The following is an 80,981-nucleotide window of genomic DNA, read 5'->3' as shown; positions in this document are numbered from 1 at the left end:
GTGCAGCGCTTTATGTACGAGCAGTTCCAGGAGCTGGAGCAGACGGTGACCAGCCAGCGCGAGGAAGCGGCGCAAAGCATCGAGATACGGCATTACCTGTGTGACCACTTGGGCACGCCCCATGCCTTGATCGGAGAAGACACCCAGCTGGAGTGGGCGGTGCAATTGGATGCCTGGGGCAATGTGCGGGCGGAGCATAACCCCAGCGGGGAGTACCAGCCGATCAGGCTGCCTGGGCAGCATGCGGATGAGGATACGGGGCTTTATTACAACCGGTATCGGTATTATGAGCCGGATATAGCCGGATTTATTAATCAGGATCCTCTAGGGATAAATGCCAGTATTAACTTGGATAAATATGTAAAAAATCCACTCCAATGGGTAGACGTATTAGGTCTTGAAGGATGGGCAAGTATACCGATTTTCAACGGAAATCTTCCCGGAAATCAAGCGGCACTAACTAATGCAATGAATTTGACAAACTGCGGGCAATGTTTATCTGATAAAGAATCAGTATTTTCTCGGGAAAACTTAAGAAAATTTGGAATTCCAACAAGCAAACTTGAGGCAGCTGATTATTTGGCTAAGCAATCAGATTATTTTGGAGCCGCATCTATTGCATTAGCTTATTTCCCTCCTTTGGCAGCTGCTGCACCGGTTGCCGGAGCGATTGGTGCAGCAGCTGACGCTGGTTCCAAAATTCTTAAGCCAACACCGAATATTATTCATCTGAATGATGCCGTATTGGACATAGCTGGTGCACATGCCCCAGGAGGCTTTATTAAAGATATAGGATTTATCGTTTTGAAAAAAATAATGACTACTGCTGTGGAGATGGCTCCGTCTGCGGTCGCAGGTCCGAGCGAAAAGTCATGCGGAACATCCAATTTATAATTGAATAATATGAAAAAAATTGAAGCTATAAAAAACAATATAAAGCAGTCAAGGTATGCATCTTTAATTATGTCAATTGCGATTGGCGTATACATGTATTTGTTTGATGAGTTTTTGTTTTTTAATTTTTCAATAATTGGCGGGATATTTATAATTGGCTTGATACTGAATAATTACATTTCCGAAAAAAACGAAGGTCATATAGCAATATTTCAAATGATTCTAATCATTATGATGATTGGTTCGTATGATTTTTTGTCGGGGACAAATGAAAGGCTAAGCAATTTTTTGAATTTTGTATTGCCTATTTTTGTATTGGCCACACTTTATGGATTTTATCTGAAGTATTATAAAAAATAAATGTGATTTTGGCGGTTTTTTTGCTTCAGTAGATAGTTGCAGAGGGTACTTTCGGGTATCTTTGCATCTACTGTAATACTATGGACTGCAGCGCATGCATTAGGTGCGGTGAGCATAATTGCTGGCACTGGATCAAAAATGTTGAAGCCCCAGCCAACAGTTGTTCTTCTCTCAGATACAACATTAGATCTAGCTGCAGGATACTCCCCTGGAGGGCCGCTTAAGGATGCAGTTTTTGCCGGTGTTAAAAAGTATATTCCATTTAGAGTAAACAACAAAACATCAGTGGTTGAGGATATGGGGGGTGAGATGTGCAAGAAATCCGATTACTAGAGATTATTGAAATGGATGATCTAAAAAAATTTAACGATTCAATGAAAAAATTAAAATACTTTCATTTTTTTATTTTTTTATTTTTAAGTGCATATTTCCTATTTGTTGGGGATTTTAATTTATATATGGCATTGGTTGTGGGTTTCATCACTGTTGTCATATTGGCATCAAATGAAAAAATTGCAAAAGATGTTAGATTTGTTATAGTTCACGTTGTGCTTTCAATTGTGGCTGTTGGATTTTTTGATTATTTTTCAAAAATTGGCAGTCGTCTTGATAATATAGCTAGTTTTATGACGCCAATAGCATTTTTTTTGTCTCTATACGGATTTTATTTGAAGAAATAAAATCAATTTAATGATTAGAAGGTTTGTTTTAGATATTTTGATTTAAAACTGAAAATATTTAGAAGAATTTGCAGAGTCAATTACTGAAGTCCCTTGTTTGACATGTCAGGTGAAATGTGAATAAATACAATGATTCCATTGATCTCTTGGCGCTATATCTATGGCCAAGAAATACCATCGCCTGGATTGCTTTTTCTTTAGCTATGTCGATGAGTTGTATTTTGTTTGAGGATGTCTTTAGATACGTTTCGGGTTATGCGAAAATAAACGACTGGAAACGCTATTCCGCACAAATTGAAGATATTGATTATAAGGGGGCGTTGGTCGGTGTTCGGTATTCATATTTGATAAATGGAGTGAGGTTTAATGGTCGGAATATTGGCGTTGAATTAAAAGAATACATGAATATTCCGTCGAGAAAAATGCAAGAAATAAAAAACAATCTAAAATTTTCAAACCAAATAGAAATAAGAGTTGATCCAAAAAATCATCAGTTATCCACATACATAATTTCCCCTAATGAGATATATATCATTCCCTTAGTGATTTTTTTTCCTTTGTCACTACAATTTCTATACATTTTGATTTTTTATGAAAAATTAAAACGTTATAAATTCTAATCTCAAAGTCAGTGCTAAATGTGTCCCCCAAAAATTTCAGAGTCCCGCTCATGAAATGATCCACTAATGAGCTCTAGACTAAGATGGATTTAGTCGTCATCGGAGATAAGTTGGTAAGAGTCATCGAGTCAGATACGTCTCCCAAAGCTACCTGCAGGCCTGCTTTTGCAGCTAACTCCATGCCGCGCAAAAGCCCGAAGTCCCCACCTCTGTGATCACCTGGGAACGTCTCATGCCTTGATCCGGGAAGACACCCGGGTGGATTGGGCGGTGCAATTGGATGCCTGGGGCAATGTGCGGGTGGAGCATAACCCCAGCGGGCTGTACCAGCCGATCAGGCTACCAGGTCAGCATGCGGATGAGGATACGGGGCTTTATTACAACCGGTATCGGTATTATGAATCTGATATTGCTCTATACATAAATTCAGACCCAATTAAGTTGCACGGAGGGTGGAACTCGTTTGAATATGTAAATAAGCCACTGCAGAATTTAGATCCATTGGGTTTGCAAGGATGGAGTTCTATACCGATCTTCAATGGAAGTTTAGCCGGAAATCAAAGTGCACTCTCTGACGCGATGAAGGGTCCTGCCCCACCAATAGTTGAATCACCTGCGCTTCCCTTCTCCATATTCATAGACACCAATGCAAGTGCACAAGGTTTATATGGAAGAGCCACGTCAACGGGTAAAGCATTCGGTATAAGAAGAAATTTATCAATTATTAATTGCAATTATTCGGCCTCATGTAACTTACTGGGATTAGGAGCCATGTACGGTGTAGGCGTAGCAGTAGGAATTTCAGACAGTGCACCATCAGCTGGAGTCTCGGAATCATCAGGAGGCTATCTAGGTGGGGGTGCAATGGGTTCTGTCGGAGCACAAGGCACACAAGACTCAAAAACAAATTCAACCTCAATATCTATCGGAGTCTCAAAAGGAGACGGTTTTAGCGTTAGTGCATTAGATTGCACCCAAAATACAAACTGCTAATATGAAATACTTTAAATATCTCTTGCCTATTTTTATAATTTTCTTTTCCGCAGGATGCAATCAACCAAGTAGCAAAGAGCTATACACCAATTATGCAAATAGGTTTCATCTTAATTTCAACTCAGGAAACTATAAAGCAAATTACGAATGGATATTGAAATACAGCAAAATGAATACATCGCTTGATCAATACACAAGCGATTTTGAATATATTAAATTAAAGATGGGTAACTTTAAAGAGCTAAAGATTAAAAACATAAATTATGAGCAAATTACTTCTGCGGGGCAAAAACTAATTCAAGTAAGGTTTGAGAGTAAATTTGAAAAGGGGGATGCAAGAGAATTTTTTACTTCGGTGAGGAAAATCAATTTTACAGATATGAGCTTTTCTCCAAAAATCTCCTTCAATAGAATATCTGGCATTAACCTTTGGTAAAATTTCCAAGTCAATATAATTTACTTTGGCTCAGTAAATTTTCGATGTTATAGATGATCATATCAAGATCCCGATGGCATAGCTGGCGATTTTAATATTTATGTATATCCTGTAAATCCAATATCTAATTTACTAATTTAAAAATGCCAAGCAGCGTTGATTCATTTAATACTTCAAATGTTTATATTCACTATAATATTTACCGTAATAGTTTATTTATTTATTTTCAATAAATCTATTAGTTTGATTTATGGAAAAACATATATTAAAAAATATTTGCAGCTAAATATTTTGTCTGTTGTTGTGTTTTTTTTGGCTGCATCCACTGATGTTTTTGCAACTCCCTCAAGATTTTTAATGCAGCTGTTCAGTGATAATTTGAATAATTTCTTGGGAAATACTCCGCTTTACATCAAATTCCCAATATCAGTAATGGTAATATATTCGCCTTTGTTATTTGTGACGATAGGCATAATATCTTTATTGATTTCTTTTCAAATAAATCTTCGTCAACTTATAAATATATTCCGATCAATAAACACCATAGATTTGAAATACAACTTGATTAATTCTAGATATGAGGCGCTTATCATTGCGACTGCATGTATTTTTTACTGCTATTTATTCGGTAGTCTTTCATTGGTGGGAATTCTTGTAAATGGTGTTTTATTTTCTGCAATAATATTAATTACCATATCCTATCCTGCAGATGATAGTCTATTAAAGGTGCTTGCTCGATTTCTTGCAATGCTGTTAATGGTGTTTTCAACTAGCTTCTTTGTATCTAATGGAAATAGGCTGGATTACTATATGAATTTTGTGATTCCAATATTTTATGTTTCATGCGCATACGGCTTTTATTTAAATTCCAAAGCGGAATAAAAATCTATTAATTTATTTTCTATTTCATTATTCCAGTAACTTTGTATTGATAATTTACACTTTTAAGCTTTATTAGATATTTTACCTATGCACCACAATCCAATCACTCCTTGTCTTCCCCGTATGGCGGCCATCACGCTGGTCAGTGCATGCCTAATCTCTAATACTTACGCGGCCAATTGCTCTCTTATTCCAGAAGACTCGGCAACCTTGGAGGATGTCGAACGAGCAGAACTGTTAAACGGCTTTAAGTTTAAAGAGCTTGAAAAAGAACTTAGCAAGCAGCACCGGAAAAATCTCAAATCCGAGGGGGGTGACCTGCTGACACTTCGCGATTTGGTGGCATTGCAACAGATGGGCGCCCGCGAAGAAAAGCTTACCAAGATGTGGGCTGACCAAAGCCCCACATCATTTTTTGCCCAGCTCAATGCTGGCATGTTCTATTCTGATAAAGCTTTTGCCGCGCGAGGCAGCAGAGCGACAGCTAATGTGAAGAACAGCCAGTGGGTCGACGCCAATAAGATGAGTGTCGTTGCTCAGGGTTATCTGCGAAAAGCCATACAGCTCGATCCGAGATCCGCCTTACCCCACAGTACCTTCATTGGCTTAGCTGCCATGTTGAATCAGATAGAGGGAAAAACTCCTGAGCAGTGGCTGCGTACAGCCGAACAGGTTGATCCCAAAGGAATGGCGGCTTCCATCAGTGCGATAAATTATCTGTCTCCACGCTGGGGCGGATCATATGAATTTCTTGATAGCTTTACAGCCCAGAAAGGGAAATCTGTATCCAAGGCGTCCACACACTACTTGCAGTACAATCTTGTATTAAATAAAGCGAGTCATTACGAGGTAATAGAGAGAGATGCAGCGAAAGCTCAGGCCTTGTTCAAGCAAGCACATGCTATGTGCGATAACTCCGAGACAGCTCGCGAAGGTATTCTGAGAACTTATTAATTAAGGCTGATTTACCGTTGAGTGAACAAGGTTACCCTGAGGGGAGATTGAAATAGCCGGATCAGGAAATTGCCTGATCCATTCCTACTTTGGTATGCATTAGGGCACCTCTCAAAACCTCCAAAATTTCAAAAAATCGTCTCCTAACCCTTTGCTTTATTTGATGCCAATTTTTCAAAAAATCAGGTTTTGAGAGGTCCCCTATAGGTTGTTGGGCTGAATTCCCGCCGTTGGCCAGACGTGCGCACAGCACGCGGTCGAACTGCGCAGACCGGTCGGTGCAATTGACGAGTTCCACCATCTGCGGTGGTCGTTTCATCGCCCAAGCGATGGCGCGGATGAGAGGCCCAAGCGTGGACTGCGAGTTGCTGACGTAGCACACCTCTGCACCCCGGCAGCAACGCCGTCTGTCTCCAATAGGTTGAATTCTGGCAACAATTCATCCGTTTTTGCGCCATGTTCCCCACGAGTGACACAGGCGCTGGCACAATAGTGATTGTCTATAGAGTTAATAAAATTCATAGAAAAATCACGATGAAAAGTCTCATTGCACTTATCGCGGCTTGGATGTTGTCTGGCTGTGCGGGGCCGGCGCCAGTGTTGCCCGCGCCTTACACCGTGGTCATCACTGCCGACGACCAGCTCAACCTTGACCGAAATGGCCAGCCCACGCCAGTGCAGGTCAAGATCTACCGGCTCAAAGGGGTGACGGCTTTCAACAGCAGTGATTTCTTCAGCATGTACGAGAAGGATGAGCAGATTCTGTCCTCTGACTTGGTGTCCAAGGAGAGCTTTATCTTGCAGCCTGGCGAAGCGAAGGTGTTGCTAGGAAAAGCGTTGGCCGAGGAGCGTGTGCTTGGTGTGTTTGTGGCTTACCGCGATTTGGACAGGGCGGTATGGCGCGGTATTGCACCGCTGCCTGCGCCCAAGGAGGCAGGGCGTTTTTCGGTCTTTCATCCGTCGTTTGAATCCTCCTACGTCAAGGTTTACGTTGGGACCAACAAGGTTTCCGTGAGTTCCAACGTGACCGAGGTGCCTGTGCCCACCAGTGGGTCGGTGCCCAGTATGCCGGGCGGCATGCGGCTGCCGTTTTAACCAAGTCGGGTGCAACCATGTTTATGCGCAAGGTCGTTTGGTCGGAGGGCATGTTTTTGCGCCCTCAGCACTTTCAGCAGCAAGAGCGGTATCTGGAGTTTTTCTCGCATGCCAGGTCGCTCGCTGCTGAACCTTATTTCTGGGGGTTCCGCGAGTTGGTGCTGGATGTCGAAGCCCTGGCACTCGGAAAACTGGCCTTGCTCAAAGCGGTTGGGGTGTTCCCGGATGGCACGCCTTTCAGTTTTCCAGGGCAGGACTCGATGGTCGAGCCGCTGGAGATTGACAAGACATGCAAGGACGAGCGTATCTATCTGGCTTTGCCGATGCGCCGCCCTTTGGCGACGGAATTGAGCTTTGCCGACACCGGCACATTGGCCCGCTATCTGGCAGAGGATGCGGAACTGGCCGACTCCAACGAGGGCGCGGGTGAGCCGGCATTGGCGCAGGTGGCGCATATGCGTGCCCGCTTGATCGCCGAGTCAGAGATGTCGGACAGCTGGTTGCGTTTGGGTGTGGTGCATGTCGCTGAAAGGCGCAACGATGGCGCGGTGGTGCTGGACGAGCGCTTTATCCAGCCATCGATCGCCTACGGACAGAGCCGATTGCTGCATGCCATGGTGGACGATATTGCCGGCTTGCTGCAGCAGCGCGGTGAGGCCTTGGCGCAGCGCGTTTTGCAGCCCGGGCGGGGAGGCATTGCCGAGGTGGGTGATTTCATGATGCTGAACATCATCAACCGCTGGCAGCCCAAGATCACCCATCTGCGTGACCACAAGATATTGCATCCCGAGCGGGTGTATGGCCATTTGCTGGAGCTGGCCGGTGAGCTGTCTACTTTCACGCGCGACGATCGCCGGCCAATGGCATACCCGGTCTATGACCATGATGCGCCGAGCCCGCCCTTCACCACGGTGGTGAATGACATTCGCCGCTCGCTGTCCATGGTGTTGGAGCAGAACGCCATACCGATTGAATTGCACGAGCGCCAGTACGGGGTGCGGGTCGGGGTGATTCCGGACCTGGGTCTGGTCAAGCAGGCCAATTTTGTGCTCGCTGTATTTGCCGAGTTGCCCACCGATGTGGTGCGAACCCGCTTTCCCACGCAAGTCAAGATCGGCCCGGTCGAAAAGATTCGCGACCTGGTCAATCTGCATCTGCCGGGGGTGCGCCTGCATCCCATGCCCATCGCTCCGCGCGAGCTGCCATACCACGCGAACTACAACTACTTCCAGCTCGATACCACCAATGAGCTTTGGGAACAGCTGGAGCGCTCGGGCGGTGTTGCGATGCATGTGGCGGGTGATTTTCCAGGGTTGCGTCTGGAGTTCTGGGCCATCAAGCCCTGATGGGCCGCAACGCAGGCAGCCGTGGCGCGCTGCAGCCAGCCTGGTGGCCAAGTATTTAACAAAGGGAAGCAGTGTCCAATCCCACTTCGTCCAATATCAACCAGATGTTTTCCGAGACAGGGGAGGCCGGTGCCAAGCCGTCTTCTCCCCATCCCCTGGCGGGCGACGCTCCGCTGGTGCTGGACTTGCCTGACGTGGTCAGTGGCTCCAACCCTTTGGTGGTCGCCGCCAATCCGGTCCTCAATCTGGTGCCGCAGATTAGAAACACGGCGCAGCTGAGCGATATCGCCAGCTTGCGGGAGTTCCTGATCAGCAAGGTGCACGATTTCGAGCGCAAAGCCCGAGAGCTTGGCGTTTTGCCGGAGACCATTGTCGGCGCGCGCTACTGCCTTTGCACGCTGATCGATGAATCGGCTGCGCAAACGCCCTGGGGCGGATCGGGGATTTGGGCGCGCCATAGTTTGCTGGTCACGTTCCACAACGAGACCTGGGGCGGGGAGAAGTTCTTTCAACTGCTCTCCAAGCTCGCGCAGAACCCGCAGCATTACCGCGAGCTGCTCGAGCTGATGTATTACTGCATTTCGCTGGGGCTCGAGGGCCGGTTTCGTGTGGTCGATAACGGCCGCGCGCAGTTGGAAACCTTGCGTCAGCGCCTCTGGACCATTCTGCGCGACCTGGGTGTAGGCAGCGATGATCAACTCTCGCCGCACTGGCGCGGCGCCCTCGGTGGCGGCCCGCAGCGTTGGCGGCTGATGCCCGTCTGGGTAGTGGCCTGTCTTGCTGCGCTGATCGGCTTGGGCTGTTACTTCTGGTTTTCGTTCGCCTTGGCGGGGCGCTCGGATGCGCTCTTCAACAAAATCAGCGGTTTGCAGCTGAACCGGCCTGTGGCCGCCACCCCCCGTCCGGGGCCTGCGAGATTCAGCAAGTTCCTGGAGCCAGAGATCCGCGAAGGCCTGGTCAGCGTGCATGACGAGGCCGATCGCAGCACGGTTGTGCTGCGTGGGGATGGGCTGTTTGCATCGGGCTCCAACACCGTGCTGCCCGCCTACCTGCCTGTTTTGCAGCGCGTAGCGGATGCCCTGGTGGCCGAGCGCGGCCATGTAACGGTCACAGGCTATACCGACAACGTACCCATCCGGACTGCGCGCTACCCCTCCAACTATGAGCTGTCGAAGGACCGCGCAGAGCAAGTCGTGGCGTTGTTGCGCAGCCGTGGCGTGGTGGCACAACGTGTGCAAGCGCAAGGCATGGGTGATGCACAGCCGGTTGCCGATAACAAAACCGCAGAAGGACGCGCCCGCAACAGGCGGGTGGAGGTCGTTCTTTTTGCGGCACCAACTGCAGGTGACCAGCAATGATGTACTGGATACGACGGTTTTTCGGCTTCTTGGCAAGCCGCACATTTTGGGTGCTGGTGGGCCTTGTTGCGCTGTCATTTTTTATCTGGTTTGCCGGGCCATTGTTCGCCTTTGCAGATTACCGGCCCTTGGATCCCGAGCGCATGCGCTGGTGGTGCATCGGCATTGTGGCTGCGCTGTATGTGCTGTGGCTGCTGGTGTCGTTCTGGCGCCGGCGCAATATCAACAGCTTGCTGCTTGACCGCATTGGCCAGGTTCGTGATGCCGTGGACGCGCAGCGCAAAAACGGTGATACCAGCGATGAGGTGGTGGAGCTGCAAGGGCGTTTTTCAGAGGCGGCCAAAACACTCAAGTCGCTGCGGGTCGAGGGCCAGTCGCGCAGCGGCATGGGCAGCAAGTTCATCTATGAGTTGCCCTGGTATGTGATCGTCGGTGCGCCGGGTTCTGGCAAGACCACCGCCTTGGTCAACTCAGGCCTGGACTTCCCGCTTGCAGGCCAGTACGGCAAGGCGGCGCTGCAAGGCGTTGGCGGCACACGCAACTGTGACTGGTGGTTCACGGACCAGGCGGTGGTCATTGATACCGCTGGGCGCTACACCACGCAGGACAGTGATGAATCCGTGGACAAACGGGAGTGGGAGGGCTTTCTGGGCCTTCTGAAAAAATACCGCCCCCGGCAACCCATCAATGGCGTGATGCTGACGCTGAGCGCCTCGGATCTGCTGACCCATTCGGAAGATGAACTCATCATTCACCTGACTGCACTGCGCGAACGCTTGAATGAGTTGCAGAATGCGCTGGCCATCGAGTTGCCCGTGTATGTATGGGTCACCAAAGTCGATTTGCTGGCGGGCTTCCATGAGTTTTTTGGGGGCTTCAGCAAAGACCAGCGCAACCAGGTCTGGGGTTTTACCTTTCCATACTCGGAAAAAGCCAAGAGCAACCGCCCCACGCCCGCGCTATTTGGCGAGGAATGGGCTGCGCTGGAAAAAGCGCTGTTCAGCGTGCAAGATGCGCATCTGGCCCAGGAGATGGACCAGCGCCGGCGCAACTACATCTATGCTTTTCCGCAGCAGTTTGCGGGTTTGCGCGGCAGGGTTGCCAAGGCCGTGGACTTTGTTTTTGCCGAATCGCGAATCATGCACCAGCCCCTGCTGCGTGGTGTGTACTTCAGCAGCGGAACCCAGGAGGGGACGGTCTTTGACCGGGTACTGGGCAGTTTGCGCAAAGCCTTTTCTTCGGCCGGCAGCGTGCCCGTGGCCCGCGCCCAGGATGGGGGCAAAAGCTATTTTCTGTACGACCTGCTGGTGAAGGTGATTTTTGCCGAATCCCATCTGGCCGGGCGCAACCTGATCTGGGAGCGCCGGGCCAAGTTTCTCAACTATGTAGGCTATGGCGCGTCGGTGGTGCTGCTGGTCGTTGCGCTGTCTGCATGGCTGATCAGCTATGGCAACAACAACGCCTATATCGACCATGTCAGCCTGAAGGCAGATGAGGTCTCCCAATCGGTGGATGCTTACAACAGCAACGCGGGCGATCTGGCGGGACTGATGGCGCTACTGGGCCAGGTGAAGGAAATAGGGGACATGCCCGCGTTTCCCATCACGCAGCCGCCGCTGGATTACCGCTATGGCCTTTTTCAAGGCGAGAAGGTGGCCGCTGCATCGCAGCTGGCATACCAACGCATGCTCGATAACGGCCTGCTACCGGTGGTCGCCAAACGCCTGGAGGCGCAGCTTCAGCATCCCCCGGTCGATTCGCTGGAGTACCTGTATGAGGCGCTCAAGGCCTATTTGATGCTGCAGCAAAGTGCGCATTACTCGCCTGGCTTTTTGCAGCAATGGATGAGCAGCGACTTCAAGCGCTTTGTACTGCCCGATGCCGACCCGAAGACAGCTGCGAGCATCGACCGGCATTTGAGCGCTTTGTTTTCGAGCGACAAGGTGGTCAGCTCGCCATACCCGTTGAACGACGCATTGGTCAGCCAGGTGCGTGGCAGGCTTTCCACCTTGTCTACCGCGCAGCGTGCCTACTACCGTTTGCGCAGCCGCCTGCAACGCAATGAGCTCAGGGAGTTCAACATCCTGGATGTGGCGGGGCCCCAGGCCGCGAATGTATTTATTCGCAAAGGGGGCCAGCCGCTGAACCGTGGTGTTCCCGGTCTGTTTACCTACCAGGGCTACTGGGATCTGTTTGACAAGTCCGTTGGCAGCGTGGTCACCGAGGTGGCAGGCGACGAAGGCTGGGTGCTGGGGTTGCCCGCGCCAAGCATCAAGACGCAGCTTGGCGATGCGGCCCGCGGCAAGCTGGTCCGAGAGGTGCGCATGCTCTATCTGCGCGAGTACCAGCAGACCTGGGCACAGTACATCCAGGATGTGCAGCTGATTCCAAGCGGTTCATTGCAAGCGTCGATTCAGCGCTTGAGCGTGCTGTCTGCACCCGATTCTCCGCTGCCTCTTTTCTTGCGTGGGGTCGTGCGAGAGACCACCTTGCTGCGTGAGGCCGAACGGGGGCAGCAGACCGTGGTGGACAGGGTCACGAAGGGCATCAAAAACACCCGTGACGACATCGAGCGCGTCATTGGCCCCGTTCCCGCCGCGCATAGCCGCAAGGAAGACAAAGACGAGCTGATCGTCGACCACTACTTTGAGCCCTTGCGCCGCCTGGTCGGTGCCCCAGGCGCGCAGACCCCTGGCAGCATGCCGATCGATGCCATTATGAAGACCTTGGACGAGTACTACGGAACCTTGATGGCGACGGACGCTGCCGTGCGCTCCGGCGGCATGCCACCACCGCCGGATGCGGCCATTCGGCTGAGGACGGAAGCATCGCGGCTACCTGCTCCATTGGCACAGATGCTAGGGGGCATTGCCACGGCGAGCAGCCAGCAGACCTCGAGTCTTGTGCGCAGCCAGATTGGCGCGAACCTCAATGCCACCGTGGGGGATTTTTGCCGCAAGGCAGTGGCCGGGCGCTATCCCCTCAACCGGGGCGCATCGGAGGATGTGACGCCCCAGGACTTTGCCCGGTTGTTTGGGCCGGGCGGTCTGATGGACGATTTCTTCAACCGAACCCTGGCCCCGATGGTCGATACCACCACCTGGACCTTCAAGAAAAACATGGATGGAAGCCATACCGGTGGACATGGCTCGCTCAGCGCCTTCCAAAAAGCCAGTGTGATCCGGAATGTGTTTTTCGCAAGCGGGGACGCGATCCCCAGATTGCGCCTGGAGATCAAGGTGGTCGAGTTGGATCCTTCTGTGTCGAGCATGGCGCTGGATGTGGATGGAACGGTGATTCGCTATGCCCACGGGCCACAGATCAGCCAGAGCGTGGTGTGGCCGGGCCCCCGGGGACGGCAGCAGGTGTCACTGCAGATTTCAGACAAATCGGGAGGCCAAAGTGCGCTGAGCACCGATGGCAGCTGGGCATTGCATCGGTTTTTCGACAAGCTGACGCTCGCGTCGGGTCTGAGGGCCGACTCCTTCACGGCGACCGCCACCGTCAGTGGCAAAAAAGTGGTGTTTGAAGTCCACACCAGCAGCGTACAAAACCCTTTCCGGCTGACCCAGATGCAGACATTTGCCTGCCCAAGCCAGTTCTGAACAACGTCATATTCGAGGAGTGCAGAAAAGTGAGCTTCATAGGCACAGCATCCATCGACGTGGTTTGGGGCGGAAAGCTCCCAAGCCATGGTGATTTTGTGTGGAGCAATCCAAGGAGCCGCACCAGAGTGGCGCTGGAGGACTGGTTGCAGGCCGGGATGCTGCAAGGCCGCTCGCAGTTGGGAGACGCCTGGGTGGCGCAGCTGGCACAGGCACCCACCTGGAATCTGCTGCTCCCCCGCGCGATAGCAGGAGGTGACAAAGTGATTGTGGGCTGCATGGCACCGAGCGTGGACCGCGTAGGGCGCCGCTACCCCTTTGTGGTGGCCTATGCGCTTTCTGCGTCTGAGCTGATGACGTCAACAGCGGTGCTGATGGAGCTGCCAACACTGCTGAACATGACGGGGCATCAGCTGCATTCCGCGATCCAGCGAGCCTTGCCCCGAAGCGGCATGGACGAGCTCTGGGGCCATGTCATTGCGCAATGGCGTTCCGTATTTCCAGTGGGGGGAGATGCCGTCCCGGCCGCCGGGTCCGAGATCCTGGAGCTTCTGGCGGGTGACATCCATGTCGATAGTGAGGAGCTGCGAACTCGACCGGTGGTGCGAGGCACCTCGTATCCCTGGCCGGACATGGCCAAGTCACTGCGGGAGAAGGACTGCCCCTCATTTTGGTGGACCCACCCTGCAGGAGGCGCCCCGCTCAAAGCATTTTCTTATGAGTCCGGACTGGATGGAACCCTGATGACCTGGCTCGTTGGCCGCAATGTCCGCTGATCAAACCAGGCTTGATCGTCAACCCTTGACAGAAGTACATGGAACCAGAAATGAATGAAGGCCTGCCGACGGCAGGTACGGCGATGAGCCTTCCGGTAGGAACCCGGATGGGCGAGTTTGAGCTCCTGGGCGTGGTCGGCGAAGGAGGATTCTCGATCGTCTATCTGGCTTACGACCATTCCTTGCAGCGCACCGTTGCCATCAAGGAGTACCTGCCCGGTGCGATTGCCTTTCGGGATGGGGCGGGCACCGTTCGCCCTCGCTTTGAAAAATACGACGCCACCTTCGGGACCGGCCTGCAGAGCTTTCTCAACGAGGCACGCATATTGGCCCAGTTTGAGCACCCCGCGCTGATCCGCATTCACCGCTTCTGGGAGCAGAACGGCACGGCCTACATGGTCATGCAGTACTGCAAGGGCAGAACGCTGCGCAAGGTACTGCAGGACGAGCCAGAAAGGCGCAGCCAGGAGCCATGGATTAAGCAGCAGGTGATAGCGCCGGTTCTGGATGCGCTGCGCCTTTTGCATGCCCAAAACTATTACCACCGTGATCTGTCGCCCGACAACATCATGGTGCTCGACACGGGTGCGCCAATGCTGCTCGATTTTGGCGCTGCAAGGCAGGTCATTGGGGATATGACGCAGGCGCTCACGGTGATCCTCAAGCCGGGATTTGCACCGATTGAGCAGTATGCAGATGATGAATCCATGCGCCAGGGCCCCTGGACCGACATCTACGGTGTTGGTGCAGTCCTGTATTTTGTGGTGACGGGGAAGGCGCCGGTGGCGTCTGTGGCGCGGCTGGTAAAAGACCCGCTCAAAAGGCTCCATCTTTCGGCGGATTACCCCATCTCTGCCCCGTTTGCACAGGCCATCGACCACGCGCTGGCTGTATTCCCCAACCACCGCCCGCAATCCATCGACGATTTCCAGGTGGCGCTGAACCCAACATCAGGCAATTTGGATGCATTGCCCGCTGAGCCCCCGCTTGCGGGGGTGAGCGAGGTTATGGATGCAGTTGCTGCTGACCCGCCGGCGCAGCCCGGAGATGCTCTGGTAGGTACGGACCTCAGCACATCAGGCGCCCATGCGCATGCTGATGCAGCAGCCGGCGATACGCTTCTGGGCAAGGATGCATCCAAGGGTAATGCTGGCTTGCCAACAATGGCCACAGCCCCAAGCCCAGGGGCGGTAGGCAAGCCTGCAAGCATGCGAACCACTCGCCGCTGGCCCTGGATCGTCGCCAGTGCTGCTGGACTGTTGGTGGTCGGCGCTTTTGTGTCGTGGTGGACGACCCAAGAAGGCGATCCAAAAACCTATGCGGACACCGGCCAGGCCACGCTAAAAACAGATGAGGCTGTGCAGACCGATCCTTATAACAGCCAGCAGCAGGCCCTATCTGTGGCCCCAGAAATGGGCAGTGCGGATGGGGCAGGCAGTGCACATGGCGCAATGGCTGCCCACGCATCCCACCTGGATGAACAAGTGGCACCAGGCGCTTGGGCGGACACGCAGGCCATCGCAGTGAACCGGCAGCCAGTGGCTGGCGTGGAGCTGAGGAACCAAGACGTTCTTCAGAACCCGCAAGAGGCGGCAGATGCCGAAAGGGCGAACTCCGTAAAACCAGTTGAAATCGCTTTGTCTCCCGCAGTGCCCAAAGTCTCGGAGGGCACCAGTGCTGTGGCACTGCCGGTATCAGCCAACAGGACCGCTGAAACCCCGAATAGCCAAAATGCGGTAGTGCAGCTTTTGAATGAAACGAGGCCCAACACAGCAAAGGGCGCACCCACGCATCCGGCTGTGGATGTTGAGAGAAAAACTACGACAGAAGCGAAACAGGATAAACCTGGGGCTTACATCAAGCTTTCAGTGCGGCCCTGGGGACGTGTCATTATCGATGGGCAGGACAAGGGTATTTCCCCGCCAGTGGTGCGTATCTGGCTTGCTGAAGGAGAGCACCATATAAGCATTGAGAATGGTGAATTTGCCAAGTTCTCTCAATCAATCAAAGTGTCTGATAAAAAAGATATAACAATTTCTCATAAATTTTGAGTTCGTGAAGCTAGATAGGAGTTGATATGTCTATAGTTAAATATGTCTCAAGTGCTGGCGTGATCACAGGAATCGCGTTGGCGTTGACTGCATGCGGAACCACCGAGGTACAACAGAACACCGAGCCGCAACCTGTTGTGGAAACTTCGCCGGTGGAAATGGCTCCCGCAAAGCCCCCTGAGTCGCGTGCCGCCCAAATCTCCAGCGACACCGATACAGCCAACACTGGCGTCACTGCGGTAGAGCGCCGCTTTGCCGAAGGTTTATCGAGATACAATGATGGCCAGTATTTTGATGCCATCAAGATTTTCAGGGAACCGATTTTTAAAAGGGCATGGCCTGAACTGCAGGTGCGATCTTTGAAATATTTGGCGTTTAGTTACTGTGTCAATAACAATGCCAACCAATGCAAGAGAACATTTGCCGAACTCATCAAAATTGAGCCTCATTTTGATTTGAATGATGCAGAGCGCGGTCATCCATTGTGGGGTCCGGTTTTTCAGCAAGCCAAAGCTGAATCGGGAAAGTTCAAGAAATAAAACCATAGGCCTTGATGGCGAAATCTCGGAGGGCTAGCCATCGCCTGTACTGAGAAATCGTTATCAATGCTTTGAATTAAAAGCGGAATCACAAAAGAAAAAGGCTGCAAACCGAAGCTTGCAGCCTTTTTTGATTCATCAGCCTTTGCAGGCTATTGAATCGGTCATCTGTGGCGGAGAAGGCGGCCGCCGCAGTATGGCTAAAAATAAGGCTTCTGCTAAACCTTCAAGTGCTACAGGCCAACAAACAGGCCAATATTCGACGGTCTCGGCGAGTACCAATTTCCTAGCATTTGTTGTATAAAAAGCACAGGTAGCTGAGAGAGTCTAGGCATTCTTTGAACTTGCAAGTTTTCTCGGTGATTTTTGAAATCCCAGACGTCTTGAGAGGGATTGGAAGGGGTTCCGAGGCTGCCGCTGGCTTGTTGCCGCGCTCTGGGATGACCGTTACAGGCCTTTGGTAGTTCCAAGTTATGACGAGGGCATACCGTCAGAAGCCACCGTTTGTGAGGAACCGCAATAAGTCAAGTGAGTACCTGTTGATCCCCCTAGGATTGAATTAGTTCTAAGGGCCGCTATCATGTGAATGCCTAGGCTAATTCTAGGTGAGGCCCTATATGCCTAGAATAAATCTCAACGGAGAATATCGTGGATTTTGAACGACTGACTTTGAATGATTGGCAACAGTTCGCTGAGATAGATATCAACTTTCATCCACGAGCAACCATAATTACCGGTGCAAATGGAAGCGGCAAGACAACGATACTCTCCATCTTGGCGAGGCACCGAGGGTGGCATCCGGTATCGCTTGCCACTCCGAAGAGTGACTTAAAAACTAAAGCCCTAAAATACTTCTCCCTGTTTAGGTCTCCGAGCAAAGAGAAAGTCAATGATCGTTCAATAGGTGAAATAACTTACAGCGATAAGTCTTCGGGGGTGCTCATAGTGCCAGAAACGGATGCAGCTCAGTATCAATTGCATGTATCCAATCAGCAGTATGTGAGATTCTTTTACATTCCGTCTCATCGACAAATATTTTCTTATAGGCGCGTAGGCCAGATCAACACCACTCGCAAGGAGCGACAAGCCGCGTTTGATGAAATTCAGCACAATCAAATGAGCAGGCACTCGGGAAGCTATTCTCAGGAGCCCAGTAGCTTTCTCATGAAGAATACGCTGCTTGGATGGATTATCAACGGTTATGGTGTACGCAGTCCGACAAAAGCCATCATGCCTCCAGATCCTCAGCAAATAAGAAACTTCGAGGGCTTTCGGGATATTCTTAGGGCAATATTGCCTCAATCCCTTGGATTCGAAGATCTTGAAGTTCGTGACTATGAGATAGTATTTACTTGCAATGGCGGCGCTGATGAGTTTCTATTTGAAACCGCCTCTGGTGGGATTTCTGCCTTGATAGACATAGCATGGCAAATCTTCATGTTTGATAATGACGCGAAGGAATCCTTCACTGTAGTAATCGACGAAGTTGAGAACCACCTTCACCCAAGCATGCAGCGGACGCTGCTTCCCAATCTGCTGTTGGCGTTTCCTCATGTAAAATTCATCGTCACAACTCATAGTCCGCTGATAGTAACCTCCGTTGAAGATGCGAATGTTTATGCACTTCGTTATGGTGATTCAAAGAAAGTGTGTTCCCACTTATTAGACTTCAGGGCTGAGGTAAAGAATGCAGTTGACGTGCTCGACGAGGTTCTCGGAGTGTCCACAACATTACCTCCGTGGGCAGTGAAGAAACTTTCTGAAATTCTCGAAAGACATTCACAGGTTGACCCGACTTCTGATTCGCTGAGAGCATTGCGTGTTGAGCTTAGTAACGCCGGTCTTGCTCGAATGTTTCCCGAGGCAGTGGGAAGGATTGCTGAGGCTCAAAAATGAGGCGTCTCCATCGTCCAATATGCCCAAACCCCGAAGCGCTAAAGTCAAACTACAAGCATCCTGATAATAAAGGCGCATTGTTACGTGCTTCGCATGGGAAATGTATGTATTGTGAAAGCCAGGTTTCACATGTCTATTTCGGAGATGTTGAGCATATTCGCCCCAAAGCGGCAAATATGTATCCAGAACTTGAGTTCGAATGGAGTAATCTTGGTTATTGCTGTGCACGTTGCAATAATGCAAAAAAAGATCAGTTCGATGCGGTATGCCCACTAGTCGATCCTTATAGCGAAGACCCGAGTATGCACCTTATTGCATTTGGGTCATCCGTTAGGCATAAGACTGGAAGTGAGCGCGGAGCAAACACCATCGCGACTATCGACCTAAATCGTGCTGAGCTTATCGAAAAGCGAGCTATTCGTCTGTCGCAATTGCAAAATGCGTTGGATGCTTGCTATAGAACGGTAAACGGAAATGTTCGAGCAACGCTGCTTGCCGCGCTTAATGAAGAAGGCGATGCCGACAAGGAGTTCTCGATGTTTGCTGCTGCATTGATTGATGCAAACAGACCAACCACTGCAAATTAGTTGCTGGAGTCAGTCCCGTGACGGTTTGTGCGCGTGACTGTTTTGCGGCGCTGCCGACGCATCGTTTGAAGTCCGCGATTAGCATGCCGGCTGACATGCTGACATGCTGACATGCTGACATGCTGACATGCTGACATGCTGGCATCGCTGGAAGATGAGATGCGTCTTTAGTCCGCGCGGCACCGTTCTTCCCACATTGCTAAACCCGACGTTTCCCGACACTTATATAGGAGGTGAGAATTCCCTGCTAGGCCCCGCCAGTGTTGGATTGCAGCATGGTCGGCGGTGCCGACGATTGCGACCTATTAAGCGAGCGGGCGCGGCGGGGTCTCGACCGCGCGCAGCGGGGGTATGCAGGGGGTGGGCCTGGCGCGGGGTAGGGGGGGGGGTGCCCCCTGGGCTTGCGCAGGGGCCTGTGGCTGTGCCTGCGGGCCGTGGTGCGGGCGCAGGGCGTGGGCAAGGGAGTGCGCTGCCCATGCAAAAGGCCCGCGCTGTGGCGGGCCTGTGGGGCTGGGTGCGTGGCTGGCGGCGCGTGCGGCGCGGGCTGGGCCTGCTGTGGGTGTGCTGGGGCGCCGACCTAGGCCGGGCTGGCCGTAGTGCCCGGCTGGCAGACGGCGGGTAGCGCTACTCGGCGGCCTGGCCCTCGCTCAGCTGGTAGGGCTTGAAGCGCACCACCTCGCGGCCGGCTTGTGCGTTGATCGACCCGGCTATGTCGCTCTGCAGGGTGGTGATCTCATTGCGCGCAAAAACCATCGCAGCCTTTTCAACATCACCGAAGCCGCCCGTATTGTTTGGAAGCATGCCAATCAGCTGCGGCGGCACGCGGTGCGCGGCCAGAACATCGTCGCGGCTGCTGTTCTTGATGTTCAAGAAGTCATCTTTGGCCGCCACTTCGCTGATTGGGATCAGCTGCAGGCCGTCCTTCTTGCCGCCTGGCGCATAGAAGAAGACGTTGCGGAAGTTACCGCCGTTCTTCGTCTGGGTCAGCTGCTTGCGCAGGGCGTCAATGTCGCCCTGGCTTTGTGCTGGGTCAGTCGCATACAGGATGAAGCCAGCGTGCGAACCGTTGTTGTAATAGCGGCGCCGGAACAGCGTTGCGCTTTCGTTGAGCTGGGCCGACTGCATGGCGCCCAAGTAGCCGGGGACACCATAAATTTCCTGATGCAGATCGGGCTCGCGCAGGTGCAGGATAGACCCGGCTTTGAATTCATGCGGCGATTGCAGATCCGTCACGAAAAAGAATCGCCCAGGCTCGATGCCCACCCGCATGTACTTGGCCAGGGCGTGGCGCAGTACCAGCTTGTCCCCCAGCTGGTTTTCGCGCCACTCCAGATAGCCGTTGCCCAGCACACAGAAATTAAAGGCCATGGCCTTGAAGTCCGCGGCATTCAGCCACTGGGTGGGGATGAACGTGCTGGCCAGGATGTTGACCTTGCAGCGCAGGGCTGATTCATGGTGCGCGCCCACGCGCAGCAGGCGGGCCAGGGCGGCCAGGCTGACTGGTGGCTCGTACCATTCACCGTTCTGCACACACTCGGCATACTCCATCAGTGCGCTGCGCCCGCCTATCACGGGCTCGGGTTCGCCGAAGCTGAATGCCTGCACATTGGACGGCTCGCCCGCCACTGGTGCAGGTGCGGGCGATGGGGCGGCCATTGCTGCCGTGCGCTGGGGCTGCGCGGGTTTGCGTTTTCTCATGACGGATAGACCTCGATAAAGGAATGCGTTTGCGTTGTGGCCAGGCCGGTGCCCACTTCCAGTGCTTCATTGCTGAGCGCATTCATGCAGGCCCATGCCAAATCAGAGTGGCCGGTGTCTTTGCTACGGCCTGCCGCGTAAGTCACGCTGCGACCACTGGCGGTCATCTCGCGTTTGATGGCCATGAATGAGGCGGCCAGTTCTTTGTTGCCAGCGTCCCACTGCAAGCGCTTGGACTTGATGACCTGCAGGGCTTTCATCACCAGCATGGTTTTGCTTTCCACGCTGTAGTTGATGCCTCGGGCAGCGGGGTAGAACTTGACCACCAGCTGGTAGACGGCATTGCCGATGCTGGTTTGGTCAATCGTGAGCTGCTGCACGTTGTAGGTGTCGCACACCTTTTTGATCTCGGCCGCCTGCGCTTCAAAGTCCAGGCCGCGCAGCTGGCGGGTGTACAGCACGCGCAGGGGGCCGCCCGGCGTCTCAGGCGGGGCCAGCACCACCAAGCCCGCGCTGTCACCGTTTAGGCTGGGGTCATAGCCCACCCATACCGGCTGCCAGCCAAAGGGCCGCTGAGTGAATGGCTTGAAGTCCTTCCAGACCTCCCAGCTGTCCACCAAGCAGGGCTGCAGGTTGGTCAGTGGGAAGACGCTAAAGGAGTCATCCACAAAGCCGCACATCAGCAGGTTTTCAAACTCGGGGTCGGAATACTCCAGCCGCAGCTCGTCAATGTCGAAAAGATCGCAGCCACCGGCCTCTGCGTCCAAGATGTTGACGATGTGGCGCCACACCTTGTCCTCGCCCGTGAAGCCGCCCGCCAGCTTGCCGTGGGTGATATCGATATCGGTTTTGAACCGGCGCGCAAACTTCTTGGCGCTCCACAGCACATAGGCGGCGTGCTGGATGCTCGATGGCGTGCTGAAATAGGTTTTGCGCCATTTCTTGTGCATGGCCATGCCGCTGGCCACCTTGTTCAGGCGCTCAAAGTCAGCTGTCCAGAAGTACTCATCAAAGTAGAAATTTCCGTGATAGCCCTGCGCGGTGCGCGCATTGCTGCCCAAGAAGTAGAGGGTTGCGCCGTTGCCCAAAACGATGGGATCGCCCTTTAGCTCCACCTGGCAGACCTCAAAGACAAACGCCTGGATGTACTGCTTGAAGATGTGCGCCTGCGCCTTGCTGGCTGACAAGAAGATCTGATTGCGCCCCGTCTCCAGCGCATCAATCAGCGCTTCGCGGGCAAAGTACCAAGTGGCGCCGATCTGGCGGCTTTTAAGGATCTGTCGTGTGCGCTGGTGGCTGTTCTGCCACCAAGTGAGCTGGTACTTGAAGCACGATTCAATGAATGCATCGTGCAGCTGCTCGATCTGCTCTTGCGTCAGGAAGTTTTTGACGGGCTGCTTTTTGGCGACTGCATTGCGCGCATCGATATTGGGATTTAGATCGCGCTCGCGGCCCGACTGGCGATAGTTGCTGATGCGCGCGAAGCGCTCCATTTGCCGCCCGAGCAAGTCAATTTCTTTGTAGTCGCTGCCCGTCTTCTCATCTTTGGCCACCAGCTGGGCGTAGCGCGTCTCCGTCACGCCCTCGGCGCGCTGGGTGGGGCTGGCATCGGCCCAGCGCTCGGCCTTGTGCCAGCCGTGAAGCGTGGCGCGGGGCACGCCCAGCTTTTCGGCGATGTGGGTCAGCTTCCAGCCCTGCCAATAAAGGTCACGGGCGTGGCGGCGCTGGCCGGCGCCGCCATCTGTGATCGCGCTGCACTTGCCAGCGGGCAGGGCGTCAAGTTCAAACGGCAGCCCCTTGCCCTCGGGCGAAATGTCTTTGAGGACGGCAGCAGTAAACGCCTGCTCGGGCGTCACCGTGGTGATGTGTGGCCAGAATTTGCCGCTCAACTTGGACTTGGCCAAGCGCTTGACGGCACGCGCAGGAGCGCTGCTGCTGGCGGTGTCGGCAGGGGCTGGGCTGGCGTCTGGCTTTTGCGGTGCTACTTTCATTCAGCCAGTGTCTGCCGCGCGCGCGCGGAAATCGACAAGTGCAAATTGTCTGAGACGCAGCCACAGCGCGCGGAGATTGCTACAAAAACAGGGTGCGCGGAACATAGCGATAGATCAACAACCGCTTATCAGCCGCACCATGAAAACAGCCAAATTCCGCGTGGCCACCGCTGGCCCAACCGTCGATGGCCGCGTCATCAAGCCCGAATGGCTGCATGACATCGCTGAAACCTACAACCGCGACCTTATGTATGGCGCCCGTGTCTGGATGGAACATGAGCGTGGCTCTACCGACACCAGCGCATTCAATGCCCTGGGCGATGTGCAGAGCGTGGAGCTGCAAACCAACAATGGCCGCCTGGAACTGTTCGCAACGGTAGAGGCACTGCCTGCGCTGGTGGACATGAACAAGCGCGGCCAGAAGATCTATCCGAGCATTGAAGTGCGGCCGAACTTTGCGCAGACGGGCAAAGCCTATCTCACGGGTCTGGGTGTCACTGATTCCCCCTCCAGCGTGGGCACGCAGGCCTTGAAGTTCAGCCGCAATGACAAGGGAGGCGGAGCGCTTTTCTTCACGGCAAACGAAGAAGCCAAGCTCCAGATCGAAGGCGAAGACGAACCCAGCGACGACAAGCCAGCGGTCGACGACGGCAAGGGTGACGGCTTGAGCGCGAAATTCAAGAGCTTGCTGGCTAAGTTTTCGGACAACAGCAAGAAATCCGATGCCAAGCACAACGCCATGAGCGGCCAGGTGCTGGAGGTGATGACCGCTGCGCAAGAGGCCATTGAGCATGGCGCCAAGGTGCAGGCTGACCTTGACGAAAAGTTCAGCAAACAAGGCACCGAGCTGGCAGACCTCAAAAAGGACTTCGCCACCCTGAAAACCAAGCTCGAAGGCACCGAGAACCACAGCGGACAGCGCCCACCTGCCACCGGCAAGGATGCCTCAGAGCTGGCCGACTGCTAAGCAAGTTACAGCCGCTCAATAGACGCTCTCACCAACAACCGACACCAGTTTTTATAGGGACGCAATCATGCGCAACGAAACCCGCCTGAAATTCACCGCCTACGTGGCACAGCAAGCCGCGCTGTCCAACGTGGCAAACGCCGCCGTCAAGTTCGCCATCGCGCCCAGCGTGCAGCAAACATTGGAGCAGCGCATTCAAGAGTCCAGCTCGTTCCTGGGCAAGATCAACATCGCCCCCGTGGATGAAATGATGGGCGAGCGCCTGGGCCTGGGCGTGAATGGCCCCATTGCGAGCCGCACCGACACCAGCGGCAACGATGAGCGCAAGCCTACCGATGTGTCGGACATGAACAGCCACAAGTACCTGGCTGTGCAGACCAACTACGACACCGCTATCCGCTACGCCAAGCTGGACATGTGGGCCAAGTTCCCGAACTTCCAAAAGCTGCTTTCGGGCGCCATCATCCAGCAGTGTGCGCTCGACCGCATCATGATCGGATTCAACGGCACCAGCGCGGCGGCGACCACCAACCGCGTGGCCAACCCGCTGCTGCAGGACGTTAACAAGGGCTGGCTGCAAGACCTGCGCGAGAACCGCCCAGCCGGTGTGATGACGGGCGGCCAGACGGCGGGCACGGTCAAGGTGGGGGTCGATGCCGCTGGCAAGAAGCTGGCCGACGCCGACTATGCAAGCCTGGACGGGCTGGTGTACGACGCTCGCCATTCGCTGATCGGCGCCATGTTCTCGGAAAACGCCGATCTGGTGGCCATCGTGGGCCGCGACCTGATGCATGACAAGCTGTTTCCCATCGTTGACGGCCAGAACGCCCCCACCGAGATGCTGGCCGGCAGCCTGGTGGTCAGCCAAAAGCGCCTGGGCGGCCTGCAGGCTGTCACCGTGCCTTACTTCCCGCCCAAGGCCGTGCTGATCACCAGCCTGGACAACCTGTCGATCTACTACCAGGCCAGCGCACGCCGGCGCATGGTCAAAGACCAGCCCGAGAAAGACCGCATCGCCACGTTTGAATCGTCCAACGACGCATTCGTGATCGAGAACCTGGAAAAGGCCTGCCTGGTCGAAAACATCGAACTGGCCTAAGCCCAGCGCACCGGCCTGCCATCGGCGGCTAAAAAAATAGGCCGCTCTTTAGCGGGCCGGTGCCCACCAACACCAAGCGGGGAACATCCACATGCGACAGACACCAGCCCAAGCGCACTACATGCGCACCATGGCTGCCCTGGCGGCCAGCGCTGGCAGTGCCGCCGACGCCTACGGCCAGACCATCGGCACCGCCTACGAACTGCAGCTTGTCCAGTTGCACCAACACCGCATTGCGCTGAAAGACCTCAAGAGCAATGAGCGCAAGGCCGAAGCCAAGCGCGCCATGCTGCCCGAATATGACGCCTACCTGGCCGGGGTGTTTGACACCAAGCCAGGCACGCAAGACGAAGTGGTGGCCACCATCCTGATCTGGGCCATTGACGCGGGCGACTATTCGCGCGCCATGCTCCTGGCCGAATACGCTCTGGCCAGCGGCATCAACCCGCCCGACAACTACAACCGCGACATGGCCAGCGTAGTGGCCGAGGAAATCGCCGAAGCCGTACTGGCTGGCCGTCTTGCTGGTGCCGATGCCGTTGCAGTCACCCAGCGCGTGCTGGAGCTGACCGCCGAAACCGACATGCACGACCAGATCAAGGCCAAGCTGAACAAGGCCGCAGGCTGGGCGCTGCTGGGCAAGACCAACAGCCAGGACATTGCCATGGATGCCAAGGGCCGCACGCTGCAGGTGTGCGGCGCGGCCCTCCCGTACCTGCAACGCGCCATGGAGCTTGATCCATTGCGTGCAGGCGTCAAAAAAGACATTGAGCGATTGGAAGCGCGCCTTAAAAAGTAGCGCCCCAACCGCCATACCGTTCGCACCCCGCGACCGTGGCGGCCCCAGGGCAAAGGCAGCATTGATTTGCCACCGCCTGATGCCCTGGGCCACCGCCACACCTCTTAACCCTGAAAGCCTGAGACCGTGAATTCGCCCTTTGTCGCTGTCGCCAACCCGCCTATCAAGGGCGCCGAGCCATCGGTGGCCAATGACGGCTGGTGGCCCGATGTGGAGTGCGAGAAGCTGCGCGAAGACGCCCGGCTCGATGGCACCGTGACGCCGGCCCGCCTGCTGCTGGCCGTTGAAGACGCCATGCTCAGTGTCAACAGAGAGCTGGCCGACTGGCGGGCCGCGCAGCTAGAGCTGGGCTACGCCAGCCTGGCCGATGTGCCCGCCACCAAGCTGGGCGGCCACAGCGTGAAGCTAAAGCACTACCTGAGGGCGATTCAGTCGCATGTGCAGTCGCAGCTGGCCAGCGCCTACCGCGACATTGACACCCTGCCAGACGGCGCGGGCAAGGAAAGCCGGGTGCGCAGCGCGCTGGAGATCCGGCAAGACAGCCTCGACACCCGCACCCGCCACGCCATTGCCGACCTGCAGGGCTTGCCCCGCGTGATTGCCGAGCTGCTATGACCGGCGCGCAAAACACCATCACCGTGCGGGCGCTGCAAAACGATGTGCTCGATGCCCTGGTAAATCGCCACCTGGGCAGCACAGCGGGCCACGTAGAGGCCACGCTTGCCGCCAACCCAGGGCTGGCCAAGGTGGCCATGGATATCCCCATGGGCATGCCCGTGCGCCTGGTCAAGGCCCCGCAGCCCGTGCAAGACCGCATCAACCTTTGGGACTGAAACCACGATGAACAAGCTGCAAACCTATTTGACCGAAGCCGGTGTGCCCGCTGAGCTGCACGCCCAGGCCCTGGCCAGCCTGCAAAGCGCGCGCAAGCCTGCATTGATCCGCTTTTGGCTGGGCCTCACCGCGCCCATCGTGTGGCTGTTTATCGCCGCGCTGCTGCCCCGCAAGGCTGAGCAATTGCCCCGCTGGCTGCGCTGGTACGACAACAACATCAGCCTGAACGGCGACCGCACTGATTGGGCACTGATTGACGGGCGGCATGTGCGTATGCCTGCCCCAGACGAAGACATCGTGCGCGAGGATGGCACGCACCTGAGCTACTGGCCGCCCCACAGCCCGCGCAGTTTTCTGCCGCGCTGGAGCTTCAACGGCATCCGCAACCGCTGCGCCTGGCTGGCCAAGAAGTGGGGCAGGCCGCTGGAGAGCATCGCCTACAGCGATGGCCTGCCCGTGCTGGATGGCGAATGGGGCAACCCCGAAATCGGCCGCCAGGTGATGGGCATCCGCGTGGCCTGCGCCGGTGGCGTCTGGCAGCTGGTGCGCACCAGCAAGCTGTGGGGCGGCACCAAGACCGAAAACTATGGATTTGAAGTCCTGAACGCCAACACCATCGACCGCTTTGCTACCTGCACATGGACTGCATGGAGCTGGAAGGGGCCTAAGAAATGAACATCGAAGAAGCCGCACGCGATGCGGCCATTGCATCGGCGGGCGGAAAAACCGCGCTGACCAGCGGCGGCGCGCTGGTGGGCTGGGGCCTGCTTAGCAGCGAATGGGTGTTTGGGATCATCGGCGCCTGCATCGGCATTGCAGGCCTGGCCGTGCAGTACTACTTTCAAAAGCGCCGGCGCGACGATGACCGCAAGCAAGCCGCCGACGAGAACCGCCGCGCCGAGGAAATCCACAAGCTGAAAATCCAGCTTTACAACAAGCAGCTGAACGGCGTGCCCAGCCCTGATGCATCGGTGATCGTCAGCCCGCCGCCCACGCGCAGCAAGCAGACCGATCTGCCAGTTACCGACTTCGGAGGGCTGGCCGATGACTAGACCCCTGCCATACGTGCCCAAGGGCACCATCATTGCCAAGGGTGCCACCGCCGTGGCGGGCGCCGTTGCGGCCATCCTGCTCACCACCTTGCCGGTGGACGAGGGCCGGGTGCTGCCTGCCTATCTCGACCCGGTGGCCATCCCCACCATTTGCGAGGGCTGGACGCGCGGCGTAAAGCTGGGCGATGTGGCCACGAATGCCGAATGCGATGCACTCACCCTGCAGGGGATACAGGAGGCCTGGCAGATCTTTGAGCGCTGGGTGCCCGCTGAGGTGCGCGACAGCATGCCGGCCACCAGCGTAGCCGCGTTCCTCTCATTCATCTACAACAACGGCCCCGGTGCGCCAGGCGTAAAGGATGGCTTTGTGTACCTGAAAAGCGGCAACCACAGCACCATGCTGCTCCTGCTGCGCGGCGGCGATGTGGCGGCGGCCTGCCGCCAACTGTCGAACTGGGCAATGGCAAAGGGGCGCAAGCTGCGCGGCCTTGCCTTGCGCCGTGATCGAGAAATGGCCATGTGCCTGAAAGACCTCAAGCTATGAAGCAACAACGCGGAATGCTGGATCTATCCATGGCGGCCATCGTGGCCGGGCTGGTAGTGCTGGTCCTGGTGGTGGGCCTGGTGCAGCAAAACCGCATCAGCAAGCTGCGGCTGCAGCACGCCGACACGCTGACCGGCATCGCGCAGGCCAATGCCAAGGCCTATGAAGCGCTCGACCGCTACCGCGCAGCCGTGGACACTGCGGGCCGCGCGCTTGCGCAACAGATTCAAACGCAAGAAGGGGAAACCAATGCAAAGATTGAGGCGCTGTCTGATCTTGCTGGCCGCGAGCGCACTAGCCGCTTGCGCGACCAGCGAACCTACACCGACAGCATCGGTTATTGGCAAGGTGTGGCCAGGCGTGCCAGCACTGACGGCGAGCGCCAAGCAACTGCCGCCGCCATCGGAGTGCTTGCCGACCTGCACGCAAGACTTGATGAACGAGCGGGAATCTACGCGGGCCAAGCTGACCAGTGCCGAGTCCGAGGCCTGGCCTGCGAAAGAGCCTACCAAACGGTAGCGGACATGATCAACGCCGGCCCACCTAAGGACGAATAGCATGTGGAAGCTGCAAAGCCTGCGCAATCTCATTGAGGCCGCAGTCCCTGACCTCAAGGCCAACCCTGAAAACCTCATAGTCCTGGCCAGCTCGGGCCAGGCCGTGACGACGATGGCTAAGAGCCTATCGTTTGAGTACGCCTACACCATTGAAGTTACGGTGCTGGACTTCACCGGGCACACCGATGCACTGTTTGTGCCGCTGATCGCCTGGCTGCGCGTCCACCAGCCCGAGCTGCTGCTCAACCCCACCAGCCAGGCCGCCGGCCTGCAGTTCCAGGTGGAGCCGCTCAACACTGCCGGCGCCGATATCGGCATTCGTGTGCCCGTCACCGAGCGCGTGATTGTCACCGCCGACCCCATCCACCCCACGCGCCTGATTTGCGACCACCCCGCCGAGCCCCAGGTGGTGGGCACCAACCGCCTGCCCGAGCATTGGGAGCTGTGGCTTAAAGACCAGCTGCTGGCCGAATGGGACATTCCCGCCCCGCCCGAAGAAGCGCGGTTTGTGCTGTAGCCCATGGCAGACTTTCGCGCCATTGAAGACTGGGCCGGCCACCTGCTGGCCAAGCTCGACGGCACCGCACGCCGGCGCCTGGCGGTGGACATTGCGCGCAAGCTGCGCACGGCCAACACCCAGCGCATGCGCGCCCAGACTGACCCCGATGGCAACGCCTGGACACCGCGCAAGGCCCCCAGCGGCGCATTGCGCAGCAAGCGCGCCCAGGTGCGCCAACAGGCCCAGCAGCGCAAGCCCATGTTTGCCAAGCTGCGCATGCAGCGCAACATCAGGGCGCGCAGCGAGGGCGGCAACGCGGCGGTGGTGGAGTTCGTGGGCCGCGCCCAGCGCATTGCCCGCGTGCATCACTACGGCGAAACCGATCTGGTGAACCCTGGCGGCCCAAGCTACGACTACCCAGCCCGCGAGCTGATCGGCATCAGCAAAGATGACACCGATTGGCTGCGCGAATACCTGCTGGACTACCTGAGCAAGTAGCGGCCACCCGCTGCAAAAAATGTGCGAGGCGCAGCCACAGCGCCCGCTGCTGGCCTTCCGCGCGCGCGCGGCCGACACTGGCCGCATGCCCCCAAACACCAGCCCAGACACCAACCCGCTAGAGCTTGCCCGCCAACTCGCCAACGTGGCGCGCCTGGGCACGATTGCGGCTGTTGACCTGGGCGCCGCGCGCTGCCGCGTCAAGACCGGCGACAACGAAACCGATTGGCTGCCATGGTTTACGGGCCGTGCCGCAGGCGAGAAGGGCAGCCAGTGGTGGCCGCCTGTCAAGGGCGAGCAGTGCATGGTGCTGGCCACGGGCGGCGACATGGGCCAGGGCTGCGTGCTGCTGGGCGTGTACAGCGACCGCATGGCCGCGCCCAGCAAGCAGGCTGACACCTGCCGCACCCAGTTCAGCAAACAGGACTACAGCGAAACCGCCAAGGGCGAACACCTGTTGCACATGGACAAGCGCGTGCGCTTTGAAGTGGCAGAGGACAGCAGCATCACCATCGGGCAGGGCAACATTACCTTGCAGGCCGGTGGCGCCACGCTCAGCATTGGCCCTGACAAGATCACTGCCAACGTCGATGTGATCGCCCAGGGCATCAGCCTGGTGAACCACCCGCACAAGGGCGTCCAAAAGGGCCAAGCATTGACGGAAGGGCCGGTGCCAGCATGATGAACGCCCAGACCGGCACCCGCATGGATGCCATCAGCCACCTGCGCCAATCGGTGATGGACATCCTGACCACGCCCATTGGCAGCCGGGTGATGCGCCGCGACTATGGCAGCCTGCTGCAGGCGCTGGTCGACCAGCCCGACAACCTGCTTGCGCAGACCCGCGTTTTCTCTGCCATCCAATCGGCGCTGATGCGATGGGAGCCGCGCATTGAGGTCAAGCAGATCAAAAGCCTGCGTGACCCAAGCCGCCCCGGCTATGCCGAGTATCAAATTTTGGGCGCCTACAACAGCGACTTTGGCGCAAGCCAGCCGCTGCGCCTGTCGGTGCCCATTGCCTGGGGGGCGTCCGCATGATCGATCTCGCCACGCTGCCCGCGCCCGCCGTAGTTGAAGCCCTCAACTACGAAACGATTCTGGCCACCAGCAAAGCCGACCTGGCCAACCTGCTGCGCCCGCACCTGCCCGCTGTAGACGATGTGCTGGCCCTGGAGAGCGAGCCGCTGACCAAGCTGCTGGAATCCTTTGCCATGCGAGAAATGGCCTACCGTGCGCGCGTCAACGATGCCGCCCGTGCCCACCTGCTGGCCTTTGCCAGGGGCGCCGACCTCGACCACATCGCGGCCCTGGTGGGCGTCACGCGCATGGATGGCGAGGCAGACGCCCGGCTGCGCACCCGTGTGCAGCTGCGCATTGCGGCGCTGGCCAGCCAGGGCACGCGGGAGTACTACGAGTTTCAGGCGATGACCGCCAGCCTGAACGTTCGCGCCGCCATGGCCAACAGCCCGCTGGCTGGCAAGGTGCTGCTGCAGCTGTGGTGCCAAGACCAGGCGCAGGCCGCTGCCACGCTGGCGGCTGTCACTGCTGTGCTTAACAGCGACAGCGGGCGCATGCTGGGTGTGCCCATCACGGTGGCCGTGGCCCAGCCAAAGGCCGTCAACATCACCGCCAACATCTACCGCACCCGCAATGCCCCGGCCAACCTGCAGCAACTGCTGCAGACCCGGCTGCAGGATGCCTTTGCCAACATGGCCGACCTGGGCACCACCGTGGCGCGCAGCTACATCACCACGCTGCTGCATGTGGATGGCGTGGCGCGGGTTGAATATCCAGACAGCACCGCGCCTGCCGAGGTAACCGTCATTCCCGTGGGCTATTTCCCGACCCTGGGCCAGGTGCTGCTCGTGGATATGGGAGTGGCATAACCATGGCCGGCCCCAAAGTCGTCCAGCGGCACCGCAGCGTGCTGCCACCAAACGCCAGCCTGCTGGAGCGGGCTATTGATGGCAACCTGCCTGCAGATTGGGGCAGCCTGGCCGACCAAGCCGAGCCCGCCGCCGATCCTGATGCGCTGCTGCCCTGGGTGGCGGCGCAATGGCAGCTGGGTCAGTTTGACCGCTACTTTTCCGACCCGCGCGAGCTGCTGGCCAAGGGCCTGCCCTGGCTGCGTGAGCGTGGCAGCGCTGCCGCCGTCAAGCGGGCCATGGGCTGGCTGGGCTACTCCGGCGTGCGGATTGAAGAAGACGGCGCGCGCCTGCACATCAGCCCGGGCCGCGAAGTCTCCATTGCCGATATGCAGCACATCGCCTACATGGTGCGGGCCAGCATCCCGCTGCATGTGAAGTTTTACCGCCTGTTCCACCGCTATGACCTGCGCCGCATCCGGCTGGACAATCGCCCGCGCCTGGACAGCGGCATGCTCGACAGCGACAGCGGTGTGCCCATCGATCTGGGCGGCGAGATTGTCTTGGGCAGCCAGGGCCAGTATTTCAACGCCGTGGGGCAGCGCCCCAAGAACGGCCAGGTGCGTGCGCTGTGCACCATTGGCTGGAGCCTGCGAACCCGCCGAAGGGATGTGCTTCGCCTGGACTCTTGGCGGCTCGACAGCCGCTTGCGCAAGGCGCCGCGCCTGATACCCACCATCGTGGAAGCCCCAAACACGCCGGCCTATGTCCGGCTGCTTCCAAAAACAGGCTTTGGCCCGGCCTATGCAATTACCGCCGCTGCCCGCAACGCGCAACCCCAGCAGATGCGGGCCGAAACCTATTGCGCCGTGGTACCACGCACCGTCAGTGCCCGCACTTGGACGGGTTATTGGGATGGCCACGCCTGGCAAGAGTCTGAAATCGCAACCAAATTCACCGAGGAAAACACACCATGACAGTCGCTGTCCTGCAAGACGCTGGCCGCATCGCACTGGCCAAGTCCCTGGCCGCCATGACCGCCCACTTTGCGTGGGGCCGGGGCGATGGCGCTTGGCCGGTGCCGCCCGCCGTGCCCAGCAATCGCACCACCTTGCTGGCCGAGGTGGGCCGGCGCCTGGCCACCATCGTGCGCTATGTGGTGCCCGCCACCGAGGTGGACTTTGATGTGGAGATGGACGACAAGCAGTTTTACAAGTTCAGCGCCGACCCCACGCCTTACCTGTACCTGCGCGCCGAGTTTTCCACCGATGACGCCCTGAACGAAGAGATCCGCGAATGCGGCCTGTTCTTTGGCACCGTGGCCAAGGCTGGCGTGCCAGCGGGTCAGCGCTACCTGAAACCCGAGCAGGTGCAGGACGCTGGCTTTATCTACCACCTGACCTACCGCAGCAAAGCAACGCGCGAGGGCCAAAAGGCCTACGAAGAAGCGGTGCTGCCCCTGTAATCCAAAGGCCTTGCAATGACCATTTACAAAACCTTTGATCCGGCTGACGGCTTTGTGAGCGTGGAATACCACGCTGACCGCATTTTGCAATCCCGTGAGCTGAATGATGACCAAGCCATTCAGCAGCATGAGCTGCGCAAACTGTCCGACAGCATGTATGCCGATGGGGACATCATCGGCCCAGGTGCGCGCTGCTCTATGGATGCTGTCACCGGCATTGCTAGCTTGGAGGCGGGCCGCATCTACATCGCAGGCCGCATGCTCGATGTGCCTGCCGCCGCCATTGCCGTGCCGCTGGTGGGCTTGCAATACGTAGGCACCTTCCGCAAGACGGAGACGATGACAGCGGTGGATGATCCGCGCCTCTACAACCCGGCGACTGAGGGCGAAGGCCAAAACGAAGCGGGCGCCGACCGGATCAAACAGACTGCCCGCTGGGGCCTGGCCGGCAGTGGCCAGGATGGTGATTTTTTCCCGGTCTGGACGATTGAAGACGGGGTGGTCAAGCCACGCGAAGCGCTGAGCGCGAACAACCCCATTACCCTGGCCATCCGCGACTATGACAAGGCCAGCACGGGCACCGGCACCTACGTGGTGAGCGGCATGATGGTTTACATGCAAGACGATGATGCTGAGGGTAATCAGGTCTACAACGTCAAGGCGGGCGTGGCGCATGTGGGCGGCCTGTCGGTGAATCGCCCAAGCGACCGCACCGTGGTGTATACCGCTGTGCCCAACACCCAGCTGGTGCAGAACGAGCCCCACGCCGCCAGCGGCGAGGAGCTGCAGACGATTGCCTTTGACCGCTCCCCTGTGCTGCAGCCTGCTACGGTGGAGGTACAGCGCAAAAAGGTGCAGCAGGTAAACCGTGGCCCGATTGTGGGCGGCGCCGACCCGTTGAATGAAAACAGCGTGGTCAAGGTCAACAGCGTGAAGCTGGGCGCCACGGTTTACAAGTTCGATATCGATTACAAGCTGACGGCGGGCCAGATCGATTGGAGCCCTTCGGGCGCTGAGCCGCCTACGGGCAACCTGTACGAGGTTGAATTTGAGTTCATCAGCACCGAGCCAGCACTGAATCAGACGCCCACCACCTTCCAGATTGCCAACCCCATCAACGGCACGGTGCACCGCGTCAACTATGAATTCGCCATGCGCCGCTATGACCGCCTGGTTATGGACGAAAACGGCGTGTTCAACATCATCAAGGGGGTGCCAGCCACCTGGCAGCCCGTTGCACCCGATGTGCCAGAAGGCCAGCTGCTGCTGGCCAGCATCTATCAAAGCTGGGTGAGCGGTACGCGCCGCCTTAGCCAGGATGGCGCGCGCATCGTTACGGTGGATGCGCAAATGGCCCAGGGCCGGCGCATTGATGCCATTGAATTCGACCTGGCAGAGCTGCGCCTAGCCACCGATGTGAACGGGCGCTACAGCGGTTTGAAAAAAGGCTATTTTGCTGACCCCATGCTCGATGACAGCATGCGCGACCAAGGGCTGGAGCAGACCGCCCACATCAGCGGCGGTGCGCTGCAGCTGTTTGAAGACTTCGGCGCGTACCTGCTCGATGACGGCAAGAGCAGCTACTCCATGGACTTTGACACTGTGGTGGGCGTGCGCCAGTCGGCCTACAGCCGCTCCATGGCCATCAATCCCAGCATCGCGCCGGGCCAACTGCCGGCCACCGTCACGCTGGCCCCGCCCATCGACCGCTGGGCCGTGGCCAGCACGATGCAGTATCCGCGCAGCATTCCTGAGTTCTTTTACTCGGAGTCCACCTATTACGAGAAGCGGCCCAGCGTGGCCGAGTTGGTGCAGCAGGGCTTTGACAAGATCGTAGATCCGTCCCTGGTGGACACCAGCGGCATCTACCTGCGCGAAATCGATGTGTCGATGACGGTAGCGGGCTTTGATGCGCTGGAGCCGGTCAAGTCCTGCACCTTTGACGGTAAGCCAGTGGCACTCAAAAACGCCATGGGCCAGACGCCGATTGCGAATGCGCAAGGTGTGGTGCAGGGCACTTTCAAAGTGCCGCCAGGGATCAATGTGGGCACCAAAAGCGTGCGGATTGATGGCGAGAACGGATCGTTTGGCATGGCCAGCTTTACCGGGTCAGCCACCATCCAGCTAAAGGTCAGTTACCTCTATCGGGCCAGCTTTATCACAGCGGCCATGGGCTATGGAACGGTGAACTATGTCGTATAACGCACTTACTCAAATCATCACCCAGCCAAGCACCGAGCAGTATTCGGGCGCCAATCTGTTCTTTGCCAAAAAGGGCGGGGCGGTGTTGGTGAGCATTGGCCCTGCCGATGAAGACGGCCTGCCAAAAACTGAGTTGGCTTCGCTGCGATTGGATGCGGCCCAGATCAACATCAATGCCGCCACGCTGGTGACCTGGCCCGCGCCGGTTCTGCTGCAGGCAGGCGCCCGCTACGCGCTGACCATCAGCGCAGCCGATACCGACACCGCGCCCTATGTGGCCCAGGTGGGCGACGTAAATCTGGGAGGTGGCTATGTCACCCAGCCACCGGCTGAAATCGGCGCCTTGCTGCACACCAGCGAATCAGGGGTGACGACCAAATACCCCAACCGCTTTTTGCGCTTTGAGCTGCTGGCCGTGCAGTACAAGCAAACCGCGCAGACCTTCGTTATCGGCAAGCAGGATGTGGTGAACGCCACCAATTTGACGGTGAACGCGGGGGCGATTCAGCCTGCGCCAGAAGCGCGGGTCAGCTACCAATTGAAGCTGCTCGATGCGGCCGGCAAGCTCTTGAATACCCACGGTGTGGATGTGGCCCAGCCGATCCAGCTTGCTGCCCCCCATACCGGTAGCGTGCAGGTTGAGGCCACTCTACGCCGCGCAGAAACTGGCCTGGCACCCGTGCTGGAGGAAGGCACTGTGCTGGTGATGGGGAGCCTTTTGACCACGGGCACCTACGTTACGCCGGCCATCTCGTTGGACGGTGGCTCTGCAGTCACTGTGATCTATGAAGCTGACCTGCCGGGCGGCTCGGGCGTGCTGGTGGACTACAGCCAGGACAACGGCGCCACCTGGGTGCAGGTGCCCTTTGACAGCAGCAGCCCGCAAACGGCTGGCACGGTGGAGATGACGCACAAGAAGACTGCCCTAGGCGGCGCGTCCCTGCGCTTGCGCCTTCGCCTGTCTGGCACGACCAGTGCCCGGCCCCGTGTGCGCAATCTGCGCGCTGTGATTCTGTAAGGGGGAGTCATGGAATTCCAAGAAGACACTACAGATTTTTTCGGGCTGGAGCTGCCCTATGCGGGCAACCCGCTGTCGGTGGATGTGGAGCGCTTGCGGGCGCTGGGCCGCGCCGTAGACAACGCGCTTAACGGGCTGCGCGAACTGATCGACAACAAGGCCGGAGCGCAGGAGGTAGACGGGGCGCTTGATGCGCTCCAGCTGGCCATCAATGAAATGGGTGCCGCGCGCGTGCAGTCTGTAAATGGCAAATCCGGCGTCAGCATCACCCTGGCGCGGGCCGATATGAAGCTGGGGCCGGCCAATGGCCCAAGCACCACCAGCATCGCCTATGACCCAAGCGGGCGCGTTTCTGTGGTCACCGAGATGCTGGACGCAAAACAAGCGGTCACCACCATCAGCTACGACGCGGCCGGGAACGTCAAAACCGTGGTTACCACCTACGACGGGCGCAAGCGCACCGAGACCATGACCTACAACAATGGGCGGCTGGAAAGCACTGCCGCAACAGAGGAGGCAGCATGAGCACTTCTTTATTGGTTCAAGCCCTTGCAAAGCTGGGAGAACTTGCCACCAGCCTGGGCGCGGCAATTACCAACATCGCAGGGGTACAGGGGACGGCCAATGCCATCCGAACGGACGTTACCAACGCGCGGGATAACGTCAACGCAACGACCAACGCAGCGCGGGATAACGTCAAGGCGCACGTTTCAGCGGCTGTTGGCGGCATCAATGCTGTGGCCATAAAGAGCGTGCAGAACATCGCAGTTACTGCCGCGTTCAATTTAGGTAATGGTGGGTTGGGCAGCTCAGGGTGGTGCGATGTGACCATTTCACCTGTGAATCCAGCGAAGGCTTTCGTTATCCAGGGGCGTGCAACATACGGTGGTTCCAACTATCAGGCTGTCTATCGATTAATTAGCGCCAACGTTGTACGGGTCGAAGCGTTCATGGGTAATCCTGGCTCGGGACAAAACGTTTTCTTTGTTGTTGTTGAAAGCAACTGATGCAGAAATATGCTTTTATAAATACTGCAGGTATTTGTGACGTAGAGGGCCTGTACAGTCCAGCGCTCACCCCGCAACCAGCCAACGCCGTCCTTTTGGAGGCAAACGAATCCCGCCTGGGCCAAAAGTGGACGGGTAGCAAGTGGATGCTGGTGGTGGCCCAGGCCGACCAGCGCCCCGCCATCGTGGTGGAGAACATCACCGCCGATGCTGGCAGCAACCCGCACACGATCATTGCGGATAACTTCGCGGAGGTGCGCACCGTAGTGGGCGCCGTGCTGGCAATCACCGTGCGCATGGAGGTGGGCGGCCAGCTCTACCCGGTGAACGAAGCATTTGATTTGCCCATTACCAGCGTGGATGGCCGTGTGTACCCCAAACGGGTGCTTTTTGAAGCGGGCCGCGCCACGTTCACCATCACGATGACCGAGCCCCGCATTTGGATCGTGACGTCGGAAATGATCAACAGCAGCTTGCCCCCTGAAAAGCACATGCGCTTTGCTGGCCTGCGCGTGGTGGCCGCCGAGATTTAGGCGCGCTTCCCACCCCATACACACAACCCGCCCAGGCGGGTTTTTTTGTGCCTGGCGCAGCCACAGCGCCCGCTGCTGGAGTTTCACGCGCGCGCGGCAGACACTGACGGCTACAGAGAAATCAAGCGCGCCCATGCACCGGCTTGCGCACCCATCCACCCTTTGGAGTATCCGAATATGGCAACAGGAAACCTGGCCAATTACCACCACGGCGTGCGCGTTGTCGAAGTCTCGGGCGGCACCGCTGAGCTGCGCATTCCATCGACCGCGGTCATTGGCTTGGTGGCCACCGGCCCCGATGCAGACCCGGCAGTTTTCCCGCTGGACAAGCCCGTGCTGTTCAGCAGCATCAGCAAGGCCCAGGCAGCAGCGGGCAGCACTGGCACCTTGTCCCAGGCGCTGGCCATCATCGCTGACCAAGTGCGCCCCATCATCATCGTGGTGCGCGTGGCAGAGGGCGAGGGCGATACCGAAGAAGAAAAGGCCGCCGACCAGACCAGCAAGGTGGTGGGCGACTACATCGGCGGCAAGCGCACCGGCATCCAAGCGCTGCTCGATGCGCAATCGCAGCTGAAGGTAAAGCCCCGCATCCTGGGTGCCCCGGGCCTGGACACCAAGCCTGTAGCCGAGGCGCTAACCGCAGCCGCTGAAAAGCTTCGCGCCATGGCCTATGTGTATTGCGATGGCTGCGAGGATGTGAGCGAGGCCATTGCCTACGCGGAGGGCTTCGGCAAGCGCGAAACCATGCTGATCTGGCCCAACGTGATGCGCTGGAATACTGCTGCCAAAGCCAATGTGGTGGTGCCTGCCGTGGCCTTTGCGATGGGCGCCCGCGCCAAGATCGACACCGAGCAAGGCTGGCAAAAAACCGTTTCTAATGTGCCGCTCAACGGCATCGCTGGCCTGGAGCATGCTGTTTTCTTTGATCTGCAAAGCACGGCCACCGATACCGACCTGCTCAACGAAGGCAAGGTGACCACCTGGATCGCGCAGGATGGCTACCGCCTGTGGGGTAGCCGTACCTGCTCGATTGAACCCGAGTTCACCTTTGAAAGCGCTGTGCGTACCGCGCATGTGCTGGCCGACACCATGGCCGAGGGCCACTTCTGGGCGGTGGACAAGCCCATGCACCCGAGCTTGGCCAAAGACATTCTCGAAGGCATCAACAGCCGACTGCGCAGCCTCAAGAGCATGGGCTACATCCTGGGCGGATCTGCGTGGCTCGATATGGAGGTCAACACCACCGAGACTTTGAAGGTGGGCAAGCTGATCATTGACTACGACTACACGCCTATCCCGCCGCTGGAGGACTTGGGCTTTACCCAGCGCCACACCGACAAGTATTGGGGCGACTTTGCCCAGCGCGTGGCCACCGGTCTGTAAGCGCACCCACTACGCCACAACGCCACCACGCATAAGGACGCAACACCATGGCATTGCCACGCAAACTCAAAAACTTTGCTGTTTTCAAAGACGGTATCAGCTACCTGGGCCAGGTGCCCGAGCTAACCCCGGCTGTTCTCACGCGCAAGATGGAGGCTTACCAAGCTGGCGGTATGGGCGGCCCGGTGAAACAGGACTTTGGCATGGACGCCCTGTCCATGGAATACAAGATGGCCGGCTGGGCTGACGGCAGCCATAGCGGCTTTGGCGCCGGCCGCCATGACGCCACCATGCTGCGCTTTGCCGGCGCCATCGACAACGAAGACACCGGCCAGGTGGATGTGGTGGAAATCGTCGCACGCGGCCGCATCAGCGAAATCGACAAGGGATCGGCCAAGGTGGGCGAAGCCACCGAACACACCTACAAGATGGAGCTGAGCTACTACAAGGAAGTGCTGAATGGCCAGACCATTGTCGAAATCGATTTTGTGAACATGATCGAATTAATTGATGGTGTAGACAACCAGGCCGCCGTGCGCGCGGCGCTGGGTATCTAAGCCTGCAACCCAACGCAGCTTTGCCAAGCTTCTGGGCGTGCCTCGGGACAGGGCCGCCCAGTTCCTACAGCGGGCCGCGCATCACACCGTGCGCCCGCTGTCTTTTTGATACCCCGGAGATAGAACATGCAAACAGCTGAGCAAACCGATACCGCCGTCAATGGCCGCAAGTGCGCCACCGTCATGCTGCAAGAACCTGTGAAGCGCGGCGATACCCTCATTGCGAGCATTCAGCTGATGAAGCCCCGCACCGCTGATTTGCGTGGCCTGCTCATCCCTGATGTGCTGCAGATGGATGTGGACACGCTTGCCAAATTGCTGCCACGCATTACGGTGCCCACCCTCACCAAACCTGATATCGACAACCTCGATCCGGCTGACTTGGTTGCTTGCGCCATGGGGGTGGCCGGTTTTTTGGTGCCGACGTCGGTCATGGATCAAGCCCAAGCGTAGAGGACGCCATTGCCGACATAGCGTTTTTATTTAACTGGCCGCTTGACCAGTTGGAGCGAATGGAGCTGGGCGAGCTGCTGAGCTGGCGGCGCCTTGCGGTGGAGCGGCACAACGCCATTAACGCGCCGCCAGAGAGAAAGGGTTAAGATGCCACGCTATGAGCGGATTCATCATATTTACATTGGCAGTACTGGGCATCTTGATATTGCTCGGTGGTGCTTTCATGTTTATGTACTTTTCGGGCTTGGCTGGCGGGGCGGTGATGAATCGCGTAATGCGAGCCAATGGCTACCAGGCAGACAGCCATTCCAATGCCTCTGCGCCTTCGGCTGCGCAGTTGCGCGATCTTGCCGAAGCCGAGCGCATCGACGCGCTGGTGCGCGACTACGACCGCGCAGTTCAAAACAAGCAATAACTACCGGCATGGCGCCCAGGGGGCGTCATGGTTGATAAGCTGCGTCTCGAAGTTCTGCTGGCCGCAGTTGACAAGGTCACCGGGCCATTGCGAAAAATGGCGGTGGGTAGTAAAGCTACCTCCAGCGCAATCGGCGAAACGGAAGCCGCTCTAAAGCGACTTCAATCGCAGCAGCGCCTGCTTCAAAAGTTAGAAAACTCCAAGCCCGCGCTCATTCAAGAGCGCGACAAACTGCGCGTCCTCAATGAGCAGATGGCTGCTATGCGTGCGCAGGGGACTGCCAGCAAAAAGCAGATGGCGGACAAGCAGCGCGAGATTGCCCAGCAAGCCACTGCCTACGAGCGCCAACGCGCCGCTGTCATGCGGTTGCGCACTGAGGTAAATGCATTGGGCTTGGGGAAGGTGTCACTCGCCCAAACCAAGCTGGCCAGCGACATCGCGGCCACCAACACCCAGCTCGATGCACAAAAGCGCAAGTTTGAGCAGCAGCGCCAAGTCGAAGAACGGCTGGCAGCGCTTCGGGATAAGCACGCCACGACTATGACCAAACTAGGCATGTGGGGCGCCACAGCTGCAGGCGGAATGATGGCGGGCCAAAAGATCAAGTCCACCCTGATGCCAGCGGTAAACACCTATGCCGATGCAGAGGATGCGCAGTCGCAGCTGAAAGTCTCTTTTATGCAGGCTGACGGCAGCGTGGTGCCTGAATACGAGCACATTCTGGCGTTGGCTAACAAGCTGGGTGACAGGTTGCCGGGCACGACGGCAGACTTCACCAAGATGTTCACTGTGCTGCGCAAAGAAGGTATGACAGCCCAGGCAGTGCTGGGCGGTTTGGGCGTATCCGCCGCGAACCTGGGTGTGCTGCTGAAAGTGGCGCCTGACGAGGCAGCGGCCAAGATGGCCAAGATGCAAGATTCTTTGCGCGCAACAGAAAAGGAAATGCCCGAGGTTGCCGATCTTATGCAGCGCGCCAACTATCTGGGCGCCGACATGGCGTTTATGCAGTCGGCGATGGGTAATGCAGCGCCCGTGATGGATGTGATGAAAGTGCAGGGCGCCGAAGCCATGCGCGTGCTGGCCCCTATGGCGGTGATGATGAATCAGGCTGGCATGGAGGATGGTGGGTCAGTCGGCAACGCCGTGCGCAAGATCTACGACCGCGCCATGAGCAAGAAGAAAGTCGGCAAGGCCAACGAAGCCTTGAAGAAAGCTAAGGCCGGTTTCAATCTGGACTTCACAGATGGCAAAGGTGAGTTCGGCGGTATGGCGAAGCTGTTTAAGCAGCTCGACAAGCTGCGGGCGCTTTCTACTCAAACGCGCGGGGCGGTCATCAATGAGCTTTGGGGTGACGACGCAGAGACCAACCGTGTGTTGACCAAATGGATCAATGACAACCTCGCAGGCTACGAGCAAACGGTGCAGAAAATGCAGGAGCAAGCTGACCTGCAAACCCGTGTCAATGAGCAGCTGTCCACTCTTAATAATGTGGCTGATGCCGCTGGTGGTGCCTACAGCAACCTGCTCAAAGAGCTAGGCGCGAGCATTGCCCCCGAAATCAAGCAAATGCTGAATTTGCTGGGTGACCTTGCTGCTGCAACCAAAGAATGGGTTGTGGAGAATCCGCGTCTCGTTAAAACATTGATGTTGATTGCAGCCGGACTGGCGGCGGTTTTAACGATTGGGGGTGCATTAGGAATGGGTCTCATAGCGCTGCTCGGGCCAATGCTGATGCTGCGTTTCCTGTCCGCCCGGTTTGCTCTCAATCTGCTAGGGATCGCTGCCGCTGGTGGCAAGGCTGGTGCGGGCGCTGGAGTTGCAGCGCGCGGTGTTGCGTGGCTTGTTGCAGGTTGGCAGGCTTTCCGAAAAATGGGTGTTGCCGGCATGCTCACCACCATGAGCGCGCGCGCTGTGGCCGCGTTCAGCTCCCTGCGCACGATGGGCGGCATTGTGGCCGTCTTCAAGACTGGGTTGATCGGCCTATTCAAGCTGGTGTTTGCCTTTGCCAGAGCCAACCCATTGACTGCAATTGTTCTGGGTATCGCTGGTGTAGCAGCGGGCGTGTACGCGCATTGGGACAAGATAAAAGAGTATTTCAAGGCTGGCGAATGGTGGAGCCTTGCAAAGGAGATTGGTGCAGCGCTGGAGTGGGGCTTGAATGCTGCCACCTTGGGCATGTATGAGTTTGTCAAAACCATGGTGCTCAAGGCATACCACGCAGCCAAATCTGCCGTGGTGGGGTTGTTCAGTAGTGAAGAAAGCTCGGAGCCGAGTTATCGCAAATGGACACCGCAGGACGCCCTGGGCAAGCCTGGCATGGATACGCTGCGCCCAGGTGCAGGCGATGCAACGATGGCCCCCATGTTGGCGATGGCGCCTGCTGCGTCCGCTGCCGGCCCGACCATCACCACCACCAACAACATCAGCGTAACGGCAGCGCCAGGAATGGACGAAAAGGCCGTGGCCCGGGCTGTGAGCTTTGAAATCGACCGCCAAAACCGCGCGAAGGCAGCACGCATGGGTAGCGCGCTCTATGACACCAACTAGGAGCGATGAACCATGATGGCAGCCCTGGGCCAATTTGTGTTTGGCCTCTCAACTCTTGCCTACAACGAACTGCAACGCAGTCAGGAATGGCGCCACCCCACCAGCAGCCGGGTGGGCGACCGCCCAGCGCGCCAGTATTTGGGGCCGGGCGATGACAAGATCACGTTGACCGGCCTGCAGGTGCCCGAGTTCATGGGCGACCGCAAGTCGCTCGACCGCCTGGCTGATATGGCCGATGCGGGCAAGGCCTACAACCTATGTACCGGCACGGGTGAGGCGTTGGGAGCCTGGGTGATTGAAAGCCTCAACACCACGCGAAGCGTGTTCATCCGCGAAGGGGCCGCGCGCAAGGTGGAATTTACGCTGTCCCTGGCGCGGGTGGATGCGCAGCAGGTAGACCCGTCTGGCGGCCTGGACACCGGCCCCGATAACAGTGCTGGCGATGACGATTGGTATGGCGGCGACCCTTGGGACTGGTGGCTAAATGGCGATGATTACGATAAATGGTGATGGCAATGGCAGAGACAAACCCACAACCTGAAGCACTGGATGCCGGCAGCGACTACCGCCAGCCCACCTACCTGCTGACCATCAACGGCAAAGACATTACGCCCAAGATCAATGGCCGCTTGATCCGTATCGCGTTGACGGAGAGCCGCGGCGAAGAGGCCGACCAGCTCGATGTGGAGCTGAGTGACCACGACGGCAAGCTGGCCATCCCACCCAAGGGCGCCATCGTGGCATTGCGCTGGGGATGGGTGGGCCATGACTTGGTGGACAAGGGCGAGTTTACGGTGGACGAAATCAGCCACAACGGCACCCCCGACACGCTCAACATTCGGGCGCGCAGTGCCAACCTGGGCAAAGGCCTGCGCAGCCGCACCAGCAGCAGCTGGCACGGCACCACCCTGGGCCAGATCGTGCAGGACGTTGCCAAGGCCAATGGCCTGGAAGCCAAGGTGGGCGCAAGCCTGGCCAACAAGCGAGTGCAGCACATTGACCAGACCAACGAAAGCCCGGTGCATTTTTTGACGCGCATTGGCCGCCAGCATGACGCCGTGGCCACGGTCAAAAAGGGCGTGCTGCTGTTCCTGCCGATCAACGGCGCAGCAACCGCCAGCGGCAAGGCCATGCCCGCTGTGGTGCTGACCCGCCGCGCCGGCGACCAGCACAGCTACAACAGCTCGGAGCGAGACAGTTACAGCGGAGTGCGGGCGTATTGGGGGGACACCAACAAAAGCCAGCGCCGGGCATCCATCGCGGGCACCGAGACCAACCTGAAAACGCTCAAAGACACCTATGCCACAGAGGCCGACGCGCTGGCGGCAGCGCAGGCCGAGATGGGCCGCATTGTGCGCGGCCAGGCCACGCTACAAATCAGCCTGGCCATGGGCCAGCCGGCGCTGGCGGTGCAAACGCCGGTCAAGGTCAGCGGCTTCAAGGCCGAGATAGATGGCGAGGATTGGTTGATAAAAACGGTCACCAGTGAGCTGGCTGGTGATGGCGGCTTTACCACCAAGCTGGAGATGGAGCGGAACGGCGAGGATGACGCGCCCACGAAAACAGCCGACGCTGATGATGACGATAATGAATGAAAGTTGATGCGACTTTAAAGTTGCGCAGAAACAGAAAAGCCACTTCTGAGTGGCTTTTCTTTGGACTGCTAAGGCGCTATGGGATAGATCGTGACAAGTGAGTTTCCCTTGTTCGGCATAACGTCCACCTTGTATCTGCCTTGCTGAAAGGACAGGGGCTTTTCAGCGCTCATGATGCGATTGCTGCTCTCGGCCCCGAGGGCGTAGGTAAGAACGTTGGAGGCCCATCGATTATTTTCGTCGTTAACGGTCTTGAACTCCGGCATGTCGTAGAAGCGGGTCCAAGCGACATTTATGCGTTCACGGTTTTTGCGAAATTCCAGTTTGAATGGTGGTTGGCCATCTTTCGCGCGAAAGTTCACACCTTGACCATCATCAAGTTGGTACTCATAGACAACTGGGCTGCCGACGGCGGTAATCCAACCCGGAGCATCGAAACGCACTTCGGTAGAGGGAGTTTGAGGGCTGGTTGTTTTAGTAACGCTGGAGTCGGAGTCACTGCAACCGACAAGGGCAGAGAAAAGAGCGGTTGCCAATGCAAAGGCAATGATGTTTGTCTTGGGCATGGCTCGACTTATTTCAGATCCTTGCAGGATGAGAGGCTTTCAGACTCTAGGCTGCCTGCAGGCTTCACCTTCTTGGCCTTCATGCTGTCGCCCGCGCGGTTCAAAAACTCACTAGCCGCGGCTACGCAATTCACCAGCTCCATGCGGCGAGGCTGCGGCAATGCATGGATTTTTTCCAGCTGCACTTCCACAGGACCGCTGATAAATTTTCGGTAGTCCTTCATATCGCCCTGGCGCACAGCGGTAGGCAGGGACATGGCGGCCAGATCGACGGTGCTGGTCAGCTTCTTGGCAACGGCAAGGTCATCCGGGTGGACGGCTGCGATAACGCTGGTGCAGCCAAACATGGCGGAGGTCACAATGGTCTTTATCGAGTTCATCTGTCTACTGTCTTTCATTCTCAAAACCTGCGCCCATTCCAACCATACACCACCATGCCGCAGATCCGCACCTCGTGGCCGCCGTTCAGAATATCGGTTTGCTTGATTGCCGGGTTGTCGCTGCTGATCTCATATCTTCCATCCATACGCTGCCGCACGCGTTTGATAAATAGGCGCTGGTGCGCTTCCAGCACATACACCCCATCGATATCGACCGAGTGAATGTCGGTATCCACCAAGGCAAAGTCGCCGCTTTCCAGGGTGCCGCGCATGCTGTCGCCGTATGCATGAACCAGGCGCAACGCCTCGGGCCGGCTGCGCGGTAGGTTCATCTGCACCCAGGTAAGGGAGATGGGAACATCACCCATGACGACATCAGCCGCAAGTGCTTCGCTGCCTGGGCCCATGCTGCCGGTTGCACTGAGAAGCGGGATGTAGAGCGTATCGTCTGAATGGGATGGAGTGGGCGCCGGGCCGGTGAGTGCTTGACGAGAAGGGGCTAAAACATCTTGGCCTTCGGCTGAGCGCTTGCCGGTGATGATGAATTGAACATCCATCCCAGCGTCAGCTGCATGAGACAGAAACGCAGCAGGGGGCGAGTTGTCTCCACGCGCCCAAGCATAGATCGTTCCTTTGGCGTAGCCCTTGCCAATGTCAGAAAAATAATCGGCCTTGAGGCTAAGTCGCTCAAGTTCGGTTCGTAATCTTGAACCAATTCCCTTTGAGAGGCCGGAATCCTCAAGCGATTCAGTTTCTTTTTTTGAACTCATTGTTGCTTTGTTTAGAATTCTGAACTATCATCCATCCGTAACACCAAATTACGTCCCTTTTAGGGATGGTACACGACACCGCCCTAGGCGGGGAGGCTTGGCAAATGGCATACAAGAACCCGGATCACGCACGCACGGCCAAGAAGACCGTGCGATTCCGCCCAGAGGACTGGGCCATGTTGGAAGCGATGGCCCAGCGCCTGAAAACTGAACCGGCAACGCTGGTTTACGACATGACGATGCGCCGGGTGGATAACGAGCTTGAGGCTTTGGGCCTGGGTGACCTTCCACACCAACACAGCGCCGGCGCCGCCTGCTAATTGGCGGCACCCGCACAACACAAGCGGCAATGACTCATGCAGCTTTCCATCGAGCAGATCGGCTACAGCAAGGACCAGCTGGCAAAGCTGGAGCTGTACCGCCAGGCGATGCAGCTGCCAAGCATTGAAGCGGCTATCGAGCAGCTCAACCGCAGGCAGTTAGACGCCATGGTGGCGGCAATGACCGGCAAGCGGCCGGGCCCGCAGCTGGCAATCAACAACATTACGGCACAAGCCGGGAGCGCAGATGACAACAGCAACAAACCAACGTGAGCGCCTGACCCAACTGGCGCGCGGCCGCAATCCTGGCGCCTTGGTGGCCAAAGCGGAGCGGGCCACCAAGAAGCTGGCCAGCATGCGCCTGTTTGAAGTGGAAATGAAGGAGGCCGACACCCTGGCCGGTGCCAAGTGCTGGAACCGGGGCTTTTTCCTACGCACCGTGTTTCTGATGGGATGGCAGCAACTGCAGGCCCAAGAGGATCAGTTGCAGTACTTCTTTGGCAGCGGCGTGGACGCGAAGCCTGCTGGCGAGGCGGCAAAGTACCCCAATGTGCTGGCGGGCCTTCGCATCTTCCCGTCCGAGCAGCACAAGGCCATGCAGATGGCCAACAGCTTGGGCCTGGAGCATGCCGCGCCGTTCCTGCGCTTTGTCTACCTGCTGGGCCTCCAGCAGTACAAGCAGCAGCGCGGCCAGGTGCAGTTCTTTGCCAAGCAGTGAGCGGCTTTTGAGCGGCTCAAAAGTGGCTATATCGACGGCACAGAGGCACACCATGATGCACACAACTGCAGAACAAAAGGCATTGCACAAAGCAGTGCTGAAAACAGCCGAGCTGCGCAAGCCGCGCGGCAACCACACGGGCCGCCGCCTGCGCATGGAGGGCACCCGTATGGAATGCCCACACTGCAAGGCGACGTGCGAGATCCGCACCAGCAAGCCTGTCAGCGCCACGATGCGCGAAACCATTTACCAATGCACCAACGTGGAATGCGGCCACACCTTTGTGGCCACCACCGAGATTGTGCGCACGCTGAGCCCCAGCGCCACACCTGATCCCACCGTGAATCTGCCGCTGTCCACGCATGTGCGCCGCGACATGATGCGGGTGGTACTCGACAACGCGGGCGAAGCGGACCATGACGCCCAATTCACTCCGCCCATCACGGGCGACCTCTTTGCCGGCGACAAGCCCACGGGCGCAAGCAGCTAGCGCCCGAGCCGCTCTGTAGCGGCAACCACACCACCTACACCGATCAATTTTTTTTGCAAGGCCTGCGGGCCTGGCAGGGGCTTTCTTTGCCCAAAAAACGGAGTTTTAGAGATGAGCATGTACGCAATGCACTACCTGGCCGCCAGCGGCACGCGCCACACCCATCACATTCTGGCCAGCTGCATGCGGTCAGCATGGGATGCAGCCTGCGATATTGCCGAGCAAGCCGGTGTGCGCATCGGTGGCTTTGCAGTTGAGGGGCTGGCCCGCGCATGAAGCAAGACAAAGCCGAAGCCAACGCAGTGGCAGCCGCTTTGCCCTATGGCCTGCGCATGCTGCCGGTGCGCGATGTGCCGCAGCTGCAATGCCTGGCGCCTGACTTTGAGATTGCTACGCGAAAGCCTTCGCGCCCTGCACCCATAGTGCCGCCGCTCAAGAATCAAGGTGTCACTGTCGAGGAAGCCAAGGCCATGCTCGATGGCCTGCGCGATGAGTTTGCAAAAAAGGCCAGCGGTGGTCTTTACCGCGATGCGGCCGATGCCGAATGGCGCAGCCTGCCCATTGAAATGCGCGAATGCCTGCTGCGCGTGGCTGGCGTGCGGGCCAAGAGCAAGCCCGAGCTGCACAGCCTGGCCAGCCGCGCCTGGCAAGAAATGCCGGACACCGAGCGCGAAGCCATCAAGCGTGTGGTGCGCTTGTTCAAACGCTATGTGCTGCCGCTGACGGCCCTGGCCACCAAGGTCTAAACCATGGTCAGCCCCATCCCCCGACAAGAACCCAAGCGCAATAGCGTGCATGAGTGGTTGCAAAACCGCCCAACCCACGCACTGGCTGACGCCCATCTGGAACGGATCGTGGAATCTGCGCCCGTGGAGTGGCAGCAGGCCTTGCGCACGCGCTATGCCTATGTGGAGCTGACCCCACAGAACGACCCCAAGCGCCAGGGGGATAAATCGGCGCGCTACATCAAGCGCGGCACGGTGGCTTATGACAAATGGGAACTGCAGCAAGCACCCGAGAGCTTCCGCGCCTGGGATCGCATGCAGGCTATGGCCGACTTTGAAGACAAGTTCGGTGCAGCCTTGCGGTTTAACTTGAGCGACGAAGAGATCTGCGACTGGGCTAAAAAGCTGGTGTTTGATGTAGAGGAGCTGGACGCTTGGGCCACTGTGGCAGGCGTACCGCTGCATGCCCGTGTGGATATGGTGCGCAAGATCGCCCGCGTGATCGGCATCACCGAAGAGCAGCCTATCAAGGGTGAGCCCGCTATCAAGCGGGCCAAAGACCCAAAGTGGTGGCGCAAGCGCCTGCGCAGTCATGTAGCCCGCGTGGTTGAAGCTGGCTTTATCAGCATGGGCCAAGTGCATTTGCGTGAGGGCAAATACGTCAGCAACGCCGGTATGACTCGCCGCCGCCAGCAGGTGGCACGCAACGCCGCCACGCTGCAGCAAACTTTGTTCACCAACGAAGCGGGCCAGGTCTACAATCTGGGCGAGCTGGCGGCCCTGGGCACCAGCAACCCGCTGGTGCGTGGTGGCGAGTTGATGACCCGTATCCGGGGCGCCGAAGAGTATGCAGACCAGCGGGCGCATGTTGGCTTGTTTGTCACCCTGACAGCGCCAAGCCGCTTCCATCCCATCACGGTGGGCGGGGGCAAGCCGGTGCGCAATAAGAACTACAGGGGCGCGACACCGCGCGATGCGCAGCTGTGGTTGCGTGACAAATGGACCAAAACCCGCGCAAGCCTTAACCGCCAAAACGTTCGCCCCTACGGCCTACGCGTGGCCGAACCCCACCACGACGGCACCCCACACTGGCATGCCTTGTTTTGGGTGGAGACGGAAGCCCAAGCTGAGCAGCTGGAAGAAACCATTCGGCACTACTGGCTGAGTGATGGCGGCGATGAGCCTGGCGCCAAGCAGAACCGCGTCAACATCAAACGGATGGTGTCCGGTGGTGCTGCTGGCTACGTGGCCAAGTACATATCCAAATCCGTCGGCCACCATGCGCTGGCTGAGCATTACGACTTGGTGGACGGTGAGCTGATCGAAATGCGGATGACTGCCCCAGCTCTTGAGGGCGAGGCAGGGCAAGCCACGGCTATCGACGGTGCCACGCCAGCGAAGAAGGCCAAGCCGGAAATCGTCAACGGCCATTTGCGTGTTGATGCCTGGGCCGCTACTTGGGGCATTCGCCAATTCCAAACCATCGGCATGCCATCGGTCACGGTGTGGCGTGAGCTGCGCCGGGTGACGCATGACCAGCTGGAGCTGTTTGACCGTGAGGGTGACAGCCAAACCGTGCAGGCCTTCCGCGCCTGCCATCGCAATGGCGAGATCAAAGCCAACTGGTGCGAGTTTATGGATGCAATGGGCGGCCATGCACGCAAGCGCACTGACTGGCACCTGGCCCCCGTGCGCCGCCATGTGGAAGAGGGCGCCGCCAACAAATACGGTGAAGAACTGAAATGTGGGCGATTGATTGGCTTGACACCACAGCGCGGGCGCATGTGCGGGCGCTACCTGGTGAGCCGCCGCATTGCATGGAAGCCCTTTATTCAAACCGCCGAATCTGCTGCAGGTGCTGCAGTGGACGGCCTAAATTTAGAGCATGAAGAAGGCCAAGCGCAGGGCGTAGGTGCAGCCGCGTCCCGGCAGGCTCTGCCTGCCGCTTGGACTCGTTTCAATAACTGTACGGCCCGCCTCGACGCGCCCCAAAACACCGAGTTGTTGACCCTCCGATTGCAGGAATTGGGCAGCTTGCAGGCCGCAATCGAGGCCGTCGAGTTTGAGGAAGGCGCATGGCTATGACCAAAACCCCCGCCCAGATCAACGCCTCCGCCCCCCAGCCGGGCCGCCGCGTGCGCGAAATCAGCCCACTGTTGCAGCAGGCACTGGATGCAGGCCGCCGCGTGTGCGACGACATGCAAGACAGCCCCGAAGCCCGCCAGGCCATGAAGCGCGAGATTTTGGAATTTGCAGATATGGGCGATCGCATCCTTCTCGGGCTGATTGCCGGCCTGACCCATCCCCGCTTAAAGCGCGCTGATTTTTCCACCACCACCCATAAACCAAAGGAGTAAGTGCCATGAACGCAAAACGCACCGAGCCCCGCACCCACACCTACCAGCGCAAGCCTGGCAGCTATGTGGGCACCGGCCACGACGCCAGCCACCTGGCCGCAGTATTTGCGGCCGAGCGCGAGCGTCTGGCCACCGAAGCCGCCAAGGCCAAGCGCCGCCGCAAGCCCAAGGCCGAAGCTGTGGCCAACCCCGACGAACACCCCAACCAGCTGCGCCTGGTTGCCTGAACACCACCGAAAGACCACGACTATGACCATTACCCAAGCAACCAACATCCAGCCCATGCGCAGCTATCGCGCGTTCGTCTATCCCGTCACGGCCAACACCTGGGACTTAGAGGGCGAAGAAGGCAACAAGCTGCTGCAGTCAGTGCAGCTCAAGGCCGCCAACTGCGAAGACGCGGAAGAAAAAGCCAAGTGGGTGACCGGCATGCGCGTCTATTCCGTTGAGCGCAAAGACTGAAAAGAGATATCGCCCCCTTCAATTTTTTTGAGAAAAACATGAAACCAGATCCCATCCTTCCCGCGCCCTGGCAGCTAATCCACGGCGAGTGCCTGCCTTTGCTGATGGCCATGAAAGACGAAAGCGTTGATGCCGTGATTACCGATCCGCCATACAGCAGCGGCGGATTTTCGCGTGACGACAAGAGCAAAGACACGGAAACGAAGTACATCCAATCAGGCCACCGTGGCCGGTACCCGTCCTTCGGCGGCGATTCTCGCGACCAGCGCAGTTATCTGGTGTGGTGTTCCCTGTGGATCGCTGAGTGCGTGCGAGTACTCAAGCCTGGCGGCTATTTCATGGCCTTCACCGATTGGCGGCAGCTGCCAGTCATGACCGACGCGGTGCAGGCTGGTGGCGTATTTTGGCGCGGCATTGTTGCGTGGGATAAGGGGCGCGGATCGCGCGCGCCGCACAAAGGCTACTTTCGCCATCAGTGCGAATACGTGGTGTGGGGCACCAAGGGCCCTGCGGTGATCTTGGAACACGACGGCCCATTTGATGGCTGCATTCAATCCACGGTGCGGCAAGACGACAAGCACCACATGACCGGCAAGCCTACGCAGCTGATGAGCGAGCTGGTGCGCCCTGTGGTGCCTGGCGGTCTGGTGCTTGATCCGTTTGCCGGCAGCGCATCAACAGGGGTGGCCGCAATCCTGACCGGGCGCCGGTTTATCGGCATCGAGCGCGAGTTGGCCTATGCCGAAATTTCCCGCGATAGGCTGATTGAGGCTGAGAGGCAGGCCAATTTCCTGGCCGGCCAGAGCAATGGCAGCGGTAGTGATCTGCCTATTTAAGGATTGATGCTTTATGTCTGGAAATATACCAACTCACTGCCGCGCCATGAAGCGCGGTCTTTATCGCAAGGCATCGCCCATCGAAGTGCTGGTGGTGCGCAACCGCATGCAGGCCGATGTGGTCGACTTGGGCCTGCATTGCGTGATGACTGACCACCAAACAGCCCAGCCCGAGCTGCTGGCCCGCTTGGCCTATCTGATCGGCATGGGCGCAGAGATTGCACGAGCCATTCCGGTGGCCGGCAACAACCGGCCAGGCCTGCACCAGGCGCTGGCCACCGTGGTGGACATGGCGGTGGATGGATATCGCTGGGATTCCAGCTGGGGCGCCCAGCTGTCGCATGCGGTCGAAATTAGCATTGACCTGTTCTGCAGTTATCGCAACCTGGCCAACCAGTTTGAACCAGGTGCGAGGCTACTATCGCGTGATGTGATGGCGGGCACCGTGCGGGCGGATGTGATCAAACCGCTGGAATTGCCAGCTGAAAGCGTGAAGGGTTGACCATGGGTGTATACCGTCTGAACAAGGAAGAAGTGCTGGCCGAAATGGACGTTGCCGAAATGACGCTGCGCAACCTGATCGAAAACCACGGTTTCCCGCATCCGCGCAAGGCGGGACCACAAAAGCTGTTCTGGCTAGTAAGCGAAATTGTGAGCTGGTTGGAGAGCTGTCCCAAAGCGTGGTGCGGTGGCAAACAAGAAGGATTCAACTCATAGTTTCTTTAACAGGGAGTCTCGTTTTCTTTTTGCACCTATTTTGGGATCAAGCATTAGAGCTTTGTCAAATGACTTAACTGCATTTTTTAAATCACCTAAAGCTTCATAAGCTAAGCCTTGAAGCTTTAGAGTTCTTGCTGTAAGTGTGTCAATATTTTGTGGATCGTGTTTCTGGGATAATTGAAGTATATCTAAAGCCTGTTTTGCTTGTTCAGGATTTAAAGTTGATGATTTTAGGATGTTTTCAGCGGCTGGGATGGCATATCTGAATAACTTCGATTCAAGCTTTGCTTGAGAAAATTTATCTTCATCTAGAAATGTGCCGTATTGATCAAATCTAAATGATCCTAGATTATTAATATGGCAGATTACTTCAATCTTTTCCTCATCTATTTCATAATCTTTAGGGGATTCAGGAATTGGCGATTCGCAATAAAGTAATTTCCCTTGAGTAACATCGAATAGAAATATTTTGTTTGCGTGTTCAGTGAAACCGCCAGCAGTTTCAAATAGCGCGTACTTTCCATTTGTAGATAAATGGCTGCGCATTATATTTGCGGTGACAGTTTTTTGTACTAGTTCCTCACCGCTTTCGCTGAAAACGTGAAAAGTGCCAGATAATTCAGAACCGAATTTCCAGTCTTCAATACTAAAGTGGCCATTATTACGCACTTGACCATTATTAGGTCGTTCCATTTCGCCTTGAACTATAATTTCTTTCAGGTTATTATCGAATAGAAAATATGATCCATTTTCTGAGTGCCGATATCCACCCCTGTTGCCAGATGGGTCGGCATCTTTCCAGCAGATAATCCATTGATTATTCGGTGAGATTGCATAGCGCCCGAAATGGTTTCCTAGCTGTACAAGATACTCAGTGATATATCTTGGTTCTAATTTCACAGCATTATGCTGTTGCTTAGCAGGAGCAGGAGCAGGAGCAGGAGCAGGAGCAGGAGCAGGAGCAGGAGCAGGAGCAGGAGCAGGAGCAGGAGCAGGAGACTGTTGAGTAATTAGAGGGCGAGTCTTTTTGTCGTAAGAGAAGAATATGCTTTTCAATTTTTCTATAAAATGAAATAAACTCATGTTATTTTCCTTCTTAAAGTCTTAATGGACAACTTCTATGTTGGTGTTTAAGGCAATCTTCTTATATTAAATCTAATTAGCAGTGGCGTAATTCGCCCACTCTTGCATGATTATTAACCGTTTCTCCAGCATGTCGCCGCGTCTATAAGCAGCTTCCGTTTTTGTGTCGATAGCATGTGCCAAGCATAGCTCTATCGCATCGCGTGGATGGAGCGTGCATTCCCCAGCCCAATCGCGGAAGGTAGATCGGAAACCATGTGGCACGGCATCGGGGTAGTGCCGGCGCATCACCGCAGTTAGGGACATATCGGAGAGCATGCCGCCGCGATTGGACACAAACACCAGGTCGTCCGGCTCGCCTGGCTTGAGCTGGTTCAGCATGGCGAGAGCCTGGACAGGCAACGGCACGCGGTGAAGGCGTTTGCTTTTCATTCGTTCAGCGGACACAAGCCATAGGCCTGCAGAAAGATCTAGTTCTCCCCAGCGCATTCCGCGCAGTTCACCGGATCGCGTTGAAGTCAAGATGAGCATCTGCAGCGCGCGGGCGCTTTGGCCCTTGACACTGCAAAGGCGCTGGAAAAAATCAGGCAGAGCGGCGTAGGGTACAGCGGGGTGGTGCTTAACGGGTGCGACCTTGTTGGGGTTCGCCAAAACGTGTTCTAACAGGCCCTTCCATTTGGCCGGGTTGGGCCCGCTGCGATGCCCGTGTACGGTTGACCAGTCAAGAATCTGCTCGATGCGCCCGCGAACTCGCGTAGCCGTCTCTGTCTTGGTCTTCCAAATTGGTGACAGGACACGCAGCACATGCGCCTGTTCAATGTCTGCTACGTTGAGGTGACCTATGACGGGGAAAGCGTATGTCGCCAGTGTGCTGCGCCACTGGTTGACGTGCTTGAGGTTGCGCCATGTGCTTTCATGCTCTTTGATGAATTTCTCTGCTGCTTGCTCGAATGGCATCTGGTAGGAAGCCGCAAGGCGAGCTGCCTCACGTTCAGCAGCACGCGCTTGTAGTGGATCAACTCCACCGTTGCGCAAGGTGAGGGAAGCGCGAGCGGCATCTCTGGCTGCCGCCAGCCCAACAGCAGGGTAGCTGCCCAGACCCATGCGCCTACGCGCCCGGTGGTGTGTGTACCGGAAGACCCATGAGCGAGAACCGCCGATGATCTGCAGATACAGCCCTGTTACCCCTCCAACTGCATGCGCTCCTTCATCGCGTAGGCGAGAGACTTCCAGAGCGGTTTTTTCGAGGATGCGTTTCGGCATAGGGCAGTTCCACAGGCCACCAGATGGGCCATAAAAATCTAGATTGGGGTAGTTAGGCGTTCCAGATAAATACTGTATATAACACCAGTGAACTGAGCGTAACACGTTGGAGTATATAGGGCAATAGGCCGCGAATGGGCATGAAAAAAGCACCCGCTAGGGGTGCTTTTTTGTGTTCTGGCGGAGAAGGCGCCCGCCATAGTGGTTGTCTCATTTCGTCTCGCTTAAACCCAAGTCATTCCTATTTTTGGAATTAATCATTTATATTCATATGGTTGTTTTGTGTCTCATGTCTCAAATCATCTTATGGATTCCCAATAAGTAACGAGCAATTTCGTTTAAAATTGTGGGTAGTATTGTGGGTTATTAAGGTGAGCTAGCATGAGTAAAGCATTGAATCGATTGACTGCGCTTGAGGTCAAGGCCGTCGCGGAGCCTGGTATGTACCACGATGGCGGAGGCCTATATTTACAGGTGAGCAAAACGGGCAGCAAGTCCTGGATACTGCGGTACACCTTGCACAAGAAAACGCGAGAGTTTGGGCTGGGCTCTATGCGAGAGTGGAGCTTGGCGCAAGCCCGAGAGAGAGCGTTGAAGTGCCGGCAAATGGTCAGCGATGGCGTGGATCCCATCGTAGACAAGAAGGAGCGGCAGGCTCAGTTAAAGCTGGTGCGACTAGAGTTGGAGAGAAAGTCAGTGACGTTCGCTGAATGCGCTGCTGAATATCACGAGGCTAACAGGTCTCATTGGAAAAATTCTAAGCATGCTGACCAATGGATCAACACCTTAACCACCTATGCCTTTCCCTTGCTAGGGAGGAAGTCAGTCGAACTTATTGACAGAGAGCTTATACGCGAGGCGCTTCTACCCATATGGAAAACAAAGGCAGAAACGGCCACCCGTGTTCTCCAGCGTATCCGTACCACGATCAACTACGGCGCGGCGCGAGGCTATTGCACGGGTTTGGATAGCCAACAGTGGAGCCAGCTTAAGTTGGCGCTTCCCAAGAACGAGAAAGAACTTGAGAAAACGCACCATGCGTCGTGTCCACACGCACATGTAGGAAAGCTGCTTCACGAAGTGCAGCACGGCACCTCGTCCTTTGTCGTCAAAAACGCATTCGAGTTCATCTTATTGACAGCTTGCCGATCGGGTGAAGCTCGCGGTGCCGATTGGGCTGAAATCGACTGGGAGCACCGCACCTGGACTATTCCGAAAGAGCGCATGAAAGCCAAACGCGCGCATTCTGTGCCGCTGTCTAACCGCGCTTGGACAATTGTTGAAACCATGCGCGATCAAGCCAAAAATCCTCAACAACCAACTGGGCTTATCTTCCCTGGGTCGACTGGAAAGCCATGCAGTGATATGACTTTTACCCAAGTACTTCGTCGAATGGGTGTTGATTACACAATGCACGGATTTCGCGCCAGTTTCAGAACCTGGGGTGCTGAAACTGCGCACTATGACTACGACATGCTCGAAATTGCACTCGCACATATCGTAGGGGACGCTACAGCAAGGGCATATCAGCGCTCAGACATGCTGCAAAAACGAAGAGCTTTGATGGAAGAGTGGTTTAATTACATTAATCGATTGAAGATTGGTGAATGATTATATTAAAGCTTGTCAAAAGAAGATGGCTAGCTATCTCTTTAGAGTCCACTCAAGAACTATGAAGATTAAGCTTTGGATTTTTTCTTATTAGTTCTAAACCAAACAAGCTCAGTGAGAGCTTTGTTCACCACCGATTCTGCAGGAGATTTTACATCTTTGGTCCTGTGGGATCTTATAACTCTTGGAATGTTTTCTAGAACAAAATTCTTGAGTACATCACGGCTGTATGTGCTGCAAAAAAAAGTAGTTCTATAACTGTTTGATTTATTTTCTGGTCCGCTTTTCCACAGATCTAATTCATCACGGACAAGATCATGTAATACCTCGGATACAAGGTTCAGCTGTCCTTCGGAAACTTGTGATTGCTGAGGTTTGCGTGTCCTGGGAGTGTTACGAATCTTCTCAAGTTCACCAGTCCAAGAGCGTTTAAAAGGCAATAACTTCTGAATATCTAGCGTCAATATATCGCTAAATTTAAGAATTTCTATTTCTATTTTTTCTGTTGCTTCTGCTTCTGCTTCTGCTTCTGCTTCTGCTTCTGCTTCTGCTTCTGCTTCTGCTTCTGCTTCTGCTTCTGCTTTGGGGATGCTTTTAAAGATTAGTCTTTTTCGCTGCTTCGGCATAAGGCCCATTTCATATGCGAGCGCCTCGCCCAGCTTCTGTGCGGGTACATGGAAATTAGCCTCTAGAAAAACACGTAACCACACTAGGTTCGGAAGATGCTTGTCGGTCGCACATTCGTCTCCCCAGAGCTCAGGCTGCAGAGGTCCAGCTTCCGCATCAATGCCCCAAAAAACACGCGCTTCAGATTCATATGTTTGTTTTAGCATTCTGGATTGTTGCATTTTAGAGACGTTTTGAAAAATAAATTTTTAGAAGGTATTTTTTGCCCGATTGAGCTCCCGATGGCATCAAGTTGCTTGCGGAATGCATCAATGTAGGTGGTTGATGAATCCTATATCTAAGTGGCTAATGAATCAAGAGATTTCAATGCTTTCGCTTGACATTGAGTCGTGATCTACTGAGGAACTTCAACAACGCACTTGAAAGGACTTCACCATGAACATCTCCCCTAGCACTCATCTATCCGTACTCCAGATCGCACGGCCTCGCTTCTACGGCGCGGATGCTGAGCCAGATTTGCTACGCATTTCGCATGACGGAAAAAAAATGCTTGTTAGAGGAGCAGCATCGATCGAAACAGCCACTGAGTCTGGCCAAGTTGCGTTCCTCCTCAAGGAATTGCGCTCCACACGTAAGCGCGGGGTTTCTCCAGATGCATCTGATGTAATCGAGTTTTTGGCGATTCATCATAAAACCAGCGAGCGAGTATTTGTACGGGGGGTCATCGAAAAAGTCCTCAAATCGAAAGGTTCAGTTGCTGTTATGTCAAAGAAGAAAAGAATGACGAGCAGCATATATGCTGAAGAATTGAAGAGAGTTCAAGCTGCACGCCTTACACAGACAGACGCATTAGTTAATATTCAATTCATTGCACAGCACACAGGTAGAGCGTTTTCCTCTATTTATAGAGATGTCAAGAAAAAGCTACTGCCTGAGCCCTTTAAACAAGGAGGATCGAGTCGCTGGAGTTTTTCAGATGTTGAGGCTTATGCACATGGAACGGTCGCGAAAATTACAAGAAGCCCTTGTTAATCTGCATTGCTGTAAAGCGAATAGGTTGCTATGCAACGCACGGCCATCTAGCCAAGGAAGAGTCGTGATGGTTGACTCAGATTCTGCATAGGTGCCGTCTTGACATGATGCATAAGATTTTATGCATCATGTCGTGGATCAGCTTCTCTTATCGAATAGAAAACGGATGACTATTAAAAACAAGCCCGGCTTCGACCCTTTATATGGAATAGATAGACTGACAATTTGGATTGATGTGCCTCTTCAAAATAATCAGCTACCTGCAACGCTAAGCCGCCAGCCAAAAATTACATCTCGCTCCATGCAATGGAACCCTCTCTGGAAATGCAAAATTGCGCTTTTTCAACCTACGCATTCTGATTTATTAAAAATACATGACGCATTCTCCGGGTGGGCGCAGCTCATACCAAATTATATAGAGCTAAACGTTGACCTATTGGCTTCGAGCGCTGCACAGGCGTGTTCTATAAGAAACGGTCTGATAAAAGTCGCAAGATTTATGCATGTTCAACATCGCATTGGCGCTTATAAATCTACTCTGTACGCAGGAAAAAGAAGCAGCCCAGCCGGCAGTCAAGGTGCTAAGAAAGAGCCGCATGTGATTGCTGCCTACTACGACAAACCCAGCAAGGACTTGAGGGCTATGAAATACGTGAATAAGTCATCTTGCATGCATCTGGAGCATCGCTTGGCAGGGGCCGATACATTGGCGAAAAATGGCATTAGTTCATTGGAAGATTTGCTGTCTTTTGACCATGTTAATTTTCACAATCGGATGCTGCGTATGCATATCTTGCCAAGTCAGACCGATCACGGTGACTTATTAGGCTCGGCCAACGCCAATGCTCGTCGTGCCGGTCCAGCAGCGTTACGCAAACGTTCACGCAATTGGCAGGCGCAATTTATGGTGGACGGTGCCTTTTGCCTGCACAACGCTTTGCGAGATAGACCTGAGCTCATTGCAAAGCTACCAGAGCAGTCCTTCTCGGACTGGCTTGAGACAGGATTGACCATCAATTGATGCGCCAAATTGAGACATCACGATCATGGCTCAAATTGAGAGGGCAGTTGGTGTGGCTACCTACTGATATAGGTACAACCTTTTACCTGCCACTCCACATGCCAAATTGCCAAAAGTGGCTGTAGAGGCCTCCAAACAGCCCCTGGAACCCCTCTACAAGCACTTTCCACCATTTCTACGCACGCCACACGCGTAACCACACACCATGCCCCATCCACAATTAAGCAAAGAACAGCTGGTCATTGTTCTCTCAGACTGTCCCAGAATTCAGGTGGATGCCTGCCCAGGAAGTGGGAAGACCACCACGTTGATTGCATGCATTAAACATTGGGTGGAAGAGGGTGCAGACCCTGCATCTATCCTGGTTCTTAGCTTCTCCAACGCTGCTGTTGCCAACGTGGAGGCCAAGCTCATGGAGCAGGGGCTCCAAGGCCTCAATGTCAGTACCATTCATGCTCTTGGCCTCCAACTCATCCCGGACAAGCCTACTGTGCTCACGGAAAGGGAGCGTCTGGAGCTTGTTCGACGTGCGATTCGCGCTGCCGCCAAAAATGTTGCGCATGATTGGCCAGTGATCTCGGAGACAAGGCAAAGGTTTAAAGCCAATATGGTGCGTAAACTTCTCTCGAAGAAGCGTGCTCTTCTCCACCTGATCAGCGTTTGCAGCGCTCTTGATCACGATCACGATGGCATCAAGGACCTTGCCCGAGCTCGATTCGGCGACGTTTTCAAGTGCTGCATCTCTGTGCTTTCCATGGTGCTCAAGCACTACGACCTAGCTAAAAGGGAGGCTGGAGTACTTGATTATGGGGACATGGTTGCACTCGCCACTAAGCATGTAAAGCGCAGTGATGCCAAGTGGACGCACATCTTGGTTGACGAGCAGCAGGATTGCACTGCAGCACAGGGTGTCTTGGTCACTCAGCTGGTTCGCACCACGCGCGCTATGTTTCGCTCATTTGGGGACCCTGCACAGGCCATTTTCGGCTTTGCGGGATCAGGAGGAGTGAATTTTCAAGACCTGATGGCCGACTGCGAGTTGATGACTCTAACCCAGAGCCAGAGACTGCCCCAGCGTATTGCGGCACTTGCAACCGCTGTTGGTGAACTACCTAGTTCTTCAGCCATTGTGTCGCGGCGTCCAGGCGGGACGCTGTCTGCCATTACCTGTGAATCAGAGATAGACATGGCAATGCGCGTATGCACGCTCGTCAAGCAACAACTAGCAGAGAAACCAGAGGGCAGAATCGCGGTGCTTGCACGCACCAAGGCGCAGATCTATCGAATAGATCAAGCCTTGAGGGCACAAGGTATTTGGGCCACTCCCACCCCCCGCGGTCGTTATGCTGTCGCTTCAGCTCTGCAGTGGACCGACAGGATGGCTCGACTTGATGACGCGAGTGTTCCAATGATTGAGAGATATCTCAGGAGCAGGCGCCTCACGATAGTAAGTGCAAAGGTTGGATGGACCGCGAAGCTGCTGCACAGGGGTAGTAAGTGCACTTCTATATCTGGGGGATATCGCCAAGCAGTGAATGCCTATGTGTACGCCCACGGATCTGAAATGACTGAAGAGGAACGCAAGGCGTTAAGAAACGATCTGATGCGCTGGCAACCCTATGCGTCAAAAGCAGTTTCTCCCCGGGCAATGTGGGATGAAATTCGCAAGATGAAAAAGTCGCACGTTGGTCAAGTCCACCTGTCCACCATTCATGCCAGTAAAGGGCTTGAATGGGATACCGTGATAGTGGTTGGTGTCACCGAGGGTGTGCTGCCTATACGCTATGCGAAGGATGATTGGGCGCTGGAGCAAGAGAGAAATTTGCTGTACGTGGCGGTCACCCGGGCAAAGGGAGCGCTGCACTTATTCCACGCACCTACATGCTGGGCTCGAACTGGCGAAGAGCTGAAAGATTGGTCATCGATCTTCACGAAGAGGGCCGCTCATCTGATACCAATGACGAAGTCTCAGCGCCTGTGCTGAAATACATTGTGTGGGGCAGATGGAAAAGTGGCCACCAGTAGGTCAGCTGATGACCTGGAATGGCTGTATGCAGAGGGCCCGAAGCTCACTCAGTGTTCTATGGAATTGAGTGAGCCAAGGGGTATCGTGATCCGCTCCCGGTTGTATCCGTGGAAACGGGAGCCGACCACTCAACCATGCAGCCAGCATACCTGTCACAACTTCGTGTGCCAATTTCTTCCACACTGTTGACCGTAGAAGTCCTTTGCCCGTATGCCTTACGCGTTCTAACGCTGGGGTTACACGTAACGTGCCGTCAGTAACGTGTTACGTACGGATCAGTGCTACCAAAGTTTCCAGCGCCGACCGGCTGGTTGGGAAATGGCACCGAGAATGGGCGCCGGCACCAGGCCTTGAGGCTCTTTGTTCTTTGAACAGCGCCGGCGCACTTCGCATTCCAGCTCGTGAGCGAAGCCGCGTGCGTCTTTCTCACCTCGCAGCGCACGCAGTCTCCAATCACGCGCGTGCGCGAAAAGGTCGTTGTCGTCCAGTTCTCGTAAGTTCATGGTGAGCACCATTGTGCCGATGTCATGAACGACCATGATTTGCGGGGTTTTGTGCGGATCATTGGTGGAAAGCTTTTCGTGCTGTCCCCGCTGCGCAAGCTTGCCGTCTTAAAACTTCTTGAACTGAATCGCCCCGGGTTTGAACCGACCCCCAGAAGTTGGACGGTCAGGTTGCCGCCGATCAGGTGGTGCTTCTCAGCCGGTAGTCTACCGGGAGTCCTTGCATACCGAGCATGAAGCGCTAGTGGTTGTAGTAGCTAATGTAATCATGCACACCCGCTTCAAGTGCCTCAATACCGCCTGTAATTGTCAGGTGGAGATACTCCGCCTTCAGGGTGCCGAAGAAACTTTCGATCACCGCAGTGTCGAAGCAATTGCCTTTGCGACTCATGCTCCGCGTGACTCCTTGCTGCGCGAGCATGGTCCGGTATGGCTTCATTTTGTAATGCCAACCCTGGCCTGAATGAACAGTCAGACTGCTAAGCATCTTCTATTGCGACAGCGCTGCCCGCAGCGTATTAGAGACCTGAGCCCGCGCGTTGGCTTTGCGCAAAGCACGCCCAATATCCACCTGCACTGGCGACAATCCATTGACCCATTTGCGGTTCTCACGATGAAGCTTGTCGCGGCCGATGAACTGAACTTGCCAAGGCCCGGCGACTTCACGCCCTTGCCTATAACATGCAAGACGTGCATGAAGCCTGCCACCGCCAGGGATCCATCTCGTCACTACTCCACGCAAACCCAACAAGGGAATATGCTTTGGATGGAACTCCCTAGAAGCGAACCAGTCCGCCCACGAAGAGCATATTAGCGAGTGCAAATTTTGCCAAGATCTAGACTAAATTCACACTGCTCCAAGATGGGGCTTTGCCAGCGATGCGCATCCAGGTGAGGAGTGCAGCCGCTGTCTTCAAGCAATGCTGCATCTGTACGTGGATCGCAAAGTAGTACCACCGATTGACGACCTTCTCGGCGCACGAGCAGGGTGTAAGAGGAAAAAGGCTGGAGCAATGAAGAGTCATGTTCAGTAGCGCTACGTAGCAACTCCACACTATCCATATCTTCGGGTGGATGACGGTAACGGACAGTCGCATCTACTGCAGCTGTAACCTTGGTGAGTGACGACGCGAGATGATTCATCTCATTTTCGCTGGGGCGGCTGGCGCAGCCAGCCAGCATCAAAGTCGCCAGAGCTCCCCAAACCCAGGTTGAATATTTCATGCTGCCTCCTGCCAGAAAACCAATTTGGCAGTCTGAACGCTCCGTCCTGTATCCAGATTCCAGTCTTCCAACAGATCGAGTGTTTCAAGTCCATGACCAGCCAATGCATCGTCCAGACCTTTCCACATCGCTAAGACATTGCAACGGGCGCGTTGGTAAATGTCGATGTAGTCCATGGGACCTTCGGGTGTTCGGAGTTGTTTAATGTAGCTCGAGTCGATGTCTTTTTCTGCGGGATAGGTCAGGTTTAAATGTGCTGCAACGTGACGAGCGAATGGAAGCAGTTGATTTGCTTCTGTGACTGCGGCCAAAACGTCACGGAAGCCATGATGCCAAATGCTGGGCTCTGGGATTCCTATATCTGGATAGGTGGCTTGAAGCATCTGGGTCCAAACATTTTCGATGGTGGAGTCGATCTTGTCTTCGTCCCCATTTGCGTGGCACTTAGCTATACCAGATCTTAGATGATGAGATAGCCCTGTATCACCCACATTCATCACATGCGGAAATATAAAGGCATCCTGATGCATCTCGCAGCGTCTATGGGCGTTTTCATTGCCCTTGTAGGGGCCCACTCTAAGTTCAATGACAGGGTGGATTGTCATGTCCATCGCGACATGGGCTGCTAGCCCGAGAAACCAAGAAGTAGCTTTTTGGCGAGCAAGACCGTTTAATCGAGCAATGGTCTCTACACCTGAGCGCAACAAGCTTGCTGTGCTTGTGTAGTGCATCGCGTCTGCCCACTGGGCTTGCCCATTCTTGAGAGCCAGATAAGGATAGTCGGGACTGACAGCACCTAGCTCGAGAAACTTCAGATGAACGCCAAGACTGTATAGCGTTTCCTCCTGCAGCCCCGTTTGTTCAGCGAATGTCTTGGCATCATTGACCATAGACAGGTGAGCATAGGCTCCTGGCATGAAAACTCCTCTTGAAAGGGCGACAAACGGCACAGCTAAGCGACATCGTTATTGAGAGCTTTGGCAATTCGGCACTATAGCTTCTGGTCGAGGCAGGGGGTTGCCCAAGAATCATGACCGAAGGTGACATTGTTACATGCCGTATGTGATTTCAATGTAGAGGAGGATGGGTATTTCCCTGGGTATAAACTTGACCCAAGAGCTACTAAATTAAGCGAAAATATAAGTTTTTTCGGCTACAACGAATTGCGGCCCGAAAGGATTGGAGGAACTATGCGGAAGCAACTGCTACAAATTTTGGCATGCACGGTTTCATTAGCGCCTGCTCATACGCTGGCGCAAGATGCTGTCGTTGATGCTGTAGTCGATCACTTTTTGGGGCAGTTAGCTAAACGGCAAGGGTTTACCCGATTAAGTACCATTTCAAATGAAGGCGCCAAGATCGGTTCGATCTACGGTGTGGTGAGTCCAGAGGTGACATGCTTACCGGAGCTTAAAAAGCAAGTTTTAGCGGGTACACCCATCCAGGTGCAATATCTTGATGACCTGCCCAACGTGGCTGCTCGCGGTGGACTGGTTACAGGCTGGACCAGTGTTAACATCTCTTCAGTACTTGGCGCTGGAGCTGAAGGTGCCATCAGCGCCAAGTTGCCGGAGCGGCCGAAAGCAGAGATAAAAGTGGCATTGGAAGCCCTAAAATCGTCGCAGGCTCAAATCATATTTGGCGTGCTTGAGCGCCCAAGTTTGCCATTACGGTCGTCTGGGCGTAAATATCTTCAGGATCAAGCTATCAATAACACAGCAGATGCAGGGGCGGATGTGGCTGGGATCATTGTCCCCCATGCTCAACTGCTTCTACAGAAATTTGAATTCAATCGAGCATCCGTTCAGTCTGCCGATGCTGGTGGAGGCATAAAAATTCTAGACTTAATCGAGGCCAAGATTGGAGCAAAGGCTAAGCGGATTGAATCCAGGGAGTTCAAACTACCTACGAATGCTGTATTTGCCTTTAGGGCAGAACCGCTGATTTTCAACCAAGAATGCACCAATGCCTTATCAAGCCAAGCATCCAAAGGGTGAAGGCTTGCGCTATCACTCAAGACCGTGTGACTGCATGTTAGCCTATTCGTCTGGTGCAGGCTGGTTGCAGCCGCTGAGATTTGGCAAGCCTGTGACCGCTGCCGCCGAGACCAGACGTTGACCTGCTATCTGACTAGACGTCCGCTGTACACCTCAAACCGGTAGCTGGACGCACTTCCTGACCCGAGGTATCCAGAACGTGGCGACCGAGATGAGCCTGAGCGTATTGGCGTACAACTTCAAGCGAGTACTCAATATGCTGGGCTTCGAGAAAACCATGAAAGCGATGCAACTGCTGGGTGCATAGGCGCCTTTTACGGTCTCAGTAGGTTGAATCCATAGCCTCGAGGGGGCTGCAGCGCCACCTGAAGAGCCCACAGATGCAGCACATCCGAACAAGCAAGCAAAACGACAAGCTGTGCCTGAGTCACGCGGGCTCCCGGTGCGATCTCACACAGCCTCCAGCGGTTGCGGCCCTTCACATACGACCTCACTAGCGGCTGCTCGATGACCGTTAAGCGTAGTACTTGAAATTGTGCTTCCAACTGGTTTGAGGAAGGCCAGGATTTGCAAGAATGATTTCACCAACTCGGTCCGAGTACTTGATGGTGATAGGCCGCCCTTCACCCAGCTGGCATGAGTTGTAGTTCAGTTTGGTTAATCCCAGGATGTCTTTGGCTACCTGAAGGATGTCACCTTCCCCAAATTGAATAGTGATTGACAGGGGCACCGGAACCTCGAACCCATCGTAGCTCGCAATGCGAGCTTTGAAGCCGTTGGTGTACAAGAGGCCATGCCGGTTTGTCCGCTGCCAGAAGACGCCACGCTGAACAGGGTACTGGCCTCGTTTTGTAACATCAGGATGGTCGTCATAACGGTACAAGCGCTGGCCGCCACGGTCTTGGCGGACACGGATAGAGATGAGCTTGACACCCTCGGGAACGGCTTTCAAGAACCCCTTGTATTCTTCGAGGCTCACACCCGAGTGGGTATGTAGAAAAATTTCCTTCAGTGGTCGTCCGTCTTGCTCCTGGTAGGTCGCTATGGTGCCGCGCAGAAGCGCTTCAGCCTTTTCTGGCGGAAGATGAAACTCACCCGTTTTGGCTGAGTACCAAGCACCGAACTCACCGACGAAAACAACGCCATCACCGCTGTCCAAGAACATCTGTGCAGCGCAGCATGCGGTTCGCTTGTTCTCAGCGAGCTTGTATGCAAGGCCAACGTAGCAGACACCTTCTCGAGCCCAAGGCGTTTTCCATGGCTTTGCGCCGCACTTGTAATAGATGGCCGTGCCGAAATTCCACAGCCGGTCGGACAGCGGGTTCTCGCCTTTTTCGCCAAGACGTACCTTTGGCGTGATGTGAAGCGTTGACTCCTTGATGATTTGCACTGGCAGGTCTAGTCCCATCAATCGACCCTTGAGCTGCCGGCGGAAGTCTGGCGAGTAGCTATGAGATTCTTCGAACGTTTCTAAGGACTCGCGCACAGCGGTCACCGCCGCGTCCTCAAAGTCGTCGAACATTCCCTGCTGCCCGGTATCCCGGTCAACGATTGCTTGCTCCAAGAAGGACCGCTCAATTCGGCTTCGGCCAGCATCGCTACGCTTACTAAGCGGAATGATTGAGTTCGGGCGACAGTTCTCAAACACTTCGTCGGGAACCACGCAGATGGCCAGTGCGGGACGTGAATCGAGCTTTCCTAGTTTTTCCACCTGCTCCATGTATAGGCCGGTGACCGCAAATGCGCGTTCATGTTTATCGGCTTTACGTGACGCTTCCGAGAGCTTGTCTGCGTCAATGGAATAGCTCCGAAAGGGCAAGGGCCATTTGGTGCCGAAAGCCACGTCAAATCCTGGAAACGGTGGCCAAGCCCTATGCCGGGCAGGGTCGATACAGGAGGCAGGCGCGTTCAGCGCGGCGCACCAATTCTTCCAAGCATCTATGCCACTCGCGGTACCAAGAACAATGTTGTCTGGGAGCTGCTGTTTCGCCTCGGCCGGTCCGAAGAGGGCAAGTCCATCGTGTGGGTCTTCGGCGGTTTGACCATGCCCGAATTCAAGAAGTGGTTCGCCAAGAAAATGAAATGTGTTGCTCATTAAGCCTCTCCAGCCTAGGGTGTGCCATCACTATCGCCTGCCCCGTCATCTTCATCTTCGCGGGTTCTGTTTTCGGCGAGCTCCTCAGTCATATCGACCATTCCTGCGAGGGCGTGGACATCGAGCCCGACTGGACACATCCATTTGAGCGGTGCGGTGTTCATCGTGACGGAACGGCGTCCTTCACCATAACGAATGAGCCCAGGTTCTGCTTCCAGTGCTTGAACCACGCCAAGTAGTCTGGGAAGCCAGTCTTTGTTCCACCAACTCTTTGTCACGATTTTGCGACGGCGGCCCAGCTCTTTGAGCTCGTAGACTTTTCCATTTAGGTCCGTGGGACGGACATAGACATTGACAACTACGGTCCAACTTCCATCAACGTCTCGCTGTGGCTGGAATTTTGGAGAAAGTTGAAAGAGGAATGGTGATGCCCTTTCTCCCCAACCCTTGGTCCGCTTGCCGGTCAGGTTGACCCGGGTTTCTCGTCCGTCAACATGTCGGATACGCTGAGTCCAGACGCCGTCTTCACGTTCAGGAAAGTAATAGAGATTCCGGTCTGAGCACCAAGCTAGACCCTTTTGCACGCAAACCACAGTGAGGCTTCGGCGAATGAGTTCCTTCGCGACATCCTCCATCTTTTTGCCATCGTGCTCTGGATTGTCGGTCCACAGAAACTCAGGGGTACGTATTGTCTTGACGGAAGGAATGGCATTTTCTGGAGGCGGAGTGAAGGCGACCAGTCGGTAGGCATTCAATTCCACAAACGCCCAACGCGTTCTCAGCTCATCGAGTTTTGCCGTGGATAGTGCCGAGTGGAGGTCGTAAATTAGCATCGTCTCAGGCAAACCCAGCGCGAAAATGTTTGCGAAAACTGGCTCTTCCTTGGCGACGGTAACCCGCGTAGGCATGTAGTCGTTCAGCGCGATAGCTCTGCCTTGGTCGTGCATGATGTCTGGCTGTATTCCAAGGCCACCGAGCCTCGCCACGATTTGCTCAAGACCTGTGTTCCAGGAACGGGAGAAGTCTGCAGGGGTGGAAGTGCGCAATCGAGAGGGCAACTTTGAAGTCTCAATGTCGGCTGATTTGCAGAGAAGCACAAGCGCTTCTTTCCCCGCCGCCAAAGCGCATCGCTCGAGCAGCAATTCGTCAGCCATGCTGGCCTGCGACAAGATGGGGATGTATTGCAAGGCTCTTAGCTCAATGAGCTTGCGAACGCTATCGTCTTGGTTCTCGCCCGCAAGGGGTGCAGTACCTCGACACCAGACTCTAAAGCCCGCAAGCGTGAGCCGGCGCGAAAGCCAAGTTGCAAGCGCGTGGTCGGAATCAACGTGGTCAATAACCAGGGTGTCCCGGCTCTCGGCAAGTGATTCGCCACCTGCTTGCGGAAAAAATGGAGGTGTGAAGATGCTGGGATGCTGGGCCAGGAGATGACGTTGAGGTCCGACCAATAGGACTCTTAATCTTTCTAGGTCGAAGAGGTCTAGATTCCAGCCAAAATCCCTTTGGACGAGTTCATGGGCGCCGTCCTTCTCCGCAGCGTTTAGTGCCTCTGTACATACGAAGACGAACGAATCCGGATTGTGAGCCTGTTCACGGACTCGAGAACAATCGCTTTTAAGCTTGGTCTTCCAGTCGCCACGGACTGTGTACGCAAAAACGATTTTTCGCCCGTTCGAATCGGACCGAATGATTGCGTCACGCCCGCCGTCACCGGTCCCCCCCAATGGGTCAATCCCGGGATAGTCGGTACCAGCGAGGAGACCTGAACAGAGCCGTTCAAAGTCGCGGTAGCTTGAGACACGCTCTAAGCAATAGGTGATACGGTCAGCGGACATACGTATAGCATACGATACAGTTGTAGCAATTAATCAACCCGCTGGCAGGGCCGCGGTCTCTGTACTCACTTCGCTACAGAGTTGGACGTGCAAATAGGTCACATTGGGTGTTTGGCGAGCGTCCGCTTTTGCCGTTCACGGCTACCTACCGAACCACAGCTTCTGGCCGAATTGAGGCATCGTACCAGCAGCTCCAACTGGCTGCGTATAACTGTCACAGAACGACCAACATGAGTCATCCGTTCCAATAAGCTAAACGCTATTTCTTAAAGCAAGGATGTCCTTTCCCTTCTCTGGGTCTTCGGGCGAAAAACACTGTAGCGATCCATCCTGAGAGTCGATAAACAACCTTCCACAAGTTCCACATTGCCACATCGTGCGGGTCGGCGTCTGGACTATTTTTCTTGCGTGCATATATGCATCATCTTTGCTTAATTTGCCGTTGAAGATTGAATCAATAATGGCACTATCGATAGTGTTAAAAACATTGAACCAGCCTTGATCAGGCGTTAAATGTGCTTTGTTGGGTAGGTAATCCGTACCATCAACAATGAGCGAACCACAGCGGCATGGAATTTTCAAAGTAAAGCTTCGGGTTAGTATTGCCAGAGTGTTCACGCCGTATTCTAGAGCGCATCAAAGGACTGCTATTGGCCGCATTCTGCCTCACATGGATTGGTTCCACTGAGTGCAAAAAGAGCGCTCTCCGTCAAGAAAATCGATAAAACAATCTGTTTTCCCAGTCTGGCTCGAATGCTGCAAGAATCTTTGTCTGTTCGACACCAGTAGCAAGGGGCGCTACTTGGTTTTGTAAGTCCGCTTCGAGTGCATCTCGCACTCCCTCCCAGCGAAGGACATGCATCAGGTATGCCAGTGGTTCGCTGCTAACTTGCTTGGTGCGAAACATCTCGATGACAAGTCGTTCGATTTCTTGCTGGTCGTTTGGCGCTGCCTCTATGAGACCCAAGCATCGACGGTAAAAAGGCTCGGCCATGTCAAACGAAAACCCGGTATCGAGCACATGCTCGGCTTTCAGAAGTTCCTCGCGAACCTGGGACGCATACATTTTTGTTACTCCTCGATGTCAATTCCTCGCCAGATTGGATACCCACTCGCCATGGCCGTCGGCCGGGGCAAGATTTAGCCGCAGTCAGCCACAATCGGACGCTCGCGACCGACTACTCGGCATTAGACTGACTGGCCGCATTCCGAGGTAACGTATGCATCAACGGATCACACTCGACATCCGATATGACCAGCCGCAATAGGTGTTGGACGCTGTAATGGCCGCCTACAGAGCCATGCCGGGCTGGATTGAAACAGACGATTTGCCGCACTGGTTCGGATCTGAAAGTGATGAGAAGTATGTGATGGCGTCCGTAGAGCCCGGTGGCATCGTGTTTGAGGGAGAAATGGAGATCCTTGAATGGGAGCAATGGGTCGCTGACTTGTGCGCTCAGCTCTCGACCGCCCTCGGTTGCCCCGTTCGAGACGCGGAGGGCTAACCAGGGGTCTTTATCGAGGCAGGGCAACGGCTGCAACGGGTCGGTCACTGACGGCCAGAAGCTGTCTTCGGGTGCGAGACCTTGAACGACAGGTCTAATGCAGATAACAGTCATCCAAGACTGAAGCGGCTCAAACAAATGAACATTCTGACGTTTAGACCTTGTCTACTCCAACCTGTACCCCGCAGCAGCAATGGCTTGATCACAGGTCTGTTGGTGTTTCCACTCGGAATTGCACGCGATCAAGGCGTGGCGCTACGCAGCTTATTCAGTGCGAGTAATCGCCGCAGGATTTCTGCGTCGGTCCAATCAGGCGCATAGTCGTTCCAGCCGTATGCCGCCGCGACAGCCTTGTCCAAGGTTTCGTGCGCTAAAGTCAACCACGCAGGCCGCGTGTTGTAGAGGTTGGTCAAGGTGCGCTTCTTCAAATCGTCTTCATGACCCGCCTTTGCGACCGGACGCTTTGGGAACCCTGCGGCTTGTTCCTCGGGAGTGATGGCCCAATCCGTCCACTCGGGGGGGGTGAGCCAGTTGGTCCGAAGCTGGTCAAGCTTCTGCGCGGCAACGGCGATGGCTTGAGCAGCTGCGATCGTTGGCGGGGCCGTTCTTGTGTCCCTGGGCGTCATGCCCTCCGGAAACGGAAAAGTCTCAAAGGTCGTGGTGGGCGTGTAGCGCGGACGGTCTTCAAGTGCCGTGCCCATGCGGAGCGCCCAAAGTTCGTGAAAGCGCGAGTGAAGGATGCCAAATGTGGCATCGTCGCTGCGAGCAATTGAGATGACGGTTTGGTGCGGCCAGACGTGCGTGCTGCACCAGACAAAAAAGCGATGCTTGGAAACCTGGGATGTCGCGACGTAGCGCTGGTGGCCTTGGATGGCCTCACGCCAACCTGCGCCAGTTTCGCCATGCATCCACCATCGGTCACGACGGTTCGGCCTCGGATTAGTGGCTCTGAGTGGTTTGACGTTCATCGCCGTGTACTGAAATGGCAGTTCGAACAGGGCTGCTTCAGCTTGTGGCTGCGAACCGAAGTCAATTACCCAAAGACCGCGCGAGCGACTGGCGATGTCCTTGCCGTTAGTAATTGGCCGCAGAACTTTGGCATTGCTTAAGCCATTGGGGTTCGGCTGTTTCATCCAGTCGAGCGCCTGATCAAATCCCACTTCAAATGGCCCAATCAATACTGGCCCTTGAAAGCTAGCTCCAAAGTTTTCGCCAAGCTTTGTCGCCACAGTTAGGTTCAGGTTGGTGGCAGCCGTTAAGTCTGCGTGAATCGTTGCAACGGCGTCACCGTCAAGCATCGCGCCCTGCCTATCACCAAAGCCCACCATCGACACCCGAACTGCTGCGCCGTCGTTTACCCACGGCTCATCGCCCCAAGCGAGGAAGATGCTTGTTGATTCCACGATGCGGTCCAACACCTTGCGGTTCGCACCTCCGCGTATAGAGTTGGTCGCAACTAGCCCTGCGGCCTCCAACTGACTCGCGGCTATCTGTGCGCGCGCTTTTTCAAACCAGTAGCAAACCAAGTCCGCTCCACCAGGTACGCGACTCGCATACGTCTTCCGCAAGGTATCCACGTACGCGTCGCCCAACTCGCCGCGCATCTTTTTGTCTCCGATGAAGGGCGGGTTGCCTACGATCACATCAGCCTTCGGCCATGCAGCTTCGCTGCCGTCATCATTCAACAGAGCATCGCGATTCTCGATGCCGTCCAACGGCTTCAGGATCGGGTTTAGGCTGTGCGGCCAGCCGTTTTGGCGGCACCACTGGATATCGCCAATCCAAACCGTGACTCGCGCGAGTTCCGCTGCGAACTCATTGATCTCCAGACCCAAGATGTTTTGCGGTCCAGTCTGTAACGACGTTTCAGCTTGGAGGCCGAGTTCCTGTGCGCCGACCTGCGCGCGCTTTTCAACATCGCGCAGGGCCTTGAGTGCGAGGTACAGGAAGTTGCCGCTGCCGCAGGCCGGATCAAGCACGCGGAACGAGCCGAGGCGGAGGAGGAATGCCCTATACAGCGCATTGGCCTCGTTCAAGGCCCGTGTACTCGCAGCCTTCGCGGCGGTGAGCTTGCGCTCCATCTCCTTCTTGCCTTGCGCTGTAACCTTCGCCTCACCAGCGGCAACCTTTGCTTCGTCAAATGCCTTGGCCTTGGTCATTTGGTCGGCAATCTTTGCTTTCACCGCTTCCCACTCGGCCAGGAGCGGATCATGGACCACAGGCTCAACCAGCTTCGCAATCGTGCCGGTGTCGGTGTAGTGTGCGCCGAGCGCGGCGCGTTTGGTGCCTAGGCCACGTTCGAACAGAGTGCCGAAGATGGTTGGGTCGATTGCCCGCCAATCCATGTCGGCGGACGCAGAGCGTAGGGTTTCGAGGTCGCCGAGGGTCATTGCCGGAACGGCAATGTGCTTGAACAAGCCGCCGTTGAACCATTCGATGTCGTCGTTGCCGTAGACACCTTTCGGTTCCTGCATCGCCGTGAATAGCTTCGTGATGCGGTCTGAAGCCTTGGCTACGTCGTTCTTGGCGGCGGCCAGTAGACCGGTGAAAATCTTCTCAGGCAGCAGCCCTTCGTCTTCGGCAAACATGCAAAAGAGGCACTGAACCAGGAAGTGGGCGACCTGATTGCCGCCTAGTCCGCGCTGGCGCATGGCGTCGGCTAGCGCGGCGTAACGCCCTGCGGCTTCCTCAGTTACGGCGGCGGTGGATTTTTCGGGCCGCAGCTTCAGCGGATCCGTAAAGACCCACTTCAGAATTTGCCGCTTGCCGTCATCCACTAAATCTTCGATGCGGATTTCGCGCGGCTCGTCTGGATAGCCGGTAAACGCGGTGTGGATGATGATGCGCTCGCGGTCGCACACCACCAAAAGCGGCGGACTTTCGAGCTGGAGGGAGTAGTCAGTCAGTTGCTTTAGAGCCTTGTCGAGATCACGACCCGGCTTCTTGTTCTCCCATGCGAAGTGGTTACGCTTCCACACATCGGCCCAACCGTCGCCACCGCTAGACTTTTTAGCGCCTCGCTCGAAGCAGTAGTGGTCGGCATCACGCGGCTTATCGACGCCAAGTAAATCACACAAATCGTCGAAATGGCCCTGCGCTCCAGCGCGTTCGTTGAGCTTGTTGTTTTGCCAGCGGGCGACGAATTGGATGGGAGTCATTCGAATTGTTGATGATGGGTAGAACTGCGGCCCCTGCGAACGAGGTAGTTACACAGCTTAACATGCAACGTTTCGAAGCCATGCTGCTCGGCCCGCAACATAGCAGTCGTAAATCACCGTGACCTGAGCGACTGCAATGGGTCGATAGCGCCTATTCATGCACAGCGATAGCGGACATCTAGCAGTCACTTGGATGGCCTTGATGGCCAGCGTCTGCTGCTACCCTGAAAGCCGTCACAGCTTCGGCTTGAACATTAGCGCGCGGATGATCGCTATGCGGTGGTGAGCGAACCCGCGCGATGAGACCATGGGTGGCAGCAACCGCTGCAAACCCGCCGTCGACCAGATGAGGACAGCCTCAGGCTGATCAGCGTCATTCGCGCCCAAGTTTCTGATCGACAGCAATCACCTGCACCAGCCGTTGGGCGCCATCAGCCTAGAAGTGCCGCTTCACTCTCAAGACCGGTCACCTGATTGCGTGGATCGTCGTGCCTCTAGACGAAGGACCGCTTCCACGTGCCCCGACAGGCTTGTGTCGACCCTTAGCTGACACTAATCTCCAATTAGCATGCGTTGGCTTCCGAGCAATTGCCGCAGATCGCAGTGAGCAACAGAGCTCCCTGCTATTCCAGAAACATGTGTCTCAAACCCCGTCGTTCGAGCTACGAGATGCGAGGTTTGCATCAATCCAAGACGACACGTCCGTCACCGGAATGCCGTGGATCTGGTTGAAGGTACCTCTCTTGTCCCACGCCATGCCTCGGCCCTGGGCAAAAGCAGCACGGTACTTGCTCATCATGTTTTGTGGATCGCGCGCCAACTCTTCCAGTAGGTACTGCACAGTCCATATCGACCTGGTGAAAGAGCGGTCAAGACCCGCTTCTAATTTGTCCGCTACTTCGCCATAAGTCACGGTGTCACCTGCCAGGTACACGATCTCGTTGCGGATACGCGGTTGTGCGAACATCACTTCCGCTGTCAGTGCGCCGATATCATCGGGTGTGGTCAAAGTTACAGCGGTGTCGAGGCTGCCCAGCGCGTGAACTACATCTTTTTGCAAGTCAACGACGCCGAACTCGGGCTCGAACAGATAACTCATGAACATGCCAGTGGAGATAATGACCCACTCCATTTGGTTCTGGCTACGCAGCAGCTCGCGCACGTCGAGCTGAGCGTCAAAAATATCCTGTGGACCACCGCGACCGATCACGTCGAAATCGACCCCGAACTGCCAGGGGAAGTATCGAGGAATGCCAGACTGTAACGCTGCTCGCGCCAGTTTCATCGGTGTGTTGATACCGGCGGCATAGCCCACGCAGCCGATCACTGTGTCGTAGCGCGCGAAAACCAATGCAAGCTCATCGATGGAGCTATTCACAAGATCTCCCAGGACGATTTCGATGCCAAGACTTCGAATTTCCGCGATATCTTGCTGCTTGGCAGGCTCAGAGGATTCCACGGCACTGTTGCGCAGCAGCACGCTGATCTTGGCACCAGCCACGCTCTTTGCGCGGCGCGCGAGGTTGCGGAGCACCGGCATGCCGAGTTCACCGGCACCGAGGACGAGGATGTTTTTAGAATTGGCGTTAGGATCTGCTTGGTTCATCGTGTACCCAAAAAGCTGTTAGTTGGGCCAGTCTAGCCACACACCGCAGACAATGTAAGAAGGCACACGCGTGATACCGGGAGCAAAACCACAGTGAATAGAGACGAAATTCTGCAACACGCGCAAGCCGTTTGCGACGGTCTACGGGACGATGACGATGGAGTGCGACGCGAGCTGCTAGCACACGCCGGAAACCGCTGGTCACTTGGCATCCTTCACACGCTGGGCGTGTATGGCAAATTGCGCCACGCGGAGATCGGCAGACGTATGCACGGAGTCACCCAACGCATGCTGACGCTGACACTGCGATTACTGGAACGTGATGGCTTGGTGCTCCGCCATGACTTTCAAGAGGTGCCACCGAGAGTGGAGTACGAGTTGTCGGAAACCGGCATGGAGCTTCTCTTGCGCATGGTGCCGCTGTGGACATGGATCGTCGAAAATGCAGACCACTTTCGAGAAGCTAGGCAAACGTTTGACACCCTTCACAGCGATGCAGATGCATAGAATGCCAGGCTGCTATTCCAATGGCTGCTTCTGGCCGATTGGGTGAATTCAATTTGCTCCTCTACAGTAGCAACACGACTTGCATTTGCCAATGGCTCAAAGGCAGCTATCGGTGGCAAGTACGAAGTGGTGCTGCCGGCCAAAACCGGCCGGTCGCCAATGCCGCTCAGTGAGGCCAATTGCGGTCATTCAATGAACGGACGAAATTATGAAAGTCTGGCAGATCTATGGTGAGGGTGAGGGCTTTGTCATCGACGGCACTGAGATGGCGTTCGAACTGAGTGGGTTCGTTGAGGCGGATGACGCAGATGCTGCATTTGCGCAAGCTTGCGAACTCGCAAGGGGGAAGCATCCAGAGCTAGCGCAGGCTGCCGGTCCGTTTCCCCGCCCCGTAATCAATCATATGGAAATTCAAGAGATAGGGGCAGTTCTGGCCGTTGAGGTGGGGAAGGTGCGGGTAGATTGGTTTCACCCCTAAACTGCTGGTCTCGGTCAGGTGCAGACTCTCGCTCATTCCTTTAATGCTATCTACATACACCCTAAAACTGCTCGATGAGCTTTGCGCAAAGTCGAAAGACCAATACTCTGAGGGTGGCATCCTTTGGACCTTTGTCGAGGCTGCGAACCAAGCTCATTTCCGATTCAAGGACTCGCGCCGAGAACCGCAAGCCGGTGCAATGGATATGAAGCAACTCGGGGCTTGGGTTCAAGGCGCTCTTGGAGGCGCGAGCAACCCTCAAGAGCTGGTAGCGGCAGTCTCAACCAGCATCGCCAACGAGCTTCTGCGGGCGCTGAAGGATGACCTTCAGGTCGATGAGTTTTTGTGGGCTTTTGAAGATGGAGGGACCGAAATGACCGGCAATATCTACATGGTCCGCAATTTCGACAACCGCTACTTCGCGTTGGAAATGTGGTGGTCTATAGACTGAGCTTGCTCCGAAATCCTCGGCTGGCGAGCAGCTTTCAGTAGATGCCAAAGTCAGCTTTGGGCAAATCCGGAAGACTGCTCAGGGTCGGTCTGCGACAGTCGTGAATTGGCCATTAACGGTCTTTGCCCACTTGGTTCAACCAAGCTGTTTAGCTCCTAATGCTCATCCTCCTCATGAGGCAATCGCGCCAAATGCACTCCAGTTCCAGAGAGCTGCATTTCCACTTCTGGCAGGTGATAAGCCTGCAATAAACCGACCAGTAGTCCGTCGGACGACGAGAGTTGCGCTGCAAGCACACTCAAAGGAAGCTGTCGTGCCTCAGCGAACAGGTCTCGCACTCACTTGAGTGCAGCCGCTGATACTGGGAGCGTGGCTTTAGCCGCCATCACCGGCATGCGTTCTGAATGCGGCATATCCGGCCAGGTGTAGCTGACTGTTCCCTCGATATTCCAATCACAGCGCTGGCAGTGAAGCTCGAACAGCCCCCCAGCTTCGCTAAATTCTGTTGTGCCATGGCACTGGGGGCAGGAGGGTTTCATGCCGTCAGGATAGCCCATGAAGTGCGGCCCTCCAAAGACTGCTATGTGAAACCGCTTAAGACTGCTTTGGGTCGAAAGCACCTAGTCGCGAATAGAGATAGTGGACTTACAAAATCCCCTGTGACTGGCTTTCAGCGAGGGGCTACTGCGAACCTGAACCCAGTCATTGGGGAAGTGTCAGTCTTTGCGCTCGGAATGACCGCTAAGACTCGGTGAGCGGTAGTTCGCCCAACTGCAATCAGCGGCTGCAACCGCTGCAAACCCGTCCTTCAGGCGGCAGGAGTGTAGATCGTGCGGGGAGGCTATCTTCGCGCTTTGCGCCTCTCATCCGCTAATTCGGCCAGCTAGCGATAATGGGTTTTATCGATAGTGTGAATCGAATTACTTGTTGATCTGGCTCTGAGGAATAAATCGTATTTATATTCTATGTATTTCTAAATCCACGCAGTAAGTACGTGAGTATTGTTAAATGCGTATTAACTAATTTGCAGAATTTTATGAGAATGATTAATTTGCAATTAGTTTTATTTTAATTCTCTTTAATATATCAAAATCACATGCGATATATCTCTTATTTGCAGATGGTTTTACATAATTTGAGATTGTTGTTGATTTAACTATTTTTGCGAATTTTTAAATATTTGTATTTTGGCTGTACTGATATAATTTGACATTAGGATTCAGAGTGTTGCCAACGCAATATATCTTCGCAAATTGTGTAAAGGGAGCTTTGTGCGCTCCAGCCTATGATTTTTTTCGCAAAGGTGGAGTCAGCCCAACATTCTGGCGCATCCCCGAGCTTGCGAAGTCCAAAGCTGTGTTCAATTCGCTTGCCACTTACTCTCTGCATTATATCTACTACATCTAGTACCGAGTGGCCCTTGCCACTTCCTAGGTTTATTTTCAAAAAGGTAGAAGGTTTCTGTAAATATTTCAGTCCTAGTACATGAGCTTGGGCAAGGTCCATGACGTGAACATAGTCCCGGATCGCCGTACCATCATGTGTTGGATAATCTTTACCAAATATTTTAAATGCCCGACGTTGCCCAAGAGCTACTTGGCTAACTATTGGTATTAACTGATTGGATTTGCTTTTCCGTGATTCCCCCATCAATCCACTGATATGTGCCCCGGCCGGATTGAAGTAGCGCATAGAAATGGCTCGCCATTCTGGATCCGCTAAACACAAGTCACAAATCATCTGTTCAACCATTTTTTTTGCTAATCCATAGGGGCTGATCGGTCTGCAAGGTGCAGTCTCGGGTATAGGGCAGGTCGAAGGAATCCCATAAACTGCAGCTGAAGATGAAAAAATCAATTTCCGGATGCCAGCATTGTGCATGGCTTGAATGAGGATTGAAGATCCCATAAGATTATTTTCGTAACAATGCAAGGGATCTATCAATGAACTGCTCACACTTCTAGTTGCGCCCAGATGGATAACTGCTTCGATCGATTCATCGCGCAATATTTGATCTAATAGTCTACGGTCTCGAATATCTCCCTTTATATATTTTGGGGTAAAGCCTGTGATTTTATAAATTCTTTCGACGACATTGTTTTGGGTGTTGCTCCCATTGTCGAATAGCAATGGTCGAAAGCCCGCGTCACATAATGCAATGCAAATGTGGCTTCCAATGAATCCTGTCCCGCCGGTAACTAAAATGGATCCGCTCATTTTTAATCAAAAATAAGATTGACGGCGATAGGGGCGTAGAAATACTTGATATCAAATTGCTTATATTTTAATCGCAGCATCAATTGAGGTTTACTGATATTTTATAATGAAATATATTTTTAACAGAATTTAAATTTCTTGCTTGATTGAATCTCATTATTTATTTCTTTTAAAGAGAAGATGTTTGGAAATTTACATTCATCACTAATGGCCGGCTCTGTCATTGGCAATGTGACAACTCATCAAAAAATGCGCATTTTTGTTGATTGAAATAGCTGTCGCTATAACGGCTAGATATTTTTTTAGCTGATGTTGCAAATTCCTCATTATCTAATATTCGTTGAATCTGATGCCGTAGGTTAGGTTGATTTACTCGCTCTAACGAAATTCCTGCTCCTAAGCGTTCTATTCTACGTGAGAACATCAATTTTTCTCTATCTGTTGGTAATATCAAATGAGGCTTTCCAGCAAGCAAAGTCGCATTCAAAAAACCAGATGAACCATAGCTAATCACACTGTCTGTTCGAGTGAATATTCTGGGCAAATTTTGCATTTTTTGTGTGACCCGCATCCTAGGTCCATTAAATCTATCTAAAACCTCAGAGGTAGCATCTGGCCATAGGCAATATGTTGTTGCTGGGAGTTCTTTTAGTGTTTCAAGGACTTGCTTTGCGTATGATCCGCGCAAGTAAGCAAATATTCTTTTGTTTTTATCAGGTTCTTTTTCTTCAGGCCAGTTTGGTATGTTTGTGATACTCGACTGAATAAACGGGCCAATATATCTGACGCTTGTGCGAGAGCCATAGGGATCTGTTTCTGGAATCCCATCAATCACTAGCTTTGGCCATGACATAAAGCTGCTAAGATTTAGCCTTGGCATTCCCAGTGCCCGTCCGACGCTGGTTATCCTATCATCTAATTGCGCTACTTTTCGTGCATTCGCAAGCTCAATATAAGGGCCTCGGACTGTAGAATCAAACATTGGAAAGGCAAGGGGTGGTGCATCAAAGCCATTAGTAATCTGAAACGTGGGAATACCAAGCGAACTAGCAGCCAGCAATGCAAACGGTGCATAGTCGCATAAGACGGATGTTGGCCGCACCTTTTCGAAAATTCTCAACCAATAAGTGATATCAGTTTGGAGAGTTTGCGTATCAGAAAAGCCCAGTCCTAATAAAACATCAGCGAAAGAATGAAATTTCACATTGCTGTCAGCTTTATTAATTGTATTTCTATCCAGGATTGGACTTGTAAAACTCTGTGTATTATAGATGAGCTGCGCATCCTCTGGCAGGATAGGGTGCTTTGCATATTGAGGAGGAATCGCCCAGATCACAGTACCATCGCGGGCCCGAATCGATTTGAAAATCTCCACCAGTCGCACCAAGTGTCCCAGATTTTTACCGAATTCCCAGGCAAATAGAATACGCGGTCGTTCAATATTCACGGATGCATAAGTCATTTAATTTTTATTATTACAAGGATTTTCATTAAGCCCTTTGAATTTTTTGTATTTTACTGGTCTTGGGTAGTAGTAATTTGTATTGCTGAGGATATGGCTGTTTATACATCTTTATATCTACCCTTGAGTTTTAGCGTAAATTCTGAAAATCAAGGGTAGATCTGTATCACATACTTTAAGCGTTAACAGCAACCATGGAAAGTGCTTGCCTGTTAAGTGAATCGATGGTTTGTGCGAATGAGCTAGGCGCCGAAGAAATCGCCCCCGCATCTGCATTAAATGCAGA

88 protein-coding genes are annotated in these 80,981 nt (G+C 55.3%); 68 read left to right on the top strand and 20 right to left on the bottom strand.

From position 1 onward, the window contains the following. From WH367_RS23080 to WH367_RS23000, 17 genes are all read left to right on the top strand, one after another. Positions 1 to 894: RHS repeat-associated core domain-containing protein (locus WH367_RS23080; protein WP_339537853.1), on the top strand; the 894-nt coding region annotated here is incomplete at its 5' end. Positions 895 to 903: 9 nt separating this feature from the next. Further along, on the top strand, positions 904 to 1,254 hold the full coding sequence (locus tag WH367_RS23075; RefSeq protein WP_339537852.1) for a hypothetical protein: 351 nt from the start codon (positions 904 to 906) through the stop codon (positions 1,252 to 1,254). Positions 1,255 to 1,392: 138 nt separating this feature from the next. Further along, complete coding sequence (locus tag WH367_RS23070; RefSeq protein WP_339537851.1) at positions 1,393 to 1,587, top strand: hypothetical protein; 195 nt, start codon at positions 1,393 to 1,395, stop codon at positions 1,585 to 1,587. Positions 1,588 to 1,598: 11 nt separating this feature from the next. Continuing rightward, positions 1,599 to 1,934, top strand: coding sequence for a hypothetical protein (locus WH367_RS23065; protein WP_339537850.1), 336 nt, complete (start codon positions 1,599 to 1,601; stop codon positions 1,932 to 1,934). Between the two features lie 116 nt (positions 1,935 to 2,050). Beyond that, positions 2,051 to 2,554, top strand: coding sequence for a hypothetical protein (locus WH367_RS23060; RefSeq protein ID WP_339537849.1), 504 nt, complete (start codon positions 2,051 to 2,053; stop codon positions 2,552 to 2,554). Between the two features lie 270 nt (positions 2,555 to 2,824). After that, on the top strand, positions 2,825 to 3,547 hold the full coding sequence (locus WH367_RS23055; protein ID WP_445228151.1) for an RHS repeat-associated core domain-containing protein: 723 nt from the start codon (positions 2,825 to 2,827) through the stop codon (positions 3,545 to 3,547). A 1-nt stretch (position 3,548) separates the two neighbouring features. Then, on the top strand, positions 3,549 to 3,983 hold the full coding sequence (locus WH367_RS23050) for a hypothetical protein (protein ID WP_339537847.1): 435 nt from the start codon (positions 3,549 to 3,551) through the stop codon (positions 3,981 to 3,983). A 1,005-nt stretch (positions 3,984 to 4,988) separates the two neighbouring features. Next, entirely contained in the window at positions 4,989 to 5,819 is an 831-nt protein-coding gene (locus WH367_RS23045; RefSeq protein WP_339537846.1) for a DUF4034 domain-containing protein, read from the top strand. Between the two features lie 534 nt (positions 5,820 to 6,353). Beyond that, a complete protein-coding gene (gene tssJ, locus WH367_RS23040) occupies positions 6,354 to 6,914 on the top strand; it encodes a type VI secretion system lipoprotein TssJ (RefSeq protein WP_339537845.1) in 561 nt (186 codons plus the stop codon). A gap of 17 nt (positions 6,915 to 6,931) precedes the next feature. Beyond that, a complete protein-coding gene (gene tssK, locus WH367_RS23035) occupies positions 6,932 to 8,260 on the top strand; it encodes a type VI secretion system baseplate subunit TssK (RefSeq protein WP_339537844.1) in 1,329 nt (442 codons plus the stop codon). A gap of 104 nt (positions 8,261 to 8,364) precedes the next feature. Next, a complete protein-coding gene (locus WH367_RS23030; RefSeq protein WP_339537855.1) occupies positions 8,365 to 9,618 on the top strand; it encodes a DotU family type VI secretion system protein in 1,254 nt (417 codons plus the stop codon). Then, the gene (tssM, locus tag WH367_RS23025; RefSeq protein WP_339537843.1) at positions 9,615 to 13,223 is read left to right on the top strand and encodes a type VI secretion system membrane subunit TssM; all 3,609 of its coding nucleotides are present in this window, start codon (positions 9,615 to 9,617) and stop codon (positions 13,221 to 13,223) included. The genes WH367_RS23030 and tssM overlap by 4 nt, the downstream gene beginning before the upstream one ends. 29 nt (positions 13,224 to 13,252) lie before the next feature. Further along, entirely contained in the window at positions 13,253 to 13,999 is a 747-nt protein-coding gene (tagF, locus tag WH367_RS23020; protein WP_312989474.1) for a type VI secretion system-associated protein TagF, read from the top strand. Between the two features lie 50 nt (positions 14,000 to 14,049). Continuing rightward, a complete protein-coding gene (locus tag WH367_RS23015; protein WP_339537842.1) occupies positions 14,050 to 16,050 on the top strand; it encodes a serine/threonine protein kinase in 2,001 nt (666 codons plus the stop codon). Between the two features lie 26 nt (positions 16,051 to 16,076). Beyond that, complete coding sequence (locus WH367_RS23010) at positions 16,077 to 16,589, top strand: TssQ family T6SS-associated lipoprotein (protein WP_339537841.1); 513 nt, start codon at positions 16,077 to 16,079, stop codon at positions 16,587 to 16,589. Between the two features lie 648 nt (positions 16,590 to 17,237). Next, entirely contained in the window at positions 17,238 to 18,485 is a 1,248-nt protein-coding gene (locus WH367_RS23005; RefSeq protein ID WP_339537840.1) for an AAA family ATPase, read from the top strand. Then, complete coding sequence (locus WH367_RS23000; RefSeq protein ID WP_339537839.1) at positions 18,482 to 19,072, top strand: HNH endonuclease; 591 nt, start codon at positions 18,482 to 18,484, stop codon at positions 19,070 to 19,072. Before WH367_RS23005 ends, WH367_RS23000 begins: the two co-directional genes overlap by 4 nt. Positions 19,073 to 19,696: 624 nt before the next feature. Here WH367_RS23000 and WH367_RS22995 read toward each other — a convergent pair. Both WH367_RS22995 and WH367_RS22990 read right to left on the bottom strand, forming a co-directional pair. Next, entirely contained in the window at positions 19,697 to 20,770 is a 1,074-nt protein-coding gene (locus WH367_RS22995; RefSeq protein ID WP_182322407.1) for a phage portal protein, read from the bottom strand. Beyond that, positions 20,767 to 22,761 (bottom strand): terminase large subunit domain-containing protein, encoded by a 1,995-nt coding sequence (locus WH367_RS22990; RefSeq protein ID WP_339537838.1) that lies wholly within the window; start codon positions 22,759 to 22,761, stop codon positions 20,767 to 20,769. The genes WH367_RS22995 and WH367_RS22990 overlap by 4 nt, the downstream gene beginning before the upstream one ends. Before the next feature lie 139 nt (positions 22,762 to 22,900). On the opposite strand from WH367_RS22990, the gene WH367_RS22985 reads away from it, so the two are divergent. The 29 genes from WH367_RS22985 (at position 22,901) to WH367_RS22845 (ending at position 44,650) form a co-directional block, all read left to right on the top strand. Next, positions 22,901 to 23,728: a GPO family capsid scaffolding protein gene (locus WH367_RS22985; protein WP_339537837.1), complete on the top strand. Its 828-nt coding sequence runs from the start codon at positions 22,901 to 22,903 to the stop codon at positions 23,726 to 23,728. Positions 23,729 to 23,795: 67 nt separating this feature from the next. Beyond that, positions 23,796 to 24,827, top strand: a complete 1,032-nt coding sequence (locus WH367_RS22980; protein ID WP_339537836.1) for a phage major capsid protein, P2 family — start codon at positions 23,796 to 23,798, stop codon at positions 24,825 to 24,827. Between the two features lie 121 nt (positions 24,828 to 24,948). After that, positions 24,949 to 25,626, top strand: coding sequence for a phage terminase small subunit (gpM, locus tag WH367_RS22975; protein ID WP_339537835.1), 678 nt, complete (start codon positions 24,949 to 24,951; stop codon positions 25,624 to 25,626). Positions 25,627 to 25,752: 126 nt separating this feature from the next. Then, a complete protein-coding gene (locus tag WH367_RS22970; protein ID WP_339537834.1) occupies positions 25,753 to 26,241 on the top strand; it encodes a head completion/stabilization protein in 489 nt (162 codons plus the stop codon). After that, complete coding sequence (locus WH367_RS22965) at positions 26,238 to 26,459, top strand: tail protein X (RefSeq protein ID WP_445228150.1); 222 nt, start codon at positions 26,238 to 26,240, stop codon at positions 26,457 to 26,459. The genes WH367_RS22970 and WH367_RS22965 overlap by 4 nt, the downstream gene beginning before the upstream one ends. A 7-nt stretch (positions 26,460 to 26,466) precedes the next feature. Continuing rightward, on the top strand, positions 26,467 to 27,135 hold the full coding sequence (locus WH367_RS22960; RefSeq protein WP_339537833.1) for a hypothetical protein: 669 nt from the start codon (positions 26,467 to 26,469) through the stop codon (positions 27,133 to 27,135). Next, positions 27,132 to 27,512, top strand: coding sequence for a holin (locus WH367_RS22955; protein ID WP_339537832.1), 381 nt, complete (start codon positions 27,132 to 27,134; stop codon positions 27,510 to 27,512). Before WH367_RS22960 ends, WH367_RS22955 begins: the two co-directional genes overlap by 4 nt. Next, complete coding sequence (locus WH367_RS22950) at positions 27,505 to 28,056, top strand: lysozyme (protein ID WP_339537831.1); 552 nt, start codon at positions 27,505 to 27,507, stop codon at positions 28,054 to 28,056. The genes WH367_RS22955 and WH367_RS22950 overlap by 8 nt, the downstream gene beginning before the upstream one ends. Continuing rightward, positions 28,053 to 28,613 (top strand): DUF2514 family protein, encoded by a 561-nt coding sequence (locus WH367_RS22945; protein WP_339537830.1) that lies wholly within the window; start codon positions 28,053 to 28,055, stop codon positions 28,611 to 28,613. The genes WH367_RS22950 and WH367_RS22945 overlap by 4 nt, the downstream gene beginning before the upstream one ends. A gap of 1 nt (position 28,614) precedes the next feature. Next, on the top strand, positions 28,615 to 29,130 hold the full coding sequence (locus tag WH367_RS22940) for a phage tail protein (RefSeq protein WP_339537829.1): 516 nt from the start codon (positions 28,615 to 28,617) through the stop codon (positions 29,128 to 29,130). Between the two features lie 3 nt (positions 29,131 to 29,133). After that, the gene (locus tag WH367_RS22935) at positions 29,134 to 29,610 is read left to right on the top strand and encodes a phage virion morphogenesis protein (RefSeq protein ID WP_339537828.1); all 477 of its coding nucleotides are present in this window, start codon (positions 29,134 to 29,136) and stop codon (positions 29,608 to 29,610) included. Between the two features lie 85 nt (positions 29,611 to 29,695). Beyond that, positions 29,696 to 30,292, top strand: a complete 597-nt coding sequence (locus tag WH367_RS22930) for a phage baseplate assembly protein V (protein ID WP_339537827.1) — start codon at positions 29,696 to 29,698, stop codon at positions 30,290 to 30,292. Beyond that, a complete protein-coding gene (locus tag WH367_RS22925) occupies positions 30,289 to 30,648 on the top strand; it encodes a GPW/gp25 family protein (RefSeq protein ID WP_339537826.1) in 360 nt (119 codons plus the stop codon). Before WH367_RS22930 ends, WH367_RS22925 begins: the two co-directional genes overlap by 4 nt. Further along, on the top strand, positions 30,645 to 31,496 hold the full coding sequence (locus tag WH367_RS22920; protein ID WP_339537825.1) for a baseplate J/gp47 family protein: 852 nt from the start codon (positions 30,645 to 30,647) through the stop codon (positions 31,494 to 31,496). Before WH367_RS22925 ends, WH367_RS22920 begins: the two co-directional genes overlap by 4 nt. Positions 31,497 to 31,498: 2 nt before the next feature. Then, the gene (locus WH367_RS22915) at positions 31,499 to 32,452 is read left to right on the top strand and encodes a phage tail protein (protein WP_339537824.1); all 954 of its coding nucleotides are present in this window, start codon (positions 31,499 to 31,501) and stop codon (positions 32,450 to 32,452) included. Then, complete coding sequence (locus tag WH367_RS22910; protein WP_339537823.1) at positions 32,449 to 32,940, top strand: hypothetical protein; 492 nt, start codon at positions 32,449 to 32,451, stop codon at positions 32,938 to 32,940. Before WH367_RS22915 ends, WH367_RS22910 begins: the two co-directional genes overlap by 4 nt. 15 nt (positions 32,941 to 32,955) lie before the next feature. Next, positions 32,956 to 35,142: a DUF4815 domain-containing protein gene (locus WH367_RS22905; protein ID WP_339537822.1), complete on the top strand. Its 2,187-nt coding sequence runs from the start codon at positions 32,956 to 32,958 to the stop codon at positions 35,140 to 35,142. Further along, positions 35,132 to 36,160 carry a virulence-associated protein gene (locus WH367_RS22900; protein ID WP_339537821.1) on the top strand — a complete coding sequence of 343 codons (1,029 nt, stop codon included), beginning with the start codon at positions 35,132 to 35,134 and terminating at the stop codon, positions 36,158 to 36,160. Before WH367_RS22905 ends, WH367_RS22900 begins: the two co-directional genes overlap by 11 nt. A 9-nt stretch (positions 36,161 to 36,169) precedes the next feature. Further along, positions 36,170 to 36,685: a hypothetical protein gene (locus WH367_RS22895; protein WP_339537820.1), complete on the top strand. Its 516-nt coding sequence runs from the start codon at positions 36,170 to 36,172 to the stop codon at positions 36,683 to 36,685. Beyond that, the gene (locus WH367_RS22890) at positions 36,682 to 37,167 is read left to right on the top strand and encodes a hypothetical protein (RefSeq protein WP_339537819.1); all 486 of its coding nucleotides are present in this window, start codon (positions 36,682 to 36,684) and stop codon (positions 37,165 to 37,167) included. The genes WH367_RS22895 and WH367_RS22890 overlap by 4 nt, the downstream gene beginning before the upstream one ends. A gap of 95 nt (positions 37,168 to 37,262) precedes the next feature. Further along, positions 37,263 to 37,700 (top strand): hypothetical protein, encoded by a 438-nt coding sequence (locus WH367_RS22885; protein ID WP_339537818.1) that lies wholly within the window; start codon positions 37,263 to 37,265, stop codon positions 37,698 to 37,700. A gap of 177 nt (positions 37,701 to 37,877) precedes the next feature. Further along, positions 37,878 to 39,083, top strand: a complete 1,206-nt coding sequence (locus tag WH367_RS22880; protein ID WP_339537817.1) for a phage tail sheath subtilisin-like domain-containing protein — start codon at positions 37,878 to 37,880, stop codon at positions 39,081 to 39,083. 47 nt (positions 39,084 to 39,130) lie between these two features. Next, positions 39,131 to 39,640 carry a phage major tail tube protein gene (locus WH367_RS22875; RefSeq protein WP_339537816.1) on the top strand — a complete coding sequence of 170 codons (510 nt, stop codon included), beginning with the start codon at positions 39,131 to 39,133 and terminating at the stop codon, positions 39,638 to 39,640. A 126-nt stretch (positions 39,641 to 39,766) separates the two neighbouring features. After that, positions 39,767 to 40,093: a phage tail assembly protein gene (locus tag WH367_RS22870; protein WP_339537815.1), complete on the top strand. Its 327-nt coding sequence runs from the start codon at positions 39,767 to 39,769 to the stop codon at positions 40,091 to 40,093. Next, positions 40,030 to 40,239, top strand: a complete 210-nt coding sequence (locus WH367_RS22865) for a GpE family phage tail protein (RefSeq protein WP_339537814.1) — start codon at positions 40,030 to 40,032, stop codon at positions 40,237 to 40,239. Before WH367_RS22870 ends, WH367_RS22865 begins: the two co-directional genes overlap by 64 nt. 11 nt (positions 40,240 to 40,250) lie before the next feature. Beyond that, positions 40,251 to 40,508 (top strand): hypothetical protein, encoded by a 258-nt coding sequence (locus WH367_RS22860; RefSeq protein ID WP_339537813.1) that lies wholly within the window; start codon positions 40,251 to 40,253, stop codon positions 40,506 to 40,508. 27 nt (positions 40,509 to 40,535) lie between these two features. Then, positions 40,536 to 43,055: a phage tail tape measure protein gene (locus tag WH367_RS22855; protein ID WP_339537812.1), complete on the top strand. Its 2,520-nt coding sequence runs from the start codon at positions 40,536 to 40,538 to the stop codon at positions 43,053 to 43,055. Positions 43,056 to 43,067: 12 nt separating this feature from the next. Beyond that, positions 43,068 to 43,565, top strand: coding sequence for a phage tail protein (locus tag WH367_RS22850; RefSeq protein ID WP_339537811.1), 498 nt, complete (start codon positions 43,068 to 43,070; stop codon positions 43,563 to 43,565). 5 nt (positions 43,566 to 43,570) lie between these two features. Next, positions 43,571 to 44,650 (top strand): contractile injection system protein, VgrG/Pvc8 family, encoded by a 1,080-nt coding sequence (locus WH367_RS22845; RefSeq protein ID WP_339537810.1) that lies wholly within the window; start codon positions 43,571 to 43,573, stop codon positions 44,648 to 44,650. A gap of 68 nt (positions 44,651 to 44,718) precedes the next feature. Here WH367_RS22845 and WH367_RS22840 read toward each other — a convergent pair whose 3' ends face one another. The 3 genes from WH367_RS22840 to WH367_RS22830 are packed head-to-tail and all read right to left on the bottom strand — an operon-like array spanning position 44,719 to position 46,366. After that, a complete protein-coding gene (locus WH367_RS22840) occupies positions 44,719 to 45,216 on the bottom strand; it encodes a hypothetical protein (protein ID WP_339537809.1) in 498 nt (165 codons plus the stop codon). 8 nt (positions 45,217 to 45,224) lie between these two features. Beyond that, entirely contained in the window at positions 45,225 to 45,596 is a 372-nt protein-coding gene (locus tag WH367_RS22835) for a hypothetical protein (protein ID WP_339537808.1), read from the bottom strand. A gap of 20 nt (positions 45,597 to 45,616) precedes the next feature. Further along, positions 45,617 to 46,366 carry a S24 family peptidase gene (locus WH367_RS22830; RefSeq protein ID WP_339537807.1) on the bottom strand — a complete coding sequence of 250 codons (750 nt, stop codon included), beginning with the start codon at positions 46,364 to 46,366 and terminating at the stop codon, positions 45,617 to 45,619. A gap of 104 nt (positions 46,367 to 46,470) precedes the next feature. On the opposite strand from WH367_RS22830, the gene WH367_RS22825 reads away from it, so the two are divergent. From WH367_RS22825 to WH367_RS22765, 13 genes are all read left to right on the top strand, one after another. Beyond that, on the top strand, positions 46,471 to 46,686 hold the full coding sequence (locus WH367_RS22825; RefSeq protein WP_339537806.1) for a hypothetical protein: 216 nt from the start codon (positions 46,471 to 46,473) through the stop codon (positions 46,684 to 46,686). A 36-nt stretch (positions 46,687 to 46,722) separates the two neighbouring features. Further along, positions 46,723 to 46,959 (top strand): hypothetical protein, encoded by a 237-nt coding sequence (locus WH367_RS22820; RefSeq protein ID WP_339537805.1) that lies wholly within the window; start codon positions 46,723 to 46,725, stop codon positions 46,957 to 46,959. After that, positions 46,934 to 47,404 carry a hypothetical protein gene (locus tag WH367_RS22815; RefSeq protein WP_339537804.1) on the top strand — a complete coding sequence of 157 codons (471 nt, stop codon included), beginning with the start codon at positions 46,934 to 46,936 and terminating at the stop codon, positions 47,402 to 47,404. Before WH367_RS22820 ends, WH367_RS22815 begins: the two co-directional genes overlap by 26 nt. Before the next feature lie 52 nt (positions 47,405 to 47,456). Continuing rightward, positions 47,457 to 47,894 (top strand): ogr/Delta-like zinc finger family protein, encoded by a 438-nt coding sequence (locus WH367_RS22810; protein ID WP_339537803.1) that lies wholly within the window; start codon positions 47,457 to 47,459, stop codon positions 47,892 to 47,894. Between the two features lie 111 nt (positions 47,895 to 48,005). Then, on the top strand, positions 48,006 to 48,170 hold the full coding sequence (locus WH367_RS22805; RefSeq protein ID WP_339537802.1) for a hypothetical protein: 165 nt from the start codon (positions 48,006 to 48,008) through the stop codon (positions 48,168 to 48,170). After that, a complete protein-coding gene (locus WH367_RS22800; RefSeq protein ID WP_339537801.1) occupies positions 48,167 to 48,640 on the top strand; it encodes a hypothetical protein in 474 nt (157 codons plus the stop codon). Before WH367_RS22805 ends, WH367_RS22800 begins: the two co-directional genes overlap by 4 nt. 3 nt (positions 48,641 to 48,643) lie before the next feature. Then, complete coding sequence (locus WH367_RS22795) at positions 48,644 to 50,704, top strand: replication endonuclease (RefSeq protein WP_339537800.1); 2,061 nt, start codon at positions 48,644 to 48,646, stop codon at positions 50,702 to 50,704. Then, complete coding sequence (locus WH367_RS22790) at positions 50,701 to 50,976, top strand: hypothetical protein (RefSeq protein ID WP_339537799.1); 276 nt, start codon at positions 50,701 to 50,703, stop codon at positions 50,974 to 50,976. The genes WH367_RS22795 and WH367_RS22790 overlap by 4 nt, the downstream gene beginning before the upstream one ends. A 5-nt stretch (positions 50,977 to 50,981) precedes the next feature. Next, positions 50,982 to 51,203 carry a hypothetical protein gene (locus tag WH367_RS22785; protein ID WP_339537798.1) on the top strand — a complete coding sequence of 74 codons (222 nt, stop codon included), beginning with the start codon at positions 50,982 to 50,984 and terminating at the stop codon, positions 51,201 to 51,203. 22 nt (positions 51,204 to 51,225) lie between these two features. Next, positions 51,226 to 51,438, top strand: coding sequence for a hypothetical protein (locus WH367_RS22780; RefSeq protein ID WP_339537797.1), 213 nt, complete (start codon positions 51,226 to 51,228; stop codon positions 51,436 to 51,438). Between the two features lie 38 nt (positions 51,439 to 51,476). Then, a complete protein-coding gene (locus WH367_RS22775; RefSeq protein ID WP_339537796.1) occupies positions 51,477 to 52,274 on the top strand; it encodes a DNA-methyltransferase in 798 nt (265 codons plus the stop codon). A 46-nt stretch (positions 52,275 to 52,320) separates the two neighbouring features. Continuing rightward, positions 52,321 to 52,776, top strand: coding sequence for a hypothetical protein (locus tag WH367_RS22770; protein WP_339537795.1), 456 nt, complete (start codon positions 52,321 to 52,323; stop codon positions 52,774 to 52,776). Positions 52,777 to 52,778: 2 nt separating this feature from the next. Next, positions 52,779 to 52,991 carry a helix-turn-helix transcriptional regulator gene (locus WH367_RS22765; RefSeq protein WP_339537794.1) on the top strand — a complete coding sequence of 71 codons (213 nt, stop codon included), beginning with the start codon at positions 52,779 to 52,781 and terminating at the stop codon, positions 52,989 to 52,991. On the opposite strand, the gene WH367_RS22760 is transcribed toward WH367_RS22765, so the two are convergent. Next, on the bottom strand, positions 52,986 to 54,077 hold the full coding sequence (locus tag WH367_RS22760; protein WP_339537793.1) for a tetratricopeptide repeat protein: 1,092 nt from the start codon (positions 54,075 to 54,077) through the stop codon (positions 52,986 to 52,988). The genes WH367_RS22765 and WH367_RS22760 overlap by 6 nt on opposite strands. Positions 54,078 to 54,149: 72 nt before the next feature. Next, positions 54,150 to 55,340, bottom strand: a complete 1,191-nt coding sequence (locus tag WH367_RS22755) for a tyrosine-type recombinase/integrase (RefSeq protein WP_339537792.1) — start codon at positions 55,338 to 55,340, stop codon at positions 54,150 to 54,152. Between the two features lie 381 nt (positions 55,341 to 55,721). Between WH367_RS22755 and WH367_RS22750 the strand changes: the two genes are divergently transcribed. Further along, complete coding sequence (locus tag WH367_RS22750) at positions 55,722 to 56,951, top strand: tyrosine-type recombinase/integrase (RefSeq protein ID WP_339537791.1); 1,230 nt, start codon at positions 55,722 to 55,724, stop codon at positions 56,949 to 56,951. A gap of 68 nt (positions 56,952 to 57,019) precedes the next feature. Here the strand turns inward: WH367_RS22750 and WH367_RS22745 are convergent, their stop codons facing one another. Beyond that, positions 57,020 to 57,799 carry a hypothetical protein gene (locus tag WH367_RS22745; protein ID WP_339537790.1) on the bottom strand — a complete coding sequence of 260 codons (780 nt, stop codon included), beginning with the start codon at positions 57,797 to 57,799 and terminating at the stop codon, positions 57,020 to 57,022. 214 nt (positions 57,800 to 58,013) lie between these two features. Here WH367_RS22745 and WH367_RS22740 point away from each other — a divergent pair, with 214 nt between their 5' ends. The 3 genes from WH367_RS22740 to WH367_RS22730 all read left to right on the top strand — a co-directional run bounded on the left by WH367_RS22740 (position 58,014) and on the right by WH367_RS22730 (position 61,615). After that, entirely contained in the window at positions 58,014 to 58,610 is a 597-nt protein-coding gene (locus WH367_RS22740; RefSeq protein WP_339537789.1) for a helix-turn-helix transcriptional regulator, read from the top strand. Positions 58,611 to 58,731: 121 nt separating this feature from the next. Continuing rightward, positions 58,732 to 59,631, top strand: coding sequence for a hypothetical protein (locus tag WH367_RS22735; RefSeq protein WP_339537788.1), 900 nt, complete (start codon positions 58,732 to 58,734; stop codon positions 59,629 to 59,631). A gap of 205 nt (positions 59,632 to 59,836) precedes the next feature. Next, complete coding sequence (locus WH367_RS22730) at positions 59,837 to 61,615, top strand: ATP-dependent helicase (protein ID WP_339537787.1); 1,779 nt, start codon at positions 59,837 to 59,839, stop codon at positions 61,613 to 61,615. A 786-nt stretch (positions 61,616 to 62,401) separates the two neighbouring features. Here the strand turns inward: WH367_RS22730 and WH367_RS22725 are convergent. The 3 genes from WH367_RS22725 to WH367_RS22715 all read right to left on the bottom strand — a co-directional run bounded on the left by WH367_RS22725 (position 62,402) and on the right by WH367_RS22715 (position 64,301). Further along, the gene (locus WH367_RS22725) at positions 62,402 to 62,581 is read right to left on the bottom strand and encodes an IS3 family transposase (protein WP_445228149.1); all 180 of its coding nucleotides are present in this window, start codon (positions 62,579 to 62,581) and stop codon (positions 62,402 to 62,404) included. 389 nt (positions 62,582 to 62,970) lie between these two features. Then, positions 62,971 to 63,384 (bottom strand): hypothetical protein, encoded by a 414-nt coding sequence (locus tag WH367_RS22720; protein WP_339537786.1) that lies wholly within the window; start codon positions 63,382 to 63,384, stop codon positions 62,971 to 62,973. Then, a complete protein-coding gene (locus WH367_RS22715) occupies positions 63,381 to 64,301 on the bottom strand; it encodes a zinc dependent phospholipase C family protein (protein ID WP_339537785.1) in 921 nt (306 codons plus the stop codon). Before WH367_RS22715 ends, WH367_RS22720 begins: the two co-directional genes overlap by 4 nt. Positions 64,302 to 64,424: 123 nt before the next feature. Between WH367_RS22715 and WH367_RS22710 the strand changes: the two genes are divergently transcribed. Continuing rightward, on the top strand, positions 64,425 to 65,381 hold the full coding sequence (locus WH367_RS22710) for a hypothetical protein (protein ID WP_339537784.1): 957 nt from the start codon (positions 64,425 to 64,427) through the stop codon (positions 65,379 to 65,381). Between the two features lie 514 nt (positions 65,382 to 65,895). Here the strand turns inward: WH367_RS22710 and WH367_RS22705 are convergent. From WH367_RS22705 to WH367_RS22690, 4 genes are all read right to left on the bottom strand, one after another. Then, positions 65,896 to 67,476, bottom strand: a complete 1,581-nt coding sequence (locus WH367_RS22705; protein ID WP_339537783.1) for a hypothetical protein — start codon at positions 67,474 to 67,476, stop codon at positions 65,896 to 65,898. Between the two features lie 14 nt (positions 67,477 to 67,490). Continuing rightward, positions 67,491 to 69,311, bottom strand: coding sequence for a hypothetical protein (locus WH367_RS22700; protein WP_339537782.1), 1,821 nt, complete (start codon positions 69,309 to 69,311; stop codon positions 67,491 to 67,493). Between the two features lie 252 nt (positions 69,312 to 69,563). Then, entirely contained in the window at positions 69,564 to 69,929 is a 366-nt protein-coding gene (locus WH367_RS22695) for a hypothetical protein (protein ID WP_339537781.1), read from the bottom strand. Positions 69,930 to 70,020: 91 nt separating this feature from the next. Beyond that, positions 70,021 to 70,377, bottom strand: coding sequence for a hypothetical protein (locus WH367_RS22690; RefSeq protein ID WP_339537780.1), 357 nt, complete (start codon positions 70,375 to 70,377; stop codon positions 70,021 to 70,023). A gap of 217 nt (positions 70,378 to 70,594) precedes the next feature. Between WH367_RS22690 and WH367_RS22685 the strand changes: the two genes are divergently transcribed. Next, on the top strand, positions 70,595 to 70,816 hold the full coding sequence (locus WH367_RS22685; RefSeq protein ID WP_339537779.1) for a hypothetical protein: 222 nt from the start codon (positions 70,595 to 70,597) through the stop codon (positions 70,814 to 70,816). 242 nt (positions 70,817 to 71,058) lie between these two features. Here the strand turns inward: WH367_RS22685 and WH367_RS22680 are convergent, their stop codons facing one another. Then, positions 71,059 to 73,974 (bottom strand): class I SAM-dependent DNA methyltransferase, encoded by a 2,916-nt coding sequence (locus WH367_RS22680; RefSeq protein ID WP_339537778.1) that lies wholly within the window; start codon positions 73,972 to 73,974, stop codon positions 71,059 to 71,061. 643 nt (positions 73,975 to 74,617) lie between these two features. Next, complete coding sequence (locus tag WH367_RS22675) at positions 74,618 to 75,580, bottom strand: aromatic alcohol reductase (RefSeq protein ID WP_312834669.1); 963 nt, start codon at positions 75,578 to 75,580, stop codon at positions 74,618 to 74,620. Between the two features lie 93 nt (positions 75,581 to 75,673). Between WH367_RS22675 and WH367_RS22670 the strand changes: the two genes are divergently transcribed. The 3 genes from WH367_RS22670 (at position 75,674) to WH367_RS22660 (ending at position 77,016) form a co-directional block, all read left to right on the top strand. Continuing rightward, on the top strand, positions 75,674 to 76,087 hold the full coding sequence (locus WH367_RS22670) for a winged helix-turn-helix transcriptional regulator (RefSeq protein WP_312834668.1): 414 nt from the start codon (positions 75,674 to 75,676) through the stop codon (positions 76,085 to 76,087). Between the two features lie 208 nt (positions 76,088 to 76,295). After that, positions 76,296 to 76,565, top strand: a complete 270-nt coding sequence (locus tag WH367_RS22665) for a hypothetical protein (RefSeq protein ID WP_339537777.1) — start codon at positions 76,296 to 76,298, stop codon at positions 76,563 to 76,565. A 199-nt stretch (positions 76,566 to 76,764) separates the two neighbouring features. Then, a complete protein-coding gene (locus tag WH367_RS22660; protein ID WP_339537776.1) occupies positions 76,765 to 77,016 on the top strand; it encodes a hypothetical protein in 252 nt (83 codons plus the stop codon). Between the two features lie 338 nt (positions 77,017 to 77,354). Here WH367_RS22660 and WH367_RS22655 read toward each other — a convergent pair whose 3' ends face one another. The 3 genes from WH367_RS22655 to WH367_RS22645 form a co-directional block, all read right to left on the bottom strand. Continuing rightward, positions 77,355 to 77,573 (bottom strand): hypothetical protein, encoded by a 219-nt coding sequence (locus WH367_RS22655; RefSeq protein ID WP_339537775.1) that lies wholly within the window; start codon positions 77,571 to 77,573, stop codon positions 77,355 to 77,357. Positions 77,574 to 78,228: 655 nt separating this feature from the next. Beyond that, a complete protein-coding gene (gene galE, locus WH367_RS22650; RefSeq protein WP_339537774.1) occupies positions 78,229 to 79,233 on the bottom strand; it encodes a UDP-glucose 4-epimerase GalE in 1,005 nt (334 codons plus the stop codon). A 220-nt stretch (positions 79,234 to 79,453) separates the two neighbouring features. Beyond that, entirely contained in the window at positions 79,454 to 80,695 is a 1,242-nt protein-coding gene (locus WH367_RS22645) for a glycosyltransferase (RefSeq protein ID WP_339537773.1), read from the bottom strand. Between the last annotated feature and the right edge of the window lie 286 nt (positions 80,696 to 80,981).

It is taken from the genome of Comamonas sp. MYb21, assembly GCF_037479395.1.
Taxonomy (GTDB): Bacteria; Pseudomonadota; Gammaproteobacteria; order Burkholderiales; family Burkholderiaceae_C; genus Comamonas.
The sequence above is the reverse complement of the archived record's forward strand: the minus strand, read 5'-3'. Positions and strand labels throughout refer to the sequence as shown.

Bases quoted from the DNA above. Each gene is read 5' to 3' on its own strand.
- WH367_RS22725 (WP_445228149.1), bottom strand. From the start codon at position 62,581: ATGCTCGCGCAGCAAGGAGTCACGCGGAGCATGAGTCGCAAAGGCAAT.
- WH367_RS23065 (WP_339537850.1), top strand. From the start codon at position 1,599: ATGGATGATCTAAAAAAATTTAACGATTCAATGAAAAAATTAAAATAC.
- WH367_RS22850 (WP_339537811.1), top strand. From the start codon at position 43,068: ATGATGGCAGCCCTGGGCCAATTTGTGTTTGGCCTCTCAACTCTTGCC.
- WH367_RS22675 (WP_312834669.1), bottom strand. From the start codon at position 75,580: ATGAACCAAGCAGATCCTAACGCCAATTCTAAAAACATCCTCGTCCTC.
- WH367_RS22760 (WP_339537793.1), bottom strand. From the start codon at position 54,077: ATGAGTTTATTTCATTTTATAGAAAAATTGAAAAGCATATTCTTCTCT.
- WH367_RS22770 (WP_339537795.1), top strand. From the start codon at position 52,321: ATGAAGCGCGGTCTTTATCGCAAGGCATCGCCCATCGAAGTGCTGGTG.
- tssM (WP_339537843.1), top strand. From the start codon at position 9,615: ATGATGTACTGGATACGACGGTTTTTCGGCTTCTTGGCAAGCCGCACA.
- WH367_RS23015 (WP_339537842.1), top strand. From the start codon at position 14,050: ATGAATGAAGGCCTGCCGACGGCAGGTACGGCGATGAGCCTTCCGGTA.
- WH367_RS22855 (WP_339537812.1), top strand. From the start codon at position 40,536: ATGGTTGATAAGCTGCGTCTCGAAGTTCTGCTGGCCGCAGTTGACAAG.
- WH367_RS22995 (WP_182322407.1), bottom strand. From the start codon at position 20,770: ATGAGAAAACGCAAACCCGCGCAGCCCCAGCGCACGGCAGCAATGGCC.
- WH367_RS22890 (WP_339537819.1), top strand. From the start codon at position 36,682: ATGAGCACTTCTTTATTGGTTCAAGCCCTTGCAAAGCTGGGAGAACTT.
- WH367_RS22845 (WP_339537810.1), top strand. From the start codon at position 43,571: ATGGCAGAGACAAACCCACAACCTGAAGCACTGGATGCCGGCAGCGAC.
- WH367_RS22720 (WP_339537786.1), bottom strand. From the start codon at position 63,384: ATGAAATATTCAACCTGGGTTTGGGGAGCTCTGGCGACTTTGATGCTG.
- WH367_RS22835 (WP_339537808.1), bottom strand. From the start codon at position 45,596: ATGAACTCGATAAAGACCATTGTGACCTCCGCCATGTTTGGCTGCACC.
- WH367_RS22705 (WP_339537783.1), bottom strand. From the start codon at position 67,476: ATGAGCAACACATTTCATTTTCTTGGCGAACCACTTCTTGAATTCGGG.
- WH367_RS22805 (WP_339537802.1), top strand. From the start codon at position 48,006: ATGAGCATGTACGCAATGCACTACCTGGCCGCCAGCGGCACGCGCCAC.
- tssK (WP_339537844.1), top strand. From the start codon at position 6,932: ATGTTTATGCGCAAGGTCGTTTGGTCGGAGGGCATGTTTTTGCGCCCT.
- WH367_RS22840 (WP_339537809.1), bottom strand. From the start codon at position 45,216: ATGCCCAAGACAAACATCATTGCCTTTGCATTGGCAACCGCTCTTTTC.
- WH367_RS22940 (WP_339537829.1), top strand. From the start codon at position 28,615: ATGTGGAAGCTGCAAAGCCTGCGCAATCTCATTGAGGCCGCAGTCCCT.
- WH367_RS23075 (WP_339537852.1), top strand. From the start codon at position 904: ATGAAAAAAATTGAAGCTATAAAAAACAATATAAAGCAGTCAAGGTAT.
- WH367_RS22745 (WP_339537790.1), bottom strand. From the start codon at position 57,799: ATGCAACAATCCAGAATGCTAAAACAAACATATGAATCTGAAGCGCGT.
- WH367_RS23030 (WP_339537855.1), top strand. From the start codon at position 8,365: ATGTTTTCCGAGACAGGGGAGGCCGGTGCCAAGCCGTCTTCTCCCCAT.
- WH367_RS22985 (WP_339537837.1), top strand. From the start codon at position 22,901: ATGAAAACAGCCAAATTCCGCGTGGCCACCGCTGGCCCAACCGTCGAT.
- WH367_RS22930 (WP_339537827.1), top strand. From the start codon at position 29,696: ATGCCCCCAAACACCAGCCCAGACACCAACCCGCTAGAGCTTGCCCGC.
- WH367_RS22730 (WP_339537787.1), top strand. From the start codon at position 59,837: ATGCCCCATCCACAATTAAGCAAAGAACAGCTGGTCATTGTTCTCTCA.
- WH367_RS22685 (WP_339537779.1), top strand. From the start codon at position 70,595: ATGGCCGCCTACAGAGCCATGCCGGGCTGGATTGAAACAGACGATTTG.
- WH367_RS22825 (WP_339537806.1), top strand. From the start codon at position 46,471: ATGGCATACAAGAACCCGGATCACGCACGCACGGCCAAGAAGACCGTG.
- WH367_RS22680 (WP_339537778.1), bottom strand. From the start codon at position 73,974: ATGACTCCCATCCAATTCGTCGCCCGCTGGCAAAACAACAAGCTCAAC.
- WH367_RS22820 (WP_339537805.1), top strand. From the start codon at position 46,723: ATGCAGCTTTCCATCGAGCAGATCGGCTACAGCAAGGACCAGCTGGCA.
- WH367_RS22800 (WP_339537801.1), top strand. From the start codon at position 48,167: ATGAAGCAAGACAAAGCCGAAGCCAACGCAGTGGCAGCCGCTTTGCCC.
- WH367_RS22645 (WP_339537773.1), bottom strand. From the start codon at position 80,695: ATGACTTATGCATCCGTGAATATTGAACGACCGCGTATTCTATTTGCC.
- WH367_RS23000 (WP_339537839.1), top strand. From the start codon at position 18,482: ATGAGGCGTCTCCATCGTCCAATATGCCCAAACCCCGAAGCGCTAAAG.
- WH367_RS22755 (WP_339537792.1), bottom strand. From the start codon at position 55,340: ATGCCGAAACGCATCCTCGAAAAAACCGCTCTGGAAGTCTCTCGCCTA.
- WH367_RS22715 (WP_339537785.1), bottom strand. From the start codon at position 64,301: ATGCCAGGAGCCTATGCTCACCTGTCTATGGTCAATGATGCCAAGACA.
- WH367_RS22925 (WP_339537826.1), top strand. From the start codon at position 30,289: ATGATGAACGCCCAGACCGGCACCCGCATGGATGCCATCAGCCACCTG.
- WH367_RS22935 (WP_339537828.1), top strand. From the start codon at position 29,134: ATGGCAGACTTTCGCGCCATTGAAGACTGGGCCGGCCACCTGCTGGCC.
- WH367_RS22660 (WP_339537776.1), top strand. From the start codon at position 76,765: ATGGATATGAAGCAACTCGGGGCTTGGGTTCAAGGCGCTCTTGGAGGC.
- WH367_RS22870 (WP_339537815.1), top strand. From the start codon at position 39,767: ATGCAAACAGCTGAGCAAACCGATACCGCCGTCAATGGCCGCAAGTGC.
- WH367_RS22795 (WP_339537800.1), top strand. From the start codon at position 48,644: ATGGTCAGCCCCATCCCCCGACAAGAACCCAAGCGCAATAGCGTGCAT.
- WH367_RS22960 (WP_339537833.1), top strand. From the start codon at position 26,467: ATGAACAAGCTGCAAACCTATTTGACCGAAGCCGGTGTGCCCGCTGAG.
- WH367_RS22955 (WP_339537832.1), top strand. From the start codon at position 27,132: ATGAACATCGAAGAAGCCGCACGCGATGCGGCCATTGCATCGGCGGGC.
- WH367_RS22915 (WP_339537824.1), top strand. From the start codon at position 31,499: ATGGCCGGCCCCAAAGTCGTCCAGCGGCACCGCAGCGTGCTGCCACCA.
- WH367_RS22765 (WP_339537794.1), top strand. From the start codon at position 52,779: ATGGGTGTATACCGTCTGAACAAGGAAGAAGTGCTGGCCGAAATGGAC.
- WH367_RS23010 (WP_339537841.1), top strand. From the start codon at position 16,077: ATGTCTATAGTTAAATATGTCTCAAGTGCTGGCGTGATCACAGGAATC.
- WH367_RS22900 (WP_339537821.1), top strand. From the start codon at position 35,132: ATGTCGTATAACGCACTTACTCAAATCATCACCCAGCCAAGCACCGAG.
- WH367_RS22665 (WP_339537777.1), top strand. From the start codon at position 76,296: ATGAAAGTCTGGCAGATCTATGGTGAGGGTGAGGGCTTTGTCATCGAC.
- WH367_RS22815 (WP_339537804.1), top strand. From the start codon at position 46,934: ATGACAACAGCAACAAACCAACGTGAGCGCCTGACCCAACTGGCGCGC.
- WH367_RS22965 (WP_445228150.1), top strand. From the start codon at position 26,238: ATGACCGGCGCGCAAAACACCATCACCGTGCGGGCGCTGCAAAACGAT.
- WH367_RS22810 (WP_339537803.1), top strand. From the start codon at position 47,457: ATGATGCACACAACTGCAGAACAAAAGGCATTGCACAAAGCAGTGCTG.
- WH367_RS23070 (WP_339537851.1), top strand. From the start codon at position 1,393: ATGTTGAAGCCCCAGCCAACAGTTGTTCTTCTCTCAGATACAACATTA.
- WH367_RS22905 (WP_339537822.1), top strand. From the start codon at position 32,956: ATGACCATTTACAAAACCTTTGATCCGGCTGACGGCTTTGTGAGCGTG.
- WH367_RS22945 (WP_339537830.1), top strand. From the start codon at position 28,053: ATGAAGCAACAACGCGGAATGCTGGATCTATCCATGGCGGCCATCGTG.
- WH367_RS22790 (WP_339537799.1), top strand. From the start codon at position 50,701: ATGACCAAAACCCCCGCCCAGATCAACGCCTCCGCCCCCCAGCCGGGC.
- galE (WP_339537774.1), bottom strand. From the start codon at position 79,233: ATGAGCGGATCCATTTTAGTTACCGGCGGGACAGGATTCATTGGAAGC.
- WH367_RS22785 (WP_339537798.1), top strand. From the start codon at position 50,982: ATGAACGCAAAACGCACCGAGCCCCGCACCCACACCTACCAGCGCAAG.
- WH367_RS22920 (WP_339537825.1), top strand. From the start codon at position 30,645: ATGATCGATCTCGCCACGCTGCCCGCGCCCGCCGTAGTTGAAGCCCTC.
- WH367_RS23050 (WP_339537847.1), top strand. From the start codon at position 3,549: ATGAAATACTTTAAATATCTCTTGCCTATTTTTATAATTTTCTTTTCC.
- WH367_RS22875 (WP_339537816.1), top strand. From the start codon at position 39,131: ATGGCATTGCCACGCAAACTCAAAAACTTTGCTGTTTTCAAAGACGGT.
- WH367_RS23045 (WP_339537846.1), top strand. From the start codon at position 4,989: ATGGCGGCCATCACGCTGGTCAGTGCATGCCTAATCTCTAATACTTAC.
- WH367_RS22690 (WP_339537780.1), bottom strand. From the start codon at position 70,377: ATGTATGCGTCCCAGGTTCGCGAGGAACTTCTGAAAGCCGAGCATGTG.
- WH367_RS22700 (WP_339537782.1), bottom strand. From the start codon at position 69,311: ATGTCCGCTGACCGTATCACCTATTGCTTAGAGCGTGTCTCAAGCTAC.
- WH367_RS22740 (WP_339537789.1), top strand. From the start codon at position 58,014: ATGAACATCTCCCCTAGCACTCATCTATCCGTACTCCAGATCGCACGG.
- WH367_RS22780 (WP_339537797.1), top strand. From the start codon at position 51,226: ATGACCATTACCCAAGCAACCAACATCCAGCCCATGCGCAGCTATCGC.
- WH367_RS22910 (WP_339537823.1), top strand. From the start codon at position 32,449: ATGACAGTCGCTGTCCTGCAAGACGCTGGCCGCATCGCACTGGCCAAG.
- WH367_RS22830 (WP_339537807.1), bottom strand. From the start codon at position 46,366: ATGAGTTCAAAAAAAGAAACTGAATCGCTTGAGGATTCCGGCCTCTCA.
- WH367_RS22980 (WP_339537836.1), top strand. From the start codon at position 23,796: ATGCGCAACGAAACCCGCCTGAAATTCACCGCCTACGTGGCACAGCAA.
- WH367_RS22860 (WP_339537813.1), top strand. From the start codon at position 40,251: ATGAGCGGATTCATCATATTTACATTGGCAGTACTGGGCATCTTGATA.
- gpM (WP_339537835.1), top strand. From the start codon at position 24,949: ATGCGCACCATGGCTGCCCTGGCGGCCAGCGCTGGCAGTGCCGCCGAC.
- WH367_RS22880 (WP_339537817.1), top strand. From the start codon at position 37,878: ATGGCAACAGGAAACCTGGCCAATTACCACCACGGCGTGCGCGTTGTC.
- WH367_RS22775 (WP_339537796.1), top strand. From the start codon at position 51,477: ATGAAACCAGATCCCATCCTTCCCGCGCCCTGGCAGCTAATCCACGGC.
- WH367_RS22655 (WP_339537775.1), bottom strand. From the start codon at position 77,573: ATGGGCTATCCTGACGGCATGAAACCCTCCTGCCCCCAGTGCCATGGC.
- WH367_RS22895 (WP_339537820.1), top strand. From the start codon at position 36,170: ATGGAATTCCAAGAAGACACTACAGATTTTTTCGGGCTGGAGCTGCCC.
- WH367_RS22735 (WP_339537788.1), top strand. From the start codon at position 58,732: ATGCATCATGTCGTGGATCAGCTTCTCTTATCGAATAGAAAACGGATG.
- tssJ (WP_339537845.1), top strand. From the start codon at position 6,354: ATGAAAAGTCTCATTGCACTTATCGCGGCTTGGATGTTGTCTGGCTGT.
- WH367_RS22950 (WP_339537831.1), top strand. From the start codon at position 27,505: ATGACTAGACCCCTGCCATACGTGCCCAAGGGCACCATCATTGCCAAG.
- WH367_RS22750 (WP_339537791.1), top strand. From the start codon at position 55,722: ATGAGTAAAGCATTGAATCGATTGACTGCGCTTGAGGTCAAGGCCGTC.
- WH367_RS22990 (WP_339537838.1), bottom strand. From the start codon at position 22,761: ATGAAAGTAGCACCGCAAAAGCCAGACGCCAGCCCAGCCCCTGCCGAC.